Raw genomic sequence first — 113,820 nt, forward strand, 5'->3', positions numbered from 1 at the left:
CGCCTCGATCGTCTCGGCTGAAACTTCTGCTTCCCGGATTTGAGACGGCGCAGCCCCGAACACGGTCTCGCCTGTCTTGCGCTCGGGTAGCCGAGCGGACATGTTGCGGGCCGCCACAGCCGCCTCGATCGCACTTGCTGGCGTTCCCAGCATCAATGCCTCGATGGCCGTCCAGCGCCCCGTGCCCTTTTGCCCCGCTGTATCGAGAATAATGTCGAGCATCGGCTTGCCGGTTTCCGGGTCGTTTGTTCCCGCGACCTTGGCTGAAATCTCGATCAGGTAGGACTGCAGGATGCCCTCATTCAGCTTCGCAAAGACATCGCCGATTTCCGCCGACGGCATGCCAAGTCCATCGCGCATCACACCGTAGACTTCCGCGATCATCTGCATGTCGGCATATTCAATGCCGTTATGGACGGTCTTCACCAGATGCCCGGCACCAGCGGCACCGAGGAAAGCTGCACAGGGCTCTCCCTCATACTTGGCAGAGATTACTTCAAGGATATGTCCAACCTGGTTCCAGGCATCCTGTGCGCCGCCGCCCATGATGGACGGGCCGTGGCGGGCCCCTTCCTCTCCGCCGGAAACACCAATTCCCATGAACCTCGGACCATTGCCGCCTTCTGCATTTGCAGCGCGGCGATTGGTGTCATGATAATTCGCGTTGCCTGCGTCAATGATGAGATCTTCCGCGTCCAGCAACGGGCGCAGGGCCTCGATTTGCGCATCAACGGCGTCCCCGGCTGGCACCATAAGGATGATTGCGCGAGGAGACTGGATCGCCTTTACAAAACTCCCAAGATCCAGCGCAGGTACGATCTTGTCCGCCAGTTCACCCGCATCGCGATGAAACGAAGTCGTGCGTTCGGATGTCCGGTTATAGACCGCGATAGAAAAACCCTTCTCGGCGATGTTGAGCGCAAGGTTGCGCCCCATCGTCCCCAGACCGATTAAACCGATTTGAGCGGGAGAAGTAGCGGACGGGCTCTCGGACTGGGACATGAAAAACCTTTCATGGAAGAATTGAAGGGAGGTAGGGGCGGTTTAGACCATTCTCCAAAGACCGGCAATCTCCCAACGCTCACTTTGACCGCCCTGAAAAGCATTCACAAAACTCAGGCACCACCTCACACAAGCCATCATCCCATTTGCGACATTTTCGTCGTCCTGTCGGTGTGGTCATGAAGGATTGTTTGATCGTAACGTAAGCCTCAAGACAATCGAACAAGGATGTCAGGCATGGCGCATGTCGAGGACGCAAAAGATCCCCTCGAAGATCAGAATCGTACCAGACGGCGCAGGGGAAGAGGCACTTCCGCTCCCAATCCCTTTCCGCAAAAGCCTTTTCGCCAGCCACGTCACATCTATGCACCGGTTGAGGCCGTCTCCGCCGACGAGCTTGCAGCCATCCACGAAGCCTCCCTCACCGTATTGGAAGACATCGGGCTCGATTTTCTACACGACGAAGCCAAAAGCCTGCTGAAAGAAGCAGGCGCGGATGTTGATCCCGCGTCAAACCGGGTTCGTTTCGACCGCCATCTGGTCGAAGACCTCATTGGCAAAGCCCCGTCGTCCTTCACCGTCCATGCGCGTAATCCGGCGCATAATCTGATCTTCGGCGAGGACTGGATCACCTTTTCCTGCGTTGTCAGCGCACCCAACGCCTATGACCGAATTCGCGGCCGCCGCGCGGGTAACCAGTCGGACTATCGGGATTTCCTCAAGCTCGCGCAGTTCTTCAACATCATCCATTGCGTGCTCGGTTATCCCGTGGAACCGGTAGACCTCCATCCCTCGATCAGACATCTGGACTGCATATCCGACATGGTCCGCCTGACCGACAAGGTCTTTCACATCTACTCGCTCGGCAAGGAACGGAATCAGGACGGACTGGAAATCACGCGCATCGCGATGGGCTTGTCCGACGAAGAGTTCAAACGGACCCCCTGCGTGACGAGTGTCATCAACACATCTTCTCCCCTGCGCCTCGACACACCCATGCTGCAAGGCCTGATCGAGATGGCCCGGGCTGGGCAAGTCAGCATCATCACGCCGTTTACCCTTGCCGGGGCGATGGCACCCGTCACTGTTGCCGGCGCGCTTGTTCTGCAAAATGCCGAAGCCTTGGCGGCCATAGCCTTTTCCCAGATCGTCAACCCCGGAGCTCCCGTGGTCTATGGCGGGTTCACTTCAAACGTCGACATGAAATCCGGAGCACCAGCCTTCGGAACCCCGGAATATGTAAAGGCTGCACTTGTCAGCGGTCAGCTTGCACGTCGTTATCGCCTGCCCTTCCGATCCTCCGGCGTGTGTGCTGCCAATACGGTGGATTATCAGGCGGCACTCGAAACCACGCTCTCCCAATGGGGGGCACTCAATGGCGGTGCGAATGTCATAAAACATGCGGCAGGATGGCTGGAAGGTGGACTGTCCGCCGGCTTCGAGAAATTCATCGCCGATGTTGATCTGCTGCAGATGCTCGCCGAATACCTGACACCTCTTGATATCTCCCCGGAAGCGCTTGCGATATCGGCGATCAGGGACGTTGGACCGGGTGGCCATTTCTTTGGCACCCAGCACACGCGCGACCGCTACAAGGACGCATTTTATGCGCCGATTTCCTCAGACTGGCGCAATCATGAGAGCTGGATGGAAGCAGGCAGTCCGACCACCTTTGACAAATCGCACCAGCTCTACAAGCAAGCCCTTGAAGCTTATGTTCGCCCCCCGCTCGACCTTGCAATTGACGAGGAGCTTCAGGCGTTCGTGGCCCGGCGAAAAGAAGAAGGCGGCGCACCCACCGACTTTTAGAACAGGACCCGATGATGACAGAAAATGACCTGCGAACCGATCTGGCAGCGGCCTTCCGCATCGCCGCCGAGCTTGGCTGGCATGAGTCGGTCGGCAATCATTTCAGCGCCGCCATTTCGTCAGATGGCAGCCGGTTCTTGATGAACCCGAAATGGCGTCACTTTTCCGATATTCGGGCGAGCGATTTGCTGGTGCTTGATGCAAATGATGCAGAAGTGATGTCACGGCCCAATGCACCTGACCCATCAGCCTGGTGCATCCATGGCACCGTCCATCGAACCAACCCGGCCTGCCGGGTGCTGTTTCATTGCCACCCGAAAAACATAACCACCCTTGCCTGCCTTGCCGATCCGGCCTTGAAACCGATAGACCTCAACACAGCGCGGTTTTTCGGCAAAGTCGCCATCGATCTCGGCTTTGGCGGCATGGCTGATGAACGGGAGGAAGGCGAGCGGATTGCCAGAACTCTCGGAAGCAAGCCGGTCTTGATCATGGGAAATCATGGTGTCTCCATTTCGGCGGAAACTGTCGCCGAAGCCTTCGAGCACCTCTATTTTCTGGAGAAGGCGGCAGGAACACTCCTTGCCGCCTATGCTACGGGTCAACCTCTCGCCGTCATGTCAGACAATCTGGCTGCAAAAACGGCAGCAGAATGGGAGCCCTACAAGGGCATGGCCTTCGCCCATTTCGATCACTGGAAACGCAAGCTGGACAAAACCCAACCCGATTTCAGGGATTGACCTCCAGAGCACATCCACCCAACCTTGGATCAGTTTAAGCACCGGGAGCTTACGAGCTGTACCGGGCGCGTTTGTCGCTGCGGTGTCACCCACTGCAAGGCAAAGGCAACACCGTCAGGGGCGGACAAAACCAAGTTCAAACGGTTCAAGGTTGGGTTGATGTGCTCTACCGCCGAACCCAACGCTCCCCGGACCGCTTCATGACCTTCGGTCCAACATAGGTGTTCACTTCATTCACCTGTGTCGTGTTGAACGTCAAAGGCGTCTTTCCGTCCGGATTGACGATCACTCGCTCAGTGGCCGGCAGCGCGCGGAACACCAGAACACCGCTTTCGCTGGTGACGACCGCACCATATGGCTCGCTATGGATGATGCGGGTCGTGCCCTGATCCTGAGCGACAGCACCACCGGCCAAAGTGCCTGCCATCAAAAAGGCGGCACCGGCGATCTTGAACATGTTGGTCATCCTGCTTCTCCTTCTTGCCCGGAACCGCCTGAACCGGTCTGAAACCGGCCTTCTTGCCCTGAACATCAGGTGGCAAACGCCGAGCGCGTGAAAACTGAAGAAAAGGTTAACCAAATCTAAATGGACTGGCGAGAGCAAAGGCAACTTTTTACGCGGGCTATCCAGAGACGAGTCGCACACTCGTCAGCCGCCTCATCTCGGGCCTGGACGCCTAATCAAGCCAGTGCTGCGGCTGCAGTCGGGGCAATCTCGCGGAAGCATTCGATCACATGGCTGGCAAAGGCCTGCGTTGCCCGGCCAGCCTGCGGTCTTTGTTCCATGATGATATGATAGTTGCCGATTTCCGGCAGGCCGTGTCGATCATCAAGGATTTGCAAGGGCGGTTCGATAACGCTTGCTGGAAATGGCGCGATGGCAAGGTCAGCCACCAGCGCCGCTTCCTGTCCGGCACTGTGGAAACTAGTGTAGGAGATGCGATAAGGCTTCCCGGCCTTGTCCAGAGCCAGTCGCGCCGCACGGCGCCACGGGCACCCCGATGTTGAGACGGCAAGAGGCAATGGATCCCGTTCATAGGCAATCCCGCCTCCCAGCCCGACCCATACAAGTGGTTCTGTAAAAACGATTTCTCCTCGTCTGGCCAACTCGCTGTTGGGTCGCGCCGTGATGAGAATGAGATCTAGCTCGCGCGCCTTTAATTTCTCAACGAGCTGCGGACTACCGTCCAGACTGACGTCCACATTCACCCCGGGATGGGAGCGGGCAAAGCGCGCGAGGAAGTTTGGTAAAAAGCGTGTTCCGAAATCGGACGGGGCCCCGAACCTGACTTCCCCCTCCACTTCAGGCGAGCGAAACAGCGTCACCGCTTCATCATTGAGAGTGAGAATGCGCCTTGCATATCCAAGCAGCGCTTCGCCCTCCGGTGTCGGCCGTACGGACCGGCCCTCACGATTGAAAACGTTAACCCCGAGCAGCGTTTCAAGTTTCTTGATCTGCATGGAGACTGCCGAAGGCGTTCGTCCGACGATTTCAGCTGTCTTGGAAAAGCTGGATGTCTCGGCAATTGTCAGGAAGGTTCGATAAAGATCCATGTCGATCAGGGGAACGCCCGACCCTGGTATTTTTTCCATGACATCAACTTCACTTCAATTTTTTTGACAGAAGCATTGAATACTATTCGTTTGATTGAATTGCAAACCTCCCACACAAGGGCACCAAGCAGCCAACCGATTGAACGGCAGCCCTCCCAACATAACCTCAAGATCTGGAGAGCGTTCGATGACGTTCTTGAATGAAATCCTTGGCACCGCCCTGATGGGTGTCGTTTCCGGTCGCTCCGCAGCAGAGCTGGGCCGCATGGACCGCACGCTTCGTCAGAACCGCGCCCGCAAGTTCTGGGCTCTTGGCCTGAAGTAATTTGCAACGCACCACGTGCGAAATCAAAAAAGCCCGGCCTCTCAAGAGTGCCGGGCTTTTTGCCGTGTGAAAAGCGTGCTCAACTGGCTACTACATCCTCAGACAGCAGCTGTTCGGCGGGGTTCATGAGTGAATACCCGCCAATGAAAAGCGCGTCACGCGCAGCTCCGACCGCAGGATCGGACAAAACGGAAATCGCCGCATCACGAATGCATTCAATTTCTGCAGCAGAACGGCTCGCGGATGTGACCCAGGAAGCTGCAGGCAGTTTCGGAGTGGTTGCGAGCGCCAGCAATTGATCGGCAACATCGGACCTGTAAGCCTTTGCCATCGCCCAAGCGACAGCATCGACACAACAAAAATCCACCTGACCTTCTGTAACAGCGCGCATGGCGGCAACGTGCCCATCCGTCTGGATGAGGGAAGAAAAGGCGGCCTCGCCGTGCGGCGGCATTGGAAGAACCTTCTTCAGGGCATGGTGTGCCATGGCCCGGTCTCGCCGAGAGAGCGCCAAACCACGGCCCAACAGATCCTCGATAGTGCGGATGCTGCCAGATTTACTGACCAGAATCTGGCGCCCGCACATCCCCCCATCACAGCCTGGAACAGTGAAATGAGGTGTCAGGATCGGCACCACCTTCTCCCTCAGCGAATTTGTGAGCGCATGTGCATCCACCTGACTGAGCAGGAGACTGTCATCTTGCCAGCGCTCCTCAAGGCTTCCGGTGGCCGACCACATGGAAAACATCATGCCTGATGACCCGAACCGCTGCAGGATTGCGCGTTCCAGCGCCGTTTCCAGTCTTTGGATTGCGCCGGAGACTTCCTTCCAGTTGTAAAGGGGCAGGAACACCGGACTTACCGGCGTCAGTTGCGAAATGGAAGAATGGACATTCACCGCCAAAACCGCCCTGCGCCGCGGTTTTGGGTTGTCCGGCTTGATTGAAACCGCAGCGAACTACGGAACAATGTGGCAGCAACACCAATCCGTCAGGCGCAACCAATGGATTGCACTCGCAACAATTAGATTGCATGAGTTGAGATTAACGCAACCTGTAATTGGTGAAAAAATCACATCAAACCACTTACATGCGAAAAAATCAGGAGAAATGGCAGGGCGAAAAATGCCATGACCGGTGGCAGAGGGCATCAAACACCAGCTTCATTCACGATTGTGACAGGCGTAGAATTCGCAGCAACTTGAAATAAAAAAGGATGCGCCGGACGACGCACCCTTTTTTCAAACAGGCGTACTTGTTGAAGCGAAAAACCTATTTGCGCTTCTTGTTCATGGCCGCAGCGAGCGCGGCGGCCATGGCATTGTTGCCGCCGTCACCACCGCCTCGATCGAACGACCCTTGCGGCTTGCCACCGCCCTTGCCGCCCGGTCCACGCCCCCCTGGCCCGCGTCCGCCCGGGCCTCCAGGTCCGCGCGGCTGCGCGCCCCTATCCTGTTCCCGTTCACGCTGGCCCTGATAGTCAACCTGAGACTTCATAGTCATGGAAATGCGCTTGCGCGGCACATCCACTTCCAAAATGGTGACCTTGACGATATCGCCCGCCTTCACGACCGTGTGCGGATCGTCGACAAACCGGTCGGCCAGCTGCGAGACATGGACAAGCCCGTCCTGATGCACGCCCACATCAACGAAGGCTCCGAAATTGGTCACATTGGTGACGGTCCCTTCAAGCTTCATGCCCGGCTTCAGATCGGAGATTTCTTCAACACCATCCTGCAGGGCCGCTGTCTTGAACTCTGGGCGCGGATCACGCCCCGGCTTTTCCAGTTCCGACAGGATATCGCGAACAGTGGGCAGGCCAAATTTCTCGTCCGTGAACTCGGCCGGGTCCAAGGCCTGAAGCACAGAGCTATTGCCCATCAGTTGCCGGAGGTCGCGGCCACAGGCCTTCACGATCCGCTTTGCAAGTGGATAGGCTTCCGGGTGGACGGAAGAAGCATCGAGCGGTTCAGATCCGTCCGCTATGCGTAGGAAGCCGGCGCAAAGTTCAAAAGCCTTTGATCCAAGACGCGGAACGTCCTTCAACTGCCTGCGGCTTTCAAAGCGACCGATGCTCTCACGATGCTCGACCACTGCCTTGGCAAGGCTCTCGCTCAGACCTGAGATGCGCGACAGAAGGGCTGCAGAGGCCGTATTGAGATCAACTCCGACAGCGTTCACGGCGTCTTCCACAACGGCATCCAGCGCACGGGCGAGACGGGTCTGGTTGACGTCGTGCTGGTACTGGCCAACCCCGATGGACTTCGGCTCGATCTTCACCAGTTCGGCAAGAGGGTCCTGCAATCGGCGCGCAATCGAGGCGGCCCCTCGCAAGGACACATCGACATCCGGCATTTCCTTTGCCGCAAGTTCGGACGCAGAATAGACCGAAGCGCCAGCCTCGTTGACAATCACCTTGATCGGGCGGCTCGCTGCCGGAATATCAGCCAGAACGTCACCGGCCAACTTGTCGGTTTCCCGGCTTGCCGTTCCGTTTCCGATCGCAATCAGGCCAACCTTGTGGCGCGCAATCAGCGCAAGAAGGGTCGCCCGCGAGCCGGTAACATCGTTGCGGGGCTGGAACGGATAAATTGTCGCCGTTTCAACCAGTTTCCCGGTCGCATCAACGACAGCAACCTTCACGCCCGTACGGATACCGGGATCGAGGCCCAAAGTCGTCTTGGATCCGGCAGGCGCAGCCAGAAGGAGATCCTTCAGGTTCTTCGCAAAGACGTCGATGGCGCCTTCCTCTGCCCGGTCGCGCAAGGCCCCCATCAGGTCGAGTTCCAGATGAAGCGCAAGCTTCACCTTCCAGGCGAAGCGGGCCACATCCATCAGCCATTTGTCGGCGGCACGACCACGATCCGCGATGCCATAGGCATCGGCGACCTTGCGAACGGCAGGCGCAACAGGTGCCGGGTCATCCGCATCCGCCACCAGCTCCACCGAGAGGATGCCTTCGTTGCGCCCACGGAAAAGGGCGAGGGCGCGGTGGCTCGGGATTTTCGAGAGAGCTTCCTCATAGTCGAAATAGTCGGCGAATTTTGCGCCGGCCTGCTGCTGCCCGTCGATCACCTTGGAGCGAACGACGCCGCGGTCCTGAAGATAGGAGCGCAGTTGACCAACCAGCGTGGCATTTTCCGCAAACCGCTCCATCAGGATCTGCCGGGCGCCGTCGAGTACGGCCTTGGTGTCGGCAAAGCCCTTTTCCTCGCTGACAAAACCAACGGCTTCGGCCTCCGGATCCTTGTCGGGGTTGCCCAGCAGCAGATCCGCCAGCGGCTCTAGCCCTGCCTCGCGCGCAATCTGTGCCTTTGTGCGGCGCTTCTTCTTGAAGGGCAGGTAAAGGTCTTCCAGCTGAGACTTCGTGTCGGCAGCCTGAATGCTTTTGGCCAACTCATCTGTCAGCTTGCCCTGCTCTTCTATCGACTTGGAAATCGCAACCCGGCGGTCTTCCAGCTCCCGAAGATAGATCAGCCGCTCTTCCAGCTTGCGAAGCTGGGTATCATCAAGCCCACCCGTTGCTTCCTTCCGGTATCGCGCAATGAAGGGCACCGTGGAGCCTTCATCCAGCAGCTGAACTGTCGCATTTACCTGCGCCGGCTGGCAGGCGATTTCATCCGCGATCCGCCGAGCAATTCGGAGCGCGGTTTCAGGCGGCAGGACCTGGGCAGCTCGTGGAGCGGGGGAAGCGGAATACGTTGCGTCAGACATGCTGGGATCGGATCCAATATTGAAGGGAGGCGCAGACGATAGTCGGGTCGGTCATATCACAAAAGAGCTCGCGGTAGGTGATCCACCACGAAATGAGCGAGGTGCAGAACGCATTCTGGTTTCGCAGCGATCAGCGCACCACCGTGATGCGCTCGGCAGCGCGGGTCACCGCTGTATAAAGCCACCGCGACCTGTGCTCGCGAAAGGCCCAGCTCTCGTCAAAGAGAACAACACTGTCCCATTGCGACCCCTGCGCCTTGTGCACGGTAAGGGCGTAACCATAGTCAAACTCGTCTGCCTTGCGACGGATGGCAAAGGGGATCTGCTCCGCCCCCTCCTCGAACATGGCAGGCAAAACCTTGACCTTGACGGTCTGCTTGCCGACCTCGTCCTCCGGAACGACATCAAATCTCAGGGTGTTTCCGCGTGGTTGACGAAGTCGCGACACCGTCCACAAGCCGCCATTCAGAAGACCCTTGGTCTTGTCGTTGCGCAGGCAGACAAGCTTGTCGCCAACAGCCGGCATCGGCGTCGTGAAATCCTTCAGCTCCCGAATGCGGCCATTATACTGTCGGCGTGTCTTGTTGGTGCCAACCAGCACCTGATCTGCGGCAAGGATCTGTTCCTTGTCAATCTGACGCCGATTGATGACCCGGCTTTCACCGAACTCGCCATAATCCAGATGCCCGCCCTCGCGGATTGTCATGGACATGCGAACAATCGGATTGTCCTGCGCCTGACGATGAACCTCGGTCAGCATCACGTCCGGTTCGGCCTCGGTAAAAAATCCGCCGCCTTTGACCGGTGGAAGCTGGGCCGGATCGCCCAGAACGAGCACAGGTGTGCCGAAGGACAGGAGATCGCGGCCCAATTCCTCATCCACCATCGAGCACTCGTCTATCACGATAAGCGAGGCCGTTGCTGCAGCGCTGTCGCGTTTCAAGGCAAACTGCGGTCCCGTGTCGTCCTCGTCATCATCGACCTCTTCCTCTTCCTTCGCAGAGCGAGGGCGATAAATGAGGGAATGGATCGTCCCGGCATCGGTACATCCCTTTTGCCGCAGAACATGCGCTGCCTTGCCTGTGAAAGCGCCGAAAACGACATCTCCGTCGATGCCCTCAGCAAGATGCCGGGCAAGAGTTGTCTTGCCTGTCCCCGCAAAGCCGAACAGGCGAAACACCTGGCGGTCGCCTCGGCGGAGCCATGCAGCCGTTTCACTGAGCGCCTTTTCCTGTTCCGGCGACCATGCCATTCGCTGATTCCCGTTTCGTTCCGGTTTGCCCTTGCATATCCGGAAACGGCGGTCTGGGCCAGCCTGCCGGCCCGGGTCAGGTGGTTTTCCCCTTTTTGGGGCTCTAGGTGCCGACCCCTGCTACAATTTACTACCCAGACTACGTATTCCTCTATGTACTCAACCCGCATATGAAAATTGTCAAAACTGAATAAATATTGGGATGCTGGATTAGTTTTTTGTTCACCAGAAGGGGTTTCCCCGTTTGAAAGGCTTTGTTTTTTAAGGAGGATTTATCATGACCTCGATTGAAAACACGAGAAGTACAGATCCTGCGGATATCTCTGTTCCGGACCGCCCGGCTCCGGACAAGGAAAAGGGGTTTGCGGTCTCTCTCGACAAGGCCAAAGCCGCGCCGACACGTTCTGAAAGCGAACTGCGAGCGGCCAAAACGAATGCTGCCGATCTAGCCGCGCCACTTGCCCAGGCGCGAGGGGTTTCCAGACAAACGGTAGACGAGCACCGCATCATAGACACTGCAAAACCGCTCGAAGCCGCAGCTGCAGCCACCAAGGGCTATGATCAAGCGCTCAAGGACCGGAAGTTCGGACTATATGACGGATCGAACAAAAGCTGGACCAACGGCTCGTCCCTGGAAAAATTCCAAGACCCGAAGGGTCCGGCCATGCGCCAGATGGTGGGCTCTCAGGGATCGTGGCTATCGGCAAAGAACAGTGGACCATTGAAGTCCACCAGTTTTGAAGTCCCCGATGCCCATTCAAATCGCGTCTTCGACTACACACAGGCCAACACACCCGTCAAAACCGAAGTGAAAGTCGGAACGTTCTTCAATCCGGCACAGCTTGATGACTATGCCAAGGGACCAAATCGGGTTCACTACGATCTGCTGCAGCCTCCTTTGACCGACAAGTTCGAAGCCCGGCAGAACTCGAATGCAGCTCGCATACAGCAAGCTTCCAACGCCACACAGGGCCGAATTTCCGTTGCCCAGCAACCTTTCGGCCCCAGCAAGACAAGCGTCAGAACGCTTCAGGCAATCGGCAAGTCTCATGCAGTCATGAAAGGCGTCAGCCGTGTGGCTGTTCCGGTCGGCATCGGCATCGACGCCTATCGTCTTTCGAGTGCCTACAAGGCGGACGGCGGTCGAGTTGGTCAACAGACAGGCGAAACGATTGCCGACGTTGCAGGTTCCTGGAGCGGGGCCCTTGCGGGGGGAGCAGCAGGCGTCAAAACCGGTGCCCTTGTCGGCACAGCCATAGGCGGCCCGGTTGGAACAGCGGTCGGAGCGGCCATCGGAGGATTGGCAGGGGCGGTCGGCGGAGCACTTGTGGTCAGCAGCGTCGGGCGAACCGTCTATCGATGGATATCGCGTACCTGACGCCCGGACTTGCCGGGAGAAGCAAGACCGGCGAGAGTGGGTAAATACGTTACCGGATTCGCCATGCTCCTGCCCTACGCCACGACGTCCTCATGGAAACCCTGGAAAACAAGGGTCTTTGACTTTCGTGCAATCAAGCAGGAAGCCCGCAGCAGTTTTGCCTTTGATCCCGGGCAATATGTCCCCTTTGATCCTCCGGACCATGTCTATCCCGAACATTGTGACAAGACAGGCGGAGAGCGCTTCATGGCGGCCTTTTTGGGTCAGAGGGAGGCTCGCCAGTCTGAACTGTCCAAGCTCCTGCAGTATCACGGCCTTGGAATTCCGGATGGGCCTGCTGGATGGGACAAGGTCGGCGACTTCATTCAGGGCCATATCGAGATAAATCTACCGGCAAGCACCGCGCAGGACACAGCCGCGCAACTTGTCTCCAGCAAGGGACACGAACTTGCCTTGCGTCCGATGTGGCACAGCATCCTGATCGACATCGCCATTTGCATCGGCTCTACACTGGAAACCCACCTCAAAGGGCGGGATCCAGTCTGGCATCTGGACCGTCACGACATCGACACCGTTACTTCAGACAATCTTCCGGCCCTTCTTGTCCCCTCTGCAACGGCAGCAGAACCGGCACCGCTCTCTCGCCTCGAAGCAGAATTGACACAACGTGTTCTGGCAAAACCCGAGCTGGCCGGAAACATGGACGAATGGGAGCAGGTGGTTATCGAGTGCGCGGCTTCATTTGGTGAAAGTGTTCCGGAAGATCTCCCGTCAGCAACCGAGCTCTATCTGGCCGCAACACTGCCACAGGGATTGAGCATCTCCCCGGTGAAGGAAATGCAGCTCTTTTTCTATCAGGCACTCGACCGTCGCTATCGCTCGCAAAAACCGGAGCCGGTTCCCTTCAGTCTCGGCGACATGTTCAGACCGGGCCTTGGCTGGCCCTGGTCAAACCATCCGGGCATATGATTTCAAGAAGGGCGCGGATAGCGCTTCACGCAGGTTCCGGTTACCGAAAATCCGGTCATGTAGGGATCACGTTCATCCAACGTGATGGTGTTGGTTCCGGTCCGCACCGCCCAACCTTCGATCGTCGGACGAATGCCGGTCTTGCCGCCAATTGAAACTTCTTCCTTGATCCCGCCCTTGAACAGCGAACCGATCACGCTTTCGTGGACAAAGCTGTCTCCCGGCTTCAGCTGGCCTTTTGCATGAAGCTGGGCCATGCGGGCGGACGTTCCGGTCCCGCAGGGGCTGCGGTCAATCGCCTTGTCGCCATAAAAGACCGCATTGCGGGCGTCGGCGTCCGGATGGTCCGCCGGACCGGTCCACTGGATGTGAGTGATGTTCCGAATGCCCGGGTTTTCCGGGTGGATGATTGTATAGGCCTCGTTCAACCGTTCGCGCAGAACAGGGCTGATGGCGACCAGCTGGTCCACCGGCACAGTGCCAACACCGGCAAATTTCTCCTGCGGCTCGATGATCGCATAGAAATTGCCGCCATAGGCCACATCAAAAGTCAGCCTGCCAAATTCTGGGCAATCAATTTCAAGTCCCTGCTCGGCAAGAAAGGACGGAACATTGGTGAGGCGCACGGACTTCACATATTCGCCGTCCATCTCGTATTCAGCCAGCACCAGACCTGCCGGTGTTTCAAGTCGGGCCAAGCCCGGTGTCGCCGGAGTCAGCAAACCTTCCTCGATGGCCATCGTCACCGTACCGATCGTGCCATGACCGCACATCGGCAGGCAGCCCGAAGTCTCCAGATACAGGACACCGACATCATACTCGTCGGATGAGGGAGGATAGAGAATGGAGCCGGACATCATGTCATGACCGCGCGGCTCAAACATCAGGCCAGTGCGGATCCAGTCATAGTCGGCAATGAACTTCTGTCGCCGCTCAAACATGCTGGCTGCCTCAATGCGCGGCCCACCGCCTGCGACAAGGCGCACCGGGTTTCCGCAAGTGTGCCCGTCAAGGCAGAAGAACGTGTGTCGAGCCATCTTACCTATCTCACATCAAAAACGCTGCGCGCTGAAGGGGGCCAGATCCGTTACAGGTTTTTCGCCAAATACGAGGGACGTTACCAGTTCACCCGTCGTCGCCGACTGGGTCAAACCATGATGCGCATGCCCGAAGGCATAAATGATACGCGGGCTGACACTCGACGGGCCAATAACCGGAAGGCTGTCCGGCAAGGAAGGACGAAAGCCCATCCAGCGCTTGCCTTCAGATGCATCCAGACACGGGAAAAGCTTCCGAGCCTTCGATATCATTGCGTCGACACGTGCCCAGTTCGGCGCAAGATCAAGGCCGCCAAACTCAACTGCTCCGCCGATGCGAAGCCCGGTGGACAGCGGCGACAGAACAAATCCGTGGCCGGGCAACATCACAAAGCGGCCCAGCTTGAGACCCGGATTTGGAACTGTAATGTTGTAGCCCCGTTCCGTATCAAGCGGCACATTGTCTCCGAGACCGGCAGCAAGCTTCTTCGACCAGGCCCCGCACGCGACAACGACGTGATCCGCATCCCGTGTCTCACCATTTTTCAAGACCAGCCGCGCGCCCTCGGCGGTTGGCTCTACGGACATGACCTCGCCTGTCTCGAACAAAACACCTTGCCCTTCCAGCCATCCCGCAAGCGAACGGCAAAGAATATGGGGGTCATCAACCTGCGCCCAGCCGGGGATGAGGGCCCCGCCAACCACATGATCGGCCAGCTCCGGCTCCAGCTCCAGAACTTCAGCCGAGGTTAGCTCCTGTACCTCAATGCCATAGTCCCGCTGTTCCGCCCAGAAGCTGCGCGCCCGTTCCAGTTTCGAGCGATTGTCGAAGACTTCAAGACAGCCCTCGTGCCGAACCTGATTGTGGGTTCCTGAAGCCTTCCAAAGCCGGTCCCATGCCGGATAGGCATCCTTGTTCAGAGCCGCGAGGGCCACGGTGCTGGCGGCAACCCGCGACGGAGACGACGCTCCGATGAAACGAAGCATCCATGGCAAGATTTTCAGGGCATAAGCTGGCCTGACCGTGAGAGGACCAAGAGGATCTGCCAACCAGCCGATGGCGTCCTTCCAGATGCCTGGAGAAGCAAGCGGGGCAACATCCGTCCACGCAATGGCAGCGGCGTTTCCCTGACTGGCACCGGCAGCTACACCTTCACGGTCAATGATCGTGACGGAGCAACCGCGCTGCAGCAGCGCGGCAGCCGTTGCCAATCCGACAATTCCAGCGCCAATGACCTGGACCTGCAAACCAGCCATGAAAGGCTATGCTCCCTGGATACTCGGCAAATGCGGGCGGCACTCCAATGCCTTGCGAATGACGGTTTCGACCCTCTCCCGTTCCTTCCCATGAAGAGGAAGGCGCGGGGCGCGACAGCGATCATTGGAGCCGATCGCATGGACCTCCGCAAGCTTGATATTCTGCACCAGATTTGTTGATACATCGAGGTCCAGAAGCGGGCGGAACCAGCGGTAGATTTCCAAAGCCTCGGCAATACGTCCCGCCTGATGCAGGCGGTAGATGGCAACCGTTTCCTTCGGGAAGGCAACGACAAGACCGGCCACCCAGCCGACAGCTCCCACCATGAGACTTTCAAGGGCCAGATTGTCGACACCGGTAAAGACGTCAAAGCGATCCCCAAAGTGGTTGAAGACATCGGTCACGCGCCGGATGTCATCGGTCGATTCCTTCATCGCGACAACGAGTTCTTCCTTCGCCAATTCCTCGAACATCCCGAGCGTGATATCGACGCCATAGGCAACAGGGTTGTTGTAGATCATCACCGGCAATCCGCCGGCCTGCGTGAGCGCCTTCAAATGGGCAATCGTTTCATGGGGTGCAGACTTGTAAGGAACACCCGGCAGGACCATCAGCCCGTCAGCTCCTGCATTGGCAGCGGCCTTGGCGGCCTTTGCCGCCCGTTTCGTGCTGCTTTCACAAACCGTCATCAGGACAGGTTTGGAGCCAGCAACGCTCTTGGCAATGGACAGCAGTTCAAGCTTTTCCTCAGGCTCGAGAGCCATTGCTTCACCCAGAGATCCGCACACGATCAAACCGTCACAGCCGGCATCCATCTGCAGGGCGAAGCAACGCTCCATCTCCGGCCGGTCGAGAGCATCATCTGCGGTAAACTTCGTCGTGACCGCAGGAAAGACACCTTTCCACATTCTGGAATCTCCCATCAAGAATTCTGTTGGACCTGACCTTGCAGCTTCAGTTTCCGTTTGTCAACGACTGATATATGAGTAAAATATCAACAAGCAATTGAACCGCGGAATTGAGGAAGACCTGAGCCCATGCCGGAAGTGGAAAGCCGGGCCTCTGAGGCCTACCGGAAACTGGAAGAAGACCTGGTAACCCTGCGCTACAGACCGGGCGACACCCTCACCGAAGGCAAGGTCACCGAAGAACTGGGAATGGGCCGCACCCCTGTACGTGAGGCCTTGCAACGTCTTGCTTGGGAGGGACTTCTAACGATCCGGCCCCGTCTTGGAGTGCTGGTTGCCGAGATGAACCCCGCCGATTTCATCAAGGTGGTGAGTGCGCGTCATGCACTGGAAGTGCTGCTGGCAGGTTCCGCTGCCCGCCTTGCAAGCAGGGAGCAGAGAGACGCGTTGAAGGACTGCGCCCAGCAGATGCGAAAGTCCGTCGCAGAGGCAGACATCATGGCTTTCCAACGTCTCGACAAGCGTTTCGACGAAATCGTCGCCGAGGCGGCCTGCAATCCTTTTGCAGCCCAGGCGGTTGCTCCACTGCAAACACAAAGCAGGCGCTTCTGGTTCCGCTATTTCGGCGAAGAAGATCTGACGCAGGCAGCCCGCAACCATTTGGAGCTGATGCAAGCTATTGAAGCGGGGGATGAGAAGGCAGCAGGCGACAAGGCAGAGAGCCTGATGACCTATCTCAGGCAACAGGCGGCCTCCCTCCTCGGCTAGACTGTGTGGCCTCGCCTACCTATGAAGCGCGTTTGGGTGTCAGAAGCCATCCAATCAGGTAAACCGCGATTGCCGCGCCGATCAACTCGGCGACAATGAAACCCGGAAGGTCAACCGGGCGGATTCCGGAAAACGTGTCCGTGAAGCTGCGGGAAATGGCAACGGCCGGGTTCGCAAAAGACGTCGATGCGGTGAACCAGTAAGCCGCCGTTATGTAGAGCCCGACAAGCCACGGGATGGCATCTTCGCGAAACTTCAAACCGCCAAGAATGGTTGCCAGCAATCCGAAGGTGGCGACCACTTCCGCTATCCACTGTGCGCTGCCTGTTCGAACGGTCGTCGACGTCTGTAGGAGAGGCAGATCGAACATGGCGTGGGCGATGAGCGTGCCCATAATCCCACCAAGAATCTGCAGGATCACATAGGGCACCACTTCTGTCATGGCGATCTGGCGCTTCAGCCAGAAGGCAAAGGTCACTGCCGGGTTGAAATGCGCCCCCGATATCGGCCCCAGGATCGTGATCAGGACCACCAGGATGGCACCGGTTGGAATTGTGTTGCCAAGAAGCGAGACCGCAACGTCATCCGACAGTTTATCGGCCATGATGCCTGATCCGACGACCGTGCAGACCAACAGGCCCGTTCCAAGGAATTCTGCAGCCAATCGGCGCGGCAAATCATATTCAGACATGGTGCCCCCTCAGTCGTCCATTTGGCCAATCGCATTGACCCTGGCCCGGCCGTCCGACGCGCCAAACACGTAATCACCCAGGGCGAGCAATGCGTCTACCCGGCGGCGCAAACGCTCATAAGCCAAGTCGAACGCAGCAGCGCGCGCGGCTTCATCACCTTCAACGGAAGCAGGATCCGGTATTCCCCAATGAACCACCATCGGGTGCCCCAGCCAGACGGGACAAGCTTCCCCGGCAGCACTATCACAAACAGTGATGATGAGATCCATTTCCGGGCCACCTGCTTGTGCAAATTCATCCCAGCTCTTTGAACGGAACCCCTCATTGGGCAATCCATGTCGACGCAGGCAATCAAGCGCATCCGGATTGACCATCCCTCGCGGTGTCGATCCGGCGGAATAGGTCCTGAACTGTCCGTTCCCCATATGGCGCAGAAGCGCTTCACCAAGAACGGATCTGGCCGAGTTGGCCGTGCATACGAAGAGCACCTTGCGCACTATCGTCCCCTTCAGGATTTCAAATTCGGTGAGTTTTCGGTAGCTGCCGCACAGCTCGCTGCCAGATCGGCAATCGGCGAGCACAGATCAGGGCGACCGTTGCAGCAGTCTTCCAGCAGGAAGGTTACGAGCTCCTGCATCCCGTCCATTCGGGCAAAGAAGTGGATGGAACGACCGTCTCGCCGGGAGGCAACCAGCCCCGCCCGGGTAAGAGCTCCAAGATGGGTGGAGAGTGTGTTGGAGCGAACCTGCAGGGCTTCAGCTATCGCCCCTGCAGACGCGCCGTCCCGCCCAGCGCGGACCAGCAGACGGAAGACGTCCAGACGTGTTTCCTGACCAAGGGCGGCGAGCGCCAAGAGGGCATCTTTCTTTTCCATAATTCGAGAATACTCGAAATATGGAATCATTCAAATAAAAAAGAACCGCAACGCAGACCGTTGCGGTTCCAATCCCTTCAGGAAAAATCGCCTCAGGCCGCGTTTTTGGCAGCAATTCGCTTGCGGATACTCTCCACATCCGCGTTCGGCGTCGCGGCAAACAGGGTCTTGGTGTAGCTGTGCTGCGGATTGCCGAACACTTCATCGCGCGTGCCGTATTCGACCACTTCGCCGAAATACATCACCATCACCTTGTCGGCGAGATAACGAACGACCGAAAGGTCATGGCTGATGAAGACGTAAGTCAGCCCCATCTCGTCCTGAAGGTCTTTCAGGAGGTTGAGGATCTGGGCCTGCACGGACAGATCAAGCGCCGACACGGGTTCATCAAGCACGAGAAGCTTCGGCTTCATCATGATGGCCCGGGCAATCGCAATACGCTGACGCTGACCACCCGAGAACATGTGCGGATACCGTCCGTAGTGCTCCGGTTGGAGTCCGACTTTTTGCAGCATGTCGAGAGCAAGGTCCCGACGTTCAGCAGCCGGCATGTTCGTGTTCAGCAGCAGCGGCTCTTCAAGAACATGGCCGATTTTCTGGCGCGGATTGAGCGAACCATAGGGGTTCTGGAAGACGATCTGCACCTTCTGGCGCATGTCCTTCGATATACCTGTCTTGGAAATATCGATCGGCAGGCCGTCCACCTCGATGGTGCCGGACGATTGCGCATCAATCATGGTCAGCATGCGGGCAAGGGTCGACTTGCCGCAACCACTTTCGCCAACGACGGCAAGCGTGGTGCCCCGCTCCACATCAAAGTTGACACCCTTGACGGCCGTCAACGTGGAAGCTGGACGGAAAAGACCGCCCTTGATTTCATAGGTCCGATAAAGATCGCGAACCTTGAGAATGGGTTGTTGAGACATGATCAAAATCCTCCCGCGCCTGCAAAGTCAGCAACCGTCGGCAGACGATCCCCGGTCGCATTTTCGGGCAAGGCAGACAGGAGCGCCTTGGTATAGGCGTTTTGCGGGTTTTCGAAGAGCGAGAGAACATCTGCCTCCTCCATCTTCCGCCCCTTGTACTGCACGATCACACGGTCTGCGGTTTCGGCCACAACGCCCATATCATGGGTGATCATGATCAGGCCCATGCCGCTGTCCTGCTGAAGCTTTACCAGCAGATCAAGGATCTGTTTCTGGATGGTCACATCGAGTGCCGTGGTCGGCTCATCTGCGATCAGGAGTTTTGGCCTGCAGGCGATCGCCATGGCGATCATTACACGTTGGCACTGGCCACCGGACATCTGGTGGGGGAACGCGTCCACCCGGCTTTCCGGATTGGGCAGACCGACCGAATGCATCAGCTCAATGACACGGTCCTTGCGCTGCCTGGCATTGAGGTCCGTATGGATCTGCAAGGTTTCAGCCAGCTGGTACCCAACGGTGAAACACGGATTAAGGCTGGCAATAGGCTCCTGAAAGATCATGGAGATGTCCTTGCCAATCACCTTGCGGCGCTGAGCCTTGGTCAGGGTCCGCAGGTCAAGGCCCTCGAACTCCATCTTGTCAGCGGTGATGGTTGCCGTGTCAGGCAGAAGGCCCATCGTTGCCAGCATCGCCACGGACTTGCCAGAACCGGATTCCCCGACAATCGCAAGGACCTCGCCAGCGTCCACCGTGTAGTCAACGCCATCGAGAGCGCGGAACGGGCCTTTGGCGGTATCAAACTCGACCCGCAGGTTTCTGATTTCAAGAAGCGGCATGATCAGCTCCTCTTCAACTTCGGATCAAGGGCATCGCGCAAGCCGTCGCCGACAAGGTTGATGGCCAGAACCGTGACCAGAATGGCAAGACCGGGGAAGGTCACCACCCACCAGGCCCGCAGGATGAACTCACGCGCTTCGGCAAGCATCGTGCCCCACTCAGGCGTAGGCGGTTGCGCACCCATGCCAAGGAAGCCAAGAGCTGCAGCATCGAGGATCGCATTTGAGAACGACAGCGTCGCCTGAACGATCAGCGGTGCCAGACAGTTCGGCAGGATGGTCTTGAACATCAAACGCATGTGCCCTGCTCCCGCAACGCGGGCAGCAACCACATAGTCACGTCCGCGTTCGGCCATGACGGCAGCACGAGTCAGACGTACGAAATGCGGCTGGAGAACGATGGCAATCGCGATCATCGCATTCATCAGCCCCGGGCCAAGGATTGCGACCAGCACAAGAGCCAGCAGCAGGGACGGGAATGCGAGAATGATGTCCATCAGGCGCATGATGAACGTGTCGACAGATCCCCGCATGTAACCGGCAACCAGGCCGATCACGATGCCGCCGACAAGGGCGATCGACACGACGACCACACCAATGAACAGCGAGAACTGCGCCCCGTAAATCAGGCGGGACAGGATATCGCGGCCAACGGCATCCGTTCCCAGAAGGAAGGTCGCCTTACCACCGTCTTCCCATGCTGGTGGCACGAGAAAACTGTCACGATACTGGAAGGTTGGATCATGCGGAGCGATGAGCGGCGCAAACACGGCCATGATCACAAGGGCCATGAACACGACAAGGCCGATCACTGCGCCCTTGTTCTGGGAGAAATAGTACCAGAACTCGATAAGCTGGGCCTTGGTTGCACTACGGCTTTCGGCTTCCAGCTTGGCGGTGCTGACCGGTGCAGGGGAGGAATTCGTCATTGGTATGCCCTCCGGATCAGTTGTGGCGAATACGCGGATTGACGAGGCCGTAAAGCACATCAACCACGAGGTTCACGATCATGATGATGGCCGCGATCAGCAGCAGTCCGCCCTGGACCACGAAATAATCACGACGCGAAATGCTGTCGACCAGCCACTTGCCGATGCCCGGCCAGGAGAAGATCGTCTCGGTCAGGATCGCACCGGCCAGAAGAACGCCGACCTGCAGGCCGATTGTGGTGATGACCGGGATAAGCGCATTGCGCAGCGCATGCAGGCCAATGACCCGGCTTGGCGGCAAGCCCTTGGCGCGCGCGGTACGAACATAATCCTCACCCAGAACCTCAAGCATGGCCGACCGGGTCTGGCGGGCAATCACCGCGAGCGGGATCGTGGCCAACACGATGGAGGGCAAGATCAGGTGACTGACGGCTGACTGGAACGCCCCCTTCTGCCCAGACAAGAGGCTGTCGATGAGCATGAAGCCGGTCACGTTCGGGAAGAAATAGAGGAAGGAAATACGGCCCGAGACCGGTGTCCACTGCAGGATGCTGGAGAACAGGATGATCAGCAGCAGGCCCCACCAGAAGATCGGCATGGAATAGCCAACCAGAGCCGTTCCCATGATGGTCTGGTCAAAGAAGGAGCCTCGCTTGACGGCCGCAAAGATACCGGCGGGAATTCCTAGACACACTGCAATGATGATCGCGCACAGCGCCAGTTCGGCAGTCGCGGGAAAGAGTGTCAGGAACTCGTCAAGCACTGGCTTCTTGGACACAAAGGATGTGCCGAGATCACCCTGAAAAATGTTCAGAAGATAGTCGAAATACTGCTGCCACAGGGGCTTGTCGAAGCCCATTTGCGCCAGAAGTTCCGCCTTGCGCTCCGGATCGATGCCACGTTCACCGGCCAGAAGGTCAAGCGGGTCACCTGGAAGAAGACGAATGAAGCTGAAAGCCACGAGTGTGACCCCCAGAAATGTCGGGATCAACAGGCCAAGGCGGCCCAGGAGAAATCGAAGCATGATTAGGATCCGAATAGAGCAAGCCAGCGATCCCGCGAATATTAAAGGGGGATCGCCGGCCTAAAAGTGCGAAGGGCGCCCGAATGAACTGGCGCCCTTTTGATTTCAGACGGCTTACTGTGCGAGGTCCACGCCGTCGAACCAGTGACCACCCAGCGGGTCCATCACGTAGCCGGTGACTTCCTTGCGCATTGGCATGAAGACGACCGAGTGAGCGATGGTTGCCCACGGAGCTTCTTCCTTGAAGACCACCTGAGCCTGTTCGTACAGCTTGGTACGCTCAGCCTTGTCGGAAACGGTCTTGGCCTTGTTGATCAGAGCCTGGAAGTCGTCGTTGCACCACTGTGCACGGTTGGAACCGCCAACGCCGTCACAGCCGAGCAGAACGGCAAGGAAGTTGTCCGGGTCACCATTGTCACCGGTCCAGCCGAGCAGGACAGCGCCGTCGCGATCAACGTCCTTGGAACGGGAGAGGTACTCACCCCACTCGTAGGAGACGATCTCGACATTGACGCCAACTGCAGCAAAGTCGGCCTGCAGGACTTCAGCCATACGGCGAGCGTTCGGGTTATACGGACGCTGTACCGGCATCGCCCAGATCTTCATGGACAGATCGGAAACGCCTGCTTCAGCAAGCAGCTTCTTGGCCAGTTCCGGATCATAGGCATCGTCGACGATGGCGTCGTTATAGGACCACATGGTCGGCGGGATCGGGTTCTTTGCCGCCTGACCAGAGCCCTGGAACACGGCATCAAGGATCGCCTGCTTGTTCACGGCGTGGTTAAGCGCCTTGCGGACCTCCTTCTTGTCGAACGGAGCAACCTTGGTGTTGTAGGCAAGGTAGCCGACGTTGAGGCCCTGCTGTTCCATCATGTTGAGGTTTTCGTCAGACTGGATGTCCGCGATGTCAGCCGGTGCCGGATAAGGCATGACGTGACATTCACCGGCCTTCAGCTTCTGAAGGCGAACGGAGGCATCCGGTGTGATAGCGAAAACGAGGTTTTCGACCGGCTGCTTGCCACCCCAGTAGTCACCAAAGCCTGCGTAGCGGATCACGGCGTCCTTCTGGTAGCCAACGAAGGAGAACGGACCGGTACCAACCGGCTGCTGGTTCAGCTGGTCCTTGGTGCCGGAAGCTTCCAGCTGGGCAGCATATTCAGCAGACAGAACGGATGCGAAGTCCATGGCGAGGTTTGCAACCATCGGAGCTTCCGGACGGTTCAGGACAAACTTCACCGTGTAATCGTCAACCTTCACGATCTCCTTGATGAGATCAGGCATGGACATGCCGTTGAAGTATTCCCAGGCAGTGCCCGGTGTGTACTCATGCCAGGCATGGTTCTTGTCGAGCTGACGGCCAAACGAGAAGATCACGTCGTCAGCGTTGAAGTCGCGTGACGGGGTGAAGAAGTTCGTGGTGTGGAACTTTACGCCCTTACGCAGGTTGAAGGTGTACTCCAGACCGTCTTCGGAAACGTCCCAGCTCTCTGCCAGACCCGGAATAACTTCCGTGGTGCCGCGCTTGAATTCCACAAGGCGGTTATAGAGCGGCTTGGAGGACGCATCGAAAGTGGTACCGGACGTGTATAGAGCGGTATCGAAGCCTTCCGGTGAACCTTCAGAGCAATAAACCAGCGTTTTTGCGGAGGCGCCTGTGGCAGCGATGACCGCCATGCTTGCGCCGAGAAGGGTAGCCTTCAGGGTGGATCGGAAATTCATCAAACTGTTCTCCCCTTGATGAAGAAGGCGGGCGTTGCATCGTTAGAGGTCGTGCAATCTCCTTTGGCCCGCGCCGAGCAAACTAAGGCTTTTTTTCGCCACAAAATCAACCGCTCAGATATTTCTAATTTCAGGTATTTTGGGAAAAATTATTACTAGGTCAGATTTACTGACGTAAAAAATGGGCATGTTTGGAGAGATTTACGCAACGTAATTCTTCTGAACCAAAGCGAATTGACCCAAAAACGGTGCGAGGTTTCAGACAGGACTGAAACCTCTTCCCTCAGCCCGAATTCTAGCCGTTCGTGCGTGTCCGGCGAACCGCATCAGCCCATCCGTCAAGCAGCTGGGCGGACTGTTCCTTCGCCATTTCCGGCTCGAAGCGACGTTCAAGCTTCCAGCTTGCCGAAAACTCCTTGCGGCCGGGCCAGACTCCGGCCCGGGATCCGGCAAGCCACGCGGCCCCAAGGGCTGTCGTCTCCAGAACCACGGGGCGGTCCACACGAGCTTGCAGGATATCTGCCAAAAACTGCATGGTCCAGTTTGAAGCCGTCATCCCGCCATCGACGCGCAGAACCGTGTCCGTGTCAGCGGACCAATCCTTTTTCATGGCCTCAACCAGATCATGTGTCTGGTAACCGACACTGCACAACGTGGCCCGGGCCAGCTCTTTGGGCCCCGTATTCCGGGTCAGACCGAAAAGCGCACCGCGCGCATCTGCATCCCAATAAGGTGCGCCAAGTCCCACAAAGGCAGGAACCAGATAGACCTCCTGATTCGGATCTGCCTGCTCGGCAAGCCCCTGAGACTGAGCCGCGGATTCAATGACGCCCAACCCGTCGCGCAACCATTGAACGGCCGCACCAGCCACGAAGATTGACCCTTCCAGCGCGTATGTCGTCTCGCCGTCAAGCCGATAGGCAATGGTGGTCAGCAACCGGTTTTTCGAGGCCACCGCATTCGACCCCGTATTCATCAGGGCAAAACACCCCGTGCCATAGGTCGACTTGACCATTCCCGGCTCAAAACAGGCCTGACCGAGCGTCGCCGCCTGCTGATCGCCAGCAACACCCAGCACCGGCAAGGCCGCGCCCAGCAGCTCAGGTTCCGTCACTCCAAAGTCATCGGCACAGTCGAGTACCTCGGGCAGCATCGACATCGGTATTCCAAGGATCGCGCAAAGCTCAGCGTCCCAGCGATTTTCATGGATGTTGTAGATGAGTGTTCGGGAGGCATTCGTGGCATCGGTAACGAAGCGCTTGCCAGCAGTCATGTTCCAGATCAGCCAGGTGTCTACTGTGCCGAAGACAAGTTCCCCACGTTCGGCGCGCGCTCGCACGCCTTCAACATTATCCAGTATCCAGGCAATTTTTGTTCCCGAGAAATAGGGATCAAGAAGGAGGCCCGTGCGAGCTGTGAAGGTGTCCTCGTGACCATCCGCTCTCAGTTTCGCACAGAAGTCGGAAGTTCTGCGATCCTGCCAGACAATTGCATTATAAACCGGTTTTCCCGTTTTCCGATCCCAAACCAGCGTCGTCTCCCGCTGATTGGTGATGCCGATCGCCGCGATTTCATTGGCGGAAAGACCCGCATTCTCAAGAGCCTTGCGGCACACATCCAGCGTGCTTGTCCAGATTTCCAGCGGGTCATGCTCAACCCAACCCGACTTGGGGAAATGCTGGGTGAACTCCTGCTGCCCAACTCCAAGCTGGGAATAGTCCACACCAAACACAATCGCCCGGCTGGACGTTGTTCCCTGATCAATTGCCAACACAGCTCCGGCCATGTCGCCTCCCGTTTCATTTTTGTCTTGTCCGGATTCGGGCCCGCCCCGCCCGATATTGCAAGCCCTTTTTAGGCCGCCGCTCCTGACCGCCCGCCAACAGATCCCTGCAGATGACGCTCAAGAGCCTCGATCTGCTCAGGCGTCAGACGCAAACCAAGTTTTGAACGCCGCCACAAGACATCCTCCGCCGAGCGCGCCCACTCCTCGCGCACGAGCCAATCAACCTCAGCCTGATAGAGGTCACTGCCAAAATGTGTGCCCAGCTGCTCAAGAGATGTGGCGCTTCCCAGAAGGCCATACGCATCCAATCCATAGGCACGGAAGAGTCGTCTTGCGTGGGCGTGGGACAGAAAACCAAACCGAGACCGCAGCTTTTCAACTTCTGCATCAAAGTCCGAGGGATCAAAATCTCCGCCGGGCAGCGCCGCAGTGGCGGTCCATTCGCGGCGGCTGAACGGGAGCGATCCTTCAAGCTTGCTCAGCACATGTTCGGCAAGCTTTCGATAGGTGGTGATCTTGCCGCCAAACACCGAGAGCAAGGGCGCCCGATCTCCGCCGCCGTCGACCTCAAGCACGTAGTCACGCGTTGCGGCCTTGGCGTCGCTGGCACCGTCATCATAAAGGGGACGAACCCCCGAATAGGTATGGACGACATCACCGGGCTCCACCGGCTTTGCCAGATATTCGCTGACCGCCTCGCATAGATAGGCGACTTCGTCATCAGCGATCTGAACGCTTCCCGGATCTCCGACGAAATCGACATCCGTGGTTCCGATCAGGGTGAAGTCGTTCTCATAGGGAATTGCAAAGATGATCCGCCCGTCGGCATTTTGAAAGATGAAGCAGCGGTCATGTTCAAAAATCCGGGGCACGACGATGTGGCTGCCCTTGACCAGACGAACGCGGGACTGCTGGTTCGTGCCCGCAACACCAGCCAGCATGTCCGCCACCCAGGGCCCGGCAGCATTGACAATCACGGATGCTGTGACGGTCCGCTCGTCGCCACTCGCCATATCCTTGAGGGTCACCGTCCAATGCCCGCCTTCGCGGCGTGCACTCACGCATTTCGTCCGGGTCAGGATTGTCGCGCCGCGCCGCGCCGCGTCCCGTGCATTCAGCACGACAAGCCGCGCATCCTCCACCCAACAGTCTGAATACTCGAAACCCTTCCGAAAGCGCGAATTGAGCCCCCGCGAGAACTCGCCTTCATCCAGCCGAACAGTACGCGTTGCAGGCAGAAGCTTGCGCCCGCCGATATGATCGTAGAGGAACAATCCAAGACGCAGCAGCCAGGCAGGGCGCAGATCCTTGTGATGCGGCAGGATGAACCGCATGGGCCAGGCAATATGCGGCGCGAGTTTCCAGAGAACCTCGCGCTCTTTCAGAGCCTTACGCACCAGATTGAACTCGTAGTACTCAAGATATCGCAGGCCGCCGTGGATCAGTTTGGTCGACGCCGAGGACGTCGCGCCGGCCAGATCTCCCATTTCCGCAAGCAGAACCGAAGCCCCACGCCCGACGGCATCGCGGGCTATTCCAGCGCCATTGACCCCTCCGCCGATAACAATGAGATCGTAGTCTGGTTTCATCTGGCCTCTCCAGCAGCGCAAACACGCGGTTCTTGGTTAGAAGCGAAAATAAAACGAAACTGATCGAAATTCAATGAAACGCGAATAATAAAATACCCCGGGAGATAAATTCTCCCGGGGTGTTGTTTTCACATTCCTGATCGATTGTTTTGGCCTGATCGATTGACTTGACCCGATCGAATGATTTGGCCCGATCGAATGATTTGGAAAGCCAGTCAGTCCGTCTTGGGACTGCTACTCCCTCCCGCGTCATTTGCCGGCTCATCCATCGGCAGGCTCTTCTTGCCGACAGATGCCGCCGGCATGTGGTAGGTCACTTGCGGGAACGGGATTTCGATCCCCTCCTCATCAAAGACGGCCTTGATAAACTCGTTATATGCCCGTCCAAGCGAGAATTGTTCGCCCGGCAGTGTCTTTACGCGCGCGCGAACATTGATGGCACTGTCGCCGAACATCGTGACACCGTGCATTTCGAGATCGCCGATGATCTTCGATCCGGCATCGCTCTCGCGCAACCGCCGGAACGCCTCTTCCATAGCTGCCTTCGCCTTGCCGATATCCGTGTCATACGCAACCCCGATTTCGGCCACGTGGTAGGAGAAGTCGCGCATGAAATTGGCGACCATGTCGACGGACGAAAACGGGATGATATGGGCGGTTCCGTTGATGTCGCGGATTCTCACCGAACGAACGGTCAAACGTTCAACTGTTCCGGTGATACCCGCAACGGTGACCACATCCCCCTCATTGATCGCGTTTTCGATCTGAATGAAGGCGCCGGTGATGACGTCCTTCACGAGTGTTTGCGCACCGAAGGAAATGGCCAGACCGACGACACCGGCGCCGGCGATCAACGGCCCGATATTGATGCCAACCTCTGACAGCGCCAGCAGGGTCGCCATGACAAGAACGACCATCGTGAACGCATTTCGGAAGAGCTGGAACAGCGTCCGCTCCCGCGCAGTGACCACATGGCCGCTGCGCACCCGCAACCTCAGATCAATCCACGCCATGACTGCCAGCCAAACGAGGAAGGAAACCGCCAGAACGATCAGGGCGGAAAGGCCGCGCCCAAAGGCTGCGCTACCCTCGGTAGAAGCCAGCCAAACCGTAAAGGAGGTAATCCCCCAGACATCCAGCAGAACCAGAACCGTGAAGATGAACACAACAAACCGAAGCATTCTCAGGATGCCCGGCAAGAACGCATTTATCCGGCCTTCCAGCTCGGGCAGTCGCCGCTTGTAGGTATCGGGCAAGCGAATGCCGCTCTTGATCGGCTTTGTAATTGCCAACGAGATCAAAAAGCCAACCATGATTGCCAGAATGGACAGTCCCGTCGAACGCACTGCGATTTCGACGGCATCGATTGGGCGCGTGAACCAGAGCATGAAGATGGAGGCAACATAGGTCATGGCCAGCCAATGCCAGACCACACCAAGACTGGCGACGGTTTGCTGCACCAGACTGTTGGTCATGTGCTTCGCGTAGCTTCGGATGCCCTTGGCCACCCACTCCCGCTGCTGGTAGATCAGGCCGACCAGCATCAATGTAGCGACGAACAGCAAGGCAAAGCGCAGGGCATTGCCGATAACGAAGGACGTCACGATGTTCACATAGGGGACAACCAGCAACAGACCAAAACCGACGAACACCGACAACTGATAGAGCTTCGAATACCAATAGTTTGAGTAATCATTGCCGAACGGCATAAGGCGCAGTTCCGGTCTGGCAGGAGCAAACACGAATCGCAGGGCCACCCGCGCGAGCCCGACTGTCCAAAATGCATCCAGCGCAGCATCCACGAGGTAATCTTCCTGATCGAAGATAAGGAACGGAACCAGATACAGCACCACCGACACGATACAAGCGAGGAATACGGTCAACGCATCAAGCGCTGACAACAAGATCAGCACAACACTTCTGAACAGCCACGACCGGCGCGCGTACTTGGCAGATATCCTGCTGGAAAACCGCATGAATACCTTTTGGCAAAGCCAATAGATGATGGTGACCGAAACAAGGATGTACAGGACGTTCAGCGCGCTATCGATGGCGCGGTCCGCATTGATCTTGATTTCACCTTTGAAGAGACGACTGAGGCCAGACAGCGTGTGAGCGGCTTTTTCCAGCGACGCATTCACATCCGCCATGACGGCACTGGAGTACTGTGCGAGAACTGTGGTGATCGGCTCGTCAGTACCGGTAGCGACCTCATCAGAAACGGGGGACGCTTCATCACCGGAAGGCTCAGCGGTGCCAGCCGGCGTTTCCGCTCCCTTCAATTCGCGGATGAGCGCTTCCCTCTTTTTCGGGTCCTCAAGAACCTTGATCAGCACTTCGGTGGACGTCTTTACGTCGTTCGCTTCTGCCGGTGTTTCGGTTACCGACCCTGTCGACGGTGCTTCCTGACCAACGACCTGAGCGGCAACGGGACTGCAGAACAGCAAAAGGGCGAGCAAGACAAACGTAAAACGCATCAGGAATTCCAACGGTGAAAGCGCACAGGCAGCGCAGCAAACTGGAGATTTGGTAGCTGATTTTTCAGACAGAATATAGACCAAGACAAGGCATGCGGCGATTTGAAAAACTTTTCGATTTATTTGCCAGATCACTAAAATTGACTCAACTTTCGCAACTCATGCTTACGCATCGTAAACAACAGTCAAAATCAATTTCAAATCAGAAAATAAAACCCATATTTTTGAACATAAAAAAATATCACCGGTAACATATAAATAAGAGTATTCACGTCATCCTCTTCGCCAGAGGTTGCGAAATGGAATTTAAGCTTGTCGAGATGGCTCAGGACAAATCCCCGGAGGCACGGGGTCTACTTCTGCTTGCAGTCACGGATAAGATTATAGAGAAAATCGACGATCGTTCGGACCGGGAAATGCAGGCCTACTGCGACATCGCCCTGATCCTTTACGATTCGACCCCTGCGACCAACCTCCAGCAGCTGGCTGTGAAAGTCGCTCCCTACTCCAAAATGCCCTTGGCACTCGCCAAACGGCTTGCCGCCGACAATATCCGAATAGCCTCGCCCATTTTGTCCCAGTTTGAGGGCTTTTCCGAAGGCGACCTGCTCGAACTTGCAAACAAGGTGGGCGATGCGCACCTTCAGGTGCTCGCAGGTCGACCTGACCTGACACTGAAGATTACGGATGTGATCGTGATCCGCGGGTCGGAGCGCACTCACCTGAAACTTGTCGGGAATATGCAGGTTGAACTCTCGGCGAAGTCCTTCCTCAATCTCATGCACCTCGGGCGTCATGACGCCGAATTTCTGGACACACTGCTGTTGAGGCCGGACCTCACACCTGGAATGTGCCAGCAAGTACTTCCCAACGTAGACGCGGATGTTCAGGCCCAACTTCGAAAACTCGTGAAGAGTTCGCTCTCAACCGAACAGCAGGGAAAACTCGGCCGCCTTAAAGAAGTCCGCAAGACCCTTGGCCCGAGCGTGGATGAAAGTGATGTTTCAAAGCTCTGGTCAAAATGCCAGATCGCGCGCGTCAAAAAGGACGAAATCGTCGGGGTGCTGCTTCAGGATGACCGCCTCGAACAGGTGGTTGCGCTTTTGGGGAAATTCACGCGCGCACATCACCAGTCAACCAGGTCCGTAATCTTCAATGGTCCGGCCGATGAGGCAGCGAAACTGGCGCTGGACGCAGAACTTTGTGCCGACACGTTTGCAATGCTTGCCCAGGTCCGCTGCAGAAAGATGCGCCTGCCGCCCTCCAAGGCTGAAGAGTGGATCAAGGCCTTTGAAGCCGAGCAGGCACACCGCAAATCCCACCCCGGAAATGATGCAGCGTCTACGACAGGCAGCAGCGGATTTGCAGCAAAGCGGGGCAAGAAGCGCCCACCCAAGAACCGGGTGTCGAGAGTGCGTCAGTATTCTTCCTTCGAGAACCCGCTCGGTTAGACGTAGAGCCTCTTGCATAAATTCGCTGCAAGCGCCGCAGCGATCGTTGCCGTTGCATAGAACCACAATCCCGGAAGGGCGGAAGCTTCGGCAAGCCCGCTGGTCTTGGCGGCAAACAGGACAAGCGCCACCAGCATGACATCCAGCATCGACCACTTGCCGACGGCAGACAGGATCGACAAGGACCGGCCAGACCCGCCTTTCAGGGCTGCAACATGGGTCAGGATGATCTTGGCAGCAGGCAACAGGATCGAGAATACCAGAATCACAACCGCCAGCAGCGGCTCCCCGTCTACCCAAAGCCCGTAAACGATCTCCGTCAGGGACGGCGTATCCTCAAGAAAATACAATCTCTCCAGCTTCATCAGCGGGAGCGTAAGCCCAAGCGCAAACGAAAACGTGGCAATGGGAAGCAAGATGCCAAGAACAAGGCGCATGAGCCGAACCGAAAAACGAGATCCAAAAGGCAAGGGCTATCGCCCCTGCCCCTGCGTTGCACAATTCGACCCGCTACGCAACTTTCAGCAAGGTAGCAAATTACGGACGAATATAGCTGTAGCCCGCCTCCTGAAGTTCCACCAGCCGAACAACGCCTGACGGGACGACCTTGGCTTCAGAAAGAAGTGGCACTTCCTTGCCAGCCTGTTGGCTCATGGCGCGATGCGTGTTTCCGCAAGCCGCGAACGAGAGGTTTGGGATCTCCAGGGACATCACCGAAATGCGTTCCGCAACCGGGCTCTTGTCCTCACGCAGCATCATGAGGCCTGGCCCGTAGGTCACCACTTCGATCTCGACCTCTTCGCCTTTATCCGCGTAGTATTTCGAGACATTTTGAACATTGTTCAGAGCCATGTTCATGACTTGCGGGTCGTTTTCATCCACATGAAAGGCGATTTTGTGAACCGCGCCGTCGGCATAGGCGACCATCGGCGCAAGACACAGCATGCACGCCGCCAAACCGATCTTCAGAAAACGCATTTGATTTCTCCCCCATGCAATCCACCCGATGCCCAATCGCATCCACCAAGGCACATGCGATTAAACGTCAGAATTCATGAGGGAGCAGGTAAATTTTACGGCATTTGAAAAACACACAAAACACCGCAGCGGCCCGCCAGCCACTGCAGACAATCATCAATATATCGCCGTGAGCCTCAGACTCGCGACCGTAACCGCCCTGCAATCTCGTCCATTTGCTCCTGCTCGGCCATTTCCGCAGCCGTGCGTTCGCGCATCTGGTCACGCTCTTCGAGCTGTTCGAATTTCTTCAGTTCTTCGATGGCCTCGGACAATTCATCCTGGGCACGCTTCAACTGATCGTCCAGCTCGTGAGCCGAATTGCGCAGATTGTCCCGACGCGTTGCAGCAGCCTTCGCGAAAGTCGGATAGGCAAAATGCGTTACGTCCGTGATCCCCACCCGTTCCTGTTCGGACTTGATCTGGTCATCAAGCTCATCGGCCATGCGATTGAACTCGGCAACCATGGTTTCGATCTGGACAAGTTGTCGTCTCTTGTCATCTACCTGGAACCGCTTGAGGCGGATCAGACTGTCTCGGGTTTTCATTACTCAATACTCCCCTAACAAAGCCATGTTAGCCCGGAGTCATTTCCAAAAGGTTGGCAAGTTGAAAATAACCGTCAGATAGTGACGTTGCCTCACCTTTTCCCTGATTCAGGAAGTCCTCTATAGGCCCGAACCGCAATATTGCCTCATCAACGGTCGGATCGGAACCCTTGCGATAAGCACCTAGACGAATCAGCTCCTCCATATCGGTATAGGTGGCAAGGAGCTGTTTTGCCTTGCGCAGGACCGGAAGATATTCATCTGGAACGCAGCGTGGCATCGTTCGCGAAACGGACTTCAGAACATTGATTGCCGGATAACGACCGCGCTCTGCAATTCCCCGTTCCATGACCACATGACCATCCAGAATACCGCGTACCGCGTCGGCGACCGGTTCATTGTGGTTGTCCCCCTCGACAAGCACCGTGAAAAGGCCGGTGATGGCGCCCTTCCCCACGAGCCCTGGCCCGGCCCGCTCCAGAAGACGCGGCAATTCTGTAAAGACGGTCGGCGTATAGCCCTTGGATGTCGGAGGTTCACCGATGGACAAGCCAATCTCGCGCTGCGCCATGGCAAAACGCGTGATCGAATCCATCATGCAGAGAACATTCTGTCCGTCATCGCGAAAATGCTCGGCAACCGTCATGGTGAGATAGGCTGCCTGACGACGCATGAGCACGCTTTCGTCGGAGGTCGCAACCACCACGACCGATCTCGCCAGCCCCTCTTCACCAAGGTCGTCCTCAATGAACTCCTGAACCTCGCGACCACGCTCTCCGATCAGACCGATAACCGCCACGTCGCAGTCCGTGTTTCGCGCAAGCATGGACATGAGAACAGACTTGCCGACACCGGAACCGGCAAAGATACCCATACGCTGCCCTTCGCAGCAGGTAATAAATGTGTTGAGCGCGCGCACGCCCAGATCCAGCGGAGGCCCCACACGGGCCCGCTCCGAAGCCGGAGGCGGTGCATTGCGCATGCGCCTCGGCGTTTCGCCATTCGGCAGCTCGCCCTTGCCGTCAATCGGCTCGACCATCGCATTGATGACGCGGCCCAACCACGCATTGGATGGGTGGACTACACTCTCACGGGCCTTGATGACGGCCTTGCAGCCCATTCGCACACCCTCAAGGCCGGAAAACGGCATGCAGAGAGCATGGTTGTTTCTGAATCCGACTACCTCTGCCGGCACTTTCGGCTGCTCCGGACCGATTTCGATCATGAGCACCGATCCGACGCTCATTTCATGGATCGGCCCGGCGACTTCGACGAGCAACCCCTGAACCGCGACCACACGCCCGTAGATTTCAGTGGTCATTAGCGAATCAATTTCAGAAAAAAGCGCTTTCATGACCATTTCCTTACCAACCTTGGGCCATTTGGTAACGGATCGTTTACGAGTCTGATTAATGTTAACGAATGGAACGTCGTCGGGCGAGCGCCAAATCGAAGTTCACAAGCGTTGTCAAAACGAGTCTTGTTAGAGTCGGCTAAACCCGTTTCTTAAACAAGAACTTTAAGAGTTGATAACCCGGTTTTTTTCTGGGGACTCAACACTTTGAGCGTTGTTCACAGATTCGTCTTTGTGTCGCTTGCAGCTAGGAAACAGAATTTGTTAACCATTAGTCTCTAGCATGGGTCGGGGTTAACACAGTCCTTCGTAGCAGGCGCCGAACCAGCCGTTGCGACTTGCCCAGGATAGGCAACATAAGGGGATTGGCATGCGTGTATTGTTGATTGAGGATGATAGCGCCACAGCGCAAAGCATCGAGCTGATGCTGAAGTCCGAGAACTTCAACGTCTACACGACAGATCTTGGCGAGGAAGGCATCGACCTCGGCAAGCTGTACGATTATGACATCATTATGCTGGATCTCAATCTTCCGGACATGTCCGGTTATGAGGTCCTGCGAACACTCCGCGTTTCGAAGGTGAAGACTCCGATCCTCATCCTCTCGGGCAATGCGGGCATTGAGGACAAGGTCCGTGGTCTCGGTTTTGGTGCCGACGACTATATGACCAAGCCTTTCCACAAGGACGAACTGGTGGCTCGCATCCACGCGATCGTGCGCCGCTCCAAGGGCCATGCCCAGTCCGTCATTGTTACCGGCGACCTGAAGGTCAATCTGGACACCAAGACCGTTGAAGTTGGCGGCCAGCGTGTTCACCTGACCGGCAAGGAATACCAGATGCTTGAGCTGCTTTCCCTCCGCAAGGGCACGACCCTGACGAAGGAAATGTTCCTGAACCATCTGTATGGCGGCATGGACGAACCGGAACTGAAGATCATCGACGTCTTCATCTGCAAGCTTCGCAAGAAGCTCGCTTCGGCAACGTCCGGAAAGAACTACATCGAGACCGTATGGGGTCGTGGTTATGTTCTGCGCGAACCGGAAATCGAACAGGCCGCATAAGCTGCGGGAAAACCTGTCGAATTAGACACAAAAGCCTCCGCTACGCGGGGGCTTTTCTTTATGTAAAAAAGGCGACTGCACCAATTGTTGCAGCCGCCCTAAACCCACCGATTGTTTCAGTACCCGATCGAAACTCCCAGTACGTGGTTGCCCTTATACAGGTTTCGATAAGTGCTGACAATAGAACTTCCGTAGCCCAAACCTTCTGATCCCGCTGCGTCACCGACAGTCAATCGACAGCGCCGGTCGAGCGGCAAGTTTTCCGCGCATGCGAAATTGATACATTACCAAGAATGAATTCGGTTCCGGTGCGATCCAATTCGAAGAGACGGAACAACACGAGGCAGGGCAACCCTATCATAGCTTTGATCCCGTGTGGCACGCCCTTAACTTAACTACGACATCGGGGCAGGCACGCTCCATTCCAGGCCCTGCTCCAAAAGAAAAAGCGGCCGGATTTCTCCGACCGCTCTAATTCGTAGCTTGATGCTCGCTTTAAGCGCGAGTTCCCAGACCCGCTGCCAACGGACGCGCAGGTGTTGTCGCGGATCCACCTGCAGCTGCAGTCTTGGCAGAACCGGTAGTGGATGCGGCAAAGGCTTCCTTGCGCTGGAACAGGCCCCGCTTTCCGGGAACCGGCTTGAACGCATCGGTCAAACCCACCACGGTCTCTGCCGCACCCAGCACCAGGAAACCGTCTACAGGCATCGCTTTTGCCAAGCGACCCAGAATTTCAGACTTGGTCGGCTGGTCAAAATAGATGAGAACGTTGCGACAGAAGATAATGTCGAATTCGCCGAGGTGAGAAAAGCTCTCCAGCAGGTTCAATTTGCGCAGCTCGACCATCGCACGGATGCCTGCATCGATCTGCCACATGTCGCCCTTCTGCTCGAAATATTTCAAGAGAAGCTGGATCGGCAGGCCACGCTGGACCTCGAACTGGCTGTAGATACCGGCTTTGGCTTTCTCAAGCACTTCCGTGGACAGATCCGTGCCAACGATACGCGTCCGCCAACCTGCCATTTTCGGCCCCATCTCCTTCAGGCAGATGGAGAGCGAATAGGGTTCCTGACCGGTGGAAGCCGCGGCGCACCAGATTTTGACAGACCGCGTCGAAGACCGAGCCTCAAGCACGTGAGGCATCATGATTTCTTTGAAGTGGTCAAAGGGCGTCTTGTCGCGGAAGAAGAAAGACTCGTTCGTTGTCATGGCTTCGACAACGTCTTCCTGAAGCTGGCGGTTGCCCGGCTTCTGGAGCCCCTGAACCAGCGCACTGAGATTGTCCATCCCGGCAGTGCGAGCGATCGGCAGAAGACGGCTCTCGACAAGATACTGCTTGTCATTGCTGAGCACGAGGCCGGAACGGTCCTTGAGGAACTTTTTCAGATTTTCGAATTCATTCGGAGTCATCGCGACATCCCTTTAATGACTCGTGCGATTTTGGGTCCAATTTCAGCGAGCGGCAAAACGTCACTGCACATGTTCGTATGTGCAGCCGCGCCCGGCATCCCCCAAACAACACTACTTGCCTCATCCTGTGTGACCACGCTTCCCCCGGCAGAGGAAATACGCCTGACACCATCAGCACCATCATGTCCCATCCCGGTCAGGATGAGCCCAAGCGTAGACGCGCCATAGACACGGGCAACGCTCTCAAACAACGGATCCACCGCCGGTTTGCAGAAGTTGACCGGAGGACCATCCGTCAGACGAATAACCCCTCCTACCCCTTCCTTTTCGAGGATCATGTGCTTTCCACCCGGAGCCACATAAATGTGTCCTGGCTTAAGGACATCCCCGTCCTCACCTTCCTTGGAGGGTCGCAAGGCGGCCTTTCCAAGATGCTCGGCAAGAATCGCGGTGAAGGTCGGCGGCATATGCTGGGTAACCACCACAGGGATGTCACCAAGTACCGATCCGATATCCCGCATCACATGCTGGAGAGCCTGAGGCCCACCCGTCGAAGACCCGATGGCCAAAATCCGCGGTTTGGTCGGCGAATATGGCTTGATCTGGTACTTGACGTCTCTTCCGAGGACTGTCGTAGTCGCGGGAGCAGCCGGAGTCCGGAATGCTTCCCGGGTATTGACCGGACGAGGTGTCGGCGCGGCTGGGGCCGGGCTTGACCCGAAACGAGCGGCCGGTGTCGGCGGTCTGGCAGATTCTCCCCTCATGGCCCGAGCCGGGGCAGCCGGCGCGCGGGACCGTAGAGCCTGCTGTCCCAGAGCCTTGACCTTTTCGATCAATTCGCGGCGGAAGTCGACGGAAGTTGTGACTTCTGACGTGGTTTCCGGCTTCGGAACGTAGTCGGAAGCACCCAGAGAGAGCGCTTTGAGGCTGACCTCCGCGTTGCGGCGGGTCAATGTTGAAGCCATGATGACGACGAGATCACGCTTCTTTGCCAGCATCAGCGGCAAAGCGGTCATTCCGTCCATCTCCGGCATTTCGATATCAAGAACAACCACATCCGGGTTGCTCTTTTCAATATCCTCCACCGCCAGCTTCCCGTTTCTTTGGGAACTCACCACCGTGAGAGCTGGATCAGCATCGAGCCATCGACTTAGAAGGCCGCGGATAACGACAGCGTCATCGACAACCATCACCCGTATGGGATCAGTGCCGGGCCGCGCACCAGCGCCTAATTGTTGTTGAGCAAACGCCATCTGTGTTCCCGTCGCGAGTGTTAGATCAAGCCGACTTCTTGAAATTTGGCTTCGACGATCTCGCGGTCGAAAGGCTTCATGATGTACTCGTTTGCACCGGCACGAATGGCACGTGCGATATGGGCAACATCGTTTTCGGTTGTACAGAAAACGACGATGGGCTTTTCGCCACCCTCTTCACCGCGCAGGCTGGTGAGGAACTCCAGACCATCCATGACCGGCATGTTCCAGTCGAGCAGAATAGCATCGGGCATGGCCGTACGGCATGCATCCAATGCCTGCTGACCATCTTCTGCTTCCGAGATCTCGAAGTTCAAATCCTCGAGGATACGGCGAGCAACCTTTCGGATGACGCTAGAGTCATCAACTACAAGGCACTGTTTCATTGGGTCTGTCTCCGATCTCATTCAACCCAGGTTAAGATTATGCTGCAGCCATCGGTTCGGTGAACATCGCACCTAACAGACGGTCAACATCCAGGATCACCATGAGCTTGCCATCCAGACGGTGAACCCCGCCTGAGATCTCCGCCCACCGCTTGTCCAGATTGGACGGATTCGGTTCAGCACTGTTCGAAGACAGTGTCAGAACCTCACCAACGGTATCAATGACGAGCCCGTAGCTCTCATGCTTGTATTCAATCCCGACCGCCATCATCTGGGCCTCCTTGAGGGGAGGAAGATGGAGTCGGCGACGCATGTCGATTGCAGTCACAATGCGACCGCGCAGGTTCAGAACCCCGGCAACTTCAGGTGCCGAGAGCGGCACCCGCGTTACGCTTTCAGGAACGAATACGTCATGCACCTGAGAAATCGGCAACCCGAACAGCTGCCCTCCGATGACAACCGTCACATACTGGATCGAGTCACCGCTTGCCTTGAAGTTGTCTTCCAGCACACTCATGCTGCAGCTCCCATCTCACCAGAAAAGACGTCTTTAAGGGCTGCAATCAGACCCGGACGATCAAACTTCGCTACATAGTCGTCGAACCCGGCCTGCCGGCCACGCTCAATGGATGCCGGCGTGATCAGGGACGACAATGCCAGGACAGGCATATGCCGGAACCGCGGATCGCGGCGCAGCGCTTCGCAGAACTCGAAGCCGTTCATTTCCGGCATTTCGATGTCGCTGACGACAGCATGGAACTTGTAGCCATCTTCCAGAACTTCCAGAGCATGCTTGGCGCCATTGCAGGTGGTCACGTCGTAACCGGCTGCCTTGAGAACAGGTGTCAGCATGTTGCGGAAGAAGGACGAGTCGTCGACAAACAGAACCTTCTTGGTCAACGCCTGGATATCCATCTCCTTGCGCATGAACCAATCTTCAAAGGCCTGCGGCAGGTAATAGCCAAGGTCGATGATCTCTGTCGCACGCTCCTTGATGATCGCCGAACCAAGAACACCAAGACGTTCCGATCCCACTTCGATGTTCATGCGCTCTTCGACAATGTCGACAATCTCGTCGACAACAAGGCCCATGGAGCGACCGGAGTCCGAGAAAACCAGCATCGGCTGCGTGCCCTCGGTTTTGTGATGGTCGCCCTCGTTGATATAGACAAGCGGCATGAGGGCACCGCGATACTGGACAAGATCGCGACCGTTGGACCGCTCGATCTTCGATACCTCGAATTCTTCGAGACGCGTGACGAGAGACAGCGGCACCGCCTTTGGCTCTGGTGCACCGGCACGGAAGAGCAGCAGGGAGATCGCAGACTGGCTGGAATCTGCCTTGCGGTGAATTTCTTCCGCTTCCTCGCTCTGCTCGGTAACCGCGCTGGAGGCATGGCTTGCCATGGCACTGGCGACACCGTTCGGATCGATGATCATGATCACGGAACCATCGCCAAGGATGGTGTTTCCGGAGAACATCGTGAGGTTGCGCAGCATGCTGGACATCGGCTTGACGACGATTTCCTCCGTATGGAAGACGCCATCGACAACAACACCGAATGTCTGACTACCCACCTGCATCACGACAATGAAGCCATTGTCTGTCTCGATGTTATCCTCGGTATGGCCTTCTTCGGCAATTCCCAAAAGATGAGACAGGTGAACCAGCGGAAGAAGCTTGTTCCGGAGACGTAGGACCGGGGTATCCTTGATGCGCTCGATACGATGCTCGGAATTCGACTGAACGCGAACCAGTTCCACCACAGAAAGCTGCGGGATGGCAAACCGGTCACCGCTGGCCTCGACAATCAGTGTCGAGACGATCGCAAGCGTTAGCGGGATCTTGATGATGAAGCTGGAACCCTTGCCTGCAACAGACCGAAGGTCAACGGTACCACCGATCACCTCGATATTGTTGCGCACCACATCCATGCCGACGCCGCGGCCGGACACGCTGGTGATCGCAGCAGCCGTCGAGAAGCCTGCAGCAAAGATGAACTTGTGAATCTGCGCGTCGGACATCTTGTCCAGTTCGGCTTCGGTCGCCAAACCGCGATCAAGGGCCTTTTCCTTGATCTTGTCGACATCCAGACCCTTACCATCATCACGAACCTCGATGATGATGTGACCGCCTTCATGATACGCGGCAAGGGTGATCGTGCCCTTGTCCGGCTTGCCTGCGGCACGACGTGCAGCGGGCATTTCGAGACCATGGTCGGCGGAGTTTCGAACCATGTGCGTCAGCGGATCCTTGATCATCTCAAGTACCTGACGGTCAAGTTCGGTATCGGCACCGATCATTTCCAGTTCGATCGGCTTTTCAAGTTCCTGGCTGAGGTCGCGAACGATACGCGGAAGCTTCTGCCAGGCGTTGCCAATCGGCTGCATTCGGGTGGCCATGACACCTTCCTGCAGCTCTGCTGTCACGTTTGACAGGCGCTGCAGCGGTACCTTGAATTCGCTGTCCTCATGACGGCGCACGATTTCCAGCAGCTGATTTCGGGTCAGCACAAGCTCGGAAACCATGGTCATGAGGTGTTCCAGCGTGTCGACCGCAACACGGATGCTCTGGCTGGATACACTACCGCCGGACTTCTTCTCAGCGTCCTTCTTCTCCGCAGCCTCTTCCTTGGCAGGCGCGGGTTTTTTGACGACAGCAGAAGCCGGCTTTGGTGCAGGTGCTGGCGCAGGGGCCTCGACAACTTCCGGCTCCGGAGCTTCTGCTACCGCATCGCCGGCATCGCCGTCCATTTCGACTTCGGTTTCCCGGAAGGCGCGTTCGAGTTCATCCAGAGACACCTCACCCGGGCGCAAAGGCCGGTCCAGGCTCTGATCGGGAAGATCGATGTCCGCGCTTTCCTCCGGCTCCTTTTCGGCAGCTGCAGGAGCAGCGCCGCCGCCGGCCATGGCCGCATCTGCCTTGGCAGACATAGCCTCAAGCTCGGAAATAAGTTCGCTGTCGTCGCCTTCAGGTTCCTGACCTTCGGCAGCTTCCAGATCACCCAGAATGTCCTTGATCTGGTCGATCGACCGAAGGATCAGGGACACAGCTTCCTGTGTAACCGGAGCACCGTCGCGGAACTTGCCCATAAGGGTTTCTGCGGCGTGAGCAATACCTTCAAGGCGAGGCAGGCCCAAAAAGCCGCACGTCCCCTTGATCGTATGAACAAGCCGGAAAATGTTATCGAGGATTGTCGCGTTGTTTGGTTCTTGTTCGAACTTTACCAGTTCGACGTCCACCACATCGAGACTTTCGTTCGTCTCAGTAATAAATTCCCTGAGAAGGTCGTCCATTGCCTGCTCTCACCCGTCTAGCTACTGGTACCGCATCCCACATGGGGACGACTGGACCAAGGTGTCCATGAGAGTGAGGCTGAGCCAAAACAGTTAAGATACGCTGAAACAGGAAAGGAGTTTTATCGATAGAAATCACGCCTTGGCAGCGGCTGTAATTCTAACAAGATCTTCCTCTTTGTTAATAACAACAATCATTCCACATTCTCTGGCAAGCAAAACCGTATAGATTGGCTGGACCGAATGGGCATCGACCCGCTCCGGCTCCTGGCCTTCAAGAGTTTCTTTCATGCCAAGCGGAATTCTTGGATTTTGGCCGTTTGCTACCAGCTCGAAGCTCGGTGAAGAGGGCTCACCCTGCATCGTGACCTTGATTTCGCCTCCGCGCGGGACGCACTGGTTTGCAATCAGGATAAGATTAAGCAACAACTTTACGTAGTTCTTCGGCATCAAATGACGAGTGACTTGCCAGTCGAGATTTGATTTTTCATTTTCCATGAACCCGGTCGCGACCACCTGGGCATCACCGAGATCTATCTCAGCACCAGCTGACCCTGCGGCACCGAAAGCAAGTCGCGCGAACTGGAGTTTGGCGGAAGCTTGCCGGGCGCTTTTGCGAATGAGGTCCATCGCAAATTCGCGCATGTCTTCCGAGCCCTCTTCGTCGAGGACCTCAAGACCATTCGTGATCGCTCCAACCGGGCTGATGATGTCGTGGCACACTCGGCTTGCGACGAGCGCGGAAAGATCCAGGGACGAGAGCTCTTTAAGTTCGGACATGGTTTCCTGCGACGTTTGTATCTTCGGTCAGCGCTTGATTCGGCCAAGCTGTTCCAAATGGATACACACCATGACCGAGACTGCCAAGACAACAGCCCCTCAAAGGAGAGGTTCGCATCTGGTTTTCCGCGCATTTTCTGCAGCCTCTTGTGAAAGAAGCTCCACGTTCACCAGAAATAGGAAGCGATTGACTGCGGAATGGAAAAGAACAAGGCGCCCGCCAACAAAGGCAAAGATTGTGGGATTACCTGCCGTGGCATACCCCTCGGCCAGCGCATAGGCACCGCATCCCGCATAAAGCGGGGCGTAGGCATGGGGCGCGAGGCGAAAGGCTTCCCTGTTGCCCTGATTGACGAAAGTCCATTGCGCTCCGCCCCATGTGTAGCTGTAATCGTTGCTACCCCTTCGCGGATAGCCGTCAACAAAATAGGCAACCGGGTCATTGCCGTTCAGCGCATAGCCACCAATGGGATCGGGAACAAAGCGTTGTGCCGTGCTGTCGCCCTGCACAACAAACGAGAGGAAAAAAACGCTCCCCAACGGCAAAAGCCATAACCTTGACCGATTTGATATCCAGTCTTTCAGACAGAACGTGGAAATCATGAGACGAATGACCCGCGAATCGGCGAAACAGTGAATAAGTGTAACGGCATCGCCGCGTTCCGAACGACACCTATGCCAATCTTACCGGAAACCGGACGGAGAAAAAGACACATGAAACCGCTAAAGACAGTTTATGCAGCAACCATTGCCGTGTGTCTGACGCTTCTGGCCTCCATCCTGCCCCAAACAACGATCGCACAGACCTACAACTCGGGCGCACCCACTCCTGAACAATATAGTCAGGATCAGGTTATGACCGCTGGTCACCAGTTTTTCGGCAAGGTCTCAGGTGGGCTTGCCTCGGTTATTGAGCGGGCCTTTGCCAGTTACGGACAGCCGAATGGCTATATTTTGGGTGAGGAGGGTTCCGGCGCGATTGTCGCCGGGGCGAGATATGGTGAAGGCGAGCTCTATACGCGCAACGCCGGAAACCACAAGGTCTTCTGGCAGGGCCCCTCAGTTGGCTGGGATTTCGGTGCCGATGGCGCAAGGGTCATGATGCTTGTCTATAATCTTCCGGCCACCGACGCGATCTACAAGCGTTTCCTCGGGGTCAACGGCTCGGCCTACCTCATCGGCGGCGTCGGCATGACCGTTTTGAGCAACCATGACGTCGTACTGGTGCCTATCCGCGCAGGGGTTGGCGCACGCCTTGGCCTCAATATGGGATATCTGAAATTCACTCCGCAGCCGACATGGAACCCGTTCTAAGATAGGGTCTGCGGTTGAATCAGCATTTTTAGATAGATAATCTCACATGTTATGTGTTTGGCTGTCTCTGAGGTAGTTGGACTGGAGATGGGTACAGGAATGGCGCCGGAGAGCAGATCGTGATTGAAGCGGCGATGTATATAGCCTTGGGCTTCTTCGTCGCGAGCCTCCTGTGCCTTGCCATTCTTCCGGCATTTTACAGGCGCGCCGTGCGGCTGACACGCGAAGCCTATGAAGCTGTCAACCCGACAACCTATGCCGAAGTCAGAGCCTCACAGGACCAAGCCCTTGCCCAACACGCTGTAGATCGTCGGCGGCTGGAAAGCGCCCTTGCCGACGAACGTCACCGGACCGCAGAAGAAAAACTCGTCTCCGGCAACCTGCGGTCCGAGCTGATCCGCACAAGATCGCAGCACGAGCAGGAGCTGGAACGGATCCGTGAGGAGAGGAAAGCAGCCGAACTTGAAAGCAAGTCCTCCTCTGATGAGCTGAAGCGGGAACTGCAAAAGCTGAAAGAAAGCCTGAAGCATTCCCAGGACGCGGCCAAAACGCTTGAGGCGGAACGCGATGCAATTCAGTCCGCTTCCTCGGAAAACCAGGAGAGCCCGGCACCCCTCGTTCTTCAGACACCACTGGAAAGCGACGAGGCAAAGGCCACGATCGCAAGCCTCGAAACGCAAATAGCAGCCCTGCAGGCACGCCTGTCCAAATACGAGGATGCAACGGAAGACCTCGTCTTCGCCGATATTGACCCGGCGGACCAGAGTGCCGTCATTCAGGATCTTGAAAAGCAGCTGATCAATATTGAAGCCAAATACATCGCAGCCCAAAGCGAAGTTACGCGGCTCATCGCCCAATCCGAAATATCGTGCACGAGTACAGGGGACGCCCCCTCACCGGTTGAGGTGGAACTGAAGGAAGCCATTGAAGACAAGGCCCGCCTTCAGGCGCTTGTGTCCGACCGCGAGCGCGCGCTAAAACGGGCCCGGATCAAGCTGCGCCAGTATCGCACCGACCTGCATAACGCCTCACGGTTGACCGCGTTGCGAAACAACCTCATTACCTTTGCAAGAGAACAACTGCCGGAAGCCGACCGTGCCAAACTGTCATCCGGCAAGCCTTCGGCAAACACTGCGGACTCTGCTCAAACAGATGCAACAAAGACATCTGCCGTACCCACCTCGCAAGATGGCTCCTCAGCCCACGCACTTGTGCGGAAGATCGTCAGGGCAAGCAATCGTCAGGATACGGCTGCAAAAGCAGAAAACTCCAACACGTCCATGAAGGCAGACCCGGTTTCAGCCATTGAAACCGAAGAAACCGGCGAGGCACCCGGACACGAGCCGGAAACAACGAAACAGAACAAGAAGGATGTTGCCTGAGTGACCGGAACACGATCCGCGCAGACAACACTGTAACCGGCACGACCGCATAATGCTCATTCCCCGACACAACGAAATTCTCGAAATTGCCCGACGAAATGGCCGGGTGAGTGTCGATGAGCTGGCAAAACGCTTCGAAGTCAGCCCGCAGACCATTCGCAAGGACCTGAATGAGCTGTGTGACCGCCGCCTGCTGGCACGCACCCATGGCGGCGCCCTTCTGTCCTCAGGTGTCCAGAACGTTGGCTATGAGGCGCGCCGCATCATTTCCAGCCGCGAGAAAGCCGACATCGCCACCCGCGTGGCAACGATGATCCCCGACAACGCTTCGCTCTTCATCAACATCGGCACCACCACGGAAGCTGTTGCCCAGGCGCTGCTCCAGCATCAGGGCCTGATGGTGATCACCAACAACATCAACGTTGCCAGCCTCATGCGCGGGTATTCCCAGATCGAGGTTGTGATTGCGGGCGGCGTGGTGCGCCATGCCGACGGCGGAATTGTCGGTGAAGCCGCCGTGGATTTCATGGAACAGTTCAAGGTCGACTTTGCGGTGATAGGGGCTTCGGCCATTGATCCGGACGGCTCCCTGCTCGACTACGATTACCGCGAAGTGAGAGTCACACAGACCATCATGCAAAACGCGCGGCACGTCATTCTGGCGGCTGACAGCACAAAGTTCGAAAGGACCGCGCCTGTCCGCGTCGGGCATCTCTCTCAGGTCAACACATTCGTCACGGATGACTGTCCTTCGCGACATCTGGCGAAAATAGCCCGCGAAAACGATGTCGAGATTATCGAGACAGGAAAGATCGAAGACACCGAAGGCGTCTGACATCAAACTACCAATTTCCGGAAAAGAAATGGCACGCCCAACGGGACTCGAACCCGTGTTTCCGCCGTGAAAGGGCGGCGTCCTAGACCGCTAGACGATGGGCGCACTCTCGTGCGGCGGTGTTTCCCGCCGGTCGATGGATGGTGCGTATAAGGGGGTCTGCGATCCTGCGCAACCCCCTTAAACGAGTTTTTTTCAATTGCCCTGTTTATAACTTCAGCGGCCAACAAAGCCGGTTGTGCCAAGCACCGCACCGGTTCGGGCGTCGGCATACACAACCGACGTCGCGTTTTCCTTGCGTACCAGAAGAACCAGCACACCATCGGAAAGCGTTGCGCTTTCCACAGTCGACCCGGGCGCCAGAGCAATCGTTTCTGCAAAACCTTCGGCGGCACTCCCACCGGAGGCATTGATCTTGTACATGATAGCTGCGAAGACAGCGATGAAGCCCAGAAACATGATCAGCGATGATCCGAGCAGAAGACGGCGCAGCTTGGCCTGCAGTCTCTGTGCAGCCGGATCGAGCGGTGCCTCTTCCTGGTCTACGTCACGCAATTCAGGATGACTCATGGCAAATAGTACTCCGGATGATCCGGCCGAGCTGGACCAGAATTTCTCTGTGAAGGTTGAAACGGATGACCACGGCAAACGGCTGGATGCCGTTCTGGCCGCCCGGGTTGACACACTGAGCCGAAACCGCGTTCAGGCCCTGATCAAGAGCGGTGAGGTCACCATCAATGGGCGCAAAATAGTGGAGCCCAAACACCGGGTCAATGACGGTGACGAGCTTGTCATGACATTGCCCGAACCGGAGGATGCCGAACCGCAGGGCGAAGACATTCCGCTGTCGATCGTTTTTGAAGACGAACATCTGATCGTCATCGACAAGCCTGTCGGCTTGGTGGTTCATCCCGGAGCCGGAAACTGGACGGGTACACTGGTCAATGCGCTCATCCACCATTGCGGCGACAGCCTTTCCGGAATTGGCGGGGTTAAGCGGCCCGGCATCGTGCATCGTATCGACAAGGACACAACAGGCCTGCTCGTCGTCGCCAAGACCGATCTCGCGCATAAGGGGCTATCGGAACAATTCGCCGATCACGGCAAGACGGGACCGCTTGAACGCGCTTATTCGGCTCTTGTCTGGGGCGCGCCGAGCAGCCTGAAGGGCACGATCAACGCCAATCTGGCGCGTTCCCTCGCAAACCGACAGAAAATCGCCGTGGTGAAGACGGCCGGAAGACATGCCATTACCCATTGGCAGGTCAAGGAACGCTTTGGCGACAAGGCAGATGAAGCTCTCGCCTCCTTGCTGGAATGCCGCCTGGAAACCGGCAGGACCCACCAGATCCGTGTTCACATGGCGCATATCGGTCACCCACTGATCGGCGACATGGACTATGGCGCGGGTTTCAAGACCAAGACAAAGCGGCTGGAAGACCCGTTGAAATCCTGTATTGACGGGTTCGGACGGCAGGCTCTCCACGCTGGACTGCTGGCTTTCGCACATCCTCTCACCGGTGAAACACTGAGATTTGAGAGCCCTTACCCTGCTGATTTCAAACAGCTATTATCAACATTACAAAAATATTAGAATTCAATTTCGTTCAAGGGTCATGTAATTGGCGTATTCTTGCTTATATAAGCGAATGACGTGCCGTTATCGGACGTCTGGATGAACGCGTTCGCCTTGTCACTTCTGATCGCTCCTGAAGGAGGAGAGAGGTGAAACAAAAAAGGGAACGCGCCATTTTTTGGGAGAAAGGGGGCGCATTCTATGGCCCAGAACGTACCAATGCTGACAGCCGGGGAAGGCGGACTGAGCCGCTACCTCGATGAAATCCGGAAGTTCCCGCTTCTGCAGCCGCAGGAAGAGTACATGCTCGCCAAGCGCTACAAGGAGCATGAGGACCCGGAAGCAGCCGAACGTCTAGTCAATTCTCACCTCCGCCTCGTTGCCAAGATCGCCATGGGATACCGTGGCTACGGCCTGCCGCTCGGCGAAGTCGTCTCCGAAGGCAATGTTGGCCTCATGCAAGCCGTAAAGCGTTTTGAGCCCGACAAGGGGTTCCGCCTTGCGACCTACGCCATGTGGTGGATCAAGGCCGCCATTCAGGAATACATTCTTCGTTCCTGGTCGCTGGTCAAAATGGGCACGACCGCCAACCAGAAGCGCCTGTTCTTCAATCTCCGCCGCCTGAAGGGCAAGATTCAGGCCCTCGACGAGGGGGATCTGAAGCCCGAACAGGTTCAGGAAATCGCGACCAAGCTCGGCGTGAGCGAGGAAGAGGTCATTTCCATGAACCGCCGCCTTGGCGGCGATGCCAGCCTGAACGCGCCTGTACGCGCGGAAGCTGACGCGGGTGAATGGCAGGACTGGCTCGTCGATGAGAGCGACAGTCAGGAAACTCTTCTGGCCAATCAGGAAGAGCTGGATCAACGCCGCGCGCTCCTCACGCAGGCAATGGACGAGCTGAACGAGCGCGAGCGTCGCATCTTTACCGCGCGCCGCTTGTCGGAAGACCCGATGACGCTGGAAGATCTTTCTGCCGAGTTTGGCGTCAGCCGCGAACGAGTTCGCCAGATCGAGGTCCGCGCATTCGAGAAGGTCCAGAAGGCCGTTAAGAACAGCGCAAAGGGTTTGGAACTTCCCGCACACTGACCTCAAGGGCCCAATAGTTCAAAAGCCGCCGGATTGCTCCGGCGGCTTTTTTGTTTGAAAGATATCGGAAGCTTGAGACTCAGCGGATTTCCTGAGCGTAGGTTTCTACCGGAACCACTTTGGAAATCAGCTCGTTTTCAGCCATGAATGCCGAGAACCGCTCGTAGCGGCCTTCATCCAAGGCAGCTGGGCGTTTGGCAAAACGTGGCAACGTGTCGTACCAGGCCTGACTGTTCAGTTCGTCATCAAGGTTCGGATAGGCCTCGATAAAGGCTTCCCAGGCTTCATCGGGATGGTTTGTCAGGTAGATCGTTGCAGCTTCAACGGCAGCAAGGAACTTGGCAAACCGCGGATCGTCCGTCTTGTCCTGATGCACGACATAGATCAGCTCGTCAAAAATCGGCACACCATGTTCTTCCGGGAAATAGGCCTTGCCCTTCTTGCCTTCCAGCTCGATTTGCGTGAGCTCGAAGTTGCGATACGCGCCGATGACCGCATCAACCTGGCCGGACATCAGCGACGGCGAAAGGGCGAAGTTGACGTTTATCAGCTCAACATCGGTGACCGAGAGACCGACAGACTTCAGCATCTGACCGAGCATGGCATCCTCAAAACCGGATACCGAAAAGCCGATCTTCTTGCCTTTGAGGTCTTCCAGCTTCTGGATCGGACCGTCTTCAAGAACGATCAGGGAATTGAGCGGTGTTTCAACGAGGGTTCCGATCCACTTCACCGGCAGTCCTTCATCGATCTGCGCGTGCAGTGTCGGCTGATAGGAAATAGCGATATCGCCCTGCCCTGCAGCGACGAGCTTCGGCGGCATTGCCGGATCGGCCGGTTCGATCAGCTCGACATCCAGCCCCTCGGCCTCAAAGAAGCCCTTCGCCTTAGCCGTGATGATCGGCGCATGGTCCGGATTGGTGAACCAGTCCAGCAGAACCGTCAGCTTTTCGGCTGCAAGTGCCGGGGTTGAAAAAGTGAGAGCAAGAGCAACAAGCCCTGCCTTCAAACGATGTGTCATTAAAACACCTCCGGAGAATATGGCGGTCATTCCTCGACCTGCCAGGGAACCATCAATCGGGTGAGATACTCCACGGTGAAGCGGAGCGTGAGAACCATCAGTGCCAGCAGGATCAGCGCCGCAAACATCATGTCGGTCTGCATGCGTGCATTGCTCTGGAGCATGATGAAGGCAAGACCACCCTTTGCGCCGACCCATTCGCCAACGATTGCGCCGATGGGCGCAAAAACCGCGGCAATTCGGATACCGGATGCAAGGGCGGGAAGTCCGGCGGGAATTCGGAAATAGATCAACTCCTTTACCCGCCCGACCCGGTAGAGGCGCGCAAGGTCGGAGTATCCGGGATCGGCCCGGCGCAACCCGTCATAAAAAGTCGATGTCACGGCAAAGAAAATCACAAGAACGGCCATGACGATCTTGGACGCAAGTCCGAACCCCAGCCACAGCACGAGAATGGGGGCAATGGCAAAGACCGGCAGCGCCTGTGTCATCAGAACAACCGGAAGAAGACCACGGCGAGCGATGGGAAAAAGCCACATCAAAATGGCGATCATCGACCCCGCGATCACTCCAAGAATGAAGCCAAGCACGGTTTCCTGAGCAGTGATTGCTGCATGTTCCAGAAGGAACCAGCCGCGCGTTTCAAAGGCGCCAAGGACCTGCAACGGCCCCGGCAGCATGAAAGGCGGAATACCAAGAGCACGAACAAGAAGCTCCCACGCAGCCAGAAAGAGAGCCGTGCCGACGAGGATGCGCACGAGCGGCCAGCCAAGGCGCTTCCACGCCAAGGACTCCCGGGATGCGGGTCCGCGAGTATGAACAAATGGCCGAACGCCAGACGGCGTTTTCTGCGTGACCAAAACAAGGATCTCCCGTCTTCGGAAATAACCGAAACTGACACTGGAGATCCGGGATTAGGCTAAGGTTTCCGTCCCTTCGCCGGCATGACCCGGATCAGGTTCTAAGGGTTCAGCTCAGCTGTCTCAGTTCCTTGTCGGAACACCCCTCGGACCGCTGGGGACCATGCACGTTCGGGCTCGAATTGGCAAGAGTTCGATAGACCACCAACCGGATTTTCAAACAGAAACGGCGGAATCGCTGGAGATTCCGCCGCAAAAATCGACAAACTTGTACCAAAGACCGATTAGCCGGCGTTCCACGCAGAAATCGCCTGATCTACGAGGTCAGCACCGATACGCCCTTTTTCAAGGGTCAGAATTCCGCGCTTGCCGTTGTCATAGAGCATTGGAATATCGATCCAGCCGCGTTCACGTAAGAGACCGAGATTGCGGTCCCTCTCGCTTGTCAGACTGGAGAGCGCAATCCAGAAATAGCCCGGTGAAACCTTGACCGATGCGCCGAGCAGAGCATCGCCGCGCGCTTCCTCGGTCGGCTTCATCACCAGTCCGGGAACATTCACCACGTCGCCCGACGAATAGCCCTCAGGGAAATCATATTTGATTTCGACCAGATGGCTTGCCGGAAGGGATGTGTCGTCATTCGGCTTGATGCGGACATTCACCGAGACGTTGCGATCCGGGATGCTGACATCGGCAATCAGAACCTTTTGCGATTTGCCGCTGAGATCGGTTTCATCTTCAAGCGACCAGACCACGGCACCTTGCGAAGCAGAACCGGAACCATTCGCGTCCTCTCCTTCCTCGTAAAGGATGGAGCGCTGCGCACTGCCGGCATTTGCCTGCGTGGATGTCGCCGGATCCGCATCGGTTGACGATGCATTGGCCGTTTCCGTGCCGCCAGCAGGCTGGTCCGGGATGCCTTCAGGCGCGGCAGGTTCTTCGGACAGGCTCGGCAATGGATTAGCAGACGGCTGGGGTTCGACAATGACCGTTTCGGTTTGGCCAGGTGTAATCAAAGTTGTCGTCACGGAGCGCGCATCAGGCGCAGCTGCAGGTTCACCGTTATCATCGAGCAGGCGATCTGTGTTTTTCGAGGACGCGGGCTCTTCTTCAGCCTGCTGCGGCTCGCTTTGCTCCGGTGTCACCGATGCAATCGGCGCAGGTGCATTGCCGCTCTCGGCTGCTTCATCCTGCGGAACAAAAATGACATAGGAGATGGCGGCAACCACTATTGCCAGAACTGCGGCCAGTGCGATCGGCACCATGCTGGACGAGCGCTGCCCCCCTCGCTTGGAAAGGGCTGCTGATGCGCTTTTGCGATCCCGTGTATCGCGGCGGCGATCCCGCGTCTTGGGGGCTGGAGCGACCTTTGGCTCATCGAGCTCATCACCCAGATCATCATCGGCAAAGAGCTCTTCCTCGTCAGAAGCCTCATCTGCCCGCTGAGCAGGCATGGCCCCACCGAGCGTCGGCTCCTTTCGGCCTTCCGACTTCTTATCGACACCCAGAGGCGCATCAAATGCTTCGCGAGCGTTCTGAACCGCTTCATGGGAAGCGCTGCCAAGGCGACCCGCTTCTTCCACTTCCTTTTTCAACGGAGAGGGAGCGTTTACCGGCGCGGGGTCAGCTGGACGGCGCTTTTCTTCGATAGCTGGTGGCGGAGGCGGGGCAGCTTCAGCCACCTCCTCTTCAGGTTCCTCTTCCGGCTCTGGCTGCGGAGCAACCGGCGCGGCCGTCTCCACGGGAGGAGCCACCTTGGGTTCAGCTTTCGGTGATGGCGACAATCCGAGCGCTTCGCGGGCGGCTTCCGCTTCAACCTTGCGAATGGCTTCTTCCAGCCTCAGCTGTTCAGCAGTGATTTCGGAAGGTGTCAGCGGCGGTTCATAGGCCTTGAGCTGGCTGACAATAGCGTTTCGGGCACGGCTATAGACGCTGCGGCGGGCGGCTCCATTGCTTTCCGGCAAAGACGCGATCGTTTTCTTCAAAATCGAATAATAGTCAGCCATATTCCTGCCCGTTGGCCACTACCCGGCCATGTTTTCGCGTCCGGCCCCCTCGCGCTCAGGCTGAACCCGGTTCAAACCTGTCGGCCCCATTTCTTAAACAGTAAGACAGTTTGCACAAGTATCTAGTGCGAATTTGCCTGCCGATTTCTGTCGACAGGCATGAGCAAAGACGCCTTACCATCCGAATCAAGTCTAATTGTGACCCTCGAAGTATGCGAGGGCACAACCGTCAGCCTCAATCCTGAAATGGATTCTGCACAAGAATTGTGTCGTCACGTTCCGGGCTGGTCGACAAAAGCGCCACAGGAGCACCGATCAGCTCCTCCACGAGACGGACATACTTCACAGCCTGAGCTGGAAGGTCCGCCCAACTGCGAGCGCCTTCGGTAGACTCTTTCCAGCCTGGAAGCGACTCGTAGATCGGCTTGACCCGCTCCTGAGCCCCCTGAGAGGCCGGAAGATAGTCGATGCGCTCGCCATCGAGTTCATAGGCGACGCAAATCTTGATCTCGTCCAGACCATCAAGAACATCGAGCTTGGTCAGCGCAATCCCGCTGATGCCGGACGTGCAGACGGTTTGACGGACCAGAACGGCATCGAACCAGCCGCACCGGCGCTGACGACCGGTAACCGTGCCAAACTCGCGACCACGAGTTCCGAGGAACTCGCCGACTTCATTTTTCTGTTCCGTCGGGAACGGGCCTTCACCGACACGGGTGGTGTAGGCCTTGGTGATACCGAGAACATAGTCGATGGAATTCGGGCCAAGTCCGCAGCCTGTTGCTGCCTGTCCAGCAACGGTGTTGGACGACGTCACGAACGGATACGTGCCGTGATCAATGTCGAGAAGGGCACCTTGCGCACCTTCGAAAAGAATACGCTTGCCCTCACGGCGCTGGCCATCAAGCAGCCGCCAGACGGAGTCGATATAGGGCAGCATCTTGTCGGCAACGCTCGACAGTTCCTCAAAAATCGCTTCGGCCAAAATTTCCGGCTGTCCGAGGCCCCGGCGCAGCGGGTTATGGTGCGCCAAGAGACGCTCGATCTTTGCAGGAAGCGTAGAGAGGTTCTTCAGGTCCATCACGCGGATTGCACGACGGCCAACCTTGTCCTCATATGCCGGGCCAATGCCACGCTTGGTCGTACCAATGCGGGTGCCCGTGCTGGATTCTTCGCGCAATGCATCCAGTTCGCGGTGCAGGGACAGGATGAGGGTTGCGTTTTCGGCAATCCGCAGGTTCTCCGGACCAACCGTCACACCCTGCGCCGTGATGCGCTCGACTTCGCTGACAAAGGCATGCGGGTCCACAACGACACCGTTGCCAATGACCGACAGCTTGCCGGATCGCGCGACGCCGGAAGGAAGCAGCGAGAGCTTGTAGCTGACGCCATCGATGACCAAGGTATGACCAGCATTGTGGCCGCCCTGGAAACGCACGATGACATCGGCCTGCTCGGACAACCAGTCCACGATTTTGCCTTTGCCCTCATCGCCCCATTGCGACCCGACAACAACAACATTGGCCATATCTTGAAACGCCCTCCTGAAGCGGCATTTTCGCGCATTTTCAGCGCAAACTCATCAAGCCCGCAGCAGTCCTCCGGGCAAACGCGGCGGACTATAGACACTTGGTGCCCTGCTGGCGAGCCCCCTGCACCGTTTTTCTGCAATGCAAAATCTTCCGCAGAACGGGGGATTTTTCACCCTCTTGCGTGACCCCGCCACCAGCCGTAGCGCATTGCTCGGAAGCCACTCGCATTTCGGGTCGCAAACCATCCGGTTACCGTTGATGGTGCGCCCAGAGGTCGGAGGAAATACATGAACTCGCGGAACTGGTTGCTTCTCTACGCATTGAGCGTGATCTGGGCGGGCGCATTCCTTTTTGCCAAGGTGGCGGTGCAGGAAATCCCTGTCCCCACCCTCGTATTCCTGAGGGTTTTCATCGCAGCCCTGACACTTCACATAGTGCTGAAGGTTTCCGGCAAACGGTTTTCATGGTCCTTTGAGGCCATGCGACCGTTCCTGCTCATGGGACTTTTGAACAACGCGATCCCCTTCTCCCTGCTTTTCTGGGGCCAAACGCAGATCGCTGCGGGTCTGGCCTCCATCCTGAATGCCACAACTCCGATCTTCGCCTTTCTGATAGCCGGCGTCGTTCAGCGGCAGGAACCCGTGACCGGTAACCGTATCGCCGGTGTCGGCATCGGAGTGATCGCCGTTGTCCTTCTGTTTTCCGGAGAAATCACGGGAGCGGCGAACTCTCCTCTTGCGGCTCAAATTGCCTGTCTGGGAGCCGCCTTGTCCTATGGACTGGCAGCCGCCTACGCGCGGCGGTTCAAGGGAATGCCGCCACTGGTTGCGGCAACGGGTCAGCTCACCGGTTCAAGCTTGTTGCTGTTTCCTTTTGCCATGCTCACCGCAACACACTGGTCACCGTTCGAAACCAGCGCCTTGGTATGGGGAAACGTCGTGGCACTTGGCATTATCGCAACCGCGCTTGCCTACCTGATCTACTTCCGCCTGCTCGCAGCAGCTGGTGCAACCAATGCGGCCCTTGTCACCTTGCTCATACCGGCGAACACGGTTGTGCTCGGCTACCTGTTTCTGGGCGAAACGCTTGGCCTTCTGCAAATTGCAGGTTTCGCTATCCTTCTGGCAGGCCTCGTTGTGCTCGACGGCAGGGTGGTCAAGCGCTCCGCCGTCGAACCTTCCAAATCGCTCCCCTGAGGATCAGAACTTCAGGGCCTTTACCTGCTTGACGTGGGAGACAGCGGCAAGGCGTTTCATGATCTCCACCGGCACTTGACCATCCACCTCGATAAGACAGATCGCGTCTTCTCCTGGAGCCGTTCGGCCAAGATTGAAAGACGCAATGTTGATGCCGTTGCTGCCCAGTTCCATACCGAGTTGGCCGATGAAGCCCGGTTTGTCCTCGTTGGTGATATAGAGCATATGCTCGCCAAGACCGGCTTCCATGTTGATGCCCTTGACCTGGATGATCCTTGGCTTGCCGTCACCAAAGACCGTTCCGGCAACGGAGCGTTCCTGCGTCTCGGTTACAACCGTCAAACGGATATAGTTTTCATAAGCACCGTGTTTGCCGCGCTTGACTTCCGCCACCTCGATGCCGCGCTCCTTGGCAAAGACCGGAGCGGATACCATGTTGACGGTCTGGAGGAGCGGTGTCAGCAAACCACTCAGGGCAGCCGCCGTAAGCGCCTCGGTTTTCATCTCCGAAACAGCGCCTGCATATTCCAGCCGAATGGCCTTGATGGCGGTTTCAGTCAGTTGACCCGCAAAGGATCCAAGCTGTTCGGCAAGGCGAACAAAGGGAACCAGCTTCGGCGCTTCCTCGGCCGTGATGGACGGCATGTTGAGAGCGTTGGAAACAGCGCCATGCAGCAGGTAGTCGCACATCTGCTCGGCCACCTGCAAAGCCACATTTTCCTGAGCCTCTGTCGTCGACGCGCCGAGATGCGGTGTTGATACAAAGTTGGGAGCGCCAAACAGGACATTTTCCTTTGCCGGCTCTTCGACAAACACATCAAAGGCAGCACCGGCGAGCTTGCCGCTATCCAAAGCCGCGCGAACGGCCGGTTCATCAGCAAGCCCGCCTCTCGCACAGTTGACCAGATAGGACCCGTCTTTCATGGATGCGATGGCTGCTGCATCCACTATGTTCCGGGTCTTGTCGGTCAACGGCGTGTGAAGAGTAATGACGTCAGCTCGCGGGAACAGCTGCTCCAGCGAGACCTTCTCAACGCCAAGCGCCAAAGCCCGTTCCGGCGTCAGGAAAGGATCAAAGGCAATAACCTTCATCTTCAAGCCAAGGGCACGGTCGGCAACAATGGAGCCGATATTGCCGCAGCCGATGAGGCCAAGGGTCTTGCCGGTCAATTCCGTACCGAGGAAGCGGGACTTCTCCCATTTTCCGGCCTGCGTTGACGCATCGGCCGCAGGAATTTGCCGAACCACCGCCATCATCATGGCAATGGCGTGTTCTGCCGTCGTGATAGCATTGCCAAAAGGCGTGTTCATCACGATGATACCGCGTGCGGTGGCCTTTGGAATATCGACATTGTCGACGCCAATCCCTGCCCGACCGACCACTTTCAGCCGTTCCGCAGCCGCAATGACCTTCTCCGTCACCTTGGTGGCGGAGCGAATGGCCAATCCGTCATAATTCCCGATGATCTCAAGGAGCTTTTCCTTATCCTTGCCAACCTCGGGAAGAAAATCCACATCAATGCCGCGATCCTTGAAGATCTGCACGGCAGCATCCGACAGCTTGTCGGAAATCAGTACCTTGGGCGCCATGAGTGCCTCCCACGTTTTAAACGGGTTCCGGAAGCGGGCGAATTTCGCCCGCCAAGATGTCTGGGAAAGAGGCTCAGGCCGCTCTTGACAGCTGTGCCTTGGTCTGGGCGAAGGCCCAATCAAGCCAGTCGGTCAGCGCAGCAACATCCGAGGTTTCGACGGTTGCCCCGGTCCAGATGCGAAGGCCCGCAGGAGCATCGCGATAAGAGCCGATATCATAGGCAACGCCTTCTGCTTCCAGAAGGGATGCGAGCGACTTGGTAAAAGCTGCCTGCTCCGCGTCTGCAAGCGCGGTGATCTCGGGATCAGTCACCTTGAGGCATACAGAAGTGTTGGATCGCGTGGCAGGATCGACAGGCAGAAAGCCTGCCCAAGAAGAGGCTGCAACCCAGTCTTCGACCACTTTCAGGCTGGCGTCTGCCCGCGCCATCAAAGCTGGCAGGCCACCGATTGACTGCGCCCACTTCAGGGCATCGAGGTAGTCCTCAACGCAGAGCATCGAGGGCGTATTGATCGTCTCGCCCTTGAAGATGCCTTCAATCAACTTGCCGCCCTTGGTCATCCGGAAGATCTTTGGCATAGGCCAGGCCGGTGTATGGCTTTCAAGCCGCTCGACGGCACGTGGACTGAGGATGATGACACCATGGCCTCCCTCCCCGCCAAGGACCTTCTGCCAGGAGAATGTGACCACATCCAGCTTTGCAAAATCCAGATTCTGCGCAAAGGCTGCAGAAGTCGCATCACAGATGGTCAGGCCCTGCCGGTCGGCAGGTATCCACTGCGCATCGGGAACCCGCACTCCGGACGTCGTCCCGTTCCAGGTGAAGACGACATCATGATCGAAGTTGACTGCGGAAAGGTCGGGAAGCTCGCCATAAGGGGCTTCAAACACTCGGGCGTCGCCAAGGCGCAGCTGCTTCACCACATCCGATACCCAGCCGGAGCCAAAGCTCTCCCAGGCCAGCATATCGACCGGGCGAGCACCGAGCAGCGACCAGAGCGCCATCTCGACCGCACCGGTGTCGGACGCGGGGACAATGCCGATGCGATAATCCGCCGGAACATTCAGGACAGAGCGCGTGAGGTCAATAGCCTCGGCAAGCTTGCTCTTGCCAATCTTGGCGCGATGGGACCGACCAAGCGGCGCATCGGCGAGGCCCTGAAGGCTCCAGCCGGGACGTTTGGAACAAGGTCCGGACGAAAATTGGGGATTGGCCGGACGCACTGCCGGCTTCGAAAGACTTCCAGTCATGTAACTACCCTCTCAGATAGGTGCCCCTCGTTGGGGAGGGGTGTCCCAACGTCAGGAATATTGGGTAACGGACTGGTCGTCAATCGAAATGATGGCACAAAGAAAAAGGCCGACGAAACCGCCGGCCTTTTCAAATACATGTATTGGCAGGATCAGAAGTTGCTGCTGATCGGGCCTGACGGATAATACGCCGGGGTCGCTGCACCACCGCCAAATGTGTACCGCGCACCAAGGCGGAATTCGTGGGCGATGAGGTCGGTGTATTCGATCCGGGAATTCGGGCTGTTCGGAGTAATATTCTTTACAGTCTTGGCCGTACCCAGATCCTTGTAGCGATAGCCCGCATCAATGCTGAAATTGTTGGTCACAGCGTAGGACGCACCAGCCATCAAAGCCCACGCGAAATTCCATTCGCTGTGAGAACCGTCAAATTCAGTTGTTTGAGTACCACCACCATGAAGCGGATTAACGGAAACCGTGTCACTGGTGTTCACCCATGCCGCACCGATACCAGCACCAACGTAAGGGGTGATGTTGTTCCAGGTTGTCAGGTCAATGTAACCGTTCAACATAACCGTCCAGACATCGATATCGGACGTTTCCTTGGAGAAACCGTCAACACAGCCACCACAGACAGCATAGCCTGTCACCTGTGCGGGTGTTTCATAATCAACAGTCACGTCAGTACGGAAATACTTGTTGAACTTGTAACCGACACCAACGCCGATCATCCAAGCATCATCCAAAGATTCACGTTCGAAACGCAGGTCCCGTGACAAGCCGTAGTCATTGAAACTACCGCTCGGCTCGCCATAAATCTTGTAGCCGATATCGCCACGCAAGTAGAGGCCGCCGCCACCAACAGCAACCGGTGCAGGTATTTCAGGCACGTGTTCGATGATCGGTGCCGGGAGATCGGCGGCCAGAGCCGCGGTTGACATGACCGCAGCAGCGCCAGCCAAAGACAATCTCTTTAAAAACATGTCCATGTCCTCGTCTTCAGTTCAAGCATCCGCATTTCAGCTGCGGTTCGCACTTGAGTCACTTTGGGATCATGGTGATAATTGATTAAGATGAACTTAACCCTGTTCTTTAACCGGTATTTTTTACCTTAATGAAACCTTATCAAGGGCAATGTTCGTTTACGTTTACTAAAGAAAAAGGGCACGGAAGATACCCGTACCCTTGAAAACAGCAGTTTGGCAGATGGGTCAGGCAGCAGAATGCGCAACCACGCTGGAAATCTGGTCAACCACCTTGCGAACCAGCGCGGCATCATCGCCTTCAGCCATCACACGAATGAGCGGTTCGGTGCCAGACGCACGAATGACCAAACGCCCCTGCTTACCAAGACTTGCTTCTCCGTCCAAGATTGCAGATTTCACATCATCTCTCTCTAGGGGAGCTCCGCCATTGTATCTTACATTCTTCAGAATCTGAGGCACGGGATCGAAACGCTTGCAAACCTCCGAAACCGGTTTGTCCTGATCCTTGATGCAGGCAAGAACTTGTAGGGCGGCAATCAGACCATCGCCTGTGGTGGTAAAATCTGACAAGACGATGTGGCCAGACTGTTCTCCACCGACATTGAAGCCGTGTGAGCGCATATGTTCAACGACATACCTGTCGCCAACCTTCGTACGCGCAAGCTCAAGCCCAAGGCCGCCGAGATAACGCTCAAGTCCCAGATTGGACATCACCGTCGCAACAATGCCCTTTGCAGAAAGCCGTTCACTTGCCTGCCACGACTGCGCAATAACAGCCATCAACTGGTCACCATCAACAACGGTGCCGTTCTCATCAACAATGATGACCCGATCCGCATCGCCATCGAGAGCAATCCCGATGTCGGCACGCACTTCCTGCACCTTGCGAGACAAAGTGTCAGGATAGGTCGAGCCGCACTCCTTGTTGATATTTGTTCCGTCCGGTGAAACCCCAAGCGTGATGACTTCGGCACCCAGTTCCCACAGCGCCTCCGGGGCCACTTTGTAGGCAGCCCCGTTGGCACAATCGATCACAACGCGCAGACCTTCAAGATTCATGTCGCGCGGGAGGGTTCGCTTGGCAAACTCGACATAGCGATGCTGGGCACTGTCAATACGTTTGGCCCGTCCCAGTTCGGACGCGTCGGGCAATGAGGACGCCAGATCAGAATCAATCAGATCCTCGATTTGCAGTTCCATTGCGTCTGACAGTTTAAAGCCGTCGGGGCCAAAGAACTTGATGCCATTATCCTGAAACGGATTGTGGGACGCCGAAATCATAACACCGACATCGCAGCGCAAGGACCGGGTCAACATGGCAACCGCAGGGGTCGGCATCGGGCCCAGAAGGAAGACATCCATGCCAACGGACGTGAAGCCCGCGACGAGGGCATTCTCAAGAGTATACCCCGAAAGGCGGGTGTCCTTGCCGATCACAACACGGTGTTTGTGACCACCATTCTTGAATGTGAGGCCAGCGGCCATCCCGACCTTCAGCGCCATTTCCGCAGTCATCGGTGCCACATTGGCGCGGCCGCGAATGCCGTCGGTTCCGAAATATTTCCGCATCAAAACTCACCCTTTGAATATCTTGGGGTCTTCATAAGCCCAGAACGCGCCATCGGCAGTTCAATTTTTGTGTTGTTCTGTAACTTTGAACAATGAGAAACGCCCGACCGAAGGCCGGGCGTCATCAGTTTTGTGCAAGTGAGTTACCTCAAGCCTGTGGCTGAGGCTCCAATCCACCACTCGATTCATCACCGCCGCGCTTGATGCCGGTTTTCGGCACCGCCGACGCACGCCCTACCGGCTGATCGTCATCGGTTTCGCGCACAGGAGGCTTGCCATCGAGAAGGTTCTTGATCTCTTCACCTGACAAGGTCTCATATTCCAGCAGACCCTGGGCAATCGCGTGAAGCTGATCTTCATGATCGGTCAAGATGCGTTCCGCGGTCTGATATCCCTGATCAACATAGGCCTTGATTTCCTCATCGATCATTTTCTGCGTAACGCCGGAGATATTCTGCTGACGCGCAACGGAATGGCCGAGGAATACCTCTTCCTGATTTTCCCCATAGGAAATCAGGCCGAGTTTATCGGACATGCCCCACTGGGTCACCATCGCGCGAGCCAGACGCGTGGCCATCTGGATGTCGCCAGATGCGCCTGACGTCACCTTTTCATAGCCAAAGATCTTTTCCTCGGCGACACGTCCACCCATAGCCACAGCCAGATCGGCATAACACTTTGCGCGCGTCAGTGAGACCTGATCCTTTTCGGGAAGGCGCATCACCATACCAAGTGCGCGACCGCGCGGAATGATGGTGGCCTTGTGGATCGGATCGGAGGCTTCTTGGTGAAGCGCCACGAGCGCATGCCCAGCCTCATGATAGGCGGTCAGCTTCTTTTCTTCCTCGGTCATAACCAGTGTGCGACGCTCCGCACCCATCATGACCTTGTCCTTGGCGTCTTCGAACTCGCTCATGGTCACAAGACGCTTGGAGCGACGTGCAGCAAGCAGAGCTGCCTCGTTCACCAGGTTCATCAGATCCGCGCCCGAGAAGCCCGGAGTGCCGCGAGCCAGTGTCTTGACATCGACATCGGGAGCCAGCGGAACTTTCCGCATGTGAACCTTGAGGATCTTTTCACGACCGGTGATGTCGGGATTTGGAACAACGATCTGACGGTCAAAACGGCCCGGGCGCAAAAGCGCAGGATCAAGCACATCGGGACGGTTCGTTGCGGCGATGATGATGATGCCTTCGTTCGGCTCAAAACCATCCATTTCGACAAGCAACTGGTTCAAAGTCTGCTCGCGCTCATCGTTACCACCGCCGAGACCGGCGCCACGATGACGTCCGACCGCGTCGATTTCGTCGATAAAGATAATGCACGGCGCGTTCTTCTTGGCCTGTTCGAACATGTCGCGGACACGGCTGGCACCGACACCGACGAACATTTCAACGAAGTCGGAACCGGAAATCGTGAAGAACGGTACGTTCGCTTCGCCAGCCACCGCACGGGCAGTCAGCGTCTTACCGGTACCTGGAGGGCCAACGAGAAGAACACCACGCGGAATGCGGCCGCCAAGGCGCTGGAACTTTTGCGGGTCGCGCAGAAATTCCACGATTTCCTGCAGGTCTTCCTTGGCTTCATCAATGCCGGCAACATCTTCAAACGTGACACGGCCATGAGCCTCGGTCAGCATCTTTGCCTTTGACTTGCCAAATCCCATGGCCTTGCCACCAGAGCCCTGCATCTGCCGCATCACGAACAGCCAGATACCGAGGATGATCAGCATCGGGAACCAGGAGATCAGGGTACCCAGCAGGGAAATGCCTTCGGTCTTAGGCCTTGCCTTGATCGAAACGTTCTTCTGGCGCAGCAGGTCGACATATTGTGCACCTTCCGGAGCATAGGTCTGGAACGCACCGCCACTCACAAAATGGCCACTGACCTGTTGTTCCTGAATGGTAACATCCCTGACATCCCCCTGCTCAACCCGATTCAGAAAATCGGAGAACGGAATGTCGTTGGTCGCACCGGTCTGGGCCGGGCTTTGGAACAGCTGAAACAGGGCTATCAGCAATAGGGCAATAATCACCCACAATGCGAAATTGCGAAAATGTGCGTTCATCTCTTTCCCTCGGCCAAGTCGGTTGGCCAGTACTGGGGTTTCCACTTGTAAGCCAAGATAGGTCGGCAGGATGGCGATGCCAAGGCGGTGCGCCATTCTTGTGCAGTTTCTTTGAGTTTTTTATTAAGATGGCGGTGTTTTTACCGGCCTTTCGAAAAAGGTCGGTGCATTTTTAAACTCTCGCCTCCCACCATTGTCTGAATAAACAGCGTGAACTTCCACGACAAATGACGTCGATCAGCTGCGACGGATGCTGAACATACACGTGTCAAAGTCACGATTTTCAAAAAGTCCGGGCACGAAAATCAGGTTTCCCTCGCGCCACACGGCAGGTGAACGCGCAAAAGATGCTTTCGGCCATTTTCCCAGATTTTGCCAGAGATCCGGCGCTTTCGGGGCTTGTGACAATGAGCCAACAAAAAGTGCGCGCGCGTCGAGAAACTGCCCAGCCAGAGCCTGACATTCAAAGCGCTCGTCCCAAAGCAGAACGTCTTTCCCCGTCCAGTGGATGGTTTCCGGGCCACCGTCACGCCCTAGCTCGGCCCAAACGTGAATTGAACCATTGCTGAAATCCAGCACCGCACCGCCAAGAGTTTTCCGACCCGCTTTTTCTGAAAGGATCAGATCTTCAACTCTTTCAAGGCTGGCAAGGCGCGGCGGATACCCGGCCCCCGTTGCCATCACAATTGCTTGAGCAAGGGTCCGCAATCGCATTTCCTGCGGCAGCTGCTGCCAAGCTGCCCGGTTGATGCGAAGCGGACCGGCTGGATGAACATCCACATGAGCAGCCCAGAAACCCTGCACCCAGTTTTCCAGTGCTTCCCGCGTCCGTCGCAGCCGCTTTGCAGTTTCTGCAAGGCCAGACGCATCCAGCCCCTCTGCCTCAAGAGCGGAAAGAAGTTTGCGAAGCCGCACTCGCTTGTAGGCAGTGTCCGAATTGCTCCGGTCTTCCTGCCAGATGATTCCTCGGTCCGACAGGGCCAGCTGAAGGGTATCCTTTCGAACCGACAAAAGCGGCCTGAGGATGTGAAGACCTTCCGGGCCATTGGGCTCTGAGTCCTTCATAGCCGCCAAGCCGAACAGGCCGCTCCCCCGTGTCAGTCGATCAAGAAAGGTTTCAACCTGATCATCCATATGATGGGCGAGCACCAGGACTTTTGCACCTGTTTCGCGCATGTGCCGGGCGATCAACCGATATCGTGCTTGTCTGGCTGCTGCCTGGAGATTGGCGGACGGCTTTTCCCCACCCCATCGGAGAATACTGTGATCAAGGCCCAATCGGGCACACAAAGCCCCAACCTCTCGGGCCTCTTCGGCGCTTTCCACTCTAAGGCCGTGATCCACGGTGACGACAGATACTCGCCCACCCCAGTTGGCCCGTTTTCGCCATTCATCAAACAGCACCAGCAGCGCGGTAGAATCGGCACCACCGGAAACGCCTAAAGTGAGTGTGTCATATGCGCCCAGCGAACCCAAAAGAGTGTCGACATCTTCAGGTGCGAGCGAAACGTCCCTGTCGATCATCGCCTCAAGCGCAATTCGCGAGGCGTTGCTCGTCCCGGGCCTGGAGAAGAAGTGCCGGAGCTGCGTTCGGATACTGGTTGATCAGCTGGGAAAAGGTCGCACAGGCCGCATCGGCCTCGCCCAAGCTTCTCAGGGAGACACCCAGTTTCAACAAGCTGTCAGCAGATTTGTTTGAATTCGGATGATCCGTGTAGGTCTTCAAGAATGCGTCTGCCGCATCCCGATAGTTTTTCTGCGCAAGCAGGCTTTCACCCAACCAGTATTGCGCATTCGAGGTCAGTTGATGGGCCGGATAGTTGGCAAGAAAGGCGCGAAAGCCATTTTCGGCGCCGATATAATCACCATTCACGGCAAGACTGTAGGCTGCATCATAGTCGCTGCGCGGGTCTCCTGTCCCGATCAGTCCTGCGATCTGATCACCGCCTTGCGGCAAGGCTGCATCGGGAGGCGTGGTCTCCAGTTCGTTGCCGATACGCGACTGGACCTGACCATTGGCAAGAGCAGAAAGATCGATGGGGCCACCAGACGGTAGCCCCTCATTGGAATTTGCCTGGTCATACCCGCCGGTATTGGCCCAGTCTCCATCTCCCGATCCGCCAACCGGGAGGGTGCCAAGGCTCCCCTCTGGCCCCGGCAAGGTTCCTGCCCCGCCGGATGGCGCGGCATCAGAACGCTTCTGCGGTGCGCCACTTTCCAGTTGCTGGAAGCGATACTCATTGTCTTCCTGCATGCGCCGCATCTGTTCCTGCATTTCGCGCAGCTGGTAGGTCAATTGCTCGATATGCCCAGTCAGTGTCCGGATGCGTTCTTCCATTTCATTCAGACGCACGGCGGAATCGTCGTTCCGCTTTCCAAACAACTGCGCCTGGGAGGGCATGGAAGTCACCACGACCAGCATCGCAGCTACCCCCAAGACGAGCAGACGTGTTTTCCCCATTCCTTCCTCCGAGTTGCGGCAAATCCTTGCCGGCACGCGTGACAATCTAACCGATACCACAGGGCATCGCGAGTTCGGCCAAAATTTGGCGCTTGAACGAAAAAGGCCACCAGATCCAGATCCGGTGGCCGATTCCCGATTGAGGTTCGCCATCAGGCAAACCAGATCATTTAGTTGGTCGCGTTGTTCAGCACCGTCACGGCACGGCGGTTCTGCGACCAGCAGCTGTCGTCGTTACAAACAGCGACCGGACGCTCCTTGCCATAGGAAATCGTCTTGATACGGCTGGCCGATACGCCCTGCGCAACGAGGTAGTCGCGGGCAGCATTGCCACGGCGCGCACCCAGAGCAAGGTTGTACTGACGCGTGCCACGCTCATCCGCATGACCTTCAACAGTCACGGTATATTGCGAATAACGGTTCAACCACTGAACCTGCTTGTCGAGGGTCGCCCGCGCCTGGGAAGTCAGCGTCGACTGATCTTCCTCGAAATAGATACGGTCACCCACATTGACCACGAAGTCCTGCCCGGTTCCCGGGGTCACATTTCCGCCGGCGCCACCGCCAGCCAGTTCCGGCTTGGTCTGGGCACAGGCTGCCAGAACCATTACCATTGCAACGGCTGCGAACATCTTCACGCCGCGCGCCATTTCGCTCACACCCACCATATTCATCTCCTAAAGCCATCGCCCGCCCACCATGGTGAACGTTTCCTATCCAAATACAGTTAAGGCGGCGTTGGCAAACTTGGTTAACGTTTCTATTCAGTGAGAAGACCGACAGAGGCATCCCTGCCGGATCTTCAAATCAGTTGATCAGCGGTGACCAGGACGGGTCGGATCCAAAAGCCGGAGTTGAAACCCGCTGCTCATTGTAGCCGGTCAGGTCGACTGTCCAGACCTGCGGTCCACCATTGGCACCTGGAGTGTCTCGGAAGAACACAAGGACACGGCCATTGGGCGCCCATGCCGGGCCTTCATTATGGTAGCCCTCGGTCAGGATGCGCTCACCCTTGCCATCCGGCTTCATGACACCAATCATGAATCGTCCCTGATGCATTTTGGTAAAGGCAATCAGGTCTCCGCGCGGCGACCAGACGGGAGTGGAATACCGACCCGGGCCAAACGAGATCCGCTGGGCATTGCCACCATTTGCATCCATGACATACAGCTGCTGCGAGCCGCCACGGTCCGATTCAAACACGATCTTGCTTCCATCCGGCGCATAGGACGGACTGGTGTCGATAGCCGCCGTGTTGGTCAGGCGTGTCGTCTGGCGCGAGCGCAGGTCCATCTTGAAGATGTTCGCATTACCACCCTGCTGCAAGCTCATCACAACACTTTGCCCGTCAGGCGAGAAGCGCGGCGCAAAGGTCATGCCCGGGAAGTTGCCGACAATCTCCCGCTGCCCTGTTTCGATGTTCAGGAGGTAAACGCTTGGATCAGCTCCCGAATAGGACATGTAGGTGATTTCCTGGCTCGTCGGCGAGAAGCGCGGCGTCAGAACGAGGTCGTCACCCCGGGTCAGGTAGCGAACATTGGCGCCGTCCTGATCCATGATCGCCAGTTTCTTGACCCGCTTGTCCTTGGGACCGGATTCATCGATGAACACGATGCGTGTGTCGAAATAACCCTTTTCGCCCGTCAGGCGCTCATAGATGGCGTCCGAAATGATATGGGCCAAGCGGCGCCAATTTTCCGGCGTGGTGAAGAACTGCTGACCGAGCATCTGCTCCGAGGCAAAGACGTCCCAAAGGCGGAACTCGGCCCGCAGCCGACCATCGGCCTGCTTGGAGACGGTGCCGCTGACGAGAGCCTGCGCCCCGATCGTGCGCCAGTCGCCAAAGCGCGGCGTGGTGTTCACATCCATGTTCTTCTGGATGAAGCTGGCCGGGTCCAGCGGCTTGAACAATCCTGAACGCTTCAGATCCGCCGTGATGACCGCGATCATGTCGGATGCGAGCTTGGGGTCACTGCCCGAAGCTCCGAAATCCGGCAGGGCAATGGGAAGCGGCTCGATATTGCCCTGGGTAATATCGAGTTCGATCAGCGCCTTTGCCGGTAGTGATACCGAAACTGCCCCGGCGAGGGTCAGCAGCAAGAGGCAAGCGACACGAGCGGCCAACTGCAAACCGCATGAACTGACTGTTGAACGCATAGGGGCTTCGACTCCTTGGTAATGCGACATACTAACCGCCCAAAAGCTCCTTGGGATCGAAATTCAGGATGACTTCCTGCCATGCATCATACTTGGCAATGGGAAGGGAATAAGGCGCGCAGCGAATGATTGCGCGAACAGCACTGCTGGCGGCTGCTCCAAACGCCGGGTTGGAACTGGAATTGATGACTTCCGGGCTGCCCGATATCTCTCCCGACTGGGAAAGATTGAACCGGATGCGCACCTTCAAATCCTCCGCGCCAGCAGCCCCCACCGGCGGGTTCCAGCATGCTGAAACCTGCCCGCGCAAGGCGTCCAGTTCGGACTGGGTCATCTTCACGTTTTCCTGCCCCTTGCGGGACCCAAGAGACGCAGGTTCCTGCGACTGGGGGGAGCTTCCGCCCGTCGGCTCGACCTTGTTCAAAAGGGCCGTGATCTGGTTCGGATTAAAGTTCTTCTCCGGCTTCGGCTCCTGGCGCGGCGGCTTTGGCTTGGTCCGGGGGCTGACTTTCGTCACGATCGGCTGCGGCTCCTTGGGTGCCTCGGGAGCAGGTTCAACCTTAGGCGCAGGTTCGGCCTGCGGAGTTGGCTCCGGCGCCGCAGGCGGCTCTGGCTGCGGTTCCGGCGCACGCTCCGCAACGGGCTCGGGTTCTGGCGTCGGAGTTGGCTCCGGCGTTGGGGCAGGCGTTGGCGGGGTCGGCTGTTGAACCGGCTTTTCCGCAGGACGCTTTGCCGGAGACGGGACTTCTTTTTCCGGTGCCTCGCTAGGCGTCAACGCAGCAACTTCGCGAATTTCCTTGGCGTTTTTTTCGCCTTTTTGCAAACGGGTCAGCTCAGCCACCGGGACAAGGTCAACCGGCAGGGACTCCACTGATGGCGTCGGCAAAGAGTTTGCATCCGGAAAGGCGACAAGCCCCCAGAGGAAAATGGCCGTATGACCGGCCAGGGATGCAATGAGACCGACACGCATGGCGCGTTAAGAATCCCGTTCCTCGAGTGTTACCAGACCGAGTTTCTTGAACCCGGCGGCATTGATCCGGCCCATGACCTTCATCATGGTTCCGTAATCGGCGTCCTGATCGCCACGGACATAGATGCGCTGGTCGTAGCCATTGGCAGCAATCGCCTCCAGCTTCGGAACGACTTCATCGATGGCAATTTCCGTGTTCTGCAGGAAGATCTGCCCCGACGAGTTGATCGAGATCGTCAGCGGCTCGGTATCGCCCTCAAGCGCCTTCGCCCGTGTTTCCGGCAGATCAATCGGCACGCCGACGGTGAGAAGCGGTGCGGCGACCATGAAGATGATCAAAAGCACAAGCATGACGTCCACGAAAGGCGTCACGTTGATTTCGCTGATTGGCTGGTTGCGCCGACGCCGCCGCCTGCGCCCTCCGCCCGATCCGCCGCCTGATGAGACTTGCATGCCCATGACTTAGAGACTCTGATCGATCTGACGGGACAGGATGGCCGAGAATTCGTCCGCAAATCCTTCCATGCGGCCAATAGACTTGCCCACATCGGAGGAAAACTTGTTATAGGCGATAACCGCCGGGATAGCTGCGAGAAGACCAAGAGCCGTTGCAAAGAGCGCTTCCGCGATACCGGGTGCGACAACGGCAAGGTTCGTGCTTTCCGCATTCGCGATGGCCTGGAACGCGGTCATGATGCCCCACACGGTCCCGAACAGACCGATGAACGGTGCTGCAGAGCCAACCGATGCAAGAACCAGAAGCCGACTTTCAAGTCGCTCTGCCTCGCGCTGGATGGTGACATCCATAACCCGGTCGATACGTTGCTGCAGACTGGCGATTGCCGGGCGGGCGCCTTCATGGCTGCGTTTCCACTCGCGCATGGCCGCCACAAAAATTGCCGACATTCCGTGATTGGTACGGTTCTGCAGCGTTCCATACAGCTCTTCGAGCGACTGGCCAGACCAGAATACAGTTTCAAAGCGGTTCATCTGGCGTTTGGTGCGCGTATACAGAAGCGCCTTGTCGACCATGATCGCCCAGCACCAGACAGATGCCGCGACAAGGCCAAGCATGACGATCTTGACCACAATATGCGCCTGCCAGAACAGGTGGAAGAAGGACAGATCCCCTTCCGGCGCCGATAATGTCGTCTGAACAAGTTGTTCCATTGAACCTTAAGACCTCTTGGTCGAGAAAAGCCTGCGCAGTTTTCCTGATGCGCTGAAGCATTGCGGGCCCGTTGGCCCGGTTGGCCGCTTCATTGACGCCGGATTTTGGCGAAACTGGGACTTCCCGCTTCGAATTACACCGGCCATAGAGGAATCAATTATGGTTACCGCATCCTTAATGAAGCGGAGTTTTAAGATCACTTTTGATTTAGCTCGGGAAATACGCGGCGCTAGTCTTCGAAATTCTCTGAAGCAGGCGAGAGTTTTTCGAGGCACTCGATCATTTTACCAGAAAGACGTGTAGGCCGCCCTTCGCCGGTAATGACTGCAACGCTGACGGTTGCCCCGACAAGCCGCACGTCTTCCCGCCAGATTTCCTGCTCCAGCTCGATCCGGGCACCCCGATAGCCCTTCAAGGAGGTTCGAACTGTCAGAACATCATCAATCGTGGCCGGCTTCACGAAATCCAGTGTCATGTTCCGAACCGCAAAAGCCAGCGATCGGCCGTCGGGGCCACCGTCGCGCAATTGCGCGTGGTGAATGCCGATCACCCGAAGCATGTCGGAGCGACCCCGTTCAAAAAACCGGACATAAGCCCCGTGATAGACAATCCCGGTGAAGTCCGTGTCCTCATAATAGACCCGAACCGGCAGGACATGGGACCCGTTTTCAATACGACCTGCAAGATCCGGCCAGTCAGTCACGATCAGCTTCCTCGTTTGTAATTCAGTGTCCCGCCCGAACTGGCAGGTTGAACCGACCCTGTCGCATCCACTGCGCGGTCACTTTCAGCCATTCAGGTATTCGGATCGGAAAAGAGGCCGAGCTGCGGCGCATCGGGACGATCAGGAACGGCAAGCCCAAGATGGGCAAAGGCCACATTCGTCAGAACGCGACCACGCGGTGTGCGCTGCAGGAACCCGTTCTGGATCAGATACGGCTCCACGATTTCCTCAATGGCATCCCGCGGCTCGGAAAGGGCAGCTGCGATGGTTTCAATCCCGACCGGCCCCCCACCAAAATTGCGCGCAATCTGGTTGAGATACCGCCGATCCAGACTGTCCAGCCCTGCCCCGTCGACTTCCAGCTGAGAAAGAGCCCTGTCGGCCAGAGCACGATCCACTCGGTCATTGCCAGCGACAACGGCAAAGTCGCGCACCCGGCGCAAAAGCCGCCCAGCAATTCGCGGTGTACCGCGTGAGCGCTTGGCAATTTCATGCGCTCCGTCGTCGGCCATGCCAACACCGATGATCCGCGCCCCGCGCTTCACGATGTGCTCAAGCTCCGGGATCGTATAGAATTCCAGACGAACCGGAATGCCAAATCGGTCACGCAGCGGTGTGGTCAAAAGCCCGAGACGTGTTGTCGCTGCTACCAGCGTGAACTTCGCCAGATCGATCTTCACTGACCGGGCAGCTGGTCCCTCTCCGATGATCAGGTCGAGCTGGTAATCCTCCATCGCCGGATAGAGAACTTCCTCAACTGCCGGATTCAGTCGGTGAATTTCGTCGATGAACAGAACATCGCGCTCTTCCAAGTTGGTGAGGAGAGCTGCAAGGTCACCGGATTTGGCGATGACCGGGCCGGACGTGGCGCGAAAATTGACGCCAAGTTCACGGGCCATGATCTGCGCCAGCGTCGTCTTGCCAAGCCCCGGAGGGCCGACAAACAGGACGTGATCCAGCGCCTCGCCACGCGCCTTTGCCGCCTCGATGAAGATCTTGAGGTTAGCGCGCGCCTGAGCCTGACCGACAAAATCATCCAGCACTTGCGGGCGCATCGTGCTGTCGATTTCATCGCCCCGGATCTCCGGTGTCACGATCCGCGTGTCATCCGACATGGCTGACCATCCAGAACAGAAGCGCCAGCAGGAAAATGGAATAGGCGACCCGCAGAGCATAGAACTTGCGGTGAGTGTTGCGCACATAGGGATCGTCGGTCACGATCCGGCGTCCCTTTATCGAATAGTTCCGCCCTTCGACCGCAAGGGAAAACTTGTGATCAAGGAACATGATTCCGCCGAGGCCGGCGACAACAAAAAAGACTGCGATGGCAGCGTAGGTGACAGCGATCATTGCGCCAACTCCCGAAGTCCGAGACGTATCAGGGTTTCCGTTGTGGCGTCCTCGCCCGCGCTTTGCAGGGCACGTGCAACAGCAGCCGACGCCTGCGGCTGGCCATACCCCAGATTTGTCAGCGCGGAAACAGCTTCTGCGACCGGACGGGCTGCAACATTTTCAGAAACGCTCTGAGACACGGCAACCGTTGCGTCATCCACACTGGCGTAGCTCGGAGCCTTGTCCTTTAGCTCGGTAATGATGCGCTCTGCCACCCTCTTGCCGACCCCCGGTGCCCGCGAAACAGTTGCCTTGTCCGACAGGGCAATGGCATTGGCAATCTCGCTGGCTCTCAAAATCCCGAGAATGGCAAGGGCAACCTTTGCGCCCACCCCCTGGACCGTCATCAGCAGGCGGAACCATTCACGCTCCGCCTCATCACCAAAGCCATAAAGGCGAATGAGGTCTTCACGCACGATCGTCTCGATGAAAAGCACCGCTACTTCGCCCGCACGCGGCAGGCCCTGAAGAATGCGGGACGGGCAATGCACCTGATAGCCGACACCGTGAACGTCAAGGATCACATGATCTTCGCCGTAGCTGTCGATGGTTCCCTTCAGTTTCCCGATCATGCCGCGCCCCTCTTGCCGCCCAGAACGGCCGCCGCCTTGCGATGATGCGCATGACAAATGGCAATTGCCAGCGCGTCTGCCGCATCGTCACTGTTGAACACGGCCTTAGGCATCAAAACCTTCACCATGGCGCGGATCTGTTCCTTTTCTGCGTGGCCTGTGCCGACCACGGTTTTCTTCACAAGGTTCGGCGCGTATTCGGCAACCGGCAATCCGGCAAGGGACGGAACCAGAAGCGCAATCCCGCGCGCCTGACCCAGTTTCAACGTCGCGCCTGCATCCTTGTTGACGAATGTATGTTCAACAGCCGCCTCCTCGGGATTTTGATCGCTGACGATCCGCGTCAAGCCGTCATGGAGCTGAACCAGCCGTTCGGCCAAACTTATCTTGTTGTCGGATGTCACGGTGCCGGAAGCAACAAAGCTCAGGCGATTGCCAAGAACCTCGATAACGCCCCACCCGGTGCGGCGGAGTCCCGGATCAATGCCGAGTATTCGAATCGGATGCATCATAGAACAAAGCGGTAACAAAACTTCGGCGTTGACGCCACAAGAACCGGGCACTAACAAAAACTATTCCCAATCTCCTCAGGCTCAGGCCCAGATGATTGATCCATTTGTTTCCTACCCGCCTGCACTTCTGGCGGTGTTGGCCATCGTTGTATTCATAGCAGGCTGCGTCCGCGGCTTCGCGGGCTTTGGCGCGGGAATGATTTTTATGCCTGTTGCTACCAGCCTCATTCATCCAGCTGTTGCTGCAGCAGGTTTCTTGTTGTTCGACTGGCTTGTCACATTGCCGCTCGCGGTAAAAGCGATGCGCATCTGTGACTGGAGAACGGTCCTTCCTGCAGTCCTCGGCTCTGTCCTCTTTGTCCATGCCGGCGCATGGTTCCTCGGCAACACCGATATCGTCTTGTTGCGCTGGGTTATCTTCGCCATCGTCTGCAGTCTGCTGCTGCTGCTTGTTTCCGGCTGGCGATATGATGGCAAACCGCGGCCCGCCGTTTCCTTTGGGGTCGGCGCAACATCCGGCCTTCTCGGCGGTATCAGCCAGGTCTCCGCCCCGCCGGTGGCTGCGTTCTGGCTCTCCAGTTCCAGCAAACCAGGAGTGGTTCGGGCCAACCTGATCATCTTCTTTGCCCTGGCAAGCATTGGAACCTGCATTGCCTATTTCCTTCACGGGTTCTTCACCGTCAAGGTTCTGCATCTTTTGATCGTTTGCGCCCCATGCTACGCGATTGGCGTTCTCCTCGGATCACGCTTTTTCGGAAAGGCGGACGGCAAACTCTATCGCTGGGTCGCCTATGCCCTGATCGGCCTTGCCGCGATCAGCAGCATGCCACTCCTTGATGCTTATCTACGCTAGGCTGCATTGCCAGCCAGCACCTTGCTCCACTTGGCGGCTTTCTCGGCAAATAGCCGCTTCAGCTCCGCGTTGAACTGTTCTTCATCTGCACAGGTTTGAGCCAGAACGCTCAAGGCAACGATGGCTGCATCCGCAGCCTCCTCTCGCACATCCTCCAGCCCCAATTCCTTGTAGGCGCTTCCCGGAGCCTTCGTTGCAGACAAGACCGCCTGCGCCAACTCGCCGGCCTCTTCGCAAAGCTTCAACGCACGTTCCTGCAAGGTCTTGGGATCCTGAAGGGTCAGATCAAAAATGCGGTCCATCAAACTCTCTTCCCATAAACAAAAAACCCCGGCAAAGCCGGGGTTCAATTGATTGACAGGCGCCCCTTATGAGGCGAGGGATGCCATTGTCTCTTCATCCACATCGAAATTCGAATAGACGTTTTGAACGTCATCATCGTCTTCAAGAAGATCAATCAGCTTCATCAGCGTCTGCGCCTTTTCCGCATTCACCGGCGTCAGGTTCTGCGGCTTCCATATGATCTTGGTGGACTCGGCTTCGCCAAGGGTTGCTTCAAGCGCCTTGCCGACCTCGTTCAGATCCTCAAAGGAGGTGTAGATAACATGGCCGTTTTCGTCAGAAACAACGTCATCAGCTCCAGCCTCGATAGCAGCTTCAAGAACTGCATCGGCTTCACCGGCATCTACGCCGTAGGTGATTTCGCCGACGCGGTCGAACATGAAGGACACAGAGCCGGTTTCGCCCAGAGACCCGCCACATTTCGTGAAATAGGAACGGATGTTGGATGCGGAACGGTTGCGGTTGTCCGTTAGAGCCTCGACAACGATGGCAATGCCTGCCGGGCCGTAGCCTTCGTAGCGGATTTCCTCGTAGGTCTCGGCATCGCCAGCCTGAGACTTGTTGATGGCGCGCTGAATGTTGTCCTTGGGCATGGACTGAGCCTTGGCGTTCTGAACGGCAAGGCGAAGACGCGGATTTGAATCCGGATCCGGGTCACCCATTTTTGCAGCGACGGTGATTTCCTTCGACAGCTTGGAAAACACCTTCGACCGCGCCGCGTCCTGACGGCCCTTGCGGTGCATGATGTTCTTGAATTTTGAATGTCCTGCCATGGGATTTCTCGAGTTTTTCTGCTGAACGCTGAGGTTCGGTCTCTAAATGTGCGACGCTTATAGGCAAATTGCCGTGGAAAATCCAGCGTCAGCGGGAAAGTTCAACTCAGGAATTGATCAGTCGGCTAGCCAGAAGGAAGGCAGCACCGGCTCCAGCCGTCCGCCTATGCGAACTGGAGCGATCGCCGTGGCAAGTCCGGTCCGGTCATCGGTTTCAACAGCCACACCACAAACCGTTGCATCGCCCAGCGCCGGGGTGAACCTTCCTCCCGGTATCTTGCGCTGAAACCGGTTCACCGGCTCTTCCTTGTCCATGCCCAGCACGCTGTCATAGTCGCCGCACATGCCTGCATCTGACATATAGGCCGTCCCACCGGACAGGATCTGGTGATCGGCAGTCGGCACATGGGTATGTGTGCCAACAACGAGACTCACCCGCCCGTCCAGAAAATGGCCCATGGCCTGCTTTTCGCTGGTTGCCTCGGCATGCATGTCGACAATGATGGCATCGGCGACCTGTCCAAGCGGGCAATCATCCACCACCCGGTCAATTGCCGCAAAGGGATCATCCAGCGCATCCATGTAGACGCGGCCCATGACATTGGCGACCATCACTTGCGCCCCGTTGCGGGCGGTAAACAAATGGGCGCCGCGCCCCGGCGTGCCTTTTGGAAAATTCACCGGACGCAACAGCCGATCCTGTCGCTCGATATAAACAAGCGTGTCCCGCTGGTCCCAGACGTGATTGCCGGTGGTGACGACATCCGCCCCCGCATCCAGCACATCCTGCAAAATTGTCTCGGTGATCCCGAAGCCGGAGGCCGCGTTTTCGCCATTGACCACGACAAAGTCGAGCTGGTGATCCTCGACCAGGTTGGGAAGCAGTTCAATTGCCGCAGTTCGGCCCGCGCGTCCGACAAGGTCTCCGAGAAACAGGAGTTTCATGCATCCTCACTTGGGAAAGCGTCTGAACCCGCTTTCCGTCAAAATTCCATCCATCGGCTTGTCATGAGCCTCTGCCGGCACCTCTTCCACCGCTTGGACATCAAATGCAAGACCTATGAGCGCCAGAGGACCCGTCCCTTCAAGGGCGGCGATCGCCGTGTCGTAGTGCCCTTTCCCATATCCGATGCGGTTTCCTGCCCCGTCAAAGGCCGATAGCGGCATCAACAGAACATCGGGGCGGATTTCCGGGGCTTGCGGGCCAGGAGCCATTGTTCCGAACCCGGCGGGCTCAAAATCCGTCTCCGTTCCGAATTCCCGAAAAAGAAGATGTGGCTTTGCAACGACAGGCAGACAAAGCCTGTGTCCAAGTTCACGGAGGCGATGCAATAGCGGTCGGGGATCAAGTTCGTCGCGGATAGGCCAATAGCCCGCGACGACGGCACCAAGGGGCAAGTTCAGCAATTCTGCTTGGGTAACGAGGCTCAACGATGCCTCAATGCGGTCAATAGGAGAGATGGCTCCGCGCCGCGACAATGCTTCCTTGCGAAGGGCAGCTTTTTGCGCCGCCTTGTCGGTAGTCACTGCGCTCATGTCTGGTCGCTCCGGCATGCCCCGAAACACGGCATGTCCGGGAAGGATCAGCGTAGCCGCATGACCGTGGGAAAGTGCAATCCCGGGAAACCTACAGTGTAGGTGGGCGCCGTATGCAACAGACCACGGTCCAGAGCAGGGACAGCTCCCTCAGGAATGCGTAAGGCCCCGGGGATAAAGTTCCTCACGTGTCACGCAGCCACAGCAACAGCATATAGACACGATGGAAGCCAAAAACCAGTCCCTCACGAAGACGTGGTCCAACCGGGTTTGATCAGCCATTCATTGCAGGCCGGACTTACTGTGGCTTAAGGGTCCGGCTGAGATGTTCGGAAAGGATTTCCAGCCTTGCCGCCGTTCGGTCGATGACCTCGGCAACTTCGCTTTCAGTCCGCATTTTGGAAACGGCGGCCTGTGATTGGGCTTCCCTTACCCGTTTCAGTTCGATTTCAAGCTCTGCATTCTTGCGCTCGAGCTCAGCAAGCTGATCTGTTGCCATGATACCCGCCATGACTGTCAGGCGTTGATCGCCAATCTCGCCAAAGGCATCGCGTAGTTCCGTAATCAATCCATCAAACCGGTTGGCCAGACCCAGCAGGCGGTCTTCCTCCCCGTCGTCGCAAGCCATCCGGAACGCCTTGCCATTGATTGTTACGGTGATTTGCGCCATGCGCGATCAGCTCCCGCGTTCTTCCAGTACGAAGCGGATCGATTCCATTGCCGAAACAAGCCGACGGGACACGTCCCGGTTCGCATCTTCCAGCCTCGCCGCCTTGGCTTCCGCCTTGTCCAGGGTAGAAGCAAGCTGCGAGCGATCCTCGCTAAGTCGTTGAATGTCTTCCTTGAGACCGCTCACCGACCGATCAACTTCCACGCGATGTTGCACCACGCCTTCCAGAGTGCCAAGTGCGCGTTCAAGCCGCTGAAGGGCACCATCCAGTGTGACCACACCTTCATGCTCGCTCTCTGCCAAACTCAACGCCACTTCCTCACGTCGTTCTTGTGCCGCACGCGCTACCATAAAAACACCTCTGGCAGCATTCTGCCCCCCCACACTCAATGATTGCCATAAACTCCACTGACATGCGAAGTCTTTCTGCCAAACTTTTGAAGATTTGGGCGAAGCAATACATTTCGTAAGGTTAAAACAGTAGGCGCCGACCAAAACCTCCGTCAATGCCACATCGTAAGAATCCTCAATTGATCACGTCTCAACGTGTCATTCGACACCTGTGTTTATTGACTCAAGGAATGTTCCTGATATTTGTCGGGCGCTTTTCCGAGCACGCGCCCACCTCCCCGTAGCTCAGGGGCATAGGACCCGCTAAACCGGGGCGCCAACAAGACGACATGACCCGGCTGATCGCCACAACCGATGGGATTATGATGACCGACCTTGAAAAACACCAGCGCATGGCAAATGCGATCCGCTTTCTTGCCATCGATGCAGTGGAGCAAGCCAATTCCGGTCACCCAGGCCTGCCTATGGGCGCAGCCGACATTGCGACCGTCCTCTTCACACAATTCCTGAAATTCGACCCGACTGCACCGGACTGGGCGGACCGCGACCGTTTCATCCTGTCCGCCGGTCACGGCTCGATGCTGCTTTACAGCCTTCTTTATCTTCTGGGCTACGAAGACTTCACGCTCGACCAGGTCAAGAATTTCCGTCAGATCGGTGCGCTCACTGCGGGCCATCCGGAATTCGGCCATGGCGCAGGCATTGAAACCACGACAGGCCCGCTCGGTCAGGGTCTGGCAAACGGTGTCGGCATGGCGATCGCCGAGCGCCTGATGGAAACCCAATTCGGCCAGGATCTGGTGAACCACTTCACTTATGTTCTGGCAGGCGATGGCTGTCTCATGGAAGGCATCAGCCAGGAAGCCCTTTCGCTGGCCGGTCATCTGAAGCTGAACAAGCTGATCGTGATCTGGGACGACAACGGCATTTCCATTGATGGCAAGGTCAGCATCACCGATTCCACCGACCAGGTTGCCCGCTTTGCGGCTTCCGGCTGGAACACCATCAGCATTGACGGTCACGATCCGCAGGCCATTGCAGCTGCAATTCGTCAGGCTCAGGCCAGCGACCGCCCGACCCTGATCGCCGCCAAAACCACCATCGGCTTCGGCGCTCCGAACAAGGCAGGCACCTCTGGCGTGCACGGCTCTCCGCTTGGCGCAACCGAAATCGCGGGCACCCGCGAAGCGTTGAACTGGTCGCACAAGCCCTTTGAGGTTCCGAGCGAAATTCTGGATGCATGGCGCATCGCCGGTCTTCGCTCTGCCCACGCCCACAAGGAATGGGAAAAGCGGTTCGCGGAAAAGGACGCGGAAGTCCGCGTCGAGTTCGAACGCCGTCAGCGTGGTGATCTGCCAGGTGGCCTCACCGATGCGCTTCTCGCCTACAAGAAGAAACTCGCCGAAGACAAGCCGAACATGGCGACCCGCAAGGCGTCGGAAGCCGTACTGGGTGTCATCAACGAGGTGGTTCCGGAAACCATCGGCGGCTCTGCCGACCTGACCGGATCCAACAACACCAAAACTGCCCAGACCAAGCCGGTGACACCGGACGATTTCTCTGGCCGTTACATCCACTGGGGAATTCGCGAACACGGCATGGCAGCCGCGATGAACGGCATGGCGCTTCACGGCGGTTTGGTTCCCTATTCCGGCGGCTTCCTTGTCTTTTCCGACTACTGCCGTCCGTCCCTGCGTCTTGCTGCCCTGATGAACCAGCGTGTCATCCACGTGATGACGCATGATTCCATCGGCCTTGGCGAAGACGGCCCGACGCACCAGCCGGTCGAACACTATGCCGCCCTTCGCGCCATTCCGAACCTTTACTTCTTCCGTCCTGCAGACATTACCGAGACCCTCGAGTGCTGGCAGCTTGCTCTGGAAAACCAGTCCGCTCCGTCCGTGCTTGCGCTGACCCGCCAGAATCTTCCCGCACAGCGTACCGAGTTCGAGGAAAAGAACCTCTGCGCCCGCGGCGCTTATGTTCTGGTCGATAGCGAAGAGACCCCGCAAGTCACGCTGTTTGCGTCCGGTTCGGAAGTGGAAATCGCTGTTGAGGCACAGGCACAGCTGGCCGAGGAAGGCATTGCTGCCCGTGTTATTTCCGTACCTTGCTTCGAACTGTTCGAGGAACAGTCCGACGATTACAAGGAGGCCATCCTTGGCGAGGCTCCGGTCAAGATCGCGATCGAAGCCGGGATTCGCATGGGTTGGGACCGCTTCATCGGCTCGAACGGCACCTTCGTCGGCATGTCTGGATTTGGCGCATCCGGTCCCTACAAGGAGCTGTACAAGCACTTTGGAATCACCACGGAAGCCGTAGTCGAGGCTGCCAAGGCCAAATTGGCTAAGTGATTTCACCAAGAGGAATTGTCTTGAGACTTGTGACGCGGCCGCCTATTCCGGTTCAGGTCAGGTTTTCAGCATGAGCGGGGCAGCGCCACGCTCCATTTTGGGAGTAGAGAATGGTAACCAAGGTTGCAATCAACGGGTTTGGCCGCATTGGCCGGAATGTCCTCCGTGCAATTGTTGAATCCGGTCGCACCGATATCGAAGTAGTGGCGATCAACGACCTCGGTCCGGTTGAAACCAATGCACATCTCCTGCGCTACGACTCTGTACACGGACGGTTTCCGTCGGATGTGGTTGTAAACGGCGACACCATCTCCGTAGGTGGCGGCAACCCGATCAAGGTCACCGCTATCCGCGACCCGAAGGACCTTCCCTGGGGCGAACTCGGTGTTGATGTCGCAATGGAGTGCACGGGCATCTTTACAGCACGCGACAAGGCCGCCCTCCATCTGGAGAATGGCTCAAAGCGCGTTCTGGTCTCGGCCCCGGCCGCAGGCGCTGACAAGACCATCGTGTTTGGTGTGAACCATGACGCCCTGACCAAGGACGACCTCGTCGTCTCGAATGCGTCCTGCACCACCAACTGCCTGTCCCCGGTTGCCTATGTTCTCAATGAGACCGTCGGCATCGAAAAGGGCTTCATGACCACGATCCACTCCTACACCGGTGATCAGCCGACCCTGGACACGATGCACAAGGACCTCTACCGGGCCCGCGCCGCTGCAATGTCCATGATCCCGACCTCCACCGGCGCCGCAAAGGCAGTGGGTCTGGTTCTTCCTGAGCTGAATGGCAAGCTGGACGGCGTCGCAATCCGCGTCCCGACCCCGAATGTCTCTGTTGTCGACCTCAACTTCATCGCCAAGCGCGAAACATCCGTTGAGGAAATCAACGCAGCCATCAAGGAAGCAGCCAACGGCAAGCTCAAGGGCATCCTTGGCTATACCGAAGAGCCGCTGGTCTCCATGGACTTCAACCATGACCCGCACTCCTCGGTCTTCCACATGGACCAGACCAAGGTCATGGATGGCACCTTTGTGCGTATCCTGACCTGGTACGACAACGAGTGGGGCTTCTCCAACCGCATGTCCGACACAGCCGTCGCCATGGCTAAGCTGATCTGATCATGGTGATCAGACAGACAGTTTGATTGAGGGGGCGGATGTGCAAGGCGCATGTCCGCCCTTTTTATTTCGAATAATGAGACAAGAATGATTGAACTTCTGACTGTGATATCGCTGACCGTTGTCGTGGCCATTGTTCCGGGCCCGGACTTCGCGGTTGTTCTCCGCAATGCGCTTGTCGGTGGCCGCATGGCCGGCATCATGACCGCGCTCGGCATTGCCCTTGCCCTCGGCGTCCACGTTTCCTACGCGCTCGCCGGCATCGGGCTGATTGTTTCCCAATCGATTTTCCTCTTCAACGCCCTCAAGCTTATCGGCGCCGCCTACCTGATCTTCCTAGGTGTCACCATGTTCCGCTCAGCCTCTTCTGAGCCGCCGAAAAGCAGCGAGAACACCACCATGAGCCCGCTGAAGGCCCTTCGTTGGGGCTTCTTCACCAATGTGACCAATCCGAAGGCAACCATGTTTGCCATGAGTGTGTTCTTGCAGGTCACTTCACCGACGACCCCACTCTGGACCAAAATCGGCTATGGCGGGATCATGGCATCCGGCGTCTTCCTCTGGTTTGTTCTGGTAACGCTGTTCTTCACATTGCCCAGTGTTCGGCAGGCTTTCATGCGCGCCAAACTCTGGATGGAGCGTTCCTTCGGTGTCCTCCTGACATTGTTCGGAATTGGCATTGCCATTACCACCAACTCCTCACGGCCATAACCCAACCTGTTGAGTTTCAAACATGACCTTCAAGACCCTTGATGACCTCACCGACCTCTCCGGCAAACGCGTTCTGGTACGAGTCGACCTGAATGTTCCGATGGACGGGGACAAAGTGACCGACACCACCCGCATCGAGCGGGTTCTGCCGACAATCCGGGAACTGTCCGACAAGGGCGCGAAAGTCATCCTGCTTGCTCACTTCGGCCGGCCGAAGGGAGAGCGGGTTGCAGAGATGTCTCTGGCTCCGGTTGCTCCCGCGGTCGCCACCCTTTTGGGCAAGCCTGTCGCCTTCGCACAAGATTGCATCGGTGCGGTTGCGGAAGAGGCGATTGCAGCGCTGGAAAATGGCGGCGTGCTCCTGCTGGAGAACACCCGCTATCACAAGGGCGAGGAAAAGAACGATCCGGACTTCGCCAAGGCGCTCGCCGCGAACGGCGATGTCTATGTCAACGACGCCTTCTCCGCGGCTCACCGCGCCCACGGCTCCACCGAGGGCATCGCTCGGCTCCTGCCGTCCTTTGCCGGTCGCACCATGCAGGCAGAACTGGAAGCTCTGGGATCCGCCCTTGGCGAGCCCCAGCGCCCGGTGCTGGCCGTGGTTGGCGGCGCAAAGGTCTCGTCCAAGATCGATCTTCTGGAAAACCTTGTCACCAAGGTCGATCTGCTGGTGATCGGTGGCGGCATGGCCAACACCTTCCTCGCCGCAAAAGGCGTCAATGTCGGGAAATCGCTTTGCGAGCATGATCTTGCCGATACAGCCCGGACCATCATGGCAGCCGCGGAAAAGGCCGGCTGCGAGATCGTCCTGCCGACAGACGCTGTTGTAGCTCGCGAATTCAAGGCAGGTGCGGCCAACGAAACTGTTGCGATTGATGCCATCCCCGAGGACGCAATGATGCTCGATGTGGGAGTTGATTCCGTCGACAACGTCCGCAAGAAGATCGACACGGCAGCCACCCTCGTCTGGAACGGACCACTCGGCGCTTTCGAGATCGAACCGTTTGATACAGCGACAGTGGCAGCAGCCCAGCACGCTGCAGAGCGCACCAAGGCCGGAAAGCTGAATTCCGTCGCCGGTGGAGGCGATACAGTCGCCGCACTCAATCACGCCGATGCCGCGGACAGCTTCTCCTATGTATCGACGGCGGGCGGGGCCTTTCTGGAATGGCTGGAAGGCAAGGAGCTACCGGGAGTGAAGGCTCTGGAGGGCTAGACTGCCGGTCCCTCAACCAACTTTCGGAAAGGGCTCGCCAGCGGCGAGCCCTTTTACTTTTTGATGCAAGTTGCCGTAACTGCTTGCATATTTTCCGTAAAAGATCGATAAGAGCCGAGACTTCCCATGCGTAAATATGGCTTGTAAAAAGATGAAAAGATTTCTCCTGATCGCAATTCCCTGCTTCCTTGCGGGAGCCGTATTTGGCGCAGCGTTTTGGTATCTGGCTTCCCCACTGTGGATTGATCGCACCGTTTCGGAGAATCTCGTGACTGTTTCTTCTTCCCAGATCCTGGCCACCGGCACCTTCAAGGATGCGGACTTCGCCCACAAGGGCTCGGGCAAGGCCACTCTCGTGCAACTGGACAACGGCACCGAACTCCAGTTGTCCGAATTCAAGGTCACCAACGGACCGGACCTCAAGGTCTGGCTGTCAAACCACGAGAACCCGACTTCCGCTTCCGATGTGATCAATGGGGAGTGGCTGTCCCTCGGTCCGCTCAAGGGAAATATCGGCGACCAGCGGTATTCGATCCCGGCAGACGCCGATCTTTCGAAATTCAAGTCCGTGGTCATTTGGTGCGAACAGTTCGGTGTGCTGTTTTCACCAGCAGCGCTCTCATCCAATTGAGTCCGCGCAAGACCAATTGAAAGAACAGCTCGAAAAAACCGTCATTTTCCCGGCACAAGTGCCGGGAAAACCATGCCTGGGCCGAATTTCTTTTCACCGTCATCAATTTAATTGATTTAGGTCCTTGCCGCCCATCTTCCCAATTTCGGATGGTTTGGTAGAAACACCGCATCGACAAGCCACGTTCTACTGGCGCGAGGTCAACCCGCTCCGCGCCGGTCATGGCAAAACGGGAGATTTTGATGGCTCGGATTACGCTTCGCCAATTGCTCGACCACGCTGCAGAGCAAGACTATGGTGTGCCAGCATTCAACATCAACAATATGGAACAGGCGCTTGCCATCATGGCAGCAGCCGACCAGACGAATTCGCCGGTCATCATTCAGGCATCCCGCGGAGCACGTTCCTACGCCCATGACGTGATGCTGAAGCACATGATGGACGCTGTCACCGAAATCTACCCGCATATTCCCGTCTGCGTGCATCTGGACCACGGCAACGAACCGTCCACCTGCATGACCGCCATTCAGGCAGGTTTTACATCCGTCATGATGGACGGCTCGCTGGAAGCAGACGGCAAGACACCGGCTGGCTGGGACTACAATGTAGGCGTCACCAAGACCGTGACCGATATGGCCCATCTCGGCGGCATTTCCGTTGAGGGCGAACTCGGTGTTCTCGGTTCACTCGAAACCGGCATGGGCGACAAGGAAGACGGTCACGGCGCAGAAGGCAAACTGAGTGAAGACCAGCTGCTGACCAATCCGGACGAGGCGGTCAAATTCGTTCAGGAAACCAAGGTCGATGCGCTTGCCATCGCCATGGGCACCAGCCACGGCGCCTACAAATTCACCCGCAAGCCGGACGGCGACATCCTCGCCATGCATGTGATCGAGGAAATTCACCGCCGCCTGCCCGACACGCATCTTGTCATGCACGGATCCTCATCAGTTCCGCAGGATCTGCAGGACATCATCAACCAGTATGGTGGCCAGATGCCCCAAACCTGGGGTGTGCCGATCGAGGAAATCCAGCGTGGCATCAAGAACGGCGTTCGCAAGATCAACATCGACACGGACAACCGCATGGCGATGACCGGCCAGATCCGCAAGATCCTGTCCGAGAACCCCGGCGAGTTCGATCCGCGCAAATACCTCAAGCCTGCCCGCGACGCGATGCAAAAACTCTGCGTCCAACGTTTCGAGGCTTTCAACACCGCCGGACAGGCCGCAAAAATCAGCCGGATAGCGACGCTGGCCGAAATGGCAGCCCGCTACAAGGACGGAAGCCTCGACCCAAAGGTCAGCTAATCTCCGGCTGGTTGCAAAATTTAATTTCACAGAGGGGCCTTGCGCCCCTCTTTTGCTATGATTAGAGGCTAAAGGCACGTTCGACCCGCTATTGCAGCCAAGCAAAGAGACACGCCCCGTGAACCGGCCACGCCTATTCCTCGTAACTCCGCCCGCCTTTGACACGGCAGATATGTCCGCAAGACTGGAGGCTGCATTTCAGGGTGGAGACGTGGCCTGCGTGCTCATCTACATGCCCTCTTCCAGTTCCAAGGATATTCAAAAGGCTGCGGAAACCCTGGTGCCGGTTATTCAGGCCGCAGGTGCCGCCGCTATCGTCTATGCCGATACACAAGCCGCCGGTCGGTCCGGAGCAGATGGTGTACACATTGATTCTTCCCTCGACGACGTGAAACTTGCCGTCGAAAGCTTTCAACCTGCCCGCATTGTCGGAGCCGGTGGCACAAAGCTGAAACACGAGGATATGGAAGTCGCCGAGACCGGGGTGGATTATCTTTTCTTTGGCCGTCTCGACCTTGAAGAACAGGACGAGGCCCACCCGAAAACCATTTCCAAGGCAGACTGGTGGTCGGAACTCTTTGAGGCTCCGTGTGTCGCGCTGAGCGGCAAGACGATGGCGTCTGTCGAGGCAGCAGCGGCGACCGGCGCGGACTTTGTCGCCCTCAAGGACGCCGTATGGTCTCACCCGGAAGGTCCGGGCGAAGCCGTAAAGGCTGCGAATGCCATTTTGGAAAACCATCCATTTGAGGACGCCGATTGATCAGATGACCGGTCAGCCGATTGCCAGAACTGTTTCCCTTCTAGCGGGTTCACGCCTTGTGAAACTGTGCGTGGCGACGTCCGCCTCGATCATGCTGCTTGTGCCCGTCGCATTTGCGCAGGAAACAAAAACCCCGGAAGCTCAAACGCAACCGGCGGCGGCAGCCGAAACGCCCGCAGTTGATCCCGCCGCGGAACCGCAGTCCGAAGCAAATGCCGAAGTGCAGGAACAGCCGCAAAACCCGGGCCTGATCCTGGCTATTGACGCTGGGCCACCGATCGTGCCGGAAGACACAGGCGTCACGGAAGATATCGCGTATGGTGCCTTTCAGCGCGGCTGGTTCCTGACCGCCCTCGCTATGGCAACGCCTCTGGCAGAGCAAGGCAATCTTCCGGCCCAAACGCTTCTGGGTGTCTTGCACGAGACCGGCAGCGGCATCGCTCAGAACTATTCCAAGGCGGCAGACTGGTATCAGCTCGCCGCAGCGCAAGGCGACGCGGAAGCCGCCTTGCGGCTGGGGCAGTTCTATCTGCTTGGCAATGGGGTGGAGGCCGACAAGAAGAAGGCGGCAGACTATTTCGAAATAGCAGCAAAAGCCGAAAAGCCCTCCGCCCTCTATAATCTTGCGCTCCTCTATCAGGCCGGAGAGGGAAGAGAACGCGATGAGGCGAAGGCCCGCGATCTTCTGCTTCAGGCCGGGCAGCTCAATGATGCGGAAGCACAATACACGCTGGGACTGTCCTATCTGGAAGGGATTGGCGGTGAGGTGGATGAAGGCCAGGGTGCCTTCTGGCTGGGCCGGGCCGCCCGCCGTGGTCACACTTCCGCGCAAGTCTATTACGGCATCCTGAGATTTCAGGGCAAAGGACTGGACCCGGATGAGCGCGAAGCCGCCGCATGGTTTGAGCGCGCTGCAATTGCCGGCAATCCCGTTGCGATGAACCGGCTGGCGCGCATCCTTGCAAATGGCCGCGGGCGCGATCCGGCCCCTGTTCAGGCTGCTGCATGGCACTATGTCGCCCGTGCACTCGGCGTTGAAGATCCGCTTCTGGACACCTTCGTCAACGGGTTGGATCCAGACGAGGTGGAAGCTGCCAAGGCACTCGCCGGACAGCGCACAGCCACCCTGTTTGCTCCCTCATCCGACCAGACGCCTCCGTCTCCTTGAGGAAGCTGGAACGCACTCTGTTAGGGACACCCTTCTTTTTTCCTTGAAACCTGCGCTCAAGTGTGGTGTTGAGGCGCCAATCGGTTGCTACGCTACCCGAACCGGGCCTGCTGCGTAGACCAGTTCACAACAATCAGACAATCGGTCGTTTCATGAAGATCAACGGTAACGAAATCAAGCCGGGCAACGTGCTGCAGCACCAAGAGACCCTCTGGGCAGTGGTCAAGGTGGATCATGTCAAGCCGGGCAAGGGCGGCGCCTTCGCCCAGGTCGAAATGAAGAACCTCATTGACGGCCGCAAACTGAACGAGCGCTTCCGCTCGGAAGACAAGGTCGAGCGTGTTCGCCTTGAGCAGAAAGACTTCCAGTATCTCTATACCCAGGAAGACATGCTGATCTTCATGGACACGGAGACCTACGAGCAGCTCGAACTGCAGACCGAATTTGTCGGCGACCGCGCAGCCTTTCTTCAGGACGGCATGATGGTCACCGTTGAAATGCACGAAGAGCGCCCGATCGGCATCACCCTTCCGCAGCATGTTGTCCTGGAAATCACCGAGGCTGATGCCGTCGTGAAGGGCCAGACCCAGTCTTCGTCCTACAAGCCTGCGATCATGGAAAACGGTGTCCGTGTAATGGTTCCGCCTTTCATTACCGCTGGTGAGAAGATCATTGTCGACACTGGCACTCTGGAATACGTGCGCCGCGCGGACTAAAAGACCCCAAAACACATTCAGGCGCGGTCCGACAAGGCCGCGCCCAACAAGAACGGCAACGGTATGGCCCGCACAGCAATATTGAACGTCATGGTCCAGGCCGCCACGAAGGCGGGACGCGGACTGATACGCGATTTTGGTGAAGTCGAGAACCTTCAGGTTTCCCGCAAGGGCCCGGGCGACTTCGTGTCTGCCGCCGACCGCCGGGCAGAAGAAATTCTGCGCAACGAACTGATCAAGGCACGCCCGACCTACGGTCTCGTGATGGAGGAATCCGGCGAGGTCGAAGGTACGGACGGCAATCACCGCTGGCATATCGATCCGCTGGACGGCACCACCAACTTTCTGCATGGCATCCCGATCTTTGCGACGTCCATTGGTCTGGAGCGCAACGGGCAGATCGTAGCCGCCGTGGTGTATAATCCCGTCATGGACGAGCTCTACACCGCCGAAAAGGGCCGTGGCGCCTATCTGAATGACCGCCGCCTGCGCGTGGCGGCCCGTGAAAATCCGGCAGACATGGTGTTTGGCACCGGTCTTCCCTTCATTGGCCGCGGCGATCATGGCCGCGCCCTGAAGGAACTGCGCTACATCATGCCGGAAACCGCAGGTATCCGCCGGGCCGGTGCTGCCGCACTCGATCTGGCATGGGTTGCCGCCGGCCGTCTGGACGGCTACTGGGAACACAAGCTCAATTCATGGGATATTGCTGCAGGCCTGCTTCTGGTGAAGGAAGCTGGCGGCTATGTCAGTGACATGGAAGGCAAGGACAAGATGCTCGAAAACGGTGACGTCGTCGCCGGAAACGAGTTTTCCCATCGTCATATCCTGCGTCTTCTCAAGACCGCAGCGTCTGCCTGATAACCATATTTATCCGTTTTTTCCGTCACTTGCGCAAAACGCTGCTTACGCGCAAGTGACGTTAGCGGTGGTTAAGCCTGTCGCCGTTAACGATTAACGGTTTTCTTCGCCAATCAAATCACGCTATCAATGAGTTACGGTTCATTGGCGATTTTGGCGACTCATGGCACGAGACTTCGACCCTTACAGCCTGTCCAGTCCTAAGGCTTATCTCTCCTTCATGATCATCTTCCTGGTGATCGTATCCTTTATCGCCTTCATACTTTACCGGCAGATTTCCGTCGCCTTTGTGAGCAACCCGGGACTGAACGGGCTCATTATCATGGTGGCGCTGTTCGGCATCATCCTCCTGTTTGGGCGGGTTATCAGGCTCTTCCCTGAAATCTCCTGGGTCAATGGCTTCAGGACCGGCGACCCCGGTCTGGATGATCGCGGTCCTGTTCTGCTTGCCCCGATGGCCACCCTGCTTGGCAACAAGGTCGGGGAAATGACCCTGACGCCAGCAACGGCGCGCACGATCCTCGATTCCATCGGGATGCGTCTTGAAGAATCCCGCGAGATATCTCGCTATCTGACAGGCCTCCTTGTCTTTCTCGGTCTGCTGGGCACCTTCTGGGGCCTCCTGCAAACCGTAAGCGCGGTTGGCGCGACCATTCAGTCCCTCGACGTTGGATCCGGAGATGCCAACGTCATTTTCGAAGACCTGAAGGCTGGCCTTGAAGCGCCGCTTTCGGGCATGGGCACGGCCTTTTCATCGTCCCTCTTCGGCCTGACAGGCTCCCTGATCCTCGGCTTTCTGGATTTGCAGGCCGGACAGGCTCAGAACCGCTTTTACACGGAACTTGAGGACTGGCTCTCGACCGTGACGGATATTGAACCGGAAGATGGCCAGTTTGCGCCCAACATGTCCGGCAATGTTGATCAGGTTCAGGCTGCCATCAAGGCGCTCCAGAAAACCATTGAAGAGGGCAGCAGCAAGAATGCGGCCCAAGCAATGGCCAATCTCGCAGAAGGCATCCAGGGCCTCGTGAAACACGTAAGGTCCGAGCAGCAGATGATGCGGGACTGGGCGGAAGGTCAGGGCGAGCAGCAAAAGCGGATCGAGACGCTGCTCACGTCCATCTCTGCAGCGTTTGATCGCGCGAAGGAGTAGACGATGGCCGGAGGCATGCGCGCCCGCCGGCGCAATCAGGGAACGGACTATTGGCCGGGCTTCGTCGACGCCATGGCAACCCTGTTGCTGGTCATCATCTTCCTTCTGTCCATTTTCATGCTGGCGCAGTTTTTCCTGTCGCAGCAATTGTCAGGTCGGGACACGGTTCTGAACCGCCTGAATGCCCAAATCTCCGAACTCACCCAGCTTCTTGCTCTGGAACGCGCAAGCGCACGCGAGCTGGAAGATACCATCTCCGGCCTTGAAGCAAGCCTTGGTGATGCAACGAGCGAAAAGGACCGCCTGCTGGCCCTTCTGGCCAACAGCTCCGGAGAGGCAGATGAAGCTGGAGGACGGGCTGCCCAGCTGGAGACCCTGCTGGATGACGAGAAACAGGTCAGCCAGCGCGCCCTTGCCCAGATCGAACTTCTAAACCAGCAGATCGGTGCCCTGCGCCGCCAGTTGGCAGCCGCCAATGCAGCTCTTGAAGCCGCGGAGGCAAAGGAAACCCAGAGTCAGGCGAAGATCGCAAGTCTTGGAAAGAGACTGAATGCGGCTCTGGTCCAGCGCGTTCAGGAGCTTTCCCGCTATCGTTCCGATTTCTTTGGGCGGTTGCGCGAAATCCTGTCCCAACGCTCGGACATCCGCGTCGTCGGCGACCGTTTCGTGTTCCAGTCAGAAGTCCTGTTCGGCTCCGGCTCGGAAGACATCAATCCCGAAGGTCAGGTCGAACTGAAGAAACTGGCCGACGCCATCAAGGAGCTTGCAGTCCAGATCCCCGACGAGATCAACTGGGTTCTGCGTGTGGATGGACATACGGATGCGCGCCCGCTTTCGGGAACAGGGCGTCTTCGCAACAACTGGGAACTGTCCGCAGCCCGCGCAATTTCGGTGGTGCGTTACTTGATCGAGCAGGGCGTCGATCCGAAGCGGCTTGTGGCTGCCGGGTTCGGCGAATTCCAGCCGCTGGAAGAGGGTGAAACCCCGGACGCGCTTGCCAAGAACCGCCGCATAGAACTCAAGCTCACCGAGCGATAGGCAAATCCAAGAGACTCCAAAAAGAAAAGCCGCCGGTTGATCACGCAACCGACGGCTCTAAAGTGCTCTTATTTATGCCGATCAGGCGTCGTCGTCGTCTTCGTCGGCATTGCTGGCATTCTTGAGAGAATTCAGCTTTGCAAACACTGCATCGGCATCGAATACCTCTTCCGGCTGCGGAGCCGGACGGGACGTGTCGAACTTGAATGCAGCTGCCAGCGCTTCCTCGCTCGTGCTTTCCTCAACCGGCATCAGGGTCTCTTCGAGCTCAACCTGCGACGGGATCGGAGCATTCTTCGCGGCCTTTTCGACTTCGATATCCAGCTCCAGCTGGCTGCAGAGACCGAGGGTGACCGGATCGGACGGTGTCAGGTTCGACGAGTTCCAATGGGTCCGATCGCGAATGGCAGCGATTGTCGGCTTGGTCGTGCCAACCAGGCGCATAATCTGAGCGTCTTTCAGTTCCGGATGATGACGGACCAGCCACAGGATTGCATTCGGACGGTCCTGACGACGGGACACCGGGGTATAGCGCGGCCCTTTGCGCTTCGCCTCCGGCAGCACCACCTTCGAGCCCTGAAGCTTCAGCTGGTAATTCGGATCGTTTTGTGCCCGCTCCAGTTCTTCGCGAGCAAGCTGGCCAGTCAGGATAGGGTCAAGACCCTTGATGCCCTGAGCAGCTTCGCCATCTGCAATGGCCTTCACTTCTAGCGGATGCAGTTTGCAGAAGCCGGCAATCTGATCAAAGCTCAGAGCGGTGTTGTCGACGAGCCAGACAGCGGTGGCCTTCGGCATAAGCGGCGTGTTCGCCATCGGTCATATTCCTTTCGTCGGCTTCCTCGCCGGGCCGGGCGAAAAAGCAATCCTGTATTCATACTGGATGGGAGATTGCGAGAATATATGCCTTTCCGGAACCAAAGGCAAATGACCTTCGATGAAAAAGCACGCTCATTTCGTCTTATTCAATCGTGAGCATGATTTTTCCGATATGCTCCGATGTCTCCATCTTCCGATGTGCAGCCGCAGCCTCCAATAACGAGAATGTGGAGTCCATCACTGGTCGAACCTCACCCCTTTCAATCAACGGCCAGACCTTTTCATAAAGAGCCGTTGCGATCGCCGCCTTGAATGCGTTGTCTCGGGGGCGCAGCGTTGATCCGGTGTGGGTCAAACGCTTGACCATGAGCAGGGAGAAGTTCGTATCCGGCGCAAGACCGTTCAAAGTGGCAATCTGGCAAATGCGCCCTTCCACGGCAGCGGCCTTCCAGTTTTTCATGACGTAGTCGCCACCCACCATGTCCAGGATGGCGTGAACGCCCTCACCGCCTGTTTTCTCGCGGATGACCTCGACGAAGTCCTCCTCACGATAGTTGATGACATGGTCTGCGCCAAGTTGGCGCACGGCAGCGGCCTTCGCCTTTGATCCAACCGTCGTGAACACCTCGGCTCCGAAGGCCTTTGCAAGCTGGATCGCAGTTGTCCCAATTCCGGACGTCCCGCCATGAACCAGAAACCGCTCCCCGGCAACAAGGCCCAGCCGGTCAAAGACGTTGCTCCAGACCGTGAAGAATGTCTCAGGCAGGGCTGCTGCCTCAACAAGGGACAGGCCTTTTGGAACCGGCAGGGCGTGGGCTTCAGGAACAGCGCAGTATTCCGCATATCCGCCGCCGGGGCACAAGGCAGTTACCGTGTCGCCGACAGAGTGACGCAGAGCGCCCTCGCCAACCGCACAAACCGTTCCGGAAACCTCCAGGCCCGGCAGATCGGAGGCGCCCTTGGGCGGTGGATATGCCCCCTTGCGCTGTAACACATCTGGCCGATTCACCCCTGCAGCCGCCACCTTTATGAGGATTTCGCCAGCCGCAGGAACCGGTACAGGCCGATTTTCCGGTTTCAGGACATCTGGCCCACCGGGCTCTGAGATCGCGATGGCCGTCATCGTGCTGGGCAAGGTCGTCATATCAATTCCCTAAACTGGGTTTCAGTCTTAGGGTTAGTGGTACTGAACTGCGGGACCCATGACAATGAGGACAATGGAGCACATAGACGATGGGGCTTTTTGACGAGGAAACATCTAATACCAACCTCAAAAGATAAGAACCCATCTGATGGCTCTGGTCCGGTTTGTCCGGCAAGGCGCGCTGCGCAGGACGGCCTGACTGGCCGTTCAAGCAGCGCAACGCTGTCCGGCGAGCCGGAGCGAGCCACCGAAGGCCGCGTTTGGGCACAGTTCTGCTGCGTTGCAGGTTTTGAACGATAAACCATATCGCCCTGCAACCTGCTCCTTGCCGAACAGTGCCCAGACGCGGTCAGATAGGTTCTTATCTTTTGAGGTTGGTATAAAGGCGCGAAACCTGACGTTCCACACGTTGCTGAGGATCTGAGTCGCCTGTCGGAGGACGATTTAACCAAGCGGATTGAACAGCTCCGCGAGGAAATCGCCCGTACGGAAGCGGAACTGCAAAAGCGCAGTAAAATTCGCAGTGATGCGGACGCATTATTTAGAAGCTAGATCGTCAAAATTACAAATACTTATTCAAAGCGCTTTGATATCTACCTTACGCAGCACCCTGAGTAGGTAAAATTTTATACGTTTACTTCTTATTAATCTTTCCAAATTATAAACATAGTCATCCAGTCATCTGGATTTGGAGTGGCTCCTGTCCACTCTGTTTGACGCCTCCCTGTTAAACACTTCGAGCCGCGGTAACGCGGCTCTTTTTTTTGCTCCGCCAACCGTCTATTGTGCGCCCAGAGAGGCAATGTCCGGGCAGATTAAACTGGCACACGAGTTGCATATCTGTATTCGAACTCTCATCAAGTCCCATAGTGGCACAAGAAACAGGTTTTGAGGGACAGCCCCAAAACAGGACTTGAGACAAACGTATCGAGTAAGAAGGCGGATCGACAGATGATGGATGACAAGCACACCCAAACCCAGGCACCCCAGCCGGTCCAGTTTGCCAATCGTCTTGCAAACTCGGAAAACTTTCAGAACCTGTTTCAGGAAGGCATGGCTCTTGTTGAAGAAACAGCCATGTATCTTGATGGCGAAGGCCGGGTTGAGGCGAAGAAGCTGGAACGCCCCGCTTCCCTGGCATATGCAACCGAATCCATGCGTTTGACCACGCGCCTCATGCAGCTGGCTTCCTGGCTGCTCCTGCAGCGCGCAGTCAACGAAGGCGAGATGTCCCGCGAACAGGCCGGAAGCGACAAGAACAAGGTTCGGCTTGAAAAGCTCTCAAGCGCCATGGGTGGCCCAGCTTGGGACAGTCTGCCGGAATCACTTCGCTCCCTGATTGAACGTTCTATCCGTCTGCAAGAACGCATCGTCCATCTTGACGCCATGCTGTACCGGCAGGCGGAAAAAGCTGGCGCTGATGCCAACGACAATCAGGACAACACCATTGCATCGCAGCTCGACAAGCTCCAGGCCGCTTTCGGGAACGTGCGATAATCCTATTTCGGGACAAAGTGGTTTGGCGCCTTGCGCCCTGCCATCCTGAAACCACGGGCTCGAAATTCCGGCCAGGCATCGATTCACTAGCCGGGATGGCCGAGCCAGCTTGACAGCAAAACACCTTTCAAAGCCGCTTTCGAGCGGCTTCTTTTTTGCGCTTTTGCACCTTTTATCAACCTGCGAGCAGCCAACAAAAAACCCGGCCGAAGCCGGGTTCTTCAAAATCTGTCGCCTTGTTCGGCTTAGGAGCCGAGGAACCCGGCGTACTTGTTCTTGAAGCGGGAAACACGGCCGCCGCGGTCCATCAACTGACGGTCGCCACCGGTCCATGCCGGATGCGAGTTCGGGTCGATGTCGAGCTGAAGCGTGTCGCCTTCGGAACCGTAGGTCGAACGGGTGGTGAATTCCGTGCCATCGGTCATGACAACCTTGATGGTGTGGTAGTCCGGATGAATATCCGATTTCATGGCTTTTCCTTTCCTACACCCCACGACCGGCCCAAGGGGGCCCGTCGCCAAAAAAGGCGCGATTTGTTTTTCTGCCAGCGTTTACACACCAGCACCGTTAAAACGTGACCCGGGCGTATACCGTATAGGGACGCGAGAAACAAGAGGCTTTCTGCCGCATTCTGGCGATGGGCCCAGCCCTTTCTGCAAAGGAGATCCGCAATGAGACAAGTGCTCCATGGCCGGACCATCCGACAAAAATGATCGAAAACCCACAGCTCTATTGGCATCCTCCCCCCTCCTCGCCTATGTATCCTCCAGACCAAGGTAACGCTCAGGCCGCAAGGACCATATGACCACTCAATCCACCGAGACACGGAAACGTTCGCTGCAGCCGCTTATCCGTCTTCTGCCCTATCTGAAGCGCCATCGGAACATGGCTGCCGCCGCCGTCGTTGCCTTGATCACCGCTGCGGTCATCACGCTTGTCCTGCCGACTGCTGTCCGGCGCATGATCGACTTCGGGTTTGGTGCCGACGATCCAAAGCTGATCGATGCCTATTTCTTTGTTCTCATGGGTGTTGTCACGGGCCTTGCCGTTGCAAGTGCCACTCGCTATTTCCTCGTCATGTGGATCGGCGAACGCATCGTCGCCGAGGTGCGCGCCGATGTGTTTGCGCATCTGACACAGCTGAGTCCGGGCTTTTATGACAGCGCACGGTCCGGCGAAATCCTGTCCCGCCTGACCGCCGACACCACGCAGATCAAGTCCGCTTTCGGGGCCACCGCGTCGCTGGCCATGCGGAACTTCGTCATGTTCCTCGGTGCTGTTGTGATGATGGTCTTCACCAGTCCGCGCCTTTCGGTGATCGTGCTGGCCGCGATTCCGATCATCCTCATTCCGTTGATCGGATTTGGCCGTTCCGTACGACAACGCTCGCGCCACGCTCAGGATACGCTTGCGGATGCCTCGGCCTATGCAAACGAAATGCTTGGCTCCGTACGCACCTTGCAGGCTTTTACCAATGAAAAGCAGGCCTCGAACAGGTTTCAGGGTGCGGTGGAAACCGCCTTCCGTGCCGCACGCAAGGCGACCGGTGCTCGGGCAATTCTGACGGCTTTTGCGATCGTGATCATCGGGTCGAGCGTCGTTGCGGTCCTCTGGATCGGAGCAAATGATGTCTTCGCCGGCCGCATGACCGGCGGCGAATTGAGCCAGTTTCTTCTGTATTCCATCCTTGCGGCCGGCGCTTTGGCGAGCCTGTCCGAGGTCTGGGGCGAACTGTCTCAGGCAGCTGGTGCGGCCGAACGGCTGAGCGATCTGCTGGATGTGGAACCGGAAATCACGGCACCAGCCAACCCGAAGGCGTTGCCGATGGCGCCAGAGGGAGAAATTCACTTCAAGGACGTGGGCTTTGCCTATCAGGGGGCCAAGGACCTGAAAATCCTGAACGGAGTGGATCTGAAGGTAACACCGGGCGAAACAGTTGCTGTTGTGGGACCGTCGGGTGCAGGCAAATCGACCCTGTTCCACTTGTTCATGCGCTTTTATGACCCCTCAGTTGGCACCATCTCGGTTGATGGAATCGATATTCGCGATCTTGATCCACAGGATCTGCGCAGAAGCATTGCACTCGTACCGCAGGACACGGCGATCTTCGGCGCAACAATTGCGGAAAACATCGCATTTGGCAGACCGGATGCCTCGCGCGCTGACATTGAAGCAGCTGCAGAAGCGGCCCTTGCCCTGCCCTTCATCGAAAAGCTTCAGAACGGGTTCGACACCATGGTCGGCGAACGCGGCATCACGCTGTCTGGCGGCCAGCGCCAGCGGATCGCCATTGCACGCGCAATCCTCAAGGATGCTCCGATCCTTCTTCTCGACGAAGCAACCAGTGCGCTGGATGCGGAAAGCGAAAGCCTGGTGCAAAAGGCCCTCGACGGCCTGATGGAAGACCGAACGACCCTCGTCATTGCGCACCGGTTGGCGACGGTACTAAAGGCCGACAAGATCGTCGTGATGGATGGGGGGCGCATTGTCGAGACCGGCACCCATGCAGAACTGAGTGCCCAAAATGGCCTTTATGCCAAACTCGCACGTCTGCAGTTCGATGCGGCGATCTCTCCCGAGCAAGTCGAGACCGCATGAAAAAGGCGGAGCACCCGGCTCCGCCCGTCATTGTCGTGATCGCCCCATTTAAGGCAAACTAGTCTGCGTCCGGCACCGCAACGGTGTAATTGAGCGGCAAACGTCCGCCATCAGCGTAGATCGTCTGCCCCGTCACGTAGCTGGCATCCGAAGAGGCCAAAAACGCGGCAATGCTGGCGATTTCGGAAGGCTCGCCGATTCGCTGCATCGGCGTGCGGCTGAGGATCTTGTTCTTCGCGGCCGGGTCAGAATTCACCGAGGACAGCATGTCCGTCATGATGGAGCCTGGACCAATTGCATTCACACGGATCCCGTGAGGTGCAAGCGCTAGCGCAGTGGTGGTGGTCAACTGCCGCAGTCCACCCTTTGAAACACAATAGGGGATCTGGTTTGGAATGCCGACAACCGCGTTGATTGACGACATGTTGATGATGCAGCCCGGCTCGCCACCGGCCTCAACCCGCTCCACCAGATGACGCCCAACCGCCTGAGAACACAGGAAAGCGCCTTTCAGGTTAATTGACAGGACCCGGTCAAAGTCTTCTTCTTCCAATTCCAGAAAATCACCACCGGCAACAACGCCTGCGTTGTTCACCAGAATATCTATATCCCCGAACGCATTCAGGGTCTCGGCGACGAGATTGCGGACGTCCAGACGTTCAGCCACATTGCAATGAAGATAGAGCGCATCGCCCAACGACTTGAGGCTGTCTTCTGCCTCTTCGCCAGCCTCGTCATCCACATCGGCAATCACGACTTTGGCGCCATCCATGACAAACCGCTTTGCAACCGCAAAGCCGATTCCCTTGGCCGCGCCAGTCACAATGGCCACCTTGTTTTCTAGAGACACCCAAAAACCTCACAGATCTGACAAAATTCAAGCAAGCCCAAAGCGGGATCAGGCCGCATATACGACCTGACCATAGGGGGATGACGGGCCCGTGTCGATGGGCTTGGGGTAGAAGTTCCCGCTTCAGGCGGTCGCGACAATCCCGTGACTTTCGAGCGCCTGCGCGATTTCTTCCAATATGGCCGGGTCATCGATTGTGGCCGGCATCTTGTAGGTCTCGCCATCGGCAATCTGGCGCATCGTGCCACGGAGGATCTTGCCGGAACGGGTTTTTGGCAATCGCTCCACGGTGATCGCAATCTTGAAGGCTGCGACAGGGCCGATCTTCTCACGAACCAGTTTCACCAATTCACCCTCAATGACGGCATGTTCGCGCTTGACACCGGCCTTCAGGACAACAAACCCGCAGGGCAGCTGACCCTTGAGCTTGTCGGCAATTCCGATCACCGCACATTCGGCAACATCCGGATGTTGGGCGAGGACCTCTTCCATGCCACCGGTCGACAACCGGTGACCGGCCACGTTGATGATGTCATCGGTTCTCGCCATGATGGAGAGGTAGCCGTCATCATCCATGATCCCCGCATCGGAGGTCTTGTAGTAGCCGGGGAACTCGGCCAAATACGCATCCCTGAACCGCTGGTCAGCGTTCCAGAGTGTTGGCAGGCATCCGGGAGGCAGCGGCAATTTCACGACAATATTGCCGAGCGTGTTTGCTGGCAGTGGATGTCCTGCATCATCAAGGATCTGGACGTCATATCCCGGCATCGGCACAGTTGGCGATCCCGGCTTGACCGGCAACTGGCCAAGACCGAGCGGATTACCGACAATGCTCCAGCCCGTTTCCGTCTGCCACCAGTGATCGATGACCGGAACGCCCAGTTGATCGATCGCCCAATTGACCGTCTCCGGATCAGCCCGCTCGCCAGCAAGGAACAATGAGCGGAACTGGGAAAGATCATATTGCGGGATGAACTTTCCTTCAGGGTCTTCCTTGCGGATCGCACGGAATGCTGTCGGCGCGGTGAAGAGCGACACTACATTATGTTCGGATATGACCCGCCAGAACACGCCAGCGTCCGGTGTGCCAACCGGTTTGCCTTCAAACATGAGTGTGGTGCAGCCATGCAGAAGCGGAGCATAAACGATGTAGGAGTGGCCAACGACCCAGCCCACGTCCGAGGCCGCCCAGAACACTTCTCCCGGATCCACGCCATAAAGGTTGGGCATGGTCCACTTCAACGCGACCATGTGGCCGCCATTGTCGCGAACAACCCCCTTGGGCTGCCCCGTCGTCCCGGACGTGTAGAGAACATAAAGCGGATCTGTCGCTTTCACCGGCACACACTCAACGGTGCGCCCTTGCGTGATCGCATCCTGCATCAGCTGCCCAGCATCATGATCCCGGCCTGGCACGAGATCCGCCTCGCGCTGGGAGCGCTGGAACACGAAGCAGCTCTCCGGCTTGTGGCTGGATAGGTCAATGGCGGTGTCAATAAGCGGTTTGTAGGCAATAACCCGTCCCGGCTCGATACCGCAGGACGCGGCAATGATTGCTTTTGGCTTTGCATCATCGATCCGCGTTGCCAGTTCGTTGGCAGCAAATCCGCCAAACACAACTGAATGAATAGCCCCGAGACGGGCGCAGGCCAGCATGGCCATGGCCGCTTCCGGGATCATCGGCATGTAGATGATGACCCGGTCTCCCTTACCGACACCTTGGTCCTGCAATACGGCGGCGTGTCCCTGAACATGCTCCAGAAGCTCTTCATAAGTGTAGGTTTTCTGGCTGCCGGTGATCGGGCTGTCGTAGATCAGGGCTGGTTGACCCGGGCGCCCACGCTCCACATGGCGATCAAGGCAATTGTAGCAGGTGTTGCACTCCCAATCCGGGAACCAGCGGCCATACTGCCCCTGATCGGCGTCAAACACCGTCTCGCCCGTCTTGATCCAGTCGATGTCCCCTGCGGCCGCTTTCCAGAAGCTTGTCGGGTCATTCTTCCAGTTTGCATATACTTCCGAGTAACGGCTTGCCATTGTCTTCAAATCCTCCCAGGACTTTCGCCCTCTCCAGTCGGAGAGACAAACATTCTTCCTCTGCCATGTGTTTTAGCCCCAGAAGACCTCACTTGCCGATACGACATTCGAAGGGAGGGGCTTTACGTAGTCTGAGCCACCGTGTTTAGTGCCTCTCCCACCGTCAGAGTGAGCATGCCCGCTTGTTGTCACCCATTACAGATCCGTGGTTCTATGCCTCGGCCATTCCGGCAGTCATCATCGTCGGGCTCTCCAAGGGAGGGTTTGGTGGCACGCTTGCCATGCTCGGCGTTCCCAGCATGGCTCTTTTCATCTCGCCGGTTCAAGCCGCCGGGATCATGCTGCCTATCCTCGTGGTGATGGATCTCATCGCCCTGATCGCCTACAAGGGCGAAGCCGACCGCAAGACACTTTTCATACTCCTGCCCGCCGCAGTGATCGGGATTCTGGTTGGCTGGATGACCGCAGCTTATGTCAACGAAACTTTCATTACGCTTCTGATCGGGATTATTTCGCTGATATTCGTGCTCGACTATGTCCTCAAGAGCAGACGACGTCTGGAGGCAAGCGAACACAATGTTCGCAAAGGGCTTTTCTGGGGAACCATTGCAGGTTTCACCAGCTTCGTCAGTCACACGGGCGGACCACCTTACCAGCTCTACACGGTGCCACTGCGCATGGCCCCAACACTTTTCGCTGGAACCGCCGTCATCTTCTTCGCCGTAGTGAACGCAATCAAGCTTGTGCCCTATTTCGCACTCGGCCAGTTTGACGCGACCAACCTGACCACATCGCTGGTCCTGTTGCCGCTGGCTCCGCTCGCAACCCTTGCCGGGGTCAAGCTGGTGCGCGTGATCAATCAGGATCTGTTCTACCGGCTGATCTATGCCGTGATGGCGGTTATCGCCGTCAAACTGATCTTTGATGGGGTATCAGGGCTGCTAGCGTAAACAGCCCCTTCCTCGCCAAAAGCATCGTTGCGAAATCTCCTGTTTCCGGGTTTCATCCAAAAACTGTCAAAACAGGCTTGTGGGTGGAACCTGCAGCTCTTGATCGCGTTGACGATACCAACACACCGGGAGGGTGGACTTGGAAACGACCGCAAATCCGTATGATATCGGCCTGGACCGCAATGCAGCCAACTACGCGCCGCTCAGTCCGCTGAGTTTTCTGGCCCGCGCTGCCGACGTTTTTCCCGACCAGACCGCCATCATTCATGGTCCCAGCACGCAATCCTACCGGAGCTTTTATCGGCGAAGCCGCCAATTGGCATCGGCACTCGCGGGGCTCGGTATCGGCAAGGGCGACACGGTCACCGTCATGCTGCCCAATGTTCCACCAATGCTCGAAGCCCATTACGGCGTGCCCATGACCAAGGCCGTGCTTCATTCTTTGAACACACGACTGGATGCTTCGATCATCGCCTTCCAGCTGGATCACGCCAACACGAAGGTGCTGATTACGGATCGCGAATTTTCTCCCACCATGAAAGAGGCTCTTGCCCTTGCGACCGTCGAACCGGTCATCATCGACTATTCAGACCCGGTCTTTCCCCAGGAAGGAGAGCGACTTGGAACGCTCGACTACGAGGCCTTTGTCACATCAGGCTCTCCGGACTACGAGTGGTCGCTGCCGGATGACGAATGGGACGCCATCGCCCTGAACTATACGTCCGGCACAACGGGCAATCCCAAGGGCGTCGTCTACCATCATCGCGGTGCCTACCTGCTGGCGCAGGCGAACATCATCACGGCCTCCATGGCCAAGCATCCGACCTACCTTTGGACGTTACCGATGTTCCATTGCAATGGCTGGTGTTTCCCCTGGTCGATTTCCGTGGTCGCCGGAACCCATGTCTGTTTGCGCTGGGTGCGGCCCAAAGTGCTGTGGGACCTGCTTGCGGACCGGAAGGTCACCCACCTTTGCGGCGCGCCCATCATCATGTCGACCCTTTTGAACGCACCCGCAGAAGACAAGCGCGAACTGGAGCACACCGTCGAGTTCTTCACTGCTGCAGCGCCACCACCCGAGAGTGTTCTGGCCGCGATGAAAGATGCCGGCTTCAACGTCACCCATCTCTATGGCCTGACCGAGGTTTATGGCCCTGCAGTGGTCAATGACTGGAAGCGCGAATGGGATAGCCTGCCCTCGGCTGAACAGGCGGGCAAAAAGGCGCGCCAGGGCGTGCGATATGTGGCGCTGGAAGGGCTGGACGTGCTCGACCCGCAAACCATGGTGCCTGTTCCTGCAGACGGTGAAACATTGGGCGAGGTAATGTTCCGCGGCAACGTGGTTATGAAAGGTTATCTGAAGAACCGCGAAGCAACCGACGAAGCCTTTTCCGGCGGCTGGTTCCACTCCGGCGATCTTGGGGTCAAGCATCCTGATGGCTATGTGCAGCTCAAGGATCGGTCAAAGGACATCATCATATCGGGCGGGGAAAACATCTCCTCCATCGAGGTGGAGGATGTCCTCTACAAACACCCGGATGTGCAAACGGCTGCAGTGGTCGCCCGTCCGGATGAAAAATGGGGCGAGACACCTTGCGCCTTTGTCGAACTGCGGCCCGGCGCAACAGTAAGCGAAGCCGACATCATGGCCTTCTGCCACGAGAACCTTGCTCACTTCAAGACGCCAAGAACGGTGGTTTTTTGCGAGATTCCGAAAACCTCGACGGGCAAGATCCAGAAATTTGCTCTTCGTGAACAGGCAAAATCGCTGTAGCCCAGCCCATAAAAAAAGCGCCGCAAAATTCGCGGCGCTTTGTAAGGTCCACTTCAGTGAAGTGGACGATCCTGTCGTATTCGCTCGATCTCGTCCTTGAGCTTGAGCTTTTGTCGTTTCATGTCGACCAATTCCAGAGAGTCCGTGCTGGGGTGATGCAGTGCATCCTCGATCTTCCGCTCCATTTCGGCATGGCGGCGTTGGAGTTCAGCAAGATGGGACTGAAGTGACATGGAAAATACCTCCTGTCTTTATGGTCAACGCCGATCATCGTGCCACAGGCTGGAGGAGGTTGTCGATTGTCGATTTTGCATAACTGTTAAATTTTGCCGTCAAATTCGTGATAGGTCGGAATAATCTTAGCGGATCATGAAATGACCCTACGGCTTTCTAACGAATGGCGCCCTGTTCCCCTTCTACGTCCGGGTGTCCGTCGAAATTCTGACCCCAAGTTAGAAAGACACTTGTTTTTTAAGCAATTTGTGATCTAGGAAGAGCCTCAAAGCGGAAGGTCCGGGAAGCACATATGGCCTCTTCAAACGAACAAGCCCTGCGAGCAGAACTCGCCGAACTGCGGCAAGAACACCGTGATCTCGACGCTGCGGTAGATGCGCTTGCAAGTTCTGCCAATGCCGACGCCCTTCAGCTCCAGCGCCTCAAGAAGAAGAAGCTGATGATCAAGGACCGGATTTCCATGCTGGAAGATCAGCTCTTCCCGGACATCATCGCCTGATCTTCAGGACAAAAAGTCCGCCTGCGGCGGCTTGCATCTGAAAAAATCAGACCTATACTCCGCCGCCTTCTGCGAGAGAGCCGCGCAAGGGAGCAGCCAATGAGCAAACCAGCCGTCGCCATCATCATGGGTAGTCAGTCCGATTGGCCAACCATGAAACATGCAGCCGAGACGCTGGATGAGCTTCAGATCGCCTATGATGCGCGTATCGTTTCAGCTCACCGCACACCGGACCGCATGTATGACTTCGCCAAGAGCGCGAAGGCGGAAGGCTTCAAGGTCATCATTGCAGGCGCTGGCGGAGCCGCCCACCTGCCCGGCATGACTGCGGCGCTGACCTCGCTGCCCGTCTTCGGCGTCCCGGTCGAAAGCCGCGCCCTGTCCGGAGAAGACAGCCTTCTTTCCATCGTTCAAATGCCGGGGGGCATTCCCGTCGGCACGCTGGCCATCGGCAAGGCCGGGGCCACGAATGCAGCCCTTCTGGCCGCCGCCGTCCTTGCCCTGTCGGACAATGGCATTGAAGAACGGCTGGATGCCTATCGCGAGGCACGGACTGCAGCCGTCGGGCTGAAGCCGGTCGACGCCTGAACCTTCCCAACACATCATAGGGGCAGCCTCATGTCGGATACCAGATCCTTGGCAGTCGGCGATACGATCGGCATTCTTGGCGGCGGACAGCTTGGTCGCATGCTTGCTCTGGCTGCCGCAAACCTCGGTCTCAAGACGCATATCTATTGCCCCGACCCCGCAAGCCCCGCCTTTGACGTTGCCTATGCCTGCACCGTTGCGGACTATGAGGACGAAGATGCATTGGAAGGCTTTGCCAGAAGCTGTGGCGCGATAACCTACGAGTTTGAGAACGTTCCCGGCAAGACCGCTGCCTTCCTCGAAGGACTTGGTGCTCTGCGTCCCGGCGCCCGTGCGCTGGAAGTTTCTCAGGACCGCCTGTTTGAAAAGGAATTCCTGACATCTGCCGGTGTTGCAATCGCCCCGTTTGCAGATATTTCCAGCGAAGCCGACCTCAAGGCTGCGCTGGACAAGTTCGGCGGCAAAGGTGTCCTGAAAACACGCCGATTCGGATATGACGGCAAGGGGCAGGTCATGATCCGCAAGCCGGAAGACGCCGAAGGCGCGCTTGAAAAGCTCGGCAATGCGCCAGCAGTGCTTGAAGGCCTGATCGCCTTTGATCGCGAGGTATCGGTCATCGTGGCGAGGGACGTAAACGGAACATGCTCGGCCTATGAGTTGACCGAAAACCGCCATGTGAACCACATCCTCGACACCTCCACCGTTCCGGCAAATGCTTCAGATGCCCTGAGAACGAGTGCGCATGACATGGCCCTGCGCATTGCGGCAAGCCTCGACTATGTCGGCGTGATGGGTGTCGAAATGTTCGTGGTGCCGGGAGCAGACGGCGAAGAAATACTCGTCAACGAGATCGCTCCACGCGTTCACAATTCAGGGCACTGGACGCAGGATGCCTGCCTGTGCTCGCAATTCGAGCAGCATATCCGTGCTGTTGCAGGCTGGGCACTGGGTTCTTGCGAACGACATTCGGACGTTGTCATGCACAACCTGATCGGAGATCAGGTAAACGCCTGGCCGGACGTCCTGAAAGAGCCGAACGCCAAACTACATCTTTATGGCAAGGCCGAAGCGCGCCCGGGTCGCAAGATGGGCCACGTGAACCGGATTTCGCCGCGTTCATGACGCCTTTGCGGCATCGGGCAGCAGACCCAGTTCCTTGCGTTTGAAGAACCTGAGATTTGCGAGCACCGCCACTGTGGCCAGTCCACCGGCCAGGCCGCACCAGATGCCGACACCGCCCCATCCTGCTCCGAAACCAAGAGACAGGGACAGGCCGATACCTATGACCCAATACCCGAAGAGGGCATAGTAGAGCGGTATTGTCGTGTCCCCGAGCCCGCGCAGATTGTTGACGCCGATGATCTGCCCGCCATCGGCCAGCTGAAACAGTGCGGCAACGGCGAGATAGGCAACGCCAAATTCCAGAACCGCTTGCGCTTGCGGATTGTCGATATCGAGATAAAGCGATACGAGCGGCTCCGGAATGGCCCAGAACGCCACCGCAAACGCCATCATGAAGCTCAGGGTCACCAAAAGGGCTGCCCAACCGGCCCGGCCAACACCGTCCATGTCGCCGCGCCCAGCAGCCAGACCAACCCGGGTCATGGCCGCCTGGCTCAATCCGACCGGGACCATGAATGTGATCGACGCCAGTTGCAGCGCGATCCCGTGACCGGCCAGCGGCAATGTGCCCAGCCAACCGATCATGATCGCGGAGGCCGAAAACAGGCCGGCCTCGGCGACAATCGTGACCCCTATGGGCCAGCCCAATTTCCAGATCTGAAAGAACACCGGCCAGTCGCTACGCCAGATCCTGCCAAAGATGTTGTAGCGCCTGAGCTGCCTGTGCTTGAGAACATAGGCTGCGAGAAACAAGAAGGTCGCGAGCGAGCTTCCCACCGAGGCGATACCCGCTCCCACCAGTTCCAGACGGGGGAAGCCGAAGTTTCCGAAGATCAGCGCATAGTCGAGAACCGCGTTGACCAAAGCCCCGGCAATCGTCGCATAAAGCACGATCTTCGCCATTTCCATGACGGTCAGAAACCCGCGGATGGCCATGATCAGCAGCCCCGGAAACAGCACCCATTGCAGCGCCCGCATGTAGGTTCCCGCCATCTCCGAAACATGCGGGTCCTGACCGAGCCAGACCAGAATGTCTCCGGTGAAGAACATGGCGAGCCAGGCAGGCAGGCAATAGAGTGTCACCACCCAGAAGCCCATGCGCACGGCACGCCGCATTTCCTTCAGGTTCCTCTGGCCACGCGCCTTTGCGGCCAGGGGAATGACCGCCTGAATGACGCCCATGCCAAAAAACCACACCAGCATGTAGGCATTGAAGGCCAGAACCGAAGCAGCCAGTTCTTCCGCGCCCAAGCGGCCAATCATCAGCACGTCGGTTGTGTTGATCGCCATTTGCGCAAGCTGTGCGCCCGCCAACGGCATGCCCAACACGAGGGTCGGCTTGATGTCGCTGCGCCAGAAATCAGCAGCGTTGGCCGTCGTCAAACTGGCTTTGCCGGCCATGACCGCTCCAATTATTTTGGGAACAATAACAAGTTGTCTTCCCCTTACCTGCCCGTGCAGAAGCTGTCCATATCCTGACCGCGCGGACGACAATCAAAATCCGATTCAAGCATGTGGACAAAACCGGGACGATCTGGTAGTGACACCGCCCAAAGTGGACGGCACGTCAGCGGCGACGTGATAATTGCGTTCTGCCTTTTTCATCCAAAAGGCAGTTCCTGTCATCGGCTCTCTGTCGGTCTCCTTATCTCAGGCACAAAAACTGGCCGCGAATGGCGCGGCAGTCATCATGGGAACAAGCGCGTGCAGGTATTGGTTCGCGACAACAACGTCGATCAAGCCCTTCGGGCACTGAAAAAGAAGTTGCAGCGTGAAGGCGTCTTCCGCGAAATGAAACTTCGTGACCACTTTGAAAAGCCGTCTGTCAAGAAGGCTCGCGAGAAGGCAGAAGCTGTTCGCCGCGCCCGCAAGCTGGCTCGCAAGCACGCCCAGCGCGAAGGCCTGATTCTCGGCAAGTCCGGCAAGCGTTAACCGCTGCCGCATAAAAGCCATGACTTTTCGCCACATTGTGGCCTGAATAGCCGGTCGGCATCCGATCGGCTCTTTCTTTATGCGCAGCCGTTGAGTAGAAAAGTGGTCATGCTTCAGTTCAAGAACACCGTGACATCCGGCACCGCCGCACGCCCAATCCGGTTCGTGGCCCTGCTCCTTGGAGCATTCGTGCTCAGCGCCTGTCAATCCGACGGCCTGTATTCGGATCTTCCAACCGACAGCGCAGTCGGTTCTTCAGCGAATATCAACTCGCTGACGTCGGTCATTGAAGCAAATCCGCAGGATGCCAATGCCTATAACACCCGAGGCATTGCCTACGGTCAGGCAGGCAAGCTGAACCAGGCCATGGAAGACTTCAACACGGCCCTTCAGCTGAACCCGAATTCACATCAGGCCTACACGAACCGCGCCCTTGTGCTGCGTCGTCAGGGCCAGACACAGCCTGCCATTGCAGATTACACGCGCGCGCTGAATATCAAGGCAGACTATCAGCCTGCACTGGTTGGTCGCGGCAACGCATACCGCGAGCTAGGTCAGGATGGTCCGGCGCTGAACGACTTCAACGCAGCAATAGCGCAGAACAGCTCCGATGCGCGGGCTTTCTACAATCGTGGCCTGATCTACCAGACCCAAAACCAGCACATGCGTGCTGTCGAGGATTTTGCGACGGCCATCGGCCTCAATCCGAATGCCGCCGAGCCCTATACGGCGCGTGGCATCAGCTATCTGCAGCTGAATGACCCGAACGCTGCCTTCGCCGACCTTTCCATGGCCGTCAATCTGGACCGCGACTCCTCCGTCGCCTGGGCCAACCGAGGTCTCGCGCTCGAGCTTCTTGGGCAGGAATCTGACGCACGGCGGAACTACACCAAGGCGCTCAATCTGGACAGCTCCAACAAGATGGCCCGCGAAAACCTTGGCCGCCTGAACAAGGGCCAGCGCGCCATCTGATTGCCTTCAAAACGGACTTGGCACAGCAAACGTCACCCGCTCACCATTGGCCGGGTGATGGATGGTCAGGCTTTGCGCATGCAGGCACAGCCTCTCCGAGGCTTCCAGCGCATCTCCACTGGCATAAAAGCGATCCCCGAGGATCGGCAATCCCAATGCCAGCATATGGACGCGCAGCTGATGCGAACGACCTGTCAGCGGATGCAGACGAAGCCGTGTAGACCGGTCACGTCGTTCCAGAACTTCCCAATCGGTGTGAGCCGTCTTGCCATGCTCGAAGCAGACCATTTGCTTTGGCCTGTTTGGCCAATCACACCGCAGCGGCAGCGTGACCGTGCCGCGGTCCGTGACAGGATGGCCAAAGACGTCGGCCACGTAGGTCTTGTCGGTCTTGCGGCGCTCGAACTGCAGTCCCAGATGGCGATGAGCGGCAGGGTTCATGGCCAGCAGGAAAACGCCTGACGTATCCATGTCCAGTCTGTGCACGATCCGCGCCTCGGGAAATTTCTCCTGCGCCCGCCGCTCCACACAGTCCGCGTGTTTTGCGGCCTTTCCCGGAACGCTGAGAAGGCCGCTCGGCTTGTTCAGAACCAGAATGTCATCATCGACATGAAGCACCTCCAGATAGGGCTCCATCGGCGGATCATATACAAAGTAGGCTTGGGCAGGTTCACTCATGCCGGTGCTTATATCCCAGCGCACAAAAAACAAAAGGCGCGAGTTTCCCCGCGCCTTTCGATGAATGGGTCTTGAACCGGATCAGATCGCCTTGACGATTTCCTCGGTCATCTTCTTGGCATCACCGAAGAGCATCATCGTGCCATCCTTGAAGAACAGCTCGTTCTGAATGCCCGCATAACCGGAGGCCATGCCGCGCTTGACGAAAAGAACCGTACCAGCCTTGTCCACGTCGAGGATCGGCATGCCATAGATCGGCGATTGCGGATCATCACGTGCAGCCGGGTTGGTCACATCGTTCGCCCCGATCACATAGACCACGTCGGCCTGCGCAAATTCGGAGTTGATGTCTTCCAGCTCGAACACTTCATCATAGGGCACATTGGCTTCAGCAAGAAGCACGTTCATGTGGCCCGGCATACGACCGGCAACCGGGTGGATAGCGTATTTCACTTCCACGCCTTCTTCCTTCAGCGTGTCCGCCAGCTCGCGAAGGGCGTGCTGAGCCTGAGCAACCGCCATGCCGTAGCCCGGCACGATGATCACCTTGGACGCGTTCTTCATGATGAAGGCCGCATCATCGGCAGCACCCTGCTTGACCGGACGCTCTTCGCCTCCATCACCACCGGAAACAGCGGTTTCACCGCCAAAGCCGCCGAGGATAACGGAGATAAAGGAGCGGTTCATGCCCTTACACATGATGTAGGACAGGATCGCGCCCGAAGAGCCGACAAGTGCACCGGTGATGATCAGCGCCATGTTGGACAGGGTGAACCCGATACCGGCTGCCGCCCAACCCGAATAGGAGTTGAGCATGGAGACCACCACCGGCATGTCCGCGCCGCCGATCGGGATGATGATCAGGACACCAAAGACGAGAGCAGCCAGAACCACCAGCCAGAACACGAAGGTGCTCTCGGTATTGACCAGAGCGATGGTCAGAACCACAACCGCAATTGCAAGACCGATATTGATGACGTGGCGCCCCGGCAACATGATCGGCTTGCCCGACATGCGTCCATCCAGCTTCAGGAAGGCGATGATCGACCCGGTAAAGGTGATCGCACCGATGGCCGCGCCAATCGCGGCTTCCACCATCGCAGAGGTATGAATATTCCCCGGTTCCCCAATGCCAAACGCTGCCGGAGCATAAAGCGCAGATGCAGCCACAAACACGGCGGCGAGGCCGACCAGAGAGTGGAATGCTGCCACGAGCTGCGGCATTGCCGTCATGGCAATACGCTTCGCGATGACTGCACCAACACCGCCACCGATACCAATACCCACGAGAAGCAGGACACCGGAACCGAAGGATACACCGGATGCAAACAGGGTGGTCACAACAGCAATGGCCATACCGACCATGCCATAGGTATTCCCCTTGCGCGAGGATTCCGGGCTGGACAGGCCGCGAAGGGCCATGATGAACAGAACCGCGGAAACGAGGTAGAGAAGAGCTGTTACGTTAGCTGACATGTCGGCCTCCTTACCGCTGCTTCTTCTTGTACATGGCCAACATCCGGCTGGTTACGAGGAACCCGCCAAAGATGTTTACGCTGGCCAGTACCAGAGCGAGGAAACCAAAGACGCGAGCCATGACAGCACCGTCGCCGGAGGTGAGATCGACACCGACGGCCAGAAGCGCGCCAACAACAATCACCGAGGAGATCGCGTTGGTCACAGCCATCAGCGGCGTGTGAAGGGCAGGTGTAACCGACCAGACAACGTAATAGCCGACGAAGATCGCCATCACGAAGACCGAGAACAGGAACACGAAGGGTTCGATCAAGCCACCTGAACCGGCGGCATGGGCGGCAATATCGACAGCGCCAGCAGCAAGCTGGTCGACATAGCCCTGCGCGGCGTTGGCAGCTTCCAAAGCCGTATCTGCTGCATCCCGGGCAGCTGCCGCAGCAGCTTCTGCCCGTTCAAGCGCATCGGCCTGAGACAATTCGCTCATTAACTCCCCCCCCTTAACTCGACGCTTCGGCAAAGGCGGGATGAACCACCTTGCCATCACGGGTGAGGACAGTTGCCGTCACCAGTTCATCTTCCCAATTGGGCTTCAAGACCTTGGCTTCCTTGTCGACCATGGTCTCAAGGAACGCGAAAAGGTTCTTGGCGTAGAGCGCCGAGGCAGACGCCCCGACCCGGCCGGCCATGTTCAGATGACCGACGATCTTCACACCGCCAACCATGGCCACCTTGCCCGGCTTTGCACCGTCAACGTTGCCACCACGTTCCACAGCCAGATCCACCAGAACAGATCCCGGCTTCATGCTGGCAACCATTTCCTTGGACACCAGCTTGGGAGCCGGACGTCCCGGGATCAGGGCGGTGGTGATGACAATGTCCTGCTTGGTGATGTGGGAAGCGACCAGTTCAGCCTGCTTCTTCTGATACTCTTCCGACATCTGCTTGGCATAGCCACCAGCGGTTTCTGCCTGCTTGAACTCTTCATCCTCGACAGCGACGAATTTCGCGCCGAGTGATTCGACTTGTTCCTTGGCAGCTGGACGAACGTCAGTCGCGGTGACCACTGCGCCGAGACGACGAGCTGTCGCGATAGCCTGAAGGCCGGCAACACCGGCGCCCATGACGAAGACACGTGCTGCCGGAACCGTACCGGCGGCCGTCATCATCATCGGCATGGCGCGGTCATATTCGGCCGCGCCTTCGATGACCGCCTGATAACCGGCGAGGTTTGCCTGGGAGGAAAGAACGTCCATGACCTGCGCGCGGGTAATGCGCGGCATGAATTCCATGGCAAATGCTGTGACACCGGCTTTCGCCATCGCCTTCACATCGTCTTCATTGCCATGCGGGTCCATGGTTGCGATGACCAAAGCGCCCTTCTTGATTGCCTTGAGCTCGTCCGCATTCGGGCGGCGAACCTTCAGCACAACATCGGCATCAGCCAGCGTTGCAGCGGCATCGGCAGCAATGGTCGCTCCGGCAGCTTCAAAATCGGCATCCGGAATCCGTGAATTGGTTCCCGCACCCTTTTCAACACTGACAGTCGCACCCAGAGCGATCAATTTCTTGACCGTATCGGGTGTCGCGGCCACACGCGTCTCGACCGCCTCGCTCTCGCGCGGCACAGCAATTTTCATGAAAACCCTCCCAAGAAAACAGGCGCTCCAATCCTTGACCGAAGCGCCTGTCAAATGATCGTCAGACGGTTACGATCGAAATCAGAGCCGTCAGAACAAAGATGACGGTTGGCGGGATCCAACCAGATGCGCCCAGCGCCATGCCGATGCCGGTAGCAACGAGCGTACCGATCAGCATCAGCCAGCCAAAGAAGAAGGCTGCAGAGCCGCCAAAGGCGAAAAGGACAAGGCACAGGACAATATTCAGGCAGGCAACGACACCGATCTTGGTGAAGTTGATAAAGCCCTCATAAGTGCGCTCATGCTCGGCGTAATCCATCGCCGGTGCAGTTTCGTTAGACATAGAGTCCCCCGATAGAAAAAGTCATCAGTTGCCCTCTTTACAATAAAGATATTGTGCAGGGCAATGTCTCCAAAGGGGTGTATTGGCCACCTTGGCCTTAAGGACCAGCGTCAAATTGACGTACCAGCCCCCGGAACGCCTGATTTCTCAAGAACTTCCCTCTGTCGAACAGACACGACCGTAAGGTCAAATTTCTCGATTTGTTCATTGAAAAGACGGTAAAAATTCAATTCTGCTCGCAGGTGCAAAAACACGCCACCCAAACCGATGGCCGCACGATCCATGAACACGAACTCCTGCGGCACGGTAAGCGGACCCAGTTTTTTCAACGCAGAATGCACCTTGAAGGCCTCCCCGCGCCCGTATTCCGCCGGGCTGACCCCGTCTGCGATCGAGCGAACGCGATCTGTCAGCAGCGGACCGTAGATGAATTTGGCCCAGATATTGAGGACATCGATGACTTCCCGCTTCAGATTCTTGAAGCCCCAACGCTCATAGGCCGAAATGATTCGCTCTTCATCCTCTTCCAAAAGCCCCATGTAGAGATCAACCACACCTTGCACGAAAGCCGGGGGGAAGATCCGGATGCAGCCATAGTCCAGCAGGTTGATGCCGTGCGGAGCATTCTCCTCGCCGAAAACCGTATAATTTCCCAGATGAGGGTCGCCGTGGATCACGCCAAAGTGGCTGAAAGGATGCCACCACGCATGGAACATGCTCGCCGCCAGAAGGTTTCGCTCCTCCAGCGAGTGGTCCTTGAAGTCCAGCAGAGGACGCCCATGCAACCAGCCCATCGTCAAAAGACGCTGCGATGACAGGTCCCCGACGACATCCGGCACCCGAATGCGCGGTTCATTGGCAAAGATGGAACGATAAGCGGCCATATGCGCCGCTTCGCGCTCATAATCGAGTTCCTCGCGCACACGCGCGCTGATCTCCTTGGCGATTTCACGGGTGTCAATGGCAGGCTGCATGCGCCGATGAACGGAAAATAGCATCTGCAGCTGCTGAAGATCGGCTTCAACGGCGGACGCCATGTCTGGATACTGCAGCTTGCAGGCAAGCACTCTGCCGTCCTTGGCAACTGCCCTGTGAACCTGCCCTAGCGAGGCGGCAGCCGACGGTTCCTTGTCGAAGCTCTCGAAACGGGTTTGCCAATCCGGCCCGAGTTCTGCCCGCATCCGCCGTTTGACAAAAGCCCAGCCCATCGGAGGCGCATTTGCCTGCAGTTTGGCAAGCTCGGCCGTATATTCCGGCGGCAGCGCGTCAGGAATGGTCGAAAGCAATTGCGCAACCTTCATGAGCGGGCCTTTCAACCCTCCCAAGGCAGCGGCAAGTTCAGCCGCATTCTTTTCGTTGTCGAGGTCAAGTCCGAACAGTCGGGCACCCGCCATCTTGGCTGCTATGCCCCCCACATTGGTTCCCACCCGCGCATATCGACCAACCCGTGCAGTCAGTCGATTGCTTTCCCGATCTCGCGCCATTCAAAACACCATTCTTGTCAGGCCAGTAGGAACCGGCCAATCAGCAGTATTGGAAACAACACCTGCCAGCGTACCCGATTGAAATAGAACCCCGGGGCGACAATTCAATCTGTCAGCCGTTCCAGCATGGCCGCCAGCGTAGACCGGTGCGCCGTCAGCCCCTTGTAGGCCAATTGCTGAGCATCCAGAGCCAAGAGTTGATCCCGCAACCCTCCAGCCAACTGAACCCGGTCCGGATGGCGCCTGAGGCAATCGATCGGGTCATGGTGGACCTTGATCGTGAAGAGTATATCGCCAGAGACAGGCAATCGTCGCAGCGTTTGCCGCTCCACGCGAACAAACAGACGAGCGAGGGCCCGCATCTGGTCACTCCCTACATCAGGTGCGATTTGCCGGGGCTCGGGATGGTGCAGCTTGGGATCGTCATAGATGGACCAGTTATAGCGACAGACCAGTTGACCGATCTTCAGGTTATCGAAAAGCCGGGCAACAACAGCCCCCATCCGACCGTCATTGAACCCGGGAACACTTTCGTGGATCTCGGCCATGGAGCGGGAGTACTTTTCCGCAAGTGACCAGGAAGACGGAAAGCACAGGCAGGCGGCAGCAAGGCGATATCCATCTGCGCCCTTGCGCATGAGCACCAGATCTTCCTGAACGATCCGGGCCGTAGCTTCCAACGGCGCAAAAAGATCCAGGGGAACAGTCAGGCCAGCCACCTCAACTGTCGCTCCAGACAGTTGATACTTCGGAGCCCCCCGCGATGCGAGGTGAGACAGAACCAGATCAAGAACTTCCCTTTGGGCCGCCAAGGTCTCCTCTTCGGCGCGAAACACCCTGTCATGACGCTCTGCAAGCAGGCGTTTCTTTTCCAGAAGCTGCTTTTCCAGCCTGTCGTCCACCTCCAACCAGTCTTCATCCGCAATCGGCTTCAGGCCGACGGAAAAAGGCTGGCTTGAACCATCATAGGGCGTGTGCAGGAGCGCCATGAGCAATCCACTAGCCGTCCAGCGTTTCAAGCTCGTCGATAATCCGCTCGATCACAGAAAGACCTTTCTTCCAGAACGAAGGATCACTCGCATTCAGGCCAAAAGGTGCAAGCAGCTCGGAATGGTGCTTTGTCCCTCCAGCCCGCAGCAGATCGAAATATTTGTCCTGGAAGCCGGTTTCGGCATCTTCGTAGACGGCATAGAGCGAATTCACCAGACAGTCACCGAATGCATAGGCATAGACGTAGAACGGTGAATGAATGAAATGCGGGATATA

At 57.3% G+C, this 113,820-nt stretch carries 111 protein-coding genes, 1 tRNA gene, 1 other RNA gene, 1 pseudogene and 1 riboswitch (2 of these 115 only partly in view); of the genes and pseudogenes, 38 read left to right on the top strand and 76 right to left on the bottom strand.

Annotated elements, in window-relative coordinates; genetic code table 11:
- Positions 1-1,002: the 5' portion of an NADP-dependent phosphogluconate dehydrogenase gene (gene gndA, locus F0155_RS00740; protein WP_150522560.1), read on the bottom strand. 444 nt of this gene lie to the left of the window's left edge; only the first 1,002 of its 1,446 coding nucleotides appear in the window; its start codon is at positions 1,000-1,002; its stop codon lies off the left edge, out of view.
- A 237-nt stretch (positions 1,003-1,239) separates the two neighbouring features.
- On the opposite strand from gndA, the gene F0155_RS00745 reads away from it, so the two are divergent.
- A complete protein-coding gene (locus F0155_RS00745) occupies positions 1,240-2,811 on the top strand; it encodes a trimethylamine methyltransferase family protein (protein WP_150522561.1) in 1,572 nt (523 codons plus the stop codon).
- Positions 2,812-2,825: 14 nt separating this feature from the next.
- Complete coding sequence (locus tag F0155_RS00750) at positions 2,826-3,551, top strand: class II aldolase/adducin family protein (protein ID WP_150522562.1); 726 nt, start codon at positions 2,826-2,828, stop codon at positions 3,549-3,551.
- 166 nt (positions 3,552-3,717) lie between these two features.
- On the opposite strand, the gene F0155_RS00755 is transcribed toward F0155_RS00750, so the two are convergent.
- Both F0155_RS00755 and F0155_RS00760 read right to left on the bottom strand, forming a co-directional pair.
- Positions 3,718-4,017, bottom strand: a complete 300-nt coding sequence (locus tag F0155_RS00755; RefSeq protein ID WP_192913726.1) for a hypothetical protein — start codon at positions 4,015-4,017, stop codon at positions 3,718-3,720.
- Positions 4,018-4,232: 215 nt separating this feature from the next.
- The gene (locus F0155_RS00760; protein WP_150522563.1) at positions 4,233-5,144 is read right to left on the bottom strand and encodes a LysR substrate-binding domain-containing protein; all 912 of its coding nucleotides are present in this window, start codon (positions 5,142-5,144) and stop codon (positions 4,233-4,235) included.
- Positions 5,145-5,292: 148 nt separating this feature from the next.
- Here F0155_RS00760 and F0155_RS23565 point away from each other — a divergent pair, with 148 nt between their 5' ends.
- The gene (locus tag F0155_RS23565; RefSeq protein WP_192913727.1) at positions 5,293-5,430 is read left to right on the top strand and encodes a hypothetical protein; all 138 of its coding nucleotides are present in this window, start codon (positions 5,293-5,295) and stop codon (positions 5,428-5,430) included.
- Between the two features lie 79 nt (positions 5,431-5,509).
- Here F0155_RS23565 and F0155_RS00765 read toward each other — a convergent pair whose 3' ends face one another.
- Positions 5,510-6,283 (bottom strand): PhnD/SsuA/transferrin family substrate-binding protein, encoded by a 774-nt coding sequence (locus F0155_RS00765; protein WP_150522564.1) that lies wholly within the window; start codon positions 6,281-6,283, stop codon positions 5,510-5,512.
- Between the two features lie 25 nt (positions 6,284-6,308).
- Here F0155_RS00765 and F0155_RS00770 point away from each other — a divergent pair, with 25 nt between their 5' ends.
- The gene (locus tag F0155_RS00770) at positions 6,309-6,563 is read left to right on the top strand and encodes a hypothetical protein (protein WP_150522565.1); all 255 of its coding nucleotides are present in this window, start codon (positions 6,309-6,311) and stop codon (positions 6,561-6,563) included.
- A gap of 138 nt (positions 6,564-6,701) precedes the next feature.
- On the opposite strand, the gene F0155_RS00775 is transcribed toward F0155_RS00770, so the two are convergent.
- Positions 6,702-9,143 (bottom strand): Tex family protein, encoded by a 2,442-nt coding sequence (locus F0155_RS00775; protein WP_150522566.1) that lies wholly within the window; start codon positions 9,141-9,143, stop codon positions 6,702-6,704.
- A gap of 130 nt (positions 9,144-9,273) precedes the next feature.
- Entirely contained in the window at positions 9,274-10,395 is a 1,122-nt protein-coding gene (locus tag F0155_RS00780; protein WP_150522567.1) for an ATP-dependent DNA helicase, read from the bottom strand.
- A 277-nt stretch (positions 10,396-10,672) separates the two neighbouring features.
- Between F0155_RS00780 and F0155_RS00785 the strand changes: the two genes are divergently transcribed.
- Both F0155_RS00785 and F0155_RS00790 read left to right on the top strand, forming a co-directional pair.
- Positions 10,673-11,773, top strand: a complete 1,101-nt coding sequence (locus F0155_RS00785) for a hypothetical protein (protein ID WP_150522568.1) — start codon at positions 10,673-10,675, stop codon at positions 11,771-11,773.
- Between the two features lie 63 nt (positions 11,774-11,836).
- Positions 11,837-12,742 (top strand): hypothetical protein, encoded by a 906-nt coding sequence (locus tag F0155_RS00790; RefSeq protein WP_150522569.1) that lies wholly within the window; start codon positions 11,837-11,839, stop codon positions 12,740-12,742.
- 2 nt (positions 12,743-12,744) lie between these two features.
- Here F0155_RS00790 and F0155_RS00795 read toward each other — a convergent pair whose 3' ends face one another.
- From F0155_RS00795 to F0155_RS00805, 3 genes are read right to left on the bottom strand one after another with little or no spacing between them, the layout of a single operon-like run.
- Positions 12,745-13,779: a 4-hydroxyproline epimerase gene (locus F0155_RS00795; RefSeq protein WP_150522570.1), complete on the bottom strand. Its 1,035-nt coding sequence runs from the start codon at positions 13,777-13,779 to the stop codon at positions 12,745-12,747.
- Positions 13,780-13,794: 15 nt separating this feature from the next.
- Positions 13,795-15,036, bottom strand: a complete 1,242-nt coding sequence (locus tag F0155_RS00800; RefSeq protein ID WP_150522571.1) for an NAD(P)/FAD-dependent oxidoreductase — start codon at positions 15,034-15,036, stop codon at positions 13,795-13,797.
- Positions 15,037-15,042: 6 nt separating this feature from the next.
- Positions 15,043-15,945: a dihydrodipicolinate synthase family protein gene (locus F0155_RS00805; RefSeq protein ID WP_150522572.1), complete on the bottom strand. Its 903-nt coding sequence runs from the start codon at positions 15,943-15,945 to the stop codon at positions 15,043-15,045.
- Between the two features lie 129 nt (positions 15,946-16,074).
- Here F0155_RS00805 and F0155_RS00810 point away from each other — a divergent pair, with 129 nt between their 5' ends.
- Complete coding sequence (locus F0155_RS00810) at positions 16,075-16,713, top strand: GntR family transcriptional regulator (RefSeq protein WP_150522573.1); 639 nt, start codon at positions 16,075-16,077, stop codon at positions 16,711-16,713.
- Between the two features lie 19 nt (positions 16,714-16,732).
- Here F0155_RS00810 and F0155_RS00815 read toward each other — a convergent pair whose 3' ends face one another.
- The 11 genes from F0155_RS00815 to F0155_RS00865 form a co-directional block, all read right to left on the bottom strand.
- Positions 16,733-17,404 carry an MIP/aquaporin family protein gene (locus F0155_RS00815; protein WP_150522574.1) on the bottom strand — a complete coding sequence of 224 codons (672 nt, stop codon included), beginning with the start codon at positions 17,402-17,404 and terminating at the stop codon, positions 16,733-16,735.
- A gap of 9 nt (positions 17,405-17,413) precedes the next feature.
- Positions 17,414-17,902 (bottom strand): arsenate reductase ArsC, encoded by a 489-nt coding sequence (locus tag F0155_RS00820; protein WP_150522575.1) that lies wholly within the window; start codon positions 17,900-17,902, stop codon positions 17,414-17,416.
- A gap of 11 nt (positions 17,903-17,913) precedes the next feature.
- Complete coding sequence (locus tag F0155_RS00825; RefSeq protein ID WP_150522576.1) at positions 17,914-18,279, bottom strand: ArsR/SmtB family transcription factor; 366 nt, start codon at positions 18,277-18,279, stop codon at positions 17,914-17,916.
- A 92-nt stretch (positions 18,280-18,371) separates the two neighbouring features.
- Entirely contained in the window at positions 18,372-19,205 is an 834-nt protein-coding gene (locus F0155_RS00830) for an ABC transporter ATP-binding protein (RefSeq protein ID WP_150522577.1), read from the bottom strand.
- A 2-nt stretch (positions 19,206-19,207) separates the two neighbouring features.
- A complete protein-coding gene (locus tag F0155_RS00835) occupies positions 19,208-20,044 on the bottom strand; it encodes an ABC transporter ATP-binding protein (protein ID WP_150522578.1) in 837 nt (278 codons plus the stop codon).
- A gap of 2 nt (positions 20,045-20,046) precedes the next feature.
- Entirely contained in the window at positions 20,047-20,973 is a 927-nt protein-coding gene (locus F0155_RS00840; RefSeq protein WP_150522579.1) for an ABC transporter permease subunit, read from the bottom strand.
- A 16-nt stretch (positions 20,974-20,989) separates the two neighbouring features.
- Complete coding sequence (locus tag F0155_RS00845) at positions 20,990-21,997, bottom strand: ABC transporter permease subunit (RefSeq protein ID WP_150522580.1); 1,008 nt, start codon at positions 21,995-21,997, stop codon at positions 20,990-20,992.
- A 114-nt stretch (positions 21,998-22,111) separates the two neighbouring features.
- Positions 22,112-23,671 (bottom strand): ABC transporter substrate-binding protein, encoded by a 1,560-nt coding sequence (locus tag F0155_RS00850; RefSeq protein WP_244303447.1) that lies wholly within the window; start codon positions 23,669-23,671, stop codon positions 22,112-22,114.
- Between the two features lie 340 nt (positions 23,672-24,011).
- The gene (glpK, locus tag F0155_RS00855) at positions 24,012-25,502 is read right to left on the bottom strand and encodes a glycerol kinase GlpK (protein WP_150522582.1); all 1,491 of its coding nucleotides are present in this window, start codon (positions 25,500-25,502) and stop codon (positions 24,012-24,014) included.
- A 68-nt stretch (positions 25,503-25,570) separates the two neighbouring features.
- Entirely contained in the window at positions 25,571-27,091 is a 1,521-nt protein-coding gene (gene glpD, locus F0155_RS00860; protein WP_150522583.1) for a glycerol-3-phosphate dehydrogenase, read from the bottom strand.
- A gap of 215 nt (positions 27,092-27,306) precedes the next feature.
- Positions 27,307-29,568, bottom strand: coding sequence for a mechanosensitive ion channel domain-containing protein (locus F0155_RS00865; RefSeq protein ID WP_150522584.1), 2,262 nt, complete (start codon positions 29,566-29,568; stop codon positions 27,307-27,309).
- Positions 29,569-29,867: 299 nt separating this feature from the next.
- Here F0155_RS00865 and F0155_RS00870 point away from each other — a divergent pair, with 299 nt between their 5' ends.
- On the top strand, positions 29,868-31,019 hold the full coding sequence (locus F0155_RS00870; RefSeq protein WP_150522585.1) for a DUF2336 domain-containing protein: 1,152 nt from the start codon (positions 29,868-29,870) through the stop codon (positions 31,017-31,019).
- Here the strand turns inward: F0155_RS00870 and F0155_RS00875 are convergent.
- The 4 genes from F0155_RS00875 to fliI all read right to left on the bottom strand — a co-directional run bounded on the left by F0155_RS00875 (position 31,016) and on the right by fliI (position 33,938).
- Positions 31,016-31,456 carry a paraquat-inducible protein A gene (locus tag F0155_RS00875; protein ID WP_150522586.1) on the bottom strand — a complete coding sequence of 147 codons (441 nt, stop codon included), beginning with the start codon at positions 31,454-31,456 and terminating at the stop codon, positions 31,016-31,018. The genes F0155_RS00870 and F0155_RS00875 overlap by 4 nt on opposite strands.
- A 100-nt stretch (positions 31,457-31,556) precedes the next feature.
- A complete protein-coding gene (locus F0155_RS00880; RefSeq protein ID WP_150522587.1) occupies positions 31,557-31,997 on the bottom strand; it encodes a DsrE family protein in 441 nt (146 codons plus the stop codon).
- 176 nt (positions 31,998-32,173) lie between these two features.
- A complete protein-coding gene (gene fliJ, locus F0155_RS00885) occupies positions 32,174-32,584 on the bottom strand; it encodes a flagellar export protein FliJ (protein ID WP_150522588.1) in 411 nt (136 codons plus the stop codon).
- Between the two features lie 28 nt (positions 32,585-32,612).
- Positions 32,613-33,938, bottom strand: a complete 1,326-nt coding sequence (gene fliI / locus F0155_RS00890; RefSeq protein ID WP_150522589.1) for a flagellar protein export ATPase FliI — start codon at positions 33,936-33,938, stop codon at positions 32,613-32,615.
- Between the two features lie 370 nt (positions 33,939-34,308).
- On the opposite strand from fliI, the gene ctrA reads away from it, so the two are divergent.
- Positions 34,309-35,001: a response regulator transcription factor CtrA gene (gene ctrA, locus F0155_RS00895; RefSeq protein WP_150522590.1), complete on the top strand. Its 693-nt coding sequence runs from the start codon at positions 34,309-34,311 to the stop codon at positions 34,999-35,001.
- Positions 35,002-35,496: 495 nt separating this feature from the next.
- On the opposite strand, the gene F0155_RS00900 is transcribed toward ctrA, so the two are convergent.
- The 7 genes from F0155_RS00900 to F0155_RS00930 all read right to left on the bottom strand — a co-directional run bounded on the left by F0155_RS00900 (position 35,497) and on the right by F0155_RS00930 (position 42,667).
- Positions 35,497-36,411, bottom strand: coding sequence for a CheR family methyltransferase (locus F0155_RS00900; RefSeq protein WP_150522591.1), 915 nt, complete (start codon positions 36,409-36,411; stop codon positions 35,497-35,499).
- Positions 36,408-37,664, bottom strand: coding sequence for a protein-glutamate methylesterase/protein-glutamine glutaminase (locus tag F0155_RS00905; protein ID WP_150522592.1), 1,257 nt, complete (start codon positions 37,662-37,664; stop codon positions 36,408-36,410). Before F0155_RS00905 ends, F0155_RS00900 begins: the two co-directional genes overlap by 4 nt.
- A 20-nt stretch (positions 37,665-37,684) precedes the next feature.
- On the bottom strand, positions 37,685-38,050 hold the full coding sequence (locus F0155_RS00910; protein ID WP_150522593.1) for a response regulator: 366 nt from the start codon (positions 38,048-38,050) through the stop codon (positions 37,685-37,687).
- Between the two features lie 37 nt (positions 38,051-38,087).
- Positions 38,088-38,567: a chemotaxis protein CheW gene (locus F0155_RS00915; RefSeq protein WP_150522594.1), complete on the bottom strand. Its 480-nt coding sequence runs from the start codon at positions 38,565-38,567 to the stop codon at positions 38,088-38,090.
- Entirely contained in the window at positions 38,564-41,347 is a 2,784-nt protein-coding gene (locus tag F0155_RS00920; RefSeq protein WP_150522595.1) for a hybrid sensor histidine kinase/response regulator, read from the bottom strand. Before F0155_RS00920 ends, F0155_RS00915 begins: the two co-directional genes overlap by 4 nt.
- Before the next feature lie 135 nt (positions 41,348-41,482).
- Positions 41,483-42,127: a histidine phosphotransferase ChpT gene (gene chpT / locus F0155_RS00925; RefSeq protein WP_150522596.1), complete on the bottom strand. Its 645-nt coding sequence runs from the start codon at positions 42,125-42,127 to the stop codon at positions 41,483-41,485.
- 99 nt (positions 42,128-42,226) lie between these two features.
- Positions 42,227-42,667 carry a YHS domain-containing (seleno)protein gene (locus F0155_RS00930; RefSeq protein ID WP_150522597.1) on the bottom strand — a complete coding sequence of 147 codons (441 nt, stop codon included), beginning with the start codon at positions 42,665-42,667 and terminating at the stop codon, positions 42,227-42,229.
- 174 nt (positions 42,668-42,841) lie between these two features.
- On the opposite strand from F0155_RS00930, the gene F0155_RS00935 reads away from it, so the two are divergent.
- From F0155_RS00935 to F0155_RS00945, 3 genes are all read left to right on the top strand, one after another.
- Positions 42,842-43,441 carry a DUF1134 domain-containing protein gene (locus F0155_RS00935; RefSeq protein ID WP_150522598.1) on the top strand — a complete coding sequence of 200 codons (600 nt, stop codon included), beginning with the start codon at positions 42,842-42,844 and terminating at the stop codon, positions 43,439-43,441.
- 119 nt (positions 43,442-43,560) lie between these two features.
- Positions 43,561-44,823 (top strand): coiled-coil domain-containing protein, encoded by a 1,263-nt coding sequence (locus F0155_RS00940; RefSeq protein WP_150522599.1) that lies wholly within the window; start codon positions 43,561-43,563, stop codon positions 44,821-44,823.
- A gap of 52 nt (positions 44,824-44,875) precedes the next feature.
- Complete coding sequence (locus tag F0155_RS00945) at positions 44,876-45,658, top strand: DeoR/GlpR family DNA-binding transcription regulator (RefSeq protein ID WP_192913728.1); 783 nt, start codon at positions 44,876-44,878, stop codon at positions 45,656-45,658.
- Positions 45,659-45,687: 29 nt separating this feature from the next.
- Here the strand turns inward: F0155_RS00945 and F0155_RS00950 are convergent.
- Together F0155_RS00950 and F0155_RS00955 are read right to left on the bottom strand one after the other, a co-directional pair.
- Positions 45,688-45,763: transfer RNA gene (locus tag F0155_RS00950), tRNA-Glu, on the bottom strand.
- 111 nt (positions 45,764-45,874) lie between these two features.
- Positions 45,875-46,228 carry a hypothetical protein gene (locus F0155_RS00955; protein WP_150522601.1) on the bottom strand — a complete coding sequence of 118 codons (354 nt, stop codon included), beginning with the start codon at positions 46,226-46,228 and terminating at the stop codon, positions 45,875-45,877.
- On the opposite strand from F0155_RS00955, the gene F0155_RS00960 reads away from it, so the two are divergent.
- A complete protein-coding gene (locus F0155_RS00960) occupies positions 46,227-47,252 on the top strand; it encodes an RluA family pseudouridine synthase (protein WP_150522602.1) in 1,026 nt (341 codons plus the stop codon). The two genes, F0155_RS00955 and F0155_RS00960, sit on opposite strands and share 2 nt — an antisense overlap.
- A 183-nt stretch (positions 47,253-47,435) precedes the next feature.
- A complete protein-coding gene (gene rpoH, locus F0155_RS00965) occupies positions 47,436-48,320 on the top strand; it encodes an RNA polymerase sigma factor RpoH (RefSeq protein WP_150522603.1) in 885 nt (294 codons plus the stop codon).
- Between the two features lie 79 nt (positions 48,321-48,399).
- Here the strand turns inward: rpoH and F0155_RS00970 are convergent, their stop codons facing one another.
- The 4 genes from F0155_RS00970 to F0155_RS00985 all read right to left on the bottom strand — a co-directional run bounded on the left by F0155_RS00970 (position 48,400) and on the right by F0155_RS00985 (position 53,735).
- Entirely contained in the window at positions 48,400-49,341 is a 942-nt protein-coding gene (locus tag F0155_RS00970) for an ABC transporter substrate-binding protein (protein ID WP_150522604.1), read from the bottom strand.
- 26 nt (positions 49,342-49,367) lie between these two features.
- The gene (locus F0155_RS00975) at positions 49,368-50,021 is read right to left on the bottom strand and encodes an ABC transporter permease (protein WP_150522756.1); all 654 of its coding nucleotides are present in this window, start codon (positions 50,019-50,021) and stop codon (positions 49,368-49,370) included.
- A 234-nt stretch (positions 50,022-50,255) separates the two neighbouring features.
- Positions 50,256-50,358: riboswitch (TPP riboswitch) on the bottom strand.
- A gap of 127 nt (positions 50,359-50,485) precedes the next feature.
- The gene (locus F0155_RS00980) at positions 50,486-52,207 is read right to left on the bottom strand and encodes a hypothetical protein (RefSeq protein WP_150522605.1); all 1,722 of its coding nucleotides are present in this window, start codon (positions 52,205-52,207) and stop codon (positions 50,486-50,488) included.
- Positions 52,208-52,442: 235 nt separating this feature from the next.
- Complete coding sequence (locus tag F0155_RS00985) at positions 52,443-53,735, bottom strand: adenylosuccinate synthase (RefSeq protein ID WP_150522606.1); 1,293 nt, start codon at positions 53,733-53,735, stop codon at positions 52,443-52,445.
- 291 nt (positions 53,736-54,026) lie between these two features.
- Between F0155_RS00985 and F0155_RS00990 the strand changes: the two genes are divergently transcribed.
- Complete coding sequence (locus F0155_RS00990; protein ID WP_150522607.1) at positions 54,027-54,935, top strand: DMT family transporter; 909 nt, start codon at positions 54,027-54,029, stop codon at positions 54,933-54,935.
- 3 nt (positions 54,936-54,938) lie between these two features.
- Here F0155_RS00990 and serA read toward each other — a convergent pair whose 3' ends face one another.
- From serA to ruvC, 17 genes are all read right to left on the bottom strand, one after another.
- Complete coding sequence (gene serA, locus F0155_RS00995) at positions 54,939-56,525, bottom strand: phosphoglycerate dehydrogenase (RefSeq protein ID WP_150522608.1); 1,587 nt, start codon at positions 56,523-56,525, stop codon at positions 54,939-54,941.
- Between the two features lie 73 nt (positions 56,526-56,598).
- Entirely contained in the window at positions 56,599-57,777 is a 1,179-nt protein-coding gene (locus tag F0155_RS01000) for a phosphoserine transaminase (protein ID WP_150522609.1), read from the bottom strand.
- A gap of 152 nt (positions 57,778-57,929) precedes the next feature.
- Positions 57,930-58,760, bottom strand: coding sequence for an outer membrane protein (locus F0155_RS01005; protein WP_208999065.1), 831 nt, complete (start codon positions 58,758-58,760; stop codon positions 57,930-57,932).
- A gap of 228 nt (positions 58,761-58,988) precedes the next feature.
- On the bottom strand, positions 58,989-60,332 hold the full coding sequence (glmM, locus tag F0155_RS01010) for a phosphoglucosamine mutase (protein ID WP_192913729.1): 1,344 nt from the start codon (positions 60,330-60,332) through the stop codon (positions 58,989-58,991).
- Positions 60,333-60,480: 148 nt separating this feature from the next.
- On the bottom strand, positions 60,481-62,400 hold the full coding sequence (ftsH, locus tag F0155_RS01015) for an ATP-dependent zinc metalloprotease FtsH (protein ID WP_150522757.1): 1,920 nt from the start codon (positions 62,398-62,400) through the stop codon (positions 60,481-60,483).
- Positions 62,401-62,637: 237 nt separating this feature from the next.
- Entirely contained in the window at positions 62,638-63,924 is a 1,287-nt protein-coding gene (gene tilS / locus F0155_RS01020) for a tRNA lysidine(34) synthetase TilS (protein WP_150522612.1), read from the bottom strand.
- A 4-nt stretch (positions 63,925-63,928) separates the two neighbouring features.
- On the bottom strand, positions 63,929-64,861 hold the full coding sequence (ybgF, locus tag F0155_RS01025) for a tol-pal system protein YbgF (protein WP_150522613.1): 933 nt from the start codon (positions 64,859-64,861) through the stop codon (positions 63,929-63,931).
- Positions 64,862-65,031: 170 nt separating this feature from the next.
- Positions 65,032-65,529 carry a peptidoglycan-associated lipoprotein Pal gene (pal, locus tag F0155_RS01030; RefSeq protein ID WP_150522614.1) on the bottom strand — a complete coding sequence of 166 codons (498 nt, stop codon included), beginning with the start codon at positions 65,527-65,529 and terminating at the stop codon, positions 65,032-65,034.
- Between the two features lie 139 nt (positions 65,530-65,668).
- A complete protein-coding gene (gene tolB, locus F0155_RS01035) occupies positions 65,669-67,018 on the bottom strand; it encodes a Tol-Pal system beta propeller repeat protein TolB (RefSeq protein ID WP_208999066.1) in 1,350 nt (449 codons plus the stop codon).
- Between the two features lie 31 nt (positions 67,019-67,049).
- Positions 67,050-67,988, bottom strand: coding sequence for an energy transducer TonB (locus tag F0155_RS01040; protein ID WP_150522616.1), 939 nt, complete (start codon positions 67,986-67,988; stop codon positions 67,050-67,052).
- Between the two features lie 6 nt (positions 67,989-67,994).
- Complete coding sequence (tolR, locus tag F0155_RS01045; RefSeq protein ID WP_150522617.1) at positions 67,995-68,447, bottom strand: protein TolR; 453 nt, start codon at positions 68,445-68,447, stop codon at positions 67,995-67,997.
- A gap of 3 nt (positions 68,448-68,450) precedes the next feature.
- A complete protein-coding gene (gene tolQ, locus F0155_RS01050) occupies positions 68,451-69,158 on the bottom strand; it encodes a protein TolQ (RefSeq protein ID WP_150522618.1) in 708 nt (235 codons plus the stop codon).
- Positions 69,159-69,388: 230 nt separating this feature from the next.
- On the bottom strand, positions 69,389-69,862 hold the full coding sequence (locus F0155_RS01055) for a YbgC/FadM family acyl-CoA thioesterase (protein WP_150522619.1): 474 nt from the start codon (positions 69,860-69,862) through the stop codon (positions 69,389-69,391).
- A gap of 92 nt (positions 69,863-69,954) precedes the next feature.
- Positions 69,955-70,998, bottom strand: a complete 1,044-nt coding sequence (ruvB, locus tag F0155_RS01060; RefSeq protein ID WP_150522620.1) for a Holliday junction branch migration DNA helicase RuvB — start codon at positions 70,996-70,998, stop codon at positions 69,955-69,957.
- Entirely contained in the window at positions 70,988-71,233 is a 246-nt protein-coding gene (locus tag F0155_RS01065) for an endonuclease (RefSeq protein ID WP_150522621.1), read from the bottom strand. Before F0155_RS01065 ends, ruvB begins: the two co-directional genes overlap by 11 nt.
- Positions 71,230-71,847 carry a Holliday junction branch migration protein RuvA gene (gene ruvA / locus F0155_RS01070; protein ID WP_150522622.1) on the bottom strand — a complete coding sequence of 206 codons (618 nt, stop codon included), beginning with the start codon at positions 71,845-71,847 and terminating at the stop codon, positions 71,230-71,232. Before ruvA ends, F0155_RS01065 begins: the two co-directional genes overlap by 4 nt.
- Positions 71,844-72,359: a crossover junction endodeoxyribonuclease RuvC gene (gene ruvC / locus F0155_RS01075; RefSeq protein WP_150522623.1), complete on the bottom strand. Its 516-nt coding sequence runs from the start codon at positions 72,357-72,359 to the stop codon at positions 71,844-71,846. Before ruvC ends, ruvA begins: the two co-directional genes overlap by 4 nt.
- 91 nt (positions 72,360-72,450) lie before the next feature.
- Here ruvC and F0155_RS01080 point away from each other — a divergent pair, with 91 nt between their 5' ends.
- On the top strand, positions 72,451-73,212 hold the full coding sequence (locus tag F0155_RS01080) for a sulfite exporter TauE/SafE family protein (RefSeq protein WP_150522624.1): 762 nt from the start codon (positions 72,451-72,453) through the stop codon (positions 73,210-73,212).
- On the opposite strand, the gene F0155_RS01085 is transcribed toward F0155_RS01080, so the two are convergent.
- From F0155_RS01085 to F0155_RS01115, 7 genes are all read right to left on the bottom strand, one after another.
- The gene (locus F0155_RS01085) at positions 73,209-73,514 is read right to left on the bottom strand and encodes a MazG-like family protein (protein WP_150522625.1); all 306 of its coding nucleotides are present in this window, start codon (positions 73,512-73,514) and stop codon (positions 73,209-73,211) included. The two genes, F0155_RS01080 and F0155_RS01085, sit on opposite strands and share 4 nt — an antisense overlap.
- Before the next feature lie 66 nt (positions 73,515-73,580).
- Positions 73,581-74,327, bottom strand: coding sequence for a YebC/PmpR family DNA-binding transcriptional regulator (locus F0155_RS01090; RefSeq protein WP_150522626.1), 747 nt, complete (start codon positions 74,325-74,327; stop codon positions 73,581-73,583).
- A 117-nt stretch (positions 74,328-74,444) separates the two neighbouring features.
- Complete coding sequence (locus tag F0155_RS01095) at positions 74,445-75,272, bottom strand: TIGR00282 family metallophosphoesterase (RefSeq protein WP_150522627.1); 828 nt, start codon at positions 75,270-75,272, stop codon at positions 74,445-74,447.
- 6 nt (positions 75,273-75,278) lie between these two features.
- Positions 75,279-75,863, bottom strand: coding sequence for a 5-formyltetrahydrofolate cyclo-ligase (locus tag F0155_RS01100; RefSeq protein ID WP_150522628.1), 585 nt, complete (start codon positions 75,861-75,863; stop codon positions 75,279-75,281).
- Between the two features lie 49 nt (positions 75,864-75,912).
- Positions 75,913-76,068, bottom strand: a non-coding RNA gene (ssrS, locus tag F0155_RS01105) — 6S RNA.
- 93 nt (positions 76,069-76,161) lie between these two features.
- Positions 76,162-76,533 (bottom strand): cell division protein ZapA, encoded by a 372-nt coding sequence (locus F0155_RS01110; protein ID WP_150522629.1) that lies wholly within the window; start codon positions 76,531-76,533, stop codon positions 76,162-76,164.
- Between the two features lie 6 nt (positions 76,534-76,539).
- A complete protein-coding gene (locus tag F0155_RS01115; RefSeq protein ID WP_150522630.1) occupies positions 76,540-76,884 on the bottom strand; it encodes a DUF4164 domain-containing protein in 345 nt (114 codons plus the stop codon).
- A 365-nt stretch (positions 76,885-77,249) separates the two neighbouring features.
- Between F0155_RS01115 and tkt the strand changes: the two genes are divergently transcribed.
- From tkt to F0155_RS01175, 12 genes are all read left to right on the top strand, one after another.
- Positions 77,250-79,238, top strand: coding sequence for a transketolase (gene tkt, locus F0155_RS01120; RefSeq protein WP_150522631.1), 1,989 nt, complete (start codon positions 77,250-77,252; stop codon positions 79,236-79,238).
- A 110-nt stretch (positions 79,239-79,348) separates the two neighbouring features.
- Complete coding sequence (gene gap / locus F0155_RS01125) at positions 79,349-80,359, top strand: type I glyceraldehyde-3-phosphate dehydrogenase (protein ID WP_150522632.1); 1,011 nt, start codon at positions 79,349-79,351, stop codon at positions 80,357-80,359.
- 87 nt (positions 80,360-80,446) lie between these two features.
- Positions 80,447-81,070 carry a LysE family transporter gene (locus F0155_RS01130; protein WP_150522633.1) on the top strand — a complete coding sequence of 208 codons (624 nt, stop codon included), beginning with the start codon at positions 80,447-80,449 and terminating at the stop codon, positions 81,068-81,070.
- A gap of 22 nt (positions 81,071-81,092) precedes the next feature.
- On the top strand, positions 81,093-82,286 hold the full coding sequence (locus F0155_RS01135) for a phosphoglycerate kinase (protein ID WP_150522634.1): 1,194 nt from the start codon (positions 81,093-81,095) through the stop codon (positions 82,284-82,286).
- Positions 82,287-82,554: 268 nt separating this feature from the next.
- Entirely contained in the window at positions 82,555-82,917 is a 363-nt protein-coding gene (locus F0155_RS01140) for a DM13 domain-containing protein (protein ID WP_208999067.1), read from the top strand.
- Positions 82,918-83,159: 242 nt separating this feature from the next.
- Complete coding sequence (gene fba / locus F0155_RS01145) at positions 83,160-84,227, top strand: class II fructose-bisphosphate aldolase (RefSeq protein ID WP_150522636.1); 1,068 nt, start codon at positions 83,160-83,162, stop codon at positions 84,225-84,227.
- A gap of 118 nt (positions 84,228-84,345) precedes the next feature.
- The gene (locus F0155_RS01150) at positions 84,346-84,987 is read left to right on the top strand and encodes a thiamine phosphate synthase (RefSeq protein ID WP_208999068.1); all 642 of its coding nucleotides are present in this window, start codon (positions 84,346-84,348) and stop codon (positions 84,985-84,987) included.
- A complete protein-coding gene (locus tag F0155_RS01155; RefSeq protein ID WP_208999069.1) occupies positions 84,947-86,155 on the top strand; it encodes a tetratricopeptide repeat protein in 1,209 nt (402 codons plus the stop codon). Before F0155_RS01150 ends, F0155_RS01155 begins: the two co-directional genes overlap by 41 nt.
- Before the next feature lie 152 nt (positions 86,156-86,307).
- A complete protein-coding gene (gene efp, locus F0155_RS01160; RefSeq protein ID WP_150522638.1) occupies positions 86,308-86,871 on the top strand; it encodes an elongation factor P in 564 nt (187 codons plus the stop codon).
- Between the two features lie 63 nt (positions 86,872-86,934).
- Entirely contained in the window at positions 86,935-87,732 is a 798-nt protein-coding gene (locus tag F0155_RS01165; protein WP_150522639.1) for an inositol monophosphatase family protein, read from the top strand.
- Positions 87,733-87,895: 163 nt separating this feature from the next.
- Complete coding sequence (locus tag F0155_RS01170) at positions 87,896-88,885, top strand: flagellar motor protein MotA (RefSeq protein WP_150522640.1); 990 nt, start codon at positions 87,896-87,898, stop codon at positions 88,883-88,885.
- A gap of 3 nt (positions 88,886-88,888) precedes the next feature.
- Positions 88,889-89,923: a peptidoglycan -binding protein gene (locus tag F0155_RS01175; RefSeq protein WP_150522641.1), complete on the top strand. Its 1,035-nt coding sequence runs from the start codon at positions 88,889-88,891 to the stop codon at positions 89,921-89,923.
- Positions 89,924-90,004: 81 nt separating this feature from the next.
- On the opposite strand, the gene F0155_RS01180 is transcribed toward F0155_RS01175, so the two are convergent.
- Entirely contained in the window at positions 90,005-90,736 is a 732-nt protein-coding gene (locus F0155_RS01180; protein ID WP_150522642.1) for a DUF1013 domain-containing protein, read from the bottom strand.
- Positions 90,737-90,881: 145 nt separating this feature from the next.
- Entirely contained in the window at positions 90,882-91,883 is a 1,002-nt protein-coding gene (locus tag F0155_RS01185; protein ID WP_150522643.1) for an NAD(P)H-quinone oxidoreductase, read from the bottom strand.
- A 411-nt stretch (positions 91,884-92,294) separates the two neighbouring features.
- On the opposite strand from F0155_RS01185, the pseudogene F0155_RS01190 reads away from it, so the two are divergent.
- Both F0155_RS01190 and rcdA read left to right on the top strand, forming a co-directional pair.
- Positions 92,295-92,435: pseudogene (locus F0155_RS01190) on the top strand (DUF1192 family protein); the annotation flags it as partial.
- A 399-nt stretch (positions 92,436-92,834) separates the two neighbouring features.
- Complete coding sequence (gene rcdA / locus F0155_RS01195) at positions 92,835-93,380, top strand: protease adaptor protein RcdA (RefSeq protein WP_150522644.1); 546 nt, start codon at positions 92,835-92,837, stop codon at positions 93,378-93,380.
- A 245-nt stretch (positions 93,381-93,625) separates the two neighbouring features.
- On the opposite strand, the gene rpmE is transcribed toward rcdA, so the two are convergent.
- Positions 93,626-93,850, bottom strand: coding sequence for a 50S ribosomal protein L31 (gene rpmE, locus F0155_RS01200; RefSeq protein WP_150522645.1), 225 nt, complete (start codon positions 93,848-93,850; stop codon positions 93,626-93,628).
- Between the two features lie 331 nt (positions 93,851-94,181).
- Between rpmE and F0155_RS01205 the strand changes: the two genes are divergently transcribed.
- The gene (locus F0155_RS01205) at positions 94,182-95,978 is read left to right on the top strand and encodes an ABC transporter transmembrane domain-containing protein (protein ID WP_150522646.1); all 1,797 of its coding nucleotides are present in this window, start codon (positions 94,182-94,184) and stop codon (positions 95,976-95,978) included.
- Between the two features lie 58 nt (positions 95,979-96,036).
- Here the strand turns inward: F0155_RS01205 and F0155_RS01210 are convergent, their stop codons facing one another.
- Together F0155_RS01210 and F0155_RS01215 are read right to left on the bottom strand one after the other, a co-directional pair.
- Positions 96,037-96,828 (bottom strand): SDR family NAD(P)-dependent oxidoreductase, encoded by a 792-nt coding sequence (locus tag F0155_RS01210; protein ID WP_150522647.1) that lies wholly within the window; start codon positions 96,826-96,828, stop codon positions 96,037-96,039.
- A gap of 123 nt (positions 96,829-96,951) precedes the next feature.
- Positions 96,952-98,865 carry a propionyl-CoA synthetase gene (locus F0155_RS01215; protein WP_150522648.1) on the bottom strand — a complete coding sequence of 638 codons (1,914 nt, stop codon included), beginning with the start codon at positions 98,863-98,865 and terminating at the stop codon, positions 96,952-96,954.
- Positions 98,866-99,050: 185 nt separating this feature from the next.
- On the opposite strand from F0155_RS01215, the gene F0155_RS01220 reads away from it, so the two are divergent.
- Positions 99,051-99,815: a sulfite exporter TauE/SafE family protein gene (locus F0155_RS01220; RefSeq protein WP_150522760.1), complete on the top strand. Its 765-nt coding sequence runs from the start codon at positions 99,051-99,053 to the stop codon at positions 99,813-99,815.
- Between the two features lie 133 nt (positions 99,816-99,948).
- A complete protein-coding gene (locus F0155_RS01225; RefSeq protein WP_244303443.1) occupies positions 99,949-101,589 on the top strand; it encodes an acyl-CoA synthetase in 1,641 nt (546 codons plus the stop codon).
- A 53-nt stretch (positions 101,590-101,642) separates the two neighbouring features.
- On the opposite strand, the gene F0155_RS01230 is transcribed toward F0155_RS01225, so the two are convergent.
- On the bottom strand, positions 101,643-101,822 hold the full coding sequence (locus F0155_RS01230; RefSeq protein ID WP_150522650.1) for a YdcH family protein: 180 nt from the start codon (positions 101,820-101,822) through the stop codon (positions 101,643-101,645).
- A gap of 293 nt (positions 101,823-102,115) precedes the next feature.
- Here F0155_RS01230 and F0155_RS01235 point away from each other — a divergent pair, with 293 nt between their 5' ends.
- The 3 genes from F0155_RS01235 to F0155_RS01245 all read left to right on the top strand — a co-directional run bounded on the left by F0155_RS01235 (position 102,116) and on the right by F0155_RS01245 (position 104,032).
- Positions 102,116-102,322: a YdcH family protein gene (locus tag F0155_RS01235; RefSeq protein WP_150522651.1), complete on the top strand. Its 207-nt coding sequence runs from the start codon at positions 102,116-102,118 to the stop codon at positions 102,320-102,322.
- Positions 102,323-102,421: 99 nt separating this feature from the next.
- On the top strand, positions 102,422-102,910 hold the full coding sequence (purE, locus tag F0155_RS01240) for a 5-(carboxyamino)imidazole ribonucleotide mutase (protein ID WP_150522652.1): 489 nt from the start codon (positions 102,422-102,424) through the stop codon (positions 102,908-102,910).
- 30 nt (positions 102,911-102,940) lie between these two features.
- The gene (locus tag F0155_RS01245) at positions 102,941-104,032 is read left to right on the top strand and encodes a 5-(carboxyamino)imidazole ribonucleotide synthase (RefSeq protein WP_150522653.1); all 1,092 of its coding nucleotides are present in this window, start codon (positions 102,941-102,943) and stop codon (positions 104,030-104,032) included.
- On the opposite strand, the gene F0155_RS01250 is transcribed toward F0155_RS01245, so the two are convergent.
- Positions 104,027-105,433: an MATE family efflux transporter gene (locus tag F0155_RS01250; protein ID WP_150522654.1), complete on the bottom strand. Its 1,407-nt coding sequence runs from the start codon at positions 105,431-105,433 to the stop codon at positions 104,027-104,029. The genes F0155_RS01245 and F0155_RS01250 overlap by 6 nt on opposite strands.
- A gap of 303 nt (positions 105,434-105,736) precedes the next feature.
- On the opposite strand from F0155_RS01250, the gene rpsU reads away from it, so the two are divergent.
- Together rpsU and F0155_RS01260 are read left to right on the top strand one after the other, a co-directional pair.
- Positions 105,737-105,964 (top strand): 30S ribosomal protein S21, encoded by a 228-nt coding sequence (gene rpsU, locus F0155_RS01255; RefSeq protein ID WP_150522655.1) that lies wholly within the window; start codon positions 105,737-105,739, stop codon positions 105,962-105,964.
- Between the two features lie 108 nt (positions 105,965-106,072).
- Entirely contained in the window at positions 106,073-106,936 is an 864-nt protein-coding gene (locus tag F0155_RS01260; protein WP_150522656.1) for a tetratricopeptide repeat protein, read from the top strand.
- A gap of 6 nt (positions 106,937-106,942) precedes the next feature.
- On the opposite strand, the gene F0155_RS01265 is transcribed toward F0155_RS01260, so the two are convergent.
- The 8 genes from F0155_RS01265 to F0155_RS01300 all read right to left on the bottom strand — a co-directional run.
- Positions 106,943-107,614, bottom strand: coding sequence for a pseudouridine synthase (locus F0155_RS01265; protein ID WP_192913730.1), 672 nt, complete (start codon positions 107,612-107,614; stop codon positions 106,943-106,945).
- A gap of 81 nt (positions 107,615-107,695) precedes the next feature.
- Positions 107,696-109,090, bottom strand: a complete 1,395-nt coding sequence (locus F0155_RS01270; RefSeq protein ID WP_150522657.1) for an NAD(P)(+) transhydrogenase (Re/Si-specific) subunit beta — start codon at positions 109,088-109,090, stop codon at positions 107,696-107,698.
- A 10-nt stretch (positions 109,091-109,100) separates the two neighbouring features.
- Positions 109,101-109,574: a proton-translocating transhydrogenase family protein gene (locus F0155_RS23760; RefSeq protein WP_150522658.1), complete on the bottom strand. Its 474-nt coding sequence runs from the start codon at positions 109,572-109,574 to the stop codon at positions 109,101-109,103.
- A 13-nt stretch (positions 109,575-109,587) separates the two neighbouring features.
- Positions 109,588-110,727: a Re/Si-specific NAD(P)(+) transhydrogenase subunit alpha gene (locus F0155_RS01280; RefSeq protein WP_150522659.1), complete on the bottom strand. Its 1,140-nt coding sequence runs from the start codon at positions 110,725-110,727 to the stop codon at positions 109,588-109,590.
- Positions 110,728-110,788: 61 nt separating this feature from the next.
- Complete coding sequence (locus F0155_RS01285) at positions 110,789-111,070, bottom strand: aa3-type cytochrome c oxidase subunit IV (RefSeq protein WP_150522660.1); 282 nt, start codon at positions 111,068-111,070, stop codon at positions 110,789-110,791.
- Positions 111,071-111,180: 110 nt separating this feature from the next.
- Positions 111,181-112,554, bottom strand: a complete 1,374-nt coding sequence (locus F0155_RS01290; protein ID WP_150522661.1) for an ABC1 kinase family protein — start codon at positions 112,552-112,554, stop codon at positions 111,181-111,183.
- 104 nt (positions 112,555-112,658) lie between these two features.
- On the bottom strand, positions 112,659-113,543 hold the full coding sequence (locus F0155_RS01295) for a heme-dependent oxidative N-demethylase family protein (RefSeq protein WP_150522662.1): 885 nt from the start codon (positions 113,541-113,543) through the stop codon (positions 112,659-112,661).
- Positions 113,544-113,553: 10 nt separating this feature from the next.
- Positions 113,554-113,820 carry the end of a M3 family oligoendopeptidase gene (locus F0155_RS01300; RefSeq protein WP_208999071.1) on the bottom strand. The gene runs 1,560 nt beyond the window's last position, so 267 of the gene's 1,827 nt are visible here — the last part of the coding sequence; its start codon lies beyond the right edge, outside the window; its stop codon occupies positions 113,554-113,556.

Origin of the sequence: Roseibium sediminis (assembly GCF_008711325.1) — a bacterium.
Lineage (GTDB): Bacteria > Pseudomonadota > Alphaproteobacteria > Rhizobiales > Stappiaceae > Roseibium > Roseibium sediminis.

Excerpts from the sequence above, each read along its gene's own strand:
- F0155_RS00745 (WP_150522561.1), top strand. The coding sequence starts at position 1,240 with ATGGCGCATGTCGAGGACGCAAAAGATCCCCTCGAAGATCAGAATCGT.
- F0155_RS00750 (WP_150522562.1), top strand. The coding sequence starts at position 2,826 with ATGACAGAAAATGACCTGCGAACCGATCTGGCAGCGGCCTTCCGCATC.
- F0155_RS00755 (WP_192913726.1), bottom strand. The coding sequence starts at position 4,017 with ATGACCAACATGTTCAAGATCGCCGGTGCCGCCTTTTTGATGGCAGGC.
- F0155_RS00760 (WP_150522563.1), bottom strand. The coding sequence starts at position 5,144 with ATGGAAAAAATACCAGGGTCGGGCGTTCCCCTGATCGACATGGATCTT.
- F0155_RS23565 (WP_192913727.1), top strand. The coding sequence starts at position 5,293 with ATGACGTTCTTGAATGAAATCCTTGGCACCGCCCTGATGGGTGTCGTT.
- F0155_RS00770 (WP_150522565.1), top strand. The coding sequence starts at position 6,309 with ATGGAAGAATGGACATTCACCGCCAAAACCGCCCTGCGCCGCGGTTTT.
- F0155_RS00775 (WP_150522566.1), bottom strand. The coding sequence starts at position 9,143 with ATGTCTGACGCAACGTATTCCGCTTCCCCCGCTCCACGAGCTGCCCAG.
- F0155_RS00780 (WP_150522567.1), bottom strand. The coding sequence starts at position 10,395 with ATGGCATGGTCGCCGGAACAGGAAAAGGCGCTCAGTGAAACGGCTGCA.
- F0155_RS00785 (WP_150522568.1), top strand. The coding sequence starts at position 10,673 with ATGACCTCGATTGAAAACACGAGAAGTACAGATCCTGCGGATATCTCT.
- F0155_RS00790 (WP_150522569.1), top strand. The coding sequence starts at position 11,837 with ATGCTCCTGCCCTACGCCACGACGTCCTCATGGAAACCCTGGAAAACA.
- F0155_RS00795 (WP_150522570.1), bottom strand. The coding sequence starts at position 13,779 with ATGGCTCGACACACGTTCTTCTGCCTTGACGGGCACACTTGCGGAAAC.
- F0155_RS00800 (WP_150522571.1), bottom strand. The coding sequence starts at position 15,036 with ATGGCTGGTTTGCAGGTCCAGGTCATTGGCGCTGGAATTGTCGGATTG.
- F0155_RS00805 (WP_150522572.1), bottom strand. The coding sequence starts at position 15,945 with ATGTGGAAAGGTGTCTTTCCTGCGGTCACGACGAAGTTTACCGCAGAT.
- F0155_RS00810 (WP_150522573.1), top strand. The coding sequence starts at position 16,075 with ATGCCGGAAGTGGAAAGCCGGGCCTCTGAGGCCTACCGGAAACTGGAA.
- F0155_RS00815 (WP_150522574.1), bottom strand. The coding sequence starts at position 17,404 with ATGTCTGAATATGATTTGCCGCGCCGATTGGCTGCAGAATTCCTTGGA.
- F0155_RS00825 (WP_150522576.1), bottom strand. The coding sequence starts at position 18,279 with ATGGAAAAGAAAGATGCCCTCTTGGCGCTCGCCGCCCTTGGTCAGGAA.
- F0155_RS00830 (WP_150522577.1), bottom strand. The coding sequence starts at position 19,205 with ATGTCTCAACAACCCATTCTCAAGGTTCGCGATCTTTATCGGACCTAT.
- F0155_RS00835 (WP_150522578.1), bottom strand. The coding sequence starts at position 20,044 with ATGCCGCTTCTTGAAATCAGAAACCTGCGGGTCGAGTTTGATACCGCC.
- F0155_RS00840 (WP_150522579.1), bottom strand. The coding sequence starts at position 20,973 with ATGACGAATTCCTCCCCTGCACCGGTCAGCACCGCCAAGCTGGAAGCC.
- F0155_RS00845 (WP_150522580.1), bottom strand. The coding sequence starts at position 21,997 with ATGCTTCGATTTCTCCTGGGCCGCCTTGGCCTGTTGATCCCGACATTT.
- F0155_RS00850 (WP_244303447.1), bottom strand. The coding sequence starts at position 23,671 with ATGGCGGTCATCGCTGCCACAGGCGCCTCCGCAAAAACGCTGGTTTAT.
- glpK (WP_150522582.1), bottom strand. The coding sequence starts at position 25,502 with ATGGCCGGAGCTGTGTTGGCAATTGATCAGGGAACAACGTCCAGCCGG.
- glpD (WP_150522583.1), bottom strand. The coding sequence starts at position 27,091 with ATGAAACCAGACTACGATCTCATTGTTATCGGCGGAGGGGTCAATGGC.
- F0155_RS00865 (WP_150522584.1), bottom strand. The coding sequence starts at position 29,568 with ATGCGTTTTACGTTTGTCTTGCTCGCCCTTTTGCTGTTCTGCAGTCCC.
- F0155_RS00870 (WP_150522585.1), top strand. The coding sequence starts at position 29,868 with ATGGAATTTAAGCTTGTCGAGATGGCTCAGGACAAATCCCCGGAGGCA.
- F0155_RS00875 (WP_150522586.1), bottom strand. The coding sequence starts at position 31,456 with ATGCGCCTTGTTCTTGGCATCTTGCTTCCCATTGCCACGTTTTCGTTT.
- F0155_RS00880 (WP_150522587.1), bottom strand. The coding sequence starts at position 31,997 with ATGCGTTTTCTGAAGATCGGTTTGGCGGCGTGCATGCTGTGTCTTGCG.
- fliJ (WP_150522588.1), bottom strand. The coding sequence starts at position 32,584 with ATGAAAACCCGAGACAGTCTGATCCGCCTCAAGCGGTTCCAGGTAGAT.
- fliI (WP_150522589.1), bottom strand. The coding sequence starts at position 33,938 with ATGAAAGCGCTTTTTTCTGAAATTGATTCGCTAATGACCACTGAAATC.
- ctrA (WP_150522590.1), top strand. The coding sequence starts at position 34,309 with ATGCGTGTATTGTTGATTGAGGATGATAGCGCCACAGCGCAAAGCATC.
- F0155_RS00900 (WP_150522591.1), bottom strand. The coding sequence starts at position 36,411 with ATGACTCCGAATGAATTCGAAAATCTGAAAAAGTTCCTCAAGGACCGT.
- F0155_RS00905 (WP_150522592.1), bottom strand. The coding sequence starts at position 37,664 with ATGGCGTTTGCTCAACAACAATTAGGCGCTGGTGCGCGGCCCGGCACT.
- F0155_RS00910 (WP_150522593.1), bottom strand. The coding sequence starts at position 38,050 with ATGAAACAGTGCCTTGTAGTTGATGACTCTAGCGTCATCCGAAAGGTT.
- F0155_RS00915 (WP_150522594.1), bottom strand. The coding sequence starts at position 38,567 with ATGAGTGTGCTGGAAGACAACTTCAAGGCAAGCGGTGACTCGATCCAG.
- F0155_RS00920 (WP_150522595.1), bottom strand. The coding sequence starts at position 41,347 with ATGGACGACCTTCTCAGGGAATTTATTACTGAGACGAACGAAAGTCTC.
- chpT (WP_150522596.1), bottom strand. The coding sequence starts at position 42,127 with ATGTCCGAACTTAAAGAGCTCTCGTCCCTGGATCTTTCCGCGCTCGTC.
- F0155_RS00935 (WP_150522598.1), top strand. The coding sequence starts at position 42,842 with ATGAAACCGCTAAAGACAGTTTATGCAGCAACCATTGCCGTGTGTCTG.
- F0155_RS00945 (WP_192913728.1), top strand. The coding sequence starts at position 44,876 with ATGCTCATTCCCCGACACAACGAAATTCTCGAAATTGCCCGACGAAAT.
- F0155_RS00960 (WP_150522602.1), top strand. The coding sequence starts at position 46,227 with ATGGCAAATAGTACTCCGGATGATCCGGCCGAGCTGGACCAGAATTTC.
- F0155_RS00955 (WP_150522601.1), bottom strand. The coding sequence starts at position 46,228 with ATGAGTCATCCTGAATTGCGTGACGTAGACCAGGAAGAGGCACCGCTC.
- rpoH (WP_150522603.1), top strand. The coding sequence starts at position 47,436 with ATGGCCCAGAACGTACCAATGCTGACAGCCGGGGAAGGCGGACTGAGC.
- F0155_RS00970 (WP_150522604.1), bottom strand. The coding sequence starts at position 49,341 with ATGACACATCGTTTGAAGGCAGGGCTTGTTGCTCTTGCTCTCACTTTT.
- F0155_RS00975 (WP_150522756.1), bottom strand. The coding sequence starts at position 50,021 with ATGCTGCCGGGGCCGTTGCAGGTCCTTGGCGCCTTTGAAACGCGCGGC.
- F0155_RS00980 (WP_150522605.1), bottom strand. The coding sequence starts at position 52,207 with ATGGCTGACTATTATTCGATTTTGAAGAAAACGATCGCGTCTTTGCCG.
- F0155_RS00985 (WP_150522606.1), bottom strand. The coding sequence starts at position 53,735 with ATGGCCAATGTTGTTGTTGTCGGGTCGCAATGGGGCGATGAGGGCAAA.
- F0155_RS00990 (WP_150522607.1), top strand. The coding sequence starts at position 54,027 with ATGAACTCGCGGAACTGGTTGCTTCTCTACGCATTGAGCGTGATCTGG.
- serA (WP_150522608.1), bottom strand. The coding sequence starts at position 56,525 with ATGGCGCCCAAGGTACTGATTTCCGACAAGCTGTCGGATGCTGCCGTG.
- F0155_RS01000 (WP_150522609.1), bottom strand. The coding sequence starts at position 57,777 with ATGACTGGAAGTCTTTCGAAGCCGGCAGTGCGTCCGGCCAATCCCCAA.
- F0155_RS01005 (WP_208999065.1), bottom strand. The coding sequence starts at position 58,760 with ATGTTTTTAAAGAGATTGTCTTTGGCTGGCGCTGCTGCGGTCATGTCA.
- glmM (WP_192913729.1), bottom strand. The coding sequence starts at position 60,332 with ATGCGGAAATATTTCGGAACCGACGGCATTCGCGGCCGCGCCAATGTG.
- ftsH (WP_150522757.1), bottom strand. The coding sequence starts at position 62,400 with ATGAACGCACATTTTCGCAATTTCGCATTGTGGGTGATTATTGCCCTA.
- tilS (WP_150522612.1), bottom strand. The coding sequence starts at position 63,924 with ATGATCGACAGGGACGTTTCGCTCGCACCTGAAGATGTCGACACTCTT.
- ybgF (WP_150522613.1), bottom strand. The coding sequence starts at position 64,861 with ATGGGGAAAACACGTCTGCTCGTCTTGGGGGTAGCTGCGATGCTGGTC.
- pal (WP_150522614.1), bottom strand. The coding sequence starts at position 65,529 with ATGGTGGGTGTGAGCGAAATGGCGCGCGGCGTGAAGATGTTCGCAGCC.
- tolB (WP_208999066.1), bottom strand. The coding sequence starts at position 67,018 with ATGCGTTCAACAGTCAGTTCATGCGGTTTGCAGTTGGCCGCTCGTGTC.
- F0155_RS01040 (WP_150522616.1), bottom strand. The coding sequence starts at position 67,988 with ATGCGTGTCGGTCTCATTGCATCCCTGGCCGGTCATACGGCCATTTTC.
- tolR (WP_150522617.1), bottom strand. The coding sequence starts at position 68,447 with ATGGGCATGCAAGTCTCATCAGGCGGCGGATCGGGCGGAGGGCGCAGG.
- tolQ (WP_150522618.1), bottom strand. The coding sequence starts at position 69,158 with ATGGAACAACTTGTTCAGACGACATTATCGGCGCCGGAAGGGGATCTG.
- ruvB (WP_150522620.1), bottom strand. The coding sequence starts at position 70,998 with ATGTCGGATGACACGCGGATCGTGACACCGGAGATCCGGGGCGATGAA.
- F0155_RS01065 (WP_150522621.1), bottom strand. The coding sequence starts at position 71,233 with ATGATCGCTGTCACCTACGCTGCCATCGCAGTCTTTTTTGTTGTCGCC.
- ruvA (WP_150522622.1), bottom strand. The coding sequence starts at position 71,847 with ATGATCGGGAAACTGAAGGGAACCATCGACAGCTACGGCGAAGATCAT.
- ruvC (WP_150522623.1), bottom strand. The coding sequence starts at position 72,359 with ATGATGCATCCGATTCGAATACTCGGCATTGATCCGGGACTCCGCCGC.
- F0155_RS01080 (WP_150522624.1), top strand. The coding sequence starts at position 72,451 with ATGATTGATCCATTTGTTTCCTACCCGCCTGCACTTCTGGCGGTGTTG.
- F0155_RS01085 (WP_150522625.1), bottom strand. The coding sequence starts at position 73,514 with ATGGACCGCATTTTTGATCTGACCCTTCAGGATCCCAAGACCTTGCAG.
- F0155_RS01090 (WP_150522626.1), bottom strand. The coding sequence starts at position 74,327 with ATGGCAGGACATTCAAAATTCAAGAACATCATGCACCGCAAGGGCCGT.
- F0155_RS01095 (WP_150522627.1), bottom strand. The coding sequence starts at position 75,272 with ATGAAACTCCTGTTTCTCGGAGACCTTGTCGGACGCGCGGGCCGAACT.
- F0155_RS01100 (WP_150522628.1), bottom strand. The coding sequence starts at position 75,863 with ATGAGCGCAGTGACTACCGACAAGGCGGCGCAAAAAGCTGCCCTTCGC.
- F0155_RS01110 (WP_150522629.1), bottom strand. The coding sequence starts at position 76,533 with ATGGCGCAAATCACCGTAACAATCAATGGCAAGGCGTTCCGGATGGCT.
- F0155_RS01115 (WP_150522630.1), bottom strand. The coding sequence starts at position 76,884 with ATGGTAGCGCGTGCGGCACAAGAACGACGTGAGGAAGTGGCGTTGAGT.
- tkt (WP_150522631.1), top strand. The coding sequence starts at position 77,250 with ATGACCGACCTTGAAAAACACCAGCGCATGGCAAATGCGATCCGCTTT.
- gap (WP_150522632.1), top strand. The coding sequence starts at position 79,349 with ATGGTAACCAAGGTTGCAATCAACGGGTTTGGCCGCATTGGCCGGAAT.
- F0155_RS01130 (WP_150522633.1), top strand. The coding sequence starts at position 80,447 with ATGATTGAACTTCTGACTGTGATATCGCTGACCGTTGTCGTGGCCATT.
- F0155_RS01135 (WP_150522634.1), top strand. The coding sequence starts at position 81,093 with ATGACCTTCAAGACCCTTGATGACCTCACCGACCTCTCCGGCAAACGC.
- fba (WP_150522636.1), top strand. The coding sequence starts at position 83,160 with ATGGCTCGGATTACGCTTCGCCAATTGCTCGACCACGCTGCAGAGCAA.
- F0155_RS01155 (WP_208999069.1), top strand. The coding sequence starts at position 84,947 with ATGCCATTTTGGAAAACCATCCATTTGAGGACGCCGATTGATCAGATG.
- efp (WP_150522638.1), top strand. The coding sequence starts at position 86,308 with ATGAAGATCAACGGTAACGAAATCAAGCCGGGCAACGTGCTGCAGCAC.
- F0155_RS01165 (WP_150522639.1), top strand. The coding sequence starts at position 86,935 with ATGGCCCGCACAGCAATATTGAACGTCATGGTCCAGGCCGCCACGAAG.
- F0155_RS01170 (WP_150522640.1), top strand. The coding sequence starts at position 87,896 with ATGGCACGAGACTTCGACCCTTACAGCCTGTCCAGTCCTAAGGCTTAT.
- F0155_RS01175 (WP_150522641.1), top strand. The coding sequence starts at position 88,889 with ATGGCCGGAGGCATGCGCGCCCGCCGGCGCAATCAGGGAACGGACTAT.
- F0155_RS01180 (WP_150522642.1), bottom strand. The coding sequence starts at position 90,736 with ATGGCGAACACGCCGCTTATGCCGAAGGCCACCGCTGTCTGGCTCGTC.
- F0155_RS01185 (WP_150522643.1), bottom strand. The coding sequence starts at position 91,883 with ATGACGACCTTGCCCAGCACGATGACGGCCATCGCGATCTCAGAGCCC.
- rcdA (WP_150522644.1), top strand. The coding sequence starts at position 92,835 with ATGATGGATGACAAGCACACCCAAACCCAGGCACCCCAGCCGGTCCAG.
- rpmE (WP_150522645.1), bottom strand. The coding sequence starts at position 93,850 with ATGAAATCGGATATTCATCCGGACTACCACACCATCAAGGTTGTCATG.
- F0155_RS01205 (WP_150522646.1), top strand. The coding sequence starts at position 94,182 with ATGACCACTCAATCCACCGAGACACGGAAACGTTCGCTGCAGCCGCTT.
- F0155_RS01215 (WP_150522648.1), bottom strand. The coding sequence starts at position 98,865 with ATGGCAAGCCGTTACTCGGAAGTATATGCAAACTGGAAGAATGACCCG.
- F0155_RS01230 (WP_150522650.1), bottom strand. The coding sequence starts at position 101,822 with ATGTCACTTCAGTCCCATCTTGCTGAACTCCAACGCCGCCATGCCGAA.
- F0155_RS01235 (WP_150522651.1), top strand. The coding sequence starts at position 102,116 with ATGGCCTCTTCAAACGAACAAGCCCTGCGAGCAGAACTCGCCGAACTG.
- purE (WP_150522652.1), top strand. The coding sequence starts at position 102,422 with ATGAGCAAACCAGCCGTCGCCATCATCATGGGTAGTCAGTCCGATTGG.
- F0155_RS01245 (WP_150522653.1), top strand. The coding sequence starts at position 102,941 with ATGTCGGATACCAGATCCTTGGCAGTCGGCGATACGATCGGCATTCTT.
- F0155_RS01250 (WP_150522654.1), bottom strand. The coding sequence starts at position 105,433 with ATGGCCGGCAAAGCCAGTTTGACGACGGCCAACGCTGCTGATTTCTGG.
- F0155_RS01260 (WP_150522656.1), top strand. The coding sequence starts at position 106,073 with ATGCTTCAGTTCAAGAACACCGTGACATCCGGCACCGCCGCACGCCCA.
- F0155_RS01265 (WP_192913730.1), bottom strand. The coding sequence starts at position 107,614 with ATGAGTGAACCTGCCCAAGCCTACTTTGTATATGATCCGCCGATGGAG.
- F0155_RS01270 (WP_150522657.1), bottom strand. The coding sequence starts at position 109,090 with ATGTCAGCTAACGTAACAGCTCTTCTCTACCTCGTTTCCGCGGTTCTG.
- F0155_RS23760 (WP_150522658.1), bottom strand. The coding sequence starts at position 109,574 with ATGAGCGAATTGTCTCAGGCCGATGCGCTTGAACGGGCAGAAGCTGCT.
- F0155_RS01280 (WP_150522659.1), bottom strand. The coding sequence starts at position 110,727 with ATGAAAATTGCTGTGCCGCGCGAGAGCGAGGCGGTCGAGACGCGTGTG.
- F0155_RS01285 (WP_150522660.1), bottom strand. The coding sequence starts at position 111,070 with ATGTCTAACGAAACTGCACCGGCGATGGATTACGCCGAGCATGAGCGC.
- F0155_RS01290 (WP_150522661.1), bottom strand. The coding sequence starts at position 112,554 with ATGGCGCGAGATCGGGAAAGCAATCGACTGACTGCACGGGTTGGTCGA.
- F0155_RS01295 (WP_150522662.1), bottom strand. The coding sequence starts at position 113,543 with ATGGCGCTCCTGCACACGCCCTATGATGGTTCAAGCCAGCCTTTTTCC.